The organism is Helicobacter pylori (assembly GCF_016755635.1).
In the GTDB taxonomy this organism is placed as follows: domain Bacteria; phylum Campylobacterota; class Campylobacteria; order Campylobacterales; family Helicobacteraceae; genus Helicobacter; species Helicobacter pylori_CQ.
Genome location: NZ_CP051500.1, coordinates 288,358 through 403,700 on the forward strand (window position 1 = coordinate 288,358; position 115,343 = coordinate 403,700).

General features: G+C 39.4%; 110 protein-coding genes and 2 tRNA genes (2 of these 112 only partly in view). 71 read left to right on the forward strand and 41 right to left on the reverse strand.

The window, feature by feature from the left end; translation table 11 throughout:
* The 6 genes from imaA to HG567_RS01400 form a co-directional block, all read left to right on the forward strand.
* On the forward strand, window positions 1-6,470 hold the 3' portion of the coding sequence (imaA, locus tag HG567_RS01375; RefSeq protein WP_202163871.1) for an immunomodulatory autotransporter protein ImaA. The gene continues 2,239 nt to the left of window position 1, outside the view; 6,470 of the gene's 8,709 nt are visible here — the last part of the coding sequence; its start codon lies off the left edge, out of view; its stop codon occupies window positions 6,468-6,470.
* A gap of 47 nt (window positions 6,471-6,517) precedes the next feature.
* The gene (gene lysA, locus HG567_RS01380; RefSeq protein ID WP_202139907.1) at window positions 6,518-7,735 is read left to right on the forward strand and encodes a diaminopimelate decarboxylase; all 1,218 of its coding nucleotides are present in this window, start codon (window positions 6,518-6,520) and stop codon (window positions 7,733-7,735) included.
* Between the two features lie 4 nt (window positions 7,736-7,739).
* A complete protein-coding gene (locus tag HG567_RS01385; RefSeq protein ID WP_001171433.1) occupies window positions 7,740-8,030 on the forward strand; it encodes a chorismate mutase in 291 nt (96 codons plus the stop codon).
* Between the two features lie 12 nt (window positions 8,031-8,042).
* Window positions 8,043-8,915 (forward strand): DUF2156 domain-containing protein, encoded by an 873-nt coding sequence (locus HG567_RS01390; protein WP_202139908.1) that lies wholly within the window; start codon window positions 8,043-8,045, stop codon window positions 8,913-8,915.
* Window positions 8,916-10,595, forward strand: a complete 1,680-nt coding sequence (locus HG567_RS01395) for a bifunctional chorismate-binding protein/class IV aminotransferase (RefSeq protein WP_202139909.1) — start codon at window positions 8,916-8,918, stop codon at window positions 10,593-10,595.
* A gap of 191 nt (window positions 10,596-10,786) precedes the next feature.
* On the forward strand, window positions 10,787-11,806 hold the full coding sequence (locus HG567_RS01400; RefSeq protein ID WP_001215715.1) for an aliphatic amidase: 1,020 nt from the start codon (window positions 10,787-10,789) through the stop codon (window positions 11,804-11,806).
* An 82-nt stretch (window positions 11,807-11,888) separates the two neighbouring features.
* On the opposite strand, the gene flgL is transcribed toward HG567_RS01400, so the two are convergent.
* On the reverse strand, window positions 11,889-14,375 hold the full coding sequence (flgL, locus tag HG567_RS01405; RefSeq protein WP_202139910.1) for a flagellar hook-associated protein FlgL: 2,487 nt from the start codon (window positions 14,373-14,375) through the stop codon (window positions 11,889-11,891).
* 241 nt (window positions 14,376-14,616) lie between these two features.
* Between flgL and rplU the strand changes: the two genes are divergently transcribed.
* The 17 genes from rplU (at window position 14,617) to HG567_RS01490 (ending at window position 28,675) form a co-directional block, all read left to right on the forward strand.
* Entirely contained in the window at window positions 14,617-14,931 is a 315-nt protein-coding gene (gene rplU, locus HG567_RS01410) for a 50S ribosomal protein L21 (protein ID WP_000119333.1), read from the forward strand.
* A gap of 14 nt (window positions 14,932-14,945) precedes the next feature.
* Window positions 14,946-15,212, forward strand: a complete 267-nt coding sequence (rpmA, locus tag HG567_RS01415) for a 50S ribosomal protein L27 (RefSeq protein ID WP_000940602.1) — start codon at window positions 14,946-14,948, stop codon at window positions 15,210-15,212.
* Between the two features lie 116 nt (window positions 15,213-15,328).
* Window positions 15,329-16,978 carry an ABC transporter substrate-binding protein gene (locus HG567_RS01420; protein ID WP_202139911.1) on the forward strand — a complete coding sequence of 550 codons (1,650 nt, stop codon included), beginning with the start codon at window positions 15,329-15,331 and terminating at the stop codon, window positions 16,976-16,978.
* A 10-nt stretch (window positions 16,979-16,988) separates the two neighbouring features.
* Entirely contained in the window at window positions 16,989-17,993 is a 1,005-nt protein-coding gene (locus HG567_RS01425) for an ABC transporter permease (protein WP_000947996.1), read from the forward strand.
* Window positions 17,993-18,850, forward strand: coding sequence for an ABC transporter permease (locus HG567_RS01430; RefSeq protein ID WP_000443384.1), 858 nt, complete (start codon window positions 17,993-17,995; stop codon window positions 18,848-18,850). The genes HG567_RS01425 and HG567_RS01430 overlap by 1 nt, the downstream gene beginning before the upstream one ends.
* Window positions 18,851-18,861: 11 nt before the next feature.
* Window positions 18,862-19,725 (forward strand): ABC transporter ATP-binding protein, encoded by an 864-nt coding sequence (locus HG567_RS01435; protein ID WP_108296399.1) that lies wholly within the window; start codon window positions 18,862-18,864, stop codon window positions 19,723-19,725.
* Window positions 19,722-20,528, forward strand: a complete 807-nt coding sequence (locus HG567_RS01440; protein ID WP_000770467.1) for an ABC transporter ATP-binding protein — start codon at window positions 19,722-19,724, stop codon at window positions 20,526-20,528. The genes HG567_RS01435 and HG567_RS01440 overlap by 4 nt, the downstream gene beginning before the upstream one ends.
* An 18-nt stretch (window positions 20,529-20,546) precedes the next feature.
* Window positions 20,547-21,629, forward strand: coding sequence for a GTPase ObgE (obgE, locus tag HG567_RS01445; RefSeq protein WP_202139912.1), 1,083 nt, complete (start codon window positions 20,547-20,549; stop codon window positions 21,627-21,629).
* Window positions 21,630-21,670: 41 nt separating this feature from the next.
* The gene (locus tag HG567_RS01450) at window positions 21,671-22,666 is read left to right on the forward strand and encodes an alginate lyase family protein (protein ID WP_202139913.1); all 996 of its coding nucleotides are present in this window, start codon (window positions 21,671-21,673) and stop codon (window positions 22,664-22,666) included.
* Window positions 22,667-22,906: 240 nt separating this feature from the next.
* Window positions 22,907-23,461: a YceI family protein gene (locus tag HG567_RS01455; protein WP_000738967.1), complete on the forward strand. Its 555-nt coding sequence runs from the start codon at window positions 22,907-22,909 to the stop codon at window positions 23,459-23,461.
* Window positions 23,462-23,470: 9 nt separating this feature from the next.
* A complete protein-coding gene (gene hemL / locus HG567_RS01460) occupies window positions 23,471-24,763 on the forward strand; it encodes a glutamate-1-semialdehyde 2,1-aminomutase (protein WP_202139914.1) in 1,293 nt (430 codons plus the stop codon).
* Between the two features lie 4 nt (window positions 24,764-24,767).
* Entirely contained in the window at window positions 24,768-25,031 is a 264-nt protein-coding gene (locus HG567_RS01465) for an AtpZ/AtpI family protein (RefSeq protein ID WP_000743087.1), read from the forward strand.
* Window positions 25,032-25,046: 15 nt separating this feature from the next.
* Window positions 25,047-25,448 (forward strand): hypothetical protein, encoded by a 402-nt coding sequence (locus HG567_RS01470; RefSeq protein WP_033594602.1) that lies wholly within the window; start codon window positions 25,047-25,049, stop codon window positions 25,446-25,448.
* A gap of 83 nt (window positions 25,449-25,531) precedes the next feature.
* Entirely contained in the window at window positions 25,532-26,410 is an 879-nt protein-coding gene (locus tag HG567_RS01475; protein WP_202139915.1) for a carbon-nitrogen hydrolase family protein, read from the forward strand.
* Window positions 26,411-26,422: 12 nt separating this feature from the next.
* Window positions 26,423-27,304: a polysaccharide deacetylase family protein gene (locus HG567_RS01480; protein ID WP_001040399.1), complete on the forward strand. Its 882-nt coding sequence runs from the start codon at window positions 26,423-26,425 to the stop codon at window positions 27,302-27,304.
* A gap of 46 nt (window positions 27,305-27,350) precedes the next feature.
* Window positions 27,351-27,713 carry a hypothetical protein gene (locus tag HG567_RS01485; RefSeq protein WP_202139916.1) on the forward strand — a complete coding sequence of 121 codons (363 nt, stop codon included), beginning with the start codon at window positions 27,351-27,353 and terminating at the stop codon, window positions 27,711-27,713.
* Entirely contained in the window at window positions 27,713-28,675 is a 963-nt protein-coding gene (locus HG567_RS01490) for a CobW family GTP-binding protein (protein ID WP_202139917.1), read from the forward strand. The genes HG567_RS01485 and HG567_RS01490 overlap by 1 nt, the downstream gene beginning before the upstream one ends.
* A 5-nt stretch (window positions 28,676-28,680) precedes the next feature.
* Here HG567_RS01490 and HG567_RS01495 read toward each other — a convergent pair whose 3' ends face one another.
* From HG567_RS01495 to HG567_RS01520, 6 genes are all read right to left on the reverse strand, one after another.
* A complete protein-coding gene (locus HG567_RS01495; RefSeq protein WP_101022292.1) occupies window positions 28,681-29,826 on the reverse strand; it encodes a YbfB/YjiJ family MFS transporter in 1,146 nt (381 codons plus the stop codon).
* Between the two features lie 498 nt (window positions 29,827-30,324).
* A complete protein-coding gene (locus tag HG567_RS01500) occupies window positions 30,325-31,080 on the reverse strand; it encodes a HugZ family heme oxygenase (RefSeq protein ID WP_000934558.1) in 756 nt (251 codons plus the stop codon).
* A gap of 60 nt (window positions 31,081-31,140) precedes the next feature.
* Window positions 31,141-32,766 carry an arginine--tRNA ligase gene (gene argS / locus HG567_RS01505; RefSeq protein WP_202163872.1) on the reverse strand — a complete coding sequence of 542 codons (1,626 nt, stop codon included), beginning with the start codon at window positions 32,764-32,766 and terminating at the stop codon, window positions 31,141-31,143.
* 2 nt (window positions 32,767-32,768) lie between these two features.
* Window positions 32,769-33,008 (reverse strand): twin-arginine translocase TatA/TatE family subunit, encoded by a 240-nt coding sequence (tatA, locus tag HG567_RS01510; RefSeq protein ID WP_000508577.1) that lies wholly within the window; start codon window positions 33,006-33,008, stop codon window positions 32,769-32,771.
* Between the two features lie 70 nt (window positions 33,009-33,078).
* Window positions 33,079-33,699 (reverse strand): guanylate kinase, encoded by a 621-nt coding sequence (gmk, locus tag HG567_RS01515; protein WP_202138213.1) that lies wholly within the window; start codon window positions 33,697-33,699, stop codon window positions 33,079-33,081.
* On the reverse strand, window positions 33,692-35,131 hold the full coding sequence (locus HG567_RS01520; protein WP_202163873.1) for a hypothetical protein: 1,440 nt from the start codon (window positions 35,129-35,131) through the stop codon (window positions 33,692-33,694). The genes gmk and HG567_RS01520 overlap by 8 nt, the downstream gene beginning before the upstream one ends.
* A gap of 142 nt (window positions 35,132-35,273) precedes the next feature.
* Between HG567_RS01520 and HG567_RS01525 the strand changes: the two genes are divergently transcribed.
* Window positions 35,274-35,816 (forward strand): phospholipase D-like domain-containing protein, encoded by a 543-nt coding sequence (locus tag HG567_RS01525; RefSeq protein WP_000932487.1) that lies wholly within the window; start codon window positions 35,274-35,276, stop codon window positions 35,814-35,816.
* A gap of 7 nt (window positions 35,817-35,823) precedes the next feature.
* Here the strand turns inward: HG567_RS01525 and HG567_RS01530 are convergent, their stop codons facing one another.
* The gene (locus HG567_RS01530) at window positions 35,824-36,561 is read right to left on the reverse strand and encodes an outer membrane protein (protein ID WP_202163874.1); all 738 of its coding nucleotides are present in this window, start codon (window positions 36,559-36,561) and stop codon (window positions 35,824-35,826) included.
* 140 nt (window positions 36,562-36,701) lie between these two features.
* On the opposite strand from HG567_RS01530, the gene flgH reads away from it, so the two are divergent.
* From flgH to pseH, 4 genes are read left to right on the forward strand one after another with little or no spacing between them, the layout of a single operon-like run.
* The gene (flgH, locus tag HG567_RS01535) at window positions 36,702-37,415 is read left to right on the forward strand and encodes a flagellar basal body L-ring protein FlgH (RefSeq protein ID WP_000709991.1); all 714 of its coding nucleotides are present in this window, start codon (window positions 36,702-36,704) and stop codon (window positions 37,413-37,415) included.
* 17 nt (window positions 37,416-37,432) lie between these two features.
* Window positions 37,433-38,116, forward strand: a complete 684-nt coding sequence (gene pseF, locus HG567_RS07865; RefSeq protein ID WP_202139921.1) for a pseudaminic acid cytidylyltransferase — start codon at window positions 37,433-37,435, stop codon at window positions 38,114-38,116.
* Window positions 38,107-38,979, forward strand: a complete 873-nt coding sequence (locus HG567_RS07870) for a CMP-N-acetylneuraminic acid synthetase (protein ID WP_272928045.1) — start codon at window positions 38,107-38,109, stop codon at window positions 38,977-38,979. The genes pseF and HG567_RS07870 overlap by 10 nt, the downstream gene beginning before the upstream one ends.
* Complete coding sequence (pseH, locus tag HG567_RS01550; RefSeq protein ID WP_202138217.1) at window positions 38,976-39,518, forward strand: UDP-4-amino-4,6-dideoxy-N-acetyl-beta-L-altrosamine N-acetyltransferase; 543 nt, start codon at window positions 38,976-38,978, stop codon at window positions 39,516-39,518. Before HG567_RS07870 ends, pseH begins: the two co-directional genes overlap by 4 nt.
* On the opposite strand, the gene HG567_RS01555 is transcribed toward pseH, so the two are convergent.
* Both HG567_RS01555 and HG567_RS01560 read right to left on the reverse strand, forming a co-directional pair.
* Window positions 39,451-40,389, reverse strand: a complete 939-nt coding sequence (locus tag HG567_RS01555; RefSeq protein WP_202138218.1) for a tetraacyldisaccharide 4'-kinase — start codon at window positions 40,387-40,389, stop codon at window positions 39,451-39,453. The genes pseH and HG567_RS01555 overlap by 68 nt on opposite strands.
* Window positions 40,376-41,167: an NAD+ synthase gene (locus HG567_RS01560; RefSeq protein WP_202139922.1), complete on the reverse strand. Its 792-nt coding sequence runs from the start codon at window positions 41,165-41,167 to the stop codon at window positions 40,376-40,378. The genes HG567_RS01555 and HG567_RS01560 overlap by 14 nt, the downstream gene beginning before the upstream one ends.
* Before the next feature lie 84 nt (window positions 41,168-41,251).
* Between HG567_RS01560 and HG567_RS01565 the strand changes: the two genes are divergently transcribed.
* The 9 genes from HG567_RS01565 (at window position 41,252) to HG567_RS01605 (ending at window position 46,260) form a co-directional block, all read left to right on the forward strand.
* Window positions 41,252-41,328 (forward strand) — tRNA-Arg (locus tag HG567_RS01565).
* 87 nt (window positions 41,329-41,415) lie between these two features.
* Window positions 41,416-42,408 (forward strand): ketol-acid reductoisomerase, encoded by a 993-nt coding sequence (gene ilvC, locus HG567_RS01570; RefSeq protein WP_202139923.1) that lies wholly within the window; start codon window positions 41,416-41,418, stop codon window positions 42,406-42,408.
* A 23-nt stretch (window positions 42,409-42,431) separates the two neighbouring features.
* Entirely contained in the window at window positions 42,432-43,238 is an 807-nt protein-coding gene (gene minD, locus HG567_RS01575) for a septum site-determining protein MinD (protein ID WP_001019051.1), read from the forward strand.
* On the forward strand, window positions 43,235-43,468 hold the full coding sequence (minE, locus tag HG567_RS01580; RefSeq protein ID WP_000051414.1) for a cell division topological specificity factor MinE: 234 nt from the start codon (window positions 43,235-43,237) through the stop codon (window positions 43,466-43,468). The genes minD and minE overlap by 4 nt, the downstream gene beginning before the upstream one ends.
* A 6-nt stretch (window positions 43,469-43,474) precedes the next feature.
* Window positions 43,475-44,275 carry a DNA-processing protein DprA gene (gene dprA / locus HG567_RS01585; RefSeq protein WP_202163875.1) on the forward strand — a complete coding sequence of 267 codons (801 nt, stop codon included), beginning with the start codon at window positions 43,475-43,477 and terminating at the stop codon, window positions 44,273-44,275.
* Entirely contained in the window at window positions 44,272-44,676 is a 405-nt protein-coding gene (gene ruvX, locus HG567_RS01590) for a Holliday junction resolvase RuvX (protein WP_202139925.1), read from the forward strand. Before dprA ends, ruvX begins: the two co-directional genes overlap by 4 nt.
* 95 nt (window positions 44,677-44,771) lie before the next feature.
* Entirely contained in the window at window positions 44,772-45,149 is a 378-nt protein-coding gene (locus tag HG567_RS01595) for a tetratricopeptide repeat protein (RefSeq protein WP_421813533.1), read from the forward strand.
* A 186-nt stretch (window positions 45,150-45,335) separates the two neighbouring features.
* Window positions 45,336-45,674, forward strand: coding sequence for a hypothetical protein (locus HG567_RS01600; protein ID WP_128004067.1), 339 nt, complete (start codon window positions 45,336-45,338; stop codon window positions 45,672-45,674).
* Entirely contained in the window at window positions 45,658-46,260 is a 603-nt protein-coding gene (locus HG567_RS01605) for a hypothetical protein (protein WP_202139927.1), read from the forward strand. The genes HG567_RS01600 and HG567_RS01605 overlap by 17 nt, the downstream gene beginning before the upstream one ends.
* A gap of 68 nt (window positions 46,261-46,328) precedes the next feature.
* On the opposite strand, the gene HG567_RS01610 is transcribed toward HG567_RS01605, so the two are convergent.
* From HG567_RS01610 to pyrG, 3 genes are read right to left on the reverse strand one after another with little or no spacing between them, the layout of a single operon-like run.
* Window positions 46,329-47,210, reverse strand: a complete 882-nt coding sequence (locus tag HG567_RS01610) for an RluA family pseudouridine synthase (RefSeq protein ID WP_202163876.1) — start codon at window positions 47,208-47,210, stop codon at window positions 46,329-46,331.
* Window positions 47,210-48,760: a single-stranded-DNA-specific exonuclease RecJ gene (gene recJ, locus HG567_RS01615; protein WP_202163877.1), complete on the reverse strand. Its 1,551-nt coding sequence runs from the start codon at window positions 48,758-48,760 to the stop codon at window positions 47,210-47,212. Before recJ ends, HG567_RS01610 begins: the two co-directional genes overlap by 1 nt.
* Window positions 48,761-48,768: 8 nt before the next feature.
* Window positions 48,769-50,385: a glutamine hydrolyzing CTP synthase gene (gene pyrG / locus HG567_RS01620; protein ID WP_000373188.1), complete on the reverse strand. Its 1,617-nt coding sequence runs from the start codon at window positions 50,383-50,385 to the stop codon at window positions 48,769-48,771.
* A gap of 260 nt (window positions 50,386-50,645) precedes the next feature.
* Here pyrG and HG567_RS01625 point away from each other — a divergent pair, with 260 nt between their 5' ends.
* From HG567_RS01625 to HG567_RS01660, 8 genes are read left to right on the forward strand one after another with little or no spacing between them, the layout of a single operon-like run.
* Entirely contained in the window at window positions 50,646-51,308 is a 663-nt protein-coding gene (locus HG567_RS01625; protein ID WP_202163878.1) for a phosphatase PAP2 family protein, read from the forward strand.
* Between the two features lie 43 nt (window positions 51,309-51,351).
* On the forward strand, window positions 51,352-53,055 hold the full coding sequence (gene fliF, locus HG567_RS01630) for a flagellar basal-body MS-ring/collar protein FliF (RefSeq protein ID WP_202163879.1): 1,704 nt from the start codon (window positions 51,352-51,354) through the stop codon (window positions 53,053-53,055).
* Between the two features lie 18 nt (window positions 53,056-53,073).
* Entirely contained in the window at window positions 53,074-54,105 is a 1,032-nt protein-coding gene (gene fliG, locus HG567_RS01635; RefSeq protein WP_000201852.1) for a flagellar motor switch protein FliG, read from the forward strand.
* Complete coding sequence (fliH, locus tag HG567_RS01640) at window positions 54,092-54,868, forward strand: flagellar assembly protein FliH (RefSeq protein ID WP_079352569.1); 777 nt, start codon at window positions 54,092-54,094, stop codon at window positions 54,866-54,868. Before fliG ends, fliH begins: the two co-directional genes overlap by 14 nt.
* A gap of 2 nt (window positions 54,869-54,870) precedes the next feature.
* Window positions 54,871-56,721: a 1-deoxy-D-xylulose-5-phosphate synthase gene (dxs, locus tag HG567_RS01645; RefSeq protein ID WP_202139932.1), complete on the forward strand. Its 1,851-nt coding sequence runs from the start codon at window positions 54,871-54,873 to the stop codon at window positions 56,719-56,721.
* 20 nt (window positions 56,722-56,741) lie between these two features.
* Complete coding sequence (gene lepA, locus HG567_RS01650) at window positions 56,742-58,532, forward strand: translation elongation factor 4 (protein ID WP_202164016.1); 1,791 nt, start codon at window positions 56,742-56,744, stop codon at window positions 58,530-58,532.
* A 14-nt stretch (window positions 58,533-58,546) separates the two neighbouring features.
* Window positions 58,547-59,305, forward strand: a complete 759-nt coding sequence (locus tag HG567_RS01655; protein WP_202139933.1) for a protein NO VEIN domain-containing protein — start codon at window positions 58,547-58,549, stop codon at window positions 59,303-59,305.
* A 2-nt stretch (window positions 59,306-59,307) separates the two neighbouring features.
* The gene (locus tag HG567_RS01660) at window positions 59,308-59,544 is read left to right on the forward strand and encodes a hypothetical protein (RefSeq protein ID WP_001011843.1); all 237 of its coding nucleotides are present in this window, start codon (window positions 59,308-59,310) and stop codon (window positions 59,542-59,544) included.
* A 633-nt stretch (window positions 59,545-60,177) separates the two neighbouring features.
* Here the strand turns inward: HG567_RS01660 and HG567_RS01665 are convergent.
* The 8 genes from HG567_RS01665 to HG567_RS01700 form a co-directional block, all read right to left on the reverse strand.
* Window positions 60,178-60,987, reverse strand: a complete 810-nt coding sequence (locus tag HG567_RS01665) for a flagellar hook-basal body protein (RefSeq protein ID WP_202139934.1) — start codon at window positions 60,985-60,987, stop codon at window positions 60,178-60,180.
* A 53-nt stretch (window positions 60,988-61,040) separates the two neighbouring features.
* Window positions 61,041-62,327 carry an MFS transporter gene (locus HG567_RS01670; protein ID WP_202139935.1) on the reverse strand — a complete coding sequence of 429 codons (1,287 nt, stop codon included), beginning with the start codon at window positions 62,325-62,327 and terminating at the stop codon, window positions 61,041-61,043.
* A 264-nt stretch (window positions 62,328-62,591) separates the two neighbouring features.
* Window positions 62,592-65,165, reverse strand: a complete 2,574-nt coding sequence (locus HG567_RS01675; protein WP_202140219.1) for a DNA translocase FtsK — start codon at window positions 65,163-65,165, stop codon at window positions 62,592-62,594.
* The gene (gene addB / locus HG567_RS01680) at window positions 65,162-67,498 is read right to left on the reverse strand and encodes an ATP-dependent deoxyribonuclease AddB (RefSeq protein ID WP_202163880.1); all 2,337 of its coding nucleotides are present in this window, start codon (window positions 67,496-67,498) and stop codon (window positions 65,162-65,164) included. The genes HG567_RS01675 and addB overlap by 4 nt, the downstream gene beginning before the upstream one ends.
* Window positions 67,495-69,420, reverse strand: coding sequence for a transketolase (gene tkt / locus HG567_RS01685; protein WP_202139937.1), 1,926 nt, complete (start codon window positions 69,418-69,420; stop codon window positions 67,495-67,497). Before tkt ends, addB begins: the two co-directional genes overlap by 4 nt.
* Before the next feature lie 46 nt (window positions 69,421-69,466).
* The gene (locus HG567_RS01690) at window positions 69,467-70,309 is read right to left on the reverse strand and encodes a bifunctional riboflavin kinase/FAD synthetase (protein WP_202139938.1); all 843 of its coding nucleotides are present in this window, start codon (window positions 70,307-70,309) and stop codon (window positions 69,467-69,469) included.
* Entirely contained in the window at window positions 70,275-70,982 is a 708-nt protein-coding gene (gene tlyA, locus HG567_RS01695) for a 23S rRNA (cytidine-2'-O)-methyltransferase TlyA (protein WP_202163881.1), read from the reverse strand. Before tlyA ends, HG567_RS01690 begins: the two co-directional genes overlap by 35 nt.
* Window positions 70,982-71,497, reverse strand: coding sequence for a hypothetical protein (locus HG567_RS01700; RefSeq protein ID WP_202139940.1), 516 nt, complete (start codon window positions 71,495-71,497; stop codon window positions 70,982-70,984). The genes tlyA and HG567_RS01700 overlap by 1 nt, the downstream gene beginning before the upstream one ends.
* A gap of 66 nt (window positions 71,498-71,563) precedes the next feature.
* On the opposite strand from HG567_RS01700, the gene pyrB reads away from it, so the two are divergent.
* From pyrB to HG567_RS01730, 6 genes are all read left to right on the forward strand, one after another.
* A complete protein-coding gene (pyrB, locus tag HG567_RS01705) occupies window positions 71,564-72,487 on the forward strand; it encodes an aspartate carbamoyltransferase (RefSeq protein ID WP_202139941.1) in 924 nt (307 codons plus the stop codon).
* 257 nt (window positions 72,488-72,744) lie between these two features.
* The gene (hofB, locus tag HG567_RS01710; protein WP_202139942.1) at window positions 72,745-74,184 is read left to right on the forward strand and encodes an outer membrane beta-barrel protein HofB; all 1,440 of its coding nucleotides are present in this window, start codon (window positions 72,745-72,747) and stop codon (window positions 74,182-74,184) included.
* Window positions 74,185-74,274: 90 nt separating this feature from the next.
* Complete coding sequence (locus tag HG567_RS01715) at window positions 74,275-75,930, forward strand: ABC transporter ATP-binding protein (protein ID WP_202139943.1); 1,656 nt, start codon at window positions 74,275-74,277, stop codon at window positions 75,928-75,930.
* A complete protein-coding gene (locus HG567_RS01720; protein WP_202139944.1) occupies window positions 75,924-76,547 on the forward strand; it encodes a neuraminyllactose-binding hemagglutinin family protein in 624 nt (207 codons plus the stop codon). The genes HG567_RS01715 and HG567_RS01720 overlap by 7 nt, the downstream gene beginning before the upstream one ends.
* A 3-nt stretch (window positions 76,548-76,550) precedes the next feature.
* Window positions 76,551-77,129, forward strand: coding sequence for a restriction endonuclease (locus HG567_RS01725; RefSeq protein ID WP_202139945.1), 579 nt, complete (start codon window positions 76,551-76,553; stop codon window positions 77,127-77,129).
* Between the two features lie 111 nt (window positions 77,130-77,240).
* A complete protein-coding gene (locus HG567_RS01730; protein ID WP_000780404.1) occupies window positions 77,241-78,236 on the forward strand; it encodes a HoxN/HupN/NixA family nickel/cobalt transporter in 996 nt (331 codons plus the stop codon).
* Between the two features lie 3 nt (window positions 78,237-78,239).
* On the opposite strand, the gene HG567_RS01735 is transcribed toward HG567_RS01730, so the two are convergent.
* Window positions 78,240-78,755 carry a flagellar FLiS export co-chaperone gene (locus HG567_RS01735; RefSeq protein ID WP_202139946.1) on the reverse strand — a complete coding sequence of 172 codons (516 nt, stop codon included), beginning with the start codon at window positions 78,753-78,755 and terminating at the stop codon, window positions 78,240-78,242.
* Window positions 78,756-78,890: 135 nt separating this feature from the next.
* On the opposite strand from HG567_RS01735, the gene csd4 reads away from it, so the two are divergent.
* Together csd4 and HG567_RS07745 are read left to right on the forward strand one after the other, a co-directional pair.
* Window positions 78,891-80,207 carry a DL-carboxypeptidase Csd4 gene (gene csd4 / locus HG567_RS01740; RefSeq protein WP_202163882.1) on the forward strand — a complete coding sequence of 439 codons (1,317 nt, stop codon included), beginning with the start codon at window positions 78,891-78,893 and terminating at the stop codon, window positions 80,205-80,207.
* A gap of 254 nt (window positions 80,208-80,461) precedes the next feature.
* Window positions 80,462-80,719 (forward strand): hypothetical protein, encoded by a 258-nt coding sequence (locus tag HG567_RS07745; protein WP_237393067.1) that lies wholly within the window; start codon window positions 80,462-80,464, stop codon window positions 80,717-80,719.
* Window positions 80,720-80,919: 200 nt separating this feature from the next.
* Here HG567_RS07745 and copP read toward each other — a convergent pair whose 3' ends face one another.
* The 7 genes from copP to HG567_RS01775 are packed head-to-tail and all read right to left on the reverse strand — an operon-like array spanning window position 80,920 to window position 87,586.
* Window positions 80,920-81,120, reverse strand: a complete 201-nt coding sequence (gene copP, locus HG567_RS01745; protein WP_202139948.1) for a copper-binding metallochaperone CopP — start codon at window positions 81,118-81,120, stop codon at window positions 80,920-80,922.
* Complete coding sequence (gene copA / locus HG567_RS01750) at window positions 81,121-83,346, reverse strand: copper-translocating P-type ATPase CopA (protein ID WP_202139949.1); 2,226 nt, start codon at window positions 83,344-83,346, stop codon at window positions 81,121-81,123. It lies immediately after the preceding gene.
* The gene (gene pssA, locus HG567_RS01755; protein WP_202139950.1) at window positions 83,343-84,056 is read right to left on the reverse strand and encodes a CDP-diacylglycerol--serine O-phosphatidyltransferase; all 714 of its coding nucleotides are present in this window, start codon (window positions 84,054-84,056) and stop codon (window positions 83,343-83,345) included. The genes copA and pssA overlap by 4 nt, the downstream gene beginning before the upstream one ends.
* Window positions 84,046-84,300, reverse strand: coding sequence for a hypothetical protein (locus HG567_RS01760; protein WP_108264005.1), 255 nt, complete (start codon window positions 84,298-84,300; stop codon window positions 84,046-84,048). Before HG567_RS01760 ends, pssA begins: the two co-directional genes overlap by 11 nt.
* 2 nt (window positions 84,301-84,302) lie before the next feature.
* On the reverse strand, window positions 84,303-86,201 hold the full coding sequence (gene ftsH / locus HG567_RS01765) for an ATP-dependent zinc metalloprotease FtsH (protein WP_202139951.1): 1,899 nt from the start codon (window positions 86,199-86,201) through the stop codon (window positions 84,303-84,305).
* Between the two features lie 8 nt (window positions 86,202-86,209).
* On the reverse strand, window positions 86,210-87,199 hold the full coding sequence (prmA, locus tag HG567_RS01770; protein ID WP_202140220.1) for a 50S ribosomal protein L11 methyltransferase: 990 nt from the start codon (window positions 87,197-87,199) through the stop codon (window positions 86,210-86,212).
* A 12-nt stretch (window positions 87,200-87,211) separates the two neighbouring features.
* Entirely contained in the window at window positions 87,212-87,586 is a 375-nt protein-coding gene (locus tag HG567_RS01775) for a chemotaxis response regulator CheY (protein ID WP_000772151.1), read from the reverse strand.
* Between the two features lie 254 nt (window positions 87,587-87,840).
* Here HG567_RS01775 and HG567_RS01780 point away from each other — a divergent pair, with 254 nt between their 5' ends.
* The gene (locus HG567_RS01780) at window positions 87,841-88,485 is read left to right on the forward strand and encodes an outer membrane protein (protein ID WP_097687607.1); all 645 of its coding nucleotides are present in this window, start codon (window positions 87,841-87,843) and stop codon (window positions 88,483-88,485) included.
* A 1-nt stretch (window position 88,486) separates the two neighbouring features.
* Here the strand turns inward: HG567_RS01780 and HG567_RS01785 are convergent.
* The 9 genes from HG567_RS01785 to panB all read right to left on the reverse strand — a co-directional run bounded on the left by HG567_RS01785 (window position 88,487) and on the right by panB (window position 94,022).
* A tRNA-Ser gene (locus tag HG567_RS01785) sits at window positions 88,487-88,574 on the reverse strand.
* 42 nt (window positions 88,575-88,616) lie between these two features.
* Complete coding sequence (locus HG567_RS01790) at window positions 88,617-89,024, reverse strand: hypothetical protein (RefSeq protein ID WP_000906066.1); 408 nt, start codon at window positions 89,022-89,024, stop codon at window positions 88,617-88,619.
* 2 nt (window positions 89,025-89,026) lie between these two features.
* Complete coding sequence (locus HG567_RS01795) at window positions 89,027-89,269, reverse strand: PP0621 family protein (RefSeq protein WP_000944405.1); 243 nt, start codon at window positions 89,267-89,269, stop codon at window positions 89,027-89,029.
* Window positions 89,263-89,799, reverse strand: coding sequence for a 16S rRNA (guanine(527)-N(7))-methyltransferase RsmG (gene rsmG / locus HG567_RS01800; RefSeq protein WP_202163883.1), 537 nt, complete (start codon window positions 89,797-89,799; stop codon window positions 89,263-89,265). Before rsmG ends, HG567_RS01795 begins: the two co-directional genes overlap by 7 nt.
* The gene (gene queA, locus HG567_RS01805) at window positions 89,796-90,833 is read right to left on the reverse strand and encodes a tRNA preQ1(34) S-adenosylmethionine ribosyltransferase-isomerase QueA (protein ID WP_202163884.1); all 1,038 of its coding nucleotides are present in this window, start codon (window positions 90,831-90,833) and stop codon (window positions 89,796-89,798) included. Before queA ends, rsmG begins: the two co-directional genes overlap by 4 nt.
* Window positions 90,834-91,595: a twin-arginine translocase subunit TatC gene (gene tatC, locus HG567_RS01810; RefSeq protein WP_202139955.1), complete on the reverse strand. Its 762-nt coding sequence runs from the start codon at window positions 91,593-91,595 to the stop codon at window positions 90,834-90,836.
* The gene (tatB, locus tag HG567_RS01815; RefSeq protein WP_202163885.1) at window positions 91,588-92,070 is read right to left on the reverse strand and encodes a Sec-independent protein translocase protein TatB; all 483 of its coding nucleotides are present in this window, start codon (window positions 92,068-92,070) and stop codon (window positions 91,588-91,590) included. Before tatB ends, tatC begins: the two co-directional genes overlap by 8 nt.
* Window positions 92,071-92,198: 128 nt before the next feature.
* Window positions 92,199-93,209 (reverse strand): Holliday junction branch migration DNA helicase RuvB, encoded by a 1,011-nt coding sequence (gene ruvB / locus HG567_RS01820; protein ID WP_121082384.1) that lies wholly within the window; start codon window positions 93,207-93,209, stop codon window positions 92,199-92,201.
* Window positions 93,210-94,022, reverse strand: coding sequence for a 3-methyl-2-oxobutanoate hydroxymethyltransferase (panB, locus tag HG567_RS01825; protein ID WP_202163886.1), 813 nt, complete (start codon window positions 94,020-94,022; stop codon window positions 93,210-93,212). It lies immediately after the preceding gene.
* Window positions 94,023-94,170: 148 nt separating this feature from the next.
* Between panB and HG567_RS01830 the strand changes: the two genes are divergently transcribed.
* From HG567_RS01830 to HG567_RS01885, 12 genes are read left to right on the forward strand one after another with little or no spacing between them, the layout of a single operon-like run.
* Window positions 94,171-94,893, forward strand: coding sequence for a hypothetical protein (locus HG567_RS01830; RefSeq protein ID WP_140576984.1), 723 nt, complete (start codon window positions 94,171-94,173; stop codon window positions 94,891-94,893).
* Window positions 94,883-95,737 (forward strand): outer membrane beta-barrel protein, encoded by an 855-nt coding sequence (locus HG567_RS01835; RefSeq protein WP_202139958.1) that lies wholly within the window; start codon window positions 94,883-94,885, stop codon window positions 95,735-95,737. The genes HG567_RS01830 and HG567_RS01835 overlap by 11 nt, the downstream gene beginning before the upstream one ends.
* An 8-nt stretch (window positions 95,738-95,745) precedes the next feature.
* Window positions 95,746-96,690, forward strand: coding sequence for an outer membrane beta-barrel protein (locus HG567_RS01840; protein ID WP_202139959.1), 945 nt, complete (start codon window positions 95,746-95,748; stop codon window positions 96,688-96,690).
* A gap of 9 nt (window positions 96,691-96,699) precedes the next feature.
* Window positions 96,700-98,022: a M23 family metallopeptidase gene (locus tag HG567_RS01845; RefSeq protein ID WP_202163887.1), complete on the forward strand. Its 1,323-nt coding sequence runs from the start codon at window positions 96,700-96,702 to the stop codon at window positions 98,020-98,022.
* A gap of 2 nt (window positions 98,023-98,024) precedes the next feature.
* Complete coding sequence (gene minC, locus HG567_RS01850) at window positions 98,025-98,612, forward strand: septum site-determining protein MinC (RefSeq protein WP_202163888.1); 588 nt, start codon at window positions 98,025-98,027, stop codon at window positions 98,610-98,612.
* Window positions 98,609-99,496, forward strand: coding sequence for a UDP-3-O-acyl-N-acetylglucosamine deacetylase (gene lpxC, locus HG567_RS01855; protein WP_125301712.1), 888 nt, complete (start codon window positions 98,609-98,611; stop codon window positions 99,494-99,496). Before minC ends, lpxC begins: the two co-directional genes overlap by 4 nt.
* A 21-nt stretch (window positions 99,497-99,517) precedes the next feature.
* On the forward strand, window positions 99,518-99,991 hold the full coding sequence (locus tag HG567_RS01860) for a tRNA threonylcarbamoyladenosine biosynthesis protein TsaB (RefSeq protein WP_202163889.1): 474 nt from the start codon (window positions 99,518-99,520) through the stop codon (window positions 99,989-99,991).
* A gap of 53 nt (window positions 99,992-100,044) precedes the next feature.
* Entirely contained in the window at window positions 100,045-100,926 is an 882-nt protein-coding gene (thrB, locus tag HG567_RS01865) for a homoserine kinase (protein WP_000261728.1), read from the forward strand.
* Window positions 100,913-101,167, forward strand: coding sequence for a DUF448 domain-containing protein (locus HG567_RS01870; RefSeq protein WP_202163890.1), 255 nt, complete (start codon window positions 100,913-100,915; stop codon window positions 101,165-101,167). Before thrB ends, HG567_RS01870 begins: the two co-directional genes overlap by 14 nt.
* Window positions 101,164-104,007: a translation initiation factor IF-2 gene (gene infB / locus HG567_RS01875; RefSeq protein WP_202163891.1), complete on the forward strand. Its 2,844-nt coding sequence runs from the start codon at window positions 101,164-101,166 to the stop codon at window positions 104,005-104,007. The genes HG567_RS01870 and infB overlap by 4 nt, the downstream gene beginning before the upstream one ends.
* On the forward strand, window positions 104,007-104,342 hold the full coding sequence (gene rbfA / locus HG567_RS01880) for a 30S ribosome-binding factor RbfA (RefSeq protein ID WP_202139966.1): 336 nt from the start codon (window positions 104,007-104,009) through the stop codon (window positions 104,340-104,342). The genes infB and rbfA overlap by 1 nt, the downstream gene beginning before the upstream one ends.
* The gene (locus HG567_RS01885) at window positions 104,335-104,775 is read left to right on the forward strand and encodes a ribosome maturation factor RimP (protein WP_202139967.1); all 441 of its coding nucleotides are present in this window, start codon (window positions 104,335-104,337) and stop codon (window positions 104,773-104,775) included. Before rbfA ends, HG567_RS01885 begins: the two co-directional genes overlap by 8 nt.
* A 107-nt stretch (window positions 104,776-104,882) precedes the next feature.
* Here the strand turns inward: HG567_RS01885 and acs are convergent, their stop codons facing one another.
* Window positions 104,883-106,871, reverse strand: a complete 1,989-nt coding sequence (gene acs / locus HG567_RS01890; protein WP_202163892.1) for an acetate--CoA ligase — start codon at window positions 106,869-106,871, stop codon at window positions 104,883-104,885.
* Window positions 106,872-107,068: 197 nt separating this feature from the next.
* On the opposite strand from acs, the gene HG567_RS01895 reads away from it, so the two are divergent.
* Both HG567_RS01895 and hsrA read left to right on the forward strand, forming a co-directional pair.
* Entirely contained in the window at window positions 107,069-108,181 is a 1,113-nt protein-coding gene (locus HG567_RS01895; RefSeq protein WP_202163893.1) for a metallophosphoesterase, read from the forward strand.
* 339 nt (window positions 108,182-108,520) lie between these two features.
* Window positions 108,521-109,192 (forward strand): response regulator-like transcription factor HsrA, encoded by a 672-nt coding sequence (gene hsrA / locus HG567_RS01900; RefSeq protein ID WP_001264984.1) that lies wholly within the window; start codon window positions 108,521-108,523, stop codon window positions 109,190-109,192.
* A 793-nt stretch (window positions 109,193-109,985) separates the two neighbouring features.
* On the opposite strand, the gene HG567_RS01905 is transcribed toward hsrA, so the two are convergent.
* Both HG567_RS01905 and flhA read right to left on the reverse strand, forming a co-directional pair.
* Entirely contained in the window at window positions 109,986-111,029 is a 1,044-nt protein-coding gene (locus tag HG567_RS01905) for a 3',5'-cyclic-nucleotide phosphodiesterase (protein ID WP_202139970.1), read from the reverse strand.
* Window positions 111,030-111,059: 30 nt separating this feature from the next.
* Window positions 111,060-113,261 (reverse strand): flagellar biosynthesis protein FlhA, encoded by a 2,202-nt coding sequence (flhA, locus tag HG567_RS01910; protein WP_100978066.1) that lies wholly within the window; start codon window positions 113,259-113,261, stop codon window positions 111,060-111,062.
* Between the two features lie 135 nt (window positions 113,262-113,396).
* Between flhA and rpsO the strand changes: the two genes are divergently transcribed.
* The 3 genes from rpsO to aroQ all read left to right on the forward strand — a co-directional run.
* Window positions 113,397-113,669: a 30S ribosomal protein S15 gene (gene rpsO, locus HG567_RS01915; protein ID WP_001207122.1), complete on the forward strand. Its 273-nt coding sequence runs from the start codon at window positions 113,397-113,399 to the stop codon at window positions 113,667-113,669.
* Between the two features lie 30 nt (window positions 113,670-113,699).
* Window positions 113,700-114,989, forward strand: a complete 1,290-nt coding sequence (locus HG567_RS01920; RefSeq protein ID WP_202163894.1) for an O-antigen ligase family protein — start codon at window positions 113,700-113,702, stop codon at window positions 114,987-114,989.
* A 129-nt stretch (window positions 114,990-115,118) separates the two neighbouring features.
* A protein-coding gene (gene aroQ / locus HG567_RS01925; RefSeq protein ID WP_000699284.1) for a type II 3-dehydroquinate dehydratase crosses the window boundary here: on the forward strand, window positions 115,119-115,343 show its start. 279 nt of this gene lie beyond the right edge of the window; only the first 225 of its 504 coding nucleotides appear in the window; the start codon lies at window positions 115,119-115,121; its stop codon lies off the right edge, out of view.

The window sequence follows — 115,343 nt, forward strand, 5'->3', positions numbered from 1 at the left end:
TCGCTAACGCTACCATCACGCAGCATAATGCCGGAATCTATTCAAGCTCTATGACTTTTTCCACGCAAAACATGGACAATTCGCAGAATTTGAATGGTCTAAACGCTAACGGCAAGCTTTCAGTGTATGGCACCACTTTCACTAACCAAGCCAAAGACGGGAAATTCATTTTCAATGCAGGGCAAGCGACTTTTGAAAACACCAACTTTAATGGAGGGAGTTACCAATTCAGCGGTGATAGCTTGAATTTTTCAAATAACAACCAGTTCAATAGCGGTTCGTTTGAGATTAGCGCAAAAAACGCTTCGTTCAATAACGCTAACTTTAACAACAGCGCTTCTTTTAATTTCAATAATTCTAATGCGACCACTTCGTTTGTGGGGGATTTCACTAACGCTCATTCAAATTTGCAAATCGCCGGGAACGCTGTTTTTGGGAACTCTACTAATGGCTCTCAAAATAACGCTAATTTTAACAATACCGGCTCTGTGAATATTTCAGGGAATGCAACCTTTGATAATGTGGTATTTAATGGCCCTACGAACACGAGCGTGAAAGGGCAGGTTACTCTCAATAACATCACTTTAAAAAACTTGAACGCTCCTTTGTCTTTTGGCGATGGGACGATTGTTTTTAGCGCTCATTCGGTGATTAATATTGGTGAAGCTATCACAAATGGCAACCCTATCACCCTTGTAAGCTCTTCTAAAGAAATTGAATACAACAACGCTTTCAGTAAAAATCTATGGCAGCTCATCAACTACCAAGGGCATGGGGCAAGCAGTGAAAAACTCGTCTCTAGCGCGGGTAATGGCGTCTATGATGTGGTGTATTCTTTCAACAACCAAACTTATAATTTCCAAGAGGTTTTTTCACAAAACAGCATTTCTATCCGGCGTTTGGGCGTTAGCATGGTGTTTGATTATATGGATATGGAAAAATCGGATCGTTTGTATTATCAAAACACTCTCGGTTTTATGACCTACATGCCTAATAGCTATAACAATAATTTAGGGAATTCAAACAACACCATTTACTATTACGACAACAGCATTGATTTTTATGCGAGCGGGAAAACTCTATTCACTAAGGCGGAATTTTCTCAAACATTCACCGGGCAAAACAGCACGATCGTTTTTGGGGCTAAAAATATATGGACGAGTGCGAGCGATGCGCCGCAGTCTAATGTGATCATTCGCTTTGGGGACAATAAGGGAGCAGGGAGTAATGATGCGAGCGGGCATTGCTGGAATTTGCAATGCATAGGCTTTATCACAGGGCATTATGAAGCGCAAAAGATTTACATTACCGGCAGCATTGAAAGCGGGAATCGCATTTCTAGCGGTGGGGGTGCAAGTCTTAATTTTAACGGGCTTCAAGGCATTCTTTTAACGAACGCGACTCTGTATAACCGCGCCGCTGGGACGCAAAGCTCGTCTATGAATTTTGTCTCTAACAGCGCGAACATTCAGGCTCAAAACTCCTATTTTATAGACGATACCGCGCAAAATGGCGGCAACCCTAATTTTAGTTTCAACGCTTTGAATCTGGATTTTTCTAACAGCTCTTTTAGGGGCTATGTGGGGAAAACGCAATCTGTTTTTAAATTCAATGCCACTAATGCGATCAGTTTCACCAACAGCACGAATTTAAGCTCTGGTTTGTATCAAATGCAAGCTAAAAGCGTGTTGTTTGATAATTCCAATTTAAGCGTTTCAGTGGGGACAAGCAGTATTAAAGCCAATGCGATCAGTCTTTCTCAAAACGCCTCTATCAATGCGAGTAACCATTCAACCTTAGAACTTCAAGGCGATTTGAATGTGAACGACACCAGCTCGCTCAACCTCAACCAAAGTACCATTAATGTTTCCAATAACGCCACGATCAACGATTATGCGAGCTTGATTGCGAGTAATGGCTCTCACCTTAATTTTAACGGAGCAGCCAATTTCAATTCAGCGAATATTACTACGAGTTTGAATCATTCCTCTATCGTGTTTAAGGGAGCGGTCTCTTTAGGAGGGCAGTTTAATTTAAGCAATAACTCTTCTTTAGATTTTCAAGGCTCTAGTGCTATTGCTTCTAACACGGCGTTTAATTTCTATGATAACGCTTTTTCTCAAAGCCCCATCACTTTCCATCAAGCCCTTGATATTAAAGCGCCCTTGAGTTTGGGAGGCAACCTCTTAAACCCTAACAATAACAGCGTGCTGAATTTGAAAAACAGCCAGCTTGTTTTTGGCGATCAAGGGAGCTTGAATATCGCTAACATTGATTTACTAAGCGATCTAAACGATAATAAAAATCGTGTGTATAACATCATTCAAGCGGACATGAATGATAATTGGTATGAGCGTATCAGCTTCTTTGGCATGCGTATCAGTGATGGGATTTATGATGCTAAAAACCAAACTTATAGTTTCACTAACCCCCTTAATAACGCCCTAAAAATCACCGAGAGCTTTAAAGATAACCAACTGAGCGTTACGCTCTCTCAAATCCCGGGCATTAAAAACACGCTCTATAACATTGGCTCTGAAATTTTTAACTACCAAAAAGTTTATAACAACGCTAATGGTGTGTATTCTTATAGCGATGATGCAGAAGGCGTGTTTTATCTCACGAGCAGCGTGAAAGGCTATTACAACCCCAACCAATCCTATCAAGCCAGCGGCAGTAATAACACCACGAAAAATAACAATCTAACCTCTGAATCTTCTGTCATCTCGCAAACCTATAACGCGCAAGGCAACCCTATTAGTGCGTTACATGTCTATAACAAGGGCTATAATTTCAGTAATATCAAAGCGTTAGGCCAAATGGCGCTCAAACTCTACCCTGAAATCAAAAAGATATTAGGGAATGATTTTTCGCTTTCAAGTTTGAGCGATTTAAAAGGCGATGCGCTAAACCAGCTCACCAAACTCATCACCCCTAACGACTGGAAAAACATTAACGAGTTGATTGATAACGCAAACAATTCGGTCGTGCAAAATTTCAATAACGGCACTTTGATTGTAGGAGCGACTAAAATAGGGCAAACAGACACCAATAGTGCGGTGGTTTTTGGGGGATTAGGCTATCAAAAGCCTTGCGATTACACCGACATTGTGTGCCAAAAATTTAGAGGCACTTATTTAGGGCAGCTTTTGGAGTCCAGCTCGGCTGATTTGGGCTATATTGACACGACTTTTAACGCTAAAGAAATTTATCTTACCGGCACTTTAGGGAGTGGGAACGCATGGGGGACTGGGGGGAGCGCTAGCGTAACTTTTAACAGCCAAACTTCGCTCATTCTCAACCAAGCGAATATCGTAAGCTCGCAAACCGATGGGATTTTTAGCATGCTAGGTCAAGAGGGCATCAATAAGGTTTTCAATCAAGCCGGGCTCGCTAATATTTTGGGCGAAGTGGCGGTGCAATCCATTAATAAAGCCGGGGGATTAGGGAATTTGATAGTAAATACGCTAGGGAGTGGTAGTGTGATTGGGGGGTATTTAACGCCTGAACAAAAAAATCAAACCCTAAGCCAGCTTTTAGGGCAGAATAATTTTGATAACCTCATGAACGATAGCGGTTTGAACACGGCGATTAAGGATTTGATCAGACAAAAATTAGGCTTTTGGACCGGGCTAGTGGGGGGATTAGCCGGACTAGGGGGCATTGATTTGCAAAACCCTGAAAAGCTTATAGGGAGCATGTCCATCAATGATTTATTGAGTAAAAAAGGGTTGTTCAATCAGATCACCGGCTTTATTTCCGCTAACGATATAGGGCAAGTCATAAGCGTGGTGTTGCAAGATATTGTCAAACCGAGCAACGCTTTAAAAAACGATGTAGTGGCTTTAGGCAAACAAATGATTGGCGAATTTTTAGGCCAAGACACGCTCAATTCTTTAGAAAGCTTGCTGCAAAACCAGCAGATTAAAAGCGTTTTAGACAAAGTCCTAGCGGCTAAAGGTTTAGGGCCTATTTATGAACAAGGCTTGGGGGATTTGATGCCTAATCTTGGTAAAAAAGGGCTTTTCGCTCCCTATGGTTTGAGTCAAGTGTGGCAAAAAGGGGATTTTAACTTCAACGCGCAAGGCAATGTTTTTGTGCAAAATTCCACTTTCTCTAACGCCAATGGAGGCGTGCTTAGTTTTAACGCAGGAAATTCGCTCATTTTTGCCGGAAACAATCATATCGCTTTCACTAACCATTTTGGAACGCTCAATTTATTGTCTAATCAAGTTTCTAACATTAATATCACTACGCTTGATGCTAGCAACGGCCTTAAGATTAATGCTGCTAATAACAATGTTTCTGTGTCTCAAGGCAATCTGTTTATCAACGCTAGTTGTGTGAAACAAAGCGATCCAACTGCAGCTAACATTGCAAACCCTTGCACTCTTAGCGCCCAAAGTGCAAATGGCGCTTCTTCTAGTAACGCGTCAAATAACGCGCCAATCGCCTTGAACAATAACGATGAAAGCTTGATGGTTACGGCGAATGATTTCAATTTTTCAGGCAATATTTACGCTAATGGGGTGGTGAATTTTTCAAAGATTAAAGGCTCTGCAAACATTAAAAACCTGTATCTTTACAATAACGCTCAATTCCAAGCTAACAATCTCACTATTTCCAATCAAGCGGTGTTAGAAAAAAACGCCAGCTTTATGGCCAATAATTTAAACATTCAAGGGGCGTTTAACAACAACGCCACGCGCAAAATAGAGGTGCTTCAAAATTTAACGATCGCTTCAAACGCTTCTTTAAGCACTGGGATTTATGGGTTAGAAGTGGGGGGGGCTTTGAATAATTTTGGAGCGATCGATTTTAATTTAGAAAATATTCAAACGCCAACGCCGCTCATTCAAGCAGAAGGGATCATTAATCTCAACACCACCCAAACGCCTTTTATGAATGTCAATAACAGCATGGCGAATAACACGACTTACACTTTATTGAAAAGCAGCCGTTACATTGATTACAATATCAACCCTAACAGCTTGCAATCGTATTTGAATCTCTATACCTTAATCAATATCAACGGGAGTCGCATAGAGGAAAAAAACGGCGTATTGACTTATTTGGGCCAACGGGTTTTGTTGCAAGATAAGGGGTTATTGTTAAGCGTAGCGTTGCCTAGCTCAAACAACGCCCATCAAAACAACATTTTAAGCCTTTCTGTCCTTCATAACCAGATTAAAATGTCTTACGGCGATAAAGTGATGGATTTTACCCCCCCTACTTTACAAGATTACATTGTGGGCATTCAAGGGCAAAGCGCGCTCAATCAAATTGAAGCTGTTGGGGGGAATAACGCTATCAAGTGGCTTTCAACATTGATGATGGAAACTAAAGAAAACCCGCTTTTTGCGCCGATTTATTTAAAAAACCACTCTTTGCATGAAATCTTAGGCGTGGCTAAAGATCTTTTAAACACCGCAAGCTTGATTTCTAACCCTAATGTTAGGAATAACGCTACCAACCTTTTGGAATTGGCGAGTTACACCCAACAAACCAGCCGTTTAACGAAACTCTCTGATTTTAGATCTAGAGAGGGAGAGTCTGATTTTTCTGAACGCTTGTTAGAGCTTAAAAACAAGCGTTTTAGCGATCCTAACCCTGGAGAGGTTTTTGTCAAATACTCACAACCCAACAAACACCCAAATAACCTTTGGGTTCAAGGGATTGGGGGAGCGAGCTTTATTTCTGGGGGCAATGGCACGCTTTATGGCTTGAATGTGGGCTATGATCGGTTGGTTAAAAATGTGATCCTTGGGGGTTATGTGGCTTATGGGTATAGCGGTTTTAATGGGAATATCATGCATTCTTTGGCTAATAATGTGGATGTGGGGATGTATGCGAGGGCTTTTTTAAAAAGAAACGAATTCACTTTGAGCGCGAATGAAACTTATGGGGGCAATGCGAGTAATATCAATTCTTCTAATTCCTTGCTTTCTGTGTTGAACCAGCGCTACAACTACAACACCTGGACAACGAGCGTGAACGGGAATTACGGCTATGATTTCATGTTCAAGCAAAAAAGCGTGGTGTTAAAACCTCAAGTGGGCTTGAGCTATCATTTCATAGGCCTAAGTGGGATGAAAGGCAAAATGAATGATGCCGCTTACAAACAATTTCTCATGCATTCAAACCCCTCTAACGAATCGGTTTTAACGCTTAACATGGGGTTGGAGAGCCGTAAATATTTTGGTAAAAATTCTTATTATTTTGTAACGGCGAGATTGGGTAGGGATCTTTTGATCAAATCTAAAGGCGACAATACGGTGCGTTTTGTGGGTGAAAACACTTTATTGTATCGCAAGGGGGAAGTTTTTAACACTTTTGCGAGCGTGATTACAGGGGGCGAAATGCATTTGTGGCGTTTGGTGTATGTGAATGCGGGGGTGGGGCTTAAGATGGGCTTGCAATACCAAGACATTAATATAACCGGGAATGTGGGCATGCGAGTGGCGTTTTAGCTTTTTTGCTATAATGCTTCGTTCAAATTTTATAGTTAGGTTTTTCTATGTTGAATTATGAAGAGCTGTTTCAAACTCACAAAACCCCTTTTTACCTCTATGATTTTGACAAAATCAAACAGGCTTTTTTGAATTATAAAGAAGCGTTTAAGGGGCGTAAATCTTTGATTTGCTACGCTTTAAAGGCGAATTCCAATTTGAGTATCCTCTCTTTATTGGCGCATTTAGAGAGCGGGGCGGATTGCGTTTCCATAGGTGAGATACATAGGGCTTTAAAAGCCGGGATCAAGCCTTATAGGATCGTGTTTAGCGGGGTGGGTAAGAGCGGATTTGAAATAGAACAAGCCCTAAAACTCAACATTTTATTTTTGAATGTAGAAAGTTTTATGGAATTAACAACGATTGAAACAATCGCTCAATCTTTAGGGATAAAGGCTAGGATTTCCATTCGAATCAACCCTAACATTGACGCTAAAACGCACCCCTATATTTCTACCGGTTTGAAAGAAAACAAGTTTGGCGTGGGAGAAAAAGAAGCTTTAGAAATGTTTCTTTGGGCTAAAAAAAGCGCGTTTTTAGAGCCTGTTAGCGTGCATTTTCATATCGGATCACAGCTATTAGATTTAGAGCCGATTATAGAAGCGAGCCAAAAGGTGGCTAAAATCGCTAAATCTTTGATAGCGCTAGGGATAGATTTGCGTTTTTTTGATGTGGGAGGAGGCATTGGTGTGAGCTATGAAAATGAAGAAACGATTAAGCTTTATGATTACGCGCAAGGGATTTTAAATTCGCTTCAAGGCTTGGATTTGACCATTATTTGTGAGCCGGGCCGATCCATCGTGGCTGAGAGTGGGGAATTGATCACGCAGGTTTTGTATGAAAAAAAGGCTCAAAACAAGCGCTTTGTGGTTGTGGATGCGGGCATGAATGATTTTTTACGCCCGAGTTTGTATCATGCTAAGCATGCCATAAGGGTTATAACGCCCTCTAAGGGGCGTAAGATCTCGCCTTGCGATGTGGTAGGGCCTGTGTGTGAGAGCAGCGACACTTTTTTAAAAGACGCCAATTTGCCAGAATTAGAGCCAGGCGATAAATTAGTCATAGAAAAGGTTGGGGCTTATGGCTCTAGCATGGCCAGTCAATACAATTCGCGCCCCAAACTCTTAGAATTAGCCCTAGAAGATCACAAAATCAGAGTGATAAGAAAAAGAGAGGCTTTAGAAGATTTATGGCGGCTAGAAGAAGAAGGCTTAAAAGGGGTTTGATTAGATGCAAAAGAATTTGGATAGTCTTTTAGAAAATTTAAGGGCTGAAATTGATGTGTTGGATAATGAATTGAGCGATCTTTTAGACAAACGCTTAGAAATCGCTTTAAAAATTGCTCTCATCAAACAAGAAAGCCCCATTTATTGCCCTAAAAGAGAGCGAGAAATTTTAAAACGACTCAGCCAAAGGGATTTCAAGCATTTGAATGAAGAAATTCTTACGGGTTTTTATGCAGAGGTTTTTAAGATTTCTAGAAAATTTCAAGAAAACGCCCTGAAAGAGTTAAAAAAATAAAAGAGAGCTGTTATGTTTGAAAAAATCACCCTAGCGCATAAGGACTTGTTTTCAAGGTTTTTAAGCGCTCAAAAAATCGTTTTATCGGATGTGAGTTTTACCAATTGCTTCTTATGGCAACACGCAAGGCTCATTCAAGTGGCGGTGATTAAGGATTGTTTGGTCATTCAAACCACTTATGAAAATCAAAAACCCTTTTATTTCTACCCTATCGGTAAGAATACGCATGAATGCGTGAAAGAGCTTTTGGAATTAGAAAAAAATTTAAGATTCCACTCCCTGACCTTAGAGCAAAGAGACGATTTAAAAGACAATTTTGTAGGGGTGTTTGATTTCACTTACAACCGAGACAGGAGCGATTATGTTTATTCTATTGAAGAACTAATCGCGCTCAAAGGGAAAAAATACCATAAGAAAAAAAACCACCTAAACCAGTTTTTAACCAACTATGCGAATTTTGTTTATGAAAAAATTTCTCCTCAAAATAAAAAGGAAGTTTTGGAGGTCTTTCAAGCGTGGTTTTTAGAAAGCCAGACAGATGATATAGGGCTAATCAATGAAAATAAGGGCATTCAAAGCGTTTTAGAAAATTATGAAAGCTTGGATGTAAAGGGGGGGCTTATTAGGGTTAATGGGGAAATAGTCTCGTTTAGTTTTGGAGAAGTTTTAAACGAAGAGAGCGCGCTCATTCACATTGAAAAAGCCCGCACAGATATTGCAGGCGCGTATCAGATCATCAACCAACAATTGCTTTTGAATGAATTTAGCCATTTAACTTACGCTAACAGAGAAGAAGATCTGGGATTAGAGGGTTTGAGAAGGTCTAAAATGAGCTATAACCCGGTGTTTTTGATAGACAAATACGAAGCGGTTGCTAGAAATTAAATGATTTTTGGGGATTTTAAATATCAAAAAAGCGTTAAAAAACTCACAGCTACTAATCTTAATGAGCTTAAAAACGCCCTGGATTTCATCTCTCAAAATAGGGGGAAGGGGTATTTTGTAGGGTATCTTTTATACGAAGCGCGTTTAGCGTTTTTAGATGAAACTTTTCAAAGCCAAACCCCTTTTTTGTATTTTGAACAATTTTTAGAAAGAAAAAAATATTCTTTAGAGCCTTTAAAAGAGCATGCGTTTTACCCTAAAATCCACAGCCCTTTAGATCAAAAAACTTATTTCAAGCAGTTTAAAGCCGTTAAAGAGCGTCTTAAAAACGGCGATACCTATCAGGTGAATTTGACAATGGAATTATTGTTAAACACCAAAGCCAAACCAAAGCGCGTTTTTAAGGAAGTGGTACACAACCAAAACACGCCTTTTAAGGCTTTTATAGAAAATGAGTTTGGGAGTGTTTTAAGCTTTTCGCCGGAATTGTTTTTTGAATTAGAGTTTTTGGACACAGCGATTAAGATTATTACAAAACCCATGAAAGGCACGATCGCGCGCTCAAAAAACCCCTTAATAGATGAAAAAAACCGATTGTTTTTGCAAAATGATGACAAAAACAGAAGCGAAAATGTGATGATTGTGGATTTATTGCGTAACGATTTGAGCCGCTTGGCCTTAAAAAATAGCGTGAAAGTCAATCAATTGTTTGAAATCATCAGCTTGCCGAGCGTGTATCAAATGATAAGCGAGATTGAAGCAAAATTGCCCCTAAAAACCAGTTTGTTTGAGATTTTTAAGGCGTTGTTCCCTTGCGGCTCTGTGACCGGATGCCCTAAAATCAAAACCATGCAAATCATTGAAAGTTTAGAAAAACGCCCTAGGGGGGTGTATTGCGGGGCGATAGGCATGGTTGAAGAAAAAAAAGCCCTTTTTAGCGTGCCTATCCGCACTTTAGAAAAAAGAGCGTGCGAAGATTTTTTGCATTTGGGGGTAGGGAGTGGGGTAACTTATCAAAGTAAAGTCTCAAAGGAATATGAAGAGAGCTTTTTAAAATCCTTTTTTGTGATGCCCAAAATAGAATTTGAGATTGTAGAGACGATGAAAATTATCAAAAGGGATCAAAAATTAGAGATTAACAATAAAAACGCCCATAAAGAACGCCTTATTAGTAGCGCCCAATACTTTAACTTTAAATACGATGAAAATTTTTTAGACTTTGAATTAGAAAAAGAAGGGGTTTTAAGGGTTTTGCTCAATAAAAAGGGCAAGCTCATTAAAGAATACAAAGCCTTAGAGCCTTTAAAAAGCCTAGAAATTCGTTTGAGTGAAGCCCCCATTGATAAGTGCAATGATTTTTTATACCATAAGACCACCTATGCCCCTTTTTATCAAAACGCTCGAGCGCTCATTAAAAAAGGCGTTATTTTTGATGAAATCTTTTATAACCAGGATTTGGAACTCACTGAGGGCGCTAGGAGCAATCTCATTTTAGAAATCCATAACAGGCTTTTAACCCCTTATTTTAGTGCGGGCGCGTTAAACGGGACGGGTGTGATGGGATTGTTAAAAAAGGGTCTTGTTGGGCATGCCCCTTTAAAATTGCAAGACTTGCAAAGAGCGGATAAAATCTATTGTATCAATGCACTATATGGATTAGTGGAAGTGAAAATCAAATAACCATAAAATAGAGCGGCTAAAACCTCATTTTTAGAAATGGGTTACTAAATAGAGCAAAAAAGTTAAAACTCGCCCACAATAATCATAATGATTAAAGTTTTTATATTCATTATAGATCTATTTACACAACTATTTTATAAATTCAAATAGAGGGTTTGTAGGAACTCTCATTAAAGAACAAGGAGTATGACATGAGACATGGAGATATTAGTAGCAGCCCAGATACTGTGGGTGTGGCGGTAGTTAATTATAAGATGCCTAGACTCCACACTAAAGAACAAGTGTTGGAAAATTGTCGCAATATCGCTAAGGTGATTGGTGGGGTCAAACAGGGTTTGCCCGGGTTGGATCTGATTATTTTCCCCGAATACAGCACGCATGGGATCATGTATGACAGACAAGAAATGTTTGACACAGCCGCAAGCGTTCCTGGAGAAGAAACTGCGATCCTTGCTGAGGCTTGTAAGAAAAACAAGGTTTGGGGAGTGTTCTCTTTGACTGGGGAAAAACATGAGCAAGCTAAAAAGAATCCCTATAACACTTTGATTCTTGTCAATGATAAGGGTGAGATCGTGCAAAAATACCGCAAAATCTTGCCTTGGTGCCCTATTGAATGCTGGTATCCTGGGGATAAAACTTATGTGGTTGATGGGCCTAAGGGCTTGAAAGTTTCTTTGATCATTTGCGATGATGGGAACTACCCTGAAATTTGGCGCGATTGCGCGATGCGTGGGGCGGAACTCATTGTGCGCTGTCAAGGTTACATGTATCCGGCTAAGGAGCAACAAATTGCGATAGTGAAAGCCATGGCGTGGGCTAATCAATGTTATGTAGCGGTAGCGAATGCGACCGGCTTTGATGGGGTGTATTCCTATTTCGGGCATTCTAGCATTATTGGTTTTGACGGGCATACTTTGGGCGAATGCGGGGAAGAAGAAAATGGTCTTCAATACGCTCAACTTTCCGTGCAACAAATCCGTGATGCGAGGAAATACGACCAAAGCCAAAACCAACTCTTCAAACTCTTACACAGAGGTTATAGTGGGGTTTTTGCTAGTGGCGATGGGGATAAGGGTGTGGCGGAATGCCCTTTTGAGTTCTATAAAACTTGGGTTAATGACCCCAAAAAAGCTCAAGAAAATGTAGAAAAAATCACTCGCCCAAGCGTGGGTGTGGCCGCTTGTCCTGTAGGCGATTTGCCTACGAAATAAAGGGCAAAAGGAGGGGGGATTCATAGAAGCTTAAAAGCCATTTTAATATCTCTTTTAAGAACGCTTAAAAACCATCAAAAGATTACAAGTATTTCGTTAAAGACAAATTATTGATTTTGTTCGTGGAAGCCAAAACAGCGTTATAATTGTTAGTGAGATTGGAAAACTTGTTGTAAGTTTCTGCCATATCCGTGCCGGTCGTTTCCCCACGAATGCTTTGAACTTGCGTTTTTAAAACTTCATTACGCCTGATAATGTTCTCAAACGCCTTACCATGAGCACCGTTTTTAGCGATCATTTTTTCTATGTGATCGCTCAAGTGGTCTATAAGGGTGATGCCGTTTTGAATGCCTAAATTACGCATGTCGCTAGAATAAGTATCCCCTAAAGCGTCTGGGCGATAAATCCCTTTTCTTACAGAAGTGATAATATTTTCTAATTGATCAAAAAAATTCACGCTGGGCTTGTCAATAATGAGAGCGTTATTGGCGTTTAATTTAAGGCTTGGTTTGTCGCTGTGCAAGGCGTTTTGAGAAAAATCATTCGAGTCCTTATCAAAAAGCATGAACTGCATTTTGGTGTTTGAATGCATGTTGTCTTGGATAATGACTTTTCCCTCTTCATTCAAATTAACAGAAAGGTTGTCTTTAGCTTGTTTTAACAATTCAATAAAGCGCTCCTTGCTTTCTTTTGAAGTGGGGTTATCGCTGATTTGTTGGTAGATTGTAGGATCAGTATTGCTGTAATTGAGTGCGATACTCATCGCATCCATAAGTTGCCTGTAAGTTACTTCATTGGGTTTAGACGCTTGAATATCAGCACTTGTGGGGTCATAAAGCGGGATTTTAATGCCATTAGGCAAACTCAAAAAAGCCCCATTAGGATCCAAATTCATTTGCGCTTTTAAAAATAAGCCATTCACATCGTTTAATTTCATGTTAAAAACGCTATTTTCTAAACTCCCCTTAGCGACCTCACTCAGTTTGGTAGAGCCATTAGCCGCGCCATTTTGAGCGGTTTGAGCGACATTGCTTTCTAATTTTGCCCCTTCTTTATTGAAATAGGTTTTTTGGTATTCGCTCGCGTTATTAGTAGGAATGCCGGCTACTTCTAGCCCTTTTTGATCTAGGGTGCTTAAAACAAAAGAAATAGGCGATTCTTTAGAAGAATTATCAATGATTCTCAAACGCCCGTTTGTTGCAATTTCCACATCCACTTCATTATTGAAGCGTTCTTTAATCGCATCTTTCAAATCTTTAATCGTAGAGTTTTTCACGTCTAAAAGAATGGGAATATCCAAATTAATAGGGAGGTTTGGGATTTTAATAGCGCTTGTTTCGTCCAAACGGCTAGCATTGATTTTTAAAGTTTCTACGCTATCGCCAAAAATCTCGCTCAATTTAGTGTTTTTGTTGGCTAAAACATTGTCTTTAGTGATAAACACGCTAGGGATTTCAAGCGTTTTAGGATTATACATGTTAGGTACCGCTTTAACTTGACTCAAACTCCTATCCGTTACAAACGCGCTTTTGACATATTCAGTAACCCTTTTTCCGCTCGAACGCAAAGCGTCTAAATCGTCAAAATCCCCATCGCTAGAAATCAAATGAAAATCCAAATTTTCACTGCCGGGCGTTAGGTTTTTAATCTCAATTTGCCCCCAATTATTCAAACTCACATCCACGACTTTATTTTGCGAAGTGTTCCCGTAAGCATGACCGATTTTATCCAACAAATCGCTCACTTTAGAGGCACTCTCTTTGTTTTGATAGGCTTTAGAGAGCGCGAATTTTTCTTTAAAACTAGAGCCATCAGGCCTAACGCCTTGCAAATAAAAAAACTCTTTAGGGTCATTGGTGGGGTCTTTATCGTTATCGCCGATGAGTTCTCGCAAGGTATCACCGGGTTTGATAAAAACTTCTTCAGGCAATGAAGAATGCTCTAAAGCGTCCATCACATCAGGGTGGAGCTTGTTTTGATTGAATAATTTAATGTTGGTGGTGATGAGCTTGTGTTTGTCTTTATCCGCGCCTAAAAACAAATCTTGCCCGCTGATATTATAAGGCACAAGGTTATCAGAGCTAATAAGCGCGTTTAAATCTTCGCCATTGCCATGGTATTTCCCCTCGCTATCAATAGGGGGTCTATCCACCTTACTGCCCCCAAATAAAAATTCCCCCCCTATGGAGGTGTTAGCAACATTCATCATATGCTCTTTTAAGCGTTCTAAATCGTTAGCGATAGCGGCGCGAGAAGTTTCTGAATGCACATCGTTAGCGGATTGGATGAGTTTGGTTTTAAACGCCTCCATCGTTTTAGAAAATTCTTGCAAGGCTTTGTCGGTATTGAGCGTTGAAGTGTAAGCGTTTTGGGCCACATCAATGCCTTGATCCAAGGTGTTTTCTTCGTATTGGAATTTTAAATTCTGGTTGTTAATGTCGCTGTTTTGATAACCATAACGGATTTTTAGCCCTGAAGCGATCTGCGTGTTAGCGTCGTTGATTTTATTTTGTAAAGCGTTTTGATAATTATTCATTTGGTTGTATTTTGAGCCAAAGGTAACGCGCATGATCAAATCCTTATTGGTTTTTTAACAAACAAGCTAAAAGTATTCCAAAACAAGTTAATAATAATCATGAATGGTTTGAGTGAGGCAATGCGGGGTAATGATGGTGGGTTAAATGGGGTGTTTTTGAGTAAAAAAATTCTTTTAATGTGAATTTAATCTCAATTTAAAGTTAAATTTTAGCAAATACTCACTATAATAAGCGTTTATTTTAAAAAGAGCGTTCAATTTTTAAGGAATAGAAATGTCATACGCAATATTCAAGCATGGCGGTAAGCAATATAAGGTCGTTGAAGGCGATATTGTTTTACTAGATAAAATGAATAAAGAGCCTAAGGCTTTAGTGGAATTAGTGGAAGTGTTAGCCGTATCCAAAGAGGGCAAACTCTCTTTTGGGAAACCCTTTGTGAATGGGGCTAAAATTGAAGCGGAAGTGATCAATGAAGGGCGCGGCAAAAAAGTCATCACTTTCAAAAAACGCCGCCGCAAAGACAGCAAAACCAAGCGTGGTTTTAGAAGAGATTTCACTCGTGTGAGAATCACTAAAATTGTAGCATAAAGGAGTATTAAACAATGGCACACAAGAAAGGTCAAGGGAGCACGCAGAATAACAGAGATTCTGCAGGAAGACGCTTAGGCGTGAAAAAATTTGGCTCAGAGTTTGTGAGAGCAGGGAATATTATCGTGCGCCAAAGAGGCACTAAAATCCACCCCGGTAATAATGTGGGCATGGGGAAAGACCATACCTTATACGCGCTTATAGATGGCGTTGTGAAGTTTGAGCATAAAGACAGAAACCGCAAGAAGGTTTCTGTGGTTAGTCAAAATTTTGGGGAATAGGGTAACCTTTAAAGGTCAATTAAACCTTTAGGTGTTTGTGAAACACCTATAAACGCTATAAAATATTTATAATTTAGATCTCTATCCTTTATAGAATTTGTTGTGGAGATTGGCTTATGAATAATGTTTTTGTTAAGGGTTTGTTTTTTTTTCTTTTATTGTTTGGGTCTTTTTTGAAAGCTTCAGAAAGCTCAAACGCCACTCTTAATCCATCTAAAGAAAATGTTTCTGTTGAAGAGCAAAAGCGTTTTGGAGGCGTTTTAGTTTTTGCTAGAGGCGCTGATGGCTCGAGCATGGATCCGGCCTTAGTGACTGATGGCGAAAGCTATGTGGCAACGGGCAATATTTATGACACGCTCGTGCAATTCAAATACGGCACCACAGAAATTGAACCCGGATTAGCGGAAAGCTGGGAAATATCCCCAGATGGTCTTGTATATACCTTTCATTTACGCAAAGGGGTTTATTTCCACCAGACGAAGTATTGGAATAAAAAAGTAGAGTTTAGCGCTAAAGACGTGCTGTTTTCGTTTGAACGCCAAATGGATAAAGCTAAACGATACTATAGCCCGGGGGCTAAAAGCTATAAGTATTGGGAAGGCATGGGCATGTCTCATATTATTAAGAGCATTGAAGCTTTAGATGATCACACCATTAAATTCACGCTTAATGGGCCAGAAGCCCCGTTTTTAGCGAATTTGGGCATGGACTTTTTGAGCATTTTGAGTAAGGATTACGCTGATTATTTGGCTCAAAATAATAAAAAAGACGAGTTGGCTAAAAAACCTATTGGGACAGGGCCTTTCAAATTCTTTTTGTGGAATAAAGATGAAAAAATCATTCTTTTAAAAAATCAAGATTATTGGGGGCCTAAAGCGTATTTGGATAAGGTGGTGGTGCGCACCATTCCTAACTCTTCCACTCGCGCTTTAGCGTTGCGTACCGGCGAAATCATGCTCATGACCGGGCCTAACCTCAATGAAGTGGAGCAATTAGAAAAAGTCCCTAATATCGTGGTGGACAAAAGCGCTGGGTTGTTGGCGAGTTGGCTTTCGTTGAACACGCAAAAAAAGTATTTTAACAACCCTTTGGTGCGTTTGGCTATCAACCATGCGATCAATGCAGATGATTACATCAAAGTGCTTTATGAAGGCTTTGCTCAAAAAATGGTCAATCCCTTCCCGCCCACCATATGGGGTTATAACTACAACATCAAACCCTACGAATACGATTTGAAAAAGGCTAAGGAGTTGTTGAAACAAGCGGGGTATCCTAACGGCTTTAAAACCACTATTTTTACCACTGCCACTCGTAACCCAAAAGGAGCGGTGTTCATACAAGCGAGCTTGGCTAAAATTGGCATTGATGTGAAAATTGAAGTGTATGAGTGGGGGGCTTATTTGAAAAGAACGGGTCTGGGCGAGCATGAAATGGCGTTTTCAGGCTGGATGGCAGACATTGCGGATCCGGATAATTTCTTATACACCTTATGGAGCGAGCAAGCCGCCTCAGCTATACCCACTCAAAACCATTCCTTTTATAAAAATAAGGAGTTTTCCAATCTGCTCATAAAGGCTAAGCGCGTTTCGGATCAAAAGGAGAGGGAAGCCCTTTATTTAAAGGCTCAAGAAATTATCCATAAAGACGCGCCCTATGTGCCTTTAGCTTATCCTTATTCGGTGGTGCCGCACTTGTCTAAAGTTAAGGGTTATAAGACGACTGGAGTGAATGTGAATCGCTTCTTTAAGGTGTATTTAGAAAAATGAAAGGGGTTGTATGCTGAGTTTTATCATTAAGCGTATTTTATGGGCGATCCCCACGCTGTTTGGAGTGAGCATTATCGTGTTTATGATGGTGCATTTAGTGCCAGGAGATCCGGCGTTAGTGATTTTAGGCGAAAAGGCCAATCAAGCCGCTATTGACGCTTTAAGAGAGCAATTTGGCTTGAATAAGCCCTTGATAGAGCAGTATTTTTTCTTTATCAATAATGTGTTGCATGGCAATTTTGGCACTTCTATCATGACCGGTGAGCCTGTGATGCATGAGTTTTGGCAACGCTTCCCGGCTACGGTGGAATTAGCTTTGATCGCTCTGTTTATGGCTCTTGTTTTGGGTATTAGCGTTGGCGTGTTAGCCGCGATCAAACGCTATAGCGTGTTTGATTATTCTAGCATGACTTTCGCTTTAGCCGGGATTTCTATGCCGGTGTTTTGGCTAGGGCTCATGCTGATTTATATCTTTAGCGTGCAATTGGGGTGGTTGCCTGTTTTTGGGCGTTTGAGCGATGTGTATTATTTAGATGGCCCCACAGGTCTTTATTTGATAGACAGCTTGATCGCAGGAGATTATGGGGCGTTTGTGGATACGATTAAGCACTTGATTTTGCCTAGCATTGTGTTAGCCACGGTTTCTACCGCTGTTATTGCGAGGATGACTCGCGCGAGCATGGCAGAAGTGTCTAAAGAAGATTATGTGCGCACCGCTAAAGCTAAGGGGTGTAGCTCCTTTAGGGTGATTTTTGTGCACACTTTGCGTAACGCTTTAATCCCTGTAACGACTATCGCAGGCTTGATGTTGGCCGGGCTTTTAGGGGGGAGCATGATAACTGAAACGGTTTTCTCATGGCCTGGGATTGGTAAGTGGATCGTCAATGCACTCAACCAGCGCGATTTCCCGATTATCCAGTCCATGTCTTTGATTATTGCCATGATGTATATTGGGGCTAATCTTTTGGTGGATATTTTATACGCTTTTATTGATCCTAGAATAAGGTTGTCATAATGGAGTCTTTTAGAGAGTTTATCCAACAATTCAAAAAAAATAAGGCGGCAGTGGTTGGTGCATGGATTGTGCTTTTGTTGGTGGTTTGCGCTGTTTTTGCACCCCTTTTGGCTCCGCATGATCCTTATGTCCAAAACGCGCAAGATCGTCTTTTAAAGCCTATATGGGAGCATGGGGGGAATGCTAAATACCTTTTAGGCACCGATGATTTGGGGCGCGATATTTTGAGCCGCTTGATCTATGGGGCCAGGATTTCTTTAACCATAGGGATTGTTTCTATGGGGATTGCAGTCTTTTTTGGCACGATATTAGGGCTAATAGCGGGGTATTTTGGAGGGAAAACGGATGCAATTATCATGCGTATCATGGACATCATGTTCGCTTTGCCCTCCATTTTATTGATCGTGATTGTGGTTGCGGTGTTAGGGCCTTCACTCACTAACGCCATGCTCGCTATTGGGTTTGTGGGGATTCCTGGGTTTGCAAGATTGGTGCGCAGTTCCGTGCTAGGCGAAAAAGAAAAAGAATACGTGATCGCTTCTAAAATCAATGGTTCTTCGCATCTTCGTTTGATGTGTAAGGTGATCTTCCCTAATTGCATTATCCCTTTGATCGTGCAAACGACAATGGGTTTTGCTTCCACGGTTTTAGAAGCGGCCGCGCTGAGCTTCTTAGGTCTTGGGGCCCAACCTCCCAAACCCGAATGGGGAGCGATGCTGATGAATTCCATGCAATACATCGCTACCGCTCCTTGGATGCTTGTTTTCCCTGGGGTGATGATTTTTTTAACGGTTATGAGTTTTAATCTGGTAGGAGATGGCATCATGGACGCTTTAGATCCCAAACGCACCTCTTAAAAGGAGCTTGCATGATTTTAGAAGTTAAAGATTTAAAAACTTATTTTTTCACCGATAAGGGCGTGAATAAAGCAGTGGATGGCGTGAGTTTTGGCTTGAAAAAGTCTCAAACACTTTGCATTGTAGGGGAGAGCGGGAGCGGGAAAAGCATCACTTCGCTCTCTATTTTAGGGTTGATTGAAAAACCAGGCAGGATTGTAGGGGGGAGCATTCAATTTTTAGGGCAGGATTTGTTGCAACTCAAAGAAAAGCAGATGCAAAAAGAAATCAGAGGTAAAAAAATTGGCATGATCTTTCAAGAGCCTATGACAAGCCTGAACCCTTCCTACACGGTGGGGTTTCAAATCAATGAAGTGTTGAAAATCCACCACCCTAACCTTAATAAAAAAGAACGCTTAGAAAGGGTGGTCTATGAGTTAGAGCGCGTAGGCATTCCCCATGCAGGGGACAAATACCACGAATACCCTTTCAATCTCAGCGGGGGGCAGCGCCAAAGGGTGATGATCGCTATGGCTATGGTGTGTGAGCCTGAAATCTTGATCGCTGATGAGCCTACGACAGCGTTAGATGTAACCATTCAAGCGCAGATTTTAGAATTGATGAAAGAGTTGCAACAAAAAAAAGGCACTTCTATTTTGTTTATCACCCATGATTTAGGCGTGGTGGCACAAATCGCTGATGAAGTGGTGGTGATGTATAAAGGGCATGTGGTGGAGCAAGCGAGCGCGAAAGAGCTTTTTGCTGATCCAAGACACCCTTATACGAAAGCTCTTTTAAGCGCGATCCCTAAACCGGGCAAAGAATACCGCAAAAAACGCTTAGAAACCGTGGATGAAAATACAGATTATTTGAGTTTTCAAAAGGAGTTGCGATGAAGCTCTTAGAAATTAAAGAATTGAAAAAATCCTATGCGATAGACAGGGGGTTATTCAAGCCTAAAAGAGTGATTCATGCACTCAATGGGATCAGTTTTGAAGTGGAACAAAATGAAGTTTTAAGCATTGTGGGGGAGAGCGGTTGCGGGAAAAGCACGACAGCTAAAATTTTAGCCGGGATTGAAAGGCAAGATAGCGGGGCGATTTATTTCAATGGCAAGCGCCATTTGCATTTTAGCAAACAGGATTGGTTTGATTACCGCAAAAAGGTGCAAATGATTTTTCAAGATCCTTATTCTAGCCTAAACCCTCGCTGGAAAGTGGGCGAGATCATCGCTGAACCCTTGCTGTTAAATTCTCATTTTTCAAAAAAAGAAATCAAAGCAAAAGTGCTAGAGATCATGCAAAAAGTGGGCTTGAAATTAGAATGGATCGATCGTTACCCCCACCAATTTTCAGGCGGTCAAAGGCAACGAATCGGCATTGCTAGGGCGCTCATTTTGCATCCTAGCGTGGTGATTTGCGATGAGCCTGTGTCTGCGCTAGATGTGTCCATTCAAGCGCAAGTGCTGAATTTGCTCTTGGATTTGCAAAAAGAAATGGGGCTGACTTATATTTTTATCAGCCATGATTTAGGGGTGGTGGAGCATATTAGCGATAAAATCATCGTGATGAATCAAGGGCAAATCGTAGAAACGGGGGATGTGGATAGCGTGATAAGCGCTCCAAAGCACCCTTATACGCAGAAATTACTCAATGCGGTGCCGCATTTGGAAAAATCCATGCAAAGATTTGCCAAATAAAAGAAAGGGTATTAAGCTGTGTTTGTAGATAGCGTGGAAATCATCATCGCTTCGGGTAAGGGGGGGCCTGGAATGGTGAGTTTTAGGCGAGAAAAGTTTGTCATCAAAGGAGGCCCTGATGGGGGCGATGGGGGCGATGGGGGCGATGTGTATTTTGAAGTGGATAACAATACCGACACTCTAGCGAATTTTAGAGGCACCAAACACCATAAGGCTAAAAACGGGGCTCCAGGAGGCACACGAAATTGCGCGGGCAAAAAGGGCGAAGACAAAATTATTGTCGTGCCGCCAGGAACGCAAGTTTTTGTAGGTGATACATTATGGCTTGATTTAGTGGAACCTAAAAAAAGGGTGCTAGCCTTAAAAGGAGGCAAGGGGGGGTTAGGGAATGCGCATTTTAAAAGCGCAACTAAACAACAACCCACTTACGCGCAAAAAGGCTTGGAGGGGGTTGAAAAATGCGTGCGTTTGGAATTAAAACTCATCGCTGATATAGGGTTAGTGGGCTTCCCTAATGCGGGTAAATCCACGCTCATTTCCACCATCTCTAACGCTAAACCTAAAATCGCTAACTATGAATTTACGACTTTAGTGCCTAATTTAGGGGTTGTGAGCGTGGATGAAAAAAGCGGATTTCTAATGGCGGATATTCCTGGCATTATTGAAGGGGCTAGCGAGGGAAAAGGCTTAGGGATTAGCTTTTTAAAGCACATTGAACGCACCAAAGTTCTAGCCTTTGTTTTAGACGCTTCTAGGTTAGATTTGGGTATTAAAGAGCAATACCAACGCTTGAGATTGGAGTTGGAAAAATTTTCACCCACTCTGGCCAACAAGCCTTTTGGGGTGTTACTCAATAAATGCGATGTTGTAGAAAACATTGATGAGATGACTAAAGATTTTTGTGCCTTTTTAAATTTGGGAGCACAAAAATTAAATGCGTTTGATTTAGAGCCGTATTTAGGGTTTTTGCACCCCAATTTAACCAGCGATTTTGAAAATAACCCTAATGAACAATCAGCGCTCTTTGTTTTACCCCTTTCAGCGGTTAGCGCTCTTAATACGCATGCGCTTAAATTTGTGTTGTTGGAAGCGTTACCCTAAAACGCTATTTTTAAAATAATCCATTAAAATAAAGGCGAGGAATGAAAAGATTTGTTTTGTTTTTATCGTTCATGTTTGTTTGCGTTTGCGTTCAAGCTTACGCCGAGCAAGATTACTTTTTTAGGGATTTTAAATCTAGAGATTTGCCCCAAAAACTCCATCTTGATAAAAAGCTCTCCCAAACAATACAGCCATGCGCACAACTTAACGCATCAAAACACTACACTTTTACTGGGGTTAGAGAGCCTGATGTCTGCACAAAGAGCTTTAAAAAATCCGCTCTCATGTCTTATGACTTAGCGCTAGGCTATTGGGTGAGCAAAAACAAACCATACGGCTTAAAAGCTATAGAAATTTTAAACGCTTGGGCTAAAGAGCTTCAAAGCGTAGACACTTATCAGAGCGAGGATAATATCAATTTTTACATGCCTTATATGAACATGGCTTATTGGTTTGTCAAAAAGGCGTTTCCTAGCCCAGAATACGAAGATTTCATTAAGCGGATGCGTCAGTATTCTCAATCAGCTCTTAACACTAACCATGGGGCGTGGGGCATTCTTTTTGATGTGAGTTCTGCGCTAGCGCTAGATGATCATGCCCTTTTGCAAAACAGCGCTAATCGGTGGCAGGATTGGATATTTAAAGCCATAGATGAGAATGGGGTTATTGCTAGCGCGATCACTAGGAGCGATACGAGCGATTATCATGGCGGCCCTACAAAGGGCATTAAGGGGATAGCTTATACCAATTTCGCGCTTCTTGCGCTAACCATATCAGGCGAATTGCTTTTTGAGAACGGGTATGATTTGTGGGGTAGTGGAGCCGGAAAAAGGCTCTCTGTAGCGTATAACAAAGCCGCAACATGGATTTTAAACCCTGAAACTTTCCCTTATTTCCAGCCTAACCTTATCGGGGTGCATAACAACGCCTATTTCATTATTTTAGCCAAGCATTATTCTAGCCCTAGTGCAAATGAGCTTTTAAAGCAAGGCGATTTGCATGAAGATGGCTTTAGGCTGAAACTCCGATCGCCATGAATTGTTTTGTATTCAAGATGATAGCGATAGCCATGCACTTTAATCTTTTTTATGAATGATTCAGAAAGTTTGGTTCAGTCAGCATTATTTACAAAAAGAGTTTAAAATAAACGCAATTGTATCTCTTGAGTCGTCTTTAGAGTGCAAATGATTATCAAAATGAATCGTTTTAGTTGTAAGCGTGCTTGTTTACACTAAAATAATAAGCGTTATTGATAAGACCACATTAAAGGATAATGAATGAAAAAAATGGTTTTGGTATCGGTTTTACTAGCAGGGTTTTTGCAAGCGGTGAATTTAGATTTATCTTCGGCTAAGCTAACATGGACAGCCTTTAAAACTAAGGCTAAAACACCAGTAAATGGGAGCTTTGAAAGCATCACCTATAAATTGGGTAAATCTCAAGATAGTTTAAAAACCCTTTTAGAAGGGGCAACTGCGAGCATGGATAGCTTGAAAGTCAATTTAGGCGATGACACTAAAAACAAAAATGTTAAAGAAGCTTTTTTCGCTCTTTTTAAAAACACTAACATCAAAGTAACTTTTAGAAATGTGATAGAAGGCGATCATGCAGGTTCTCTTACGGCTTATGTGAGGATGAATGAAAAGCTGGTGAAAGTGCCTATGCAATACACGATTGCTGAGGATAAGCTCGTGGTTAAAGGGGTTTTGGATTTATTGAATTTTGGCTTGAAAAACGAATTAGCGAGCTTGGCCAAACGATGCGAGAGCTTTCATGAGGGCTTGACTTGGTCACAAGTGGAAATCCAATTTGAAAGCATGATCAAGGGATAATGTAAAATCATGGAGTTGTTGCACAGCATTAATGATTTTAATGAAGCTAAGCAGGTGATCGCTGGGGGGGTCAATTCACCTGTGAGGGCGTTTAAGAGCGTTAAAGGCACTCCCCCCTTTATTTTAAAGGGTAAGGGGGCGTATCTTTATGATGTGGATAACAACCATTATATAGATTTTGTGCAAAGCTGGGGGCCTTTGATTTTTGGGCATGCTGATGAAGAGATTGAAGAAAATATTATTAATGCATTAAAAAAAGGCACTTCTTTTGGCGCTCCCACAGAATTAGAAACCACTTTAGCTAAGGAAATCATTTCTTGTTATGAAGGCTTAGATAAGGTGCGTTTAGTGAATAGCGGCACAGAAGCGACCATGAGTGCGATACGACTCGCTAGAGCTTATAGCCAAAAAGACGATTTGATCAAGTTTGAAGGGTGCTATCATGGGCATAGCGACTCTTTATTAGTGAAAGCGGGTAGCGGGTGCGCAACTTTTGGATCTCCTTCTTCTTTAGGCGTGCCGAACGATTTTAGCAAACACACTCTAGTGGCCCGTTATAACGATTTAAACTCCACAGAAGAATGCTTTAAAAAAGGCAATGTGGGTTGCGTCATCATTGAACCCATTGCCGGGAATATGGGGTTAGTGCCGGCTCAAAAAGAGTTTTTAATAGGGTTAAAGGCTTTGTGTGAAAAATACCAAGCGGTGCTGATTTTAGATGAAGTGATGAGCGGGTTTAGAGCGAGTTTGAGCGGTTCGCAAGAATTTTATGGCGTGGTGCCGGATTTGGTAACCTTTGGTAAGGTGATAGGTGCGGGGCTTCCTTTGGCGTGTTTTGGGGGGCGTGCGGAAATTATGGACTTGCTTTCGCCCATTGGAGGCGTGTATCAAGCAGGCACTTTAAGCGGTAACCCCCTAGCGGTGTGCGCAGGGTTGAGTGCACTTTATAAAATCAAAAGAGACAAAACCCTTTATACCCGCTTGAACGCTTTAGCCGTTCGTTTGACTCAAGGTTTAAAAAAGAGCGCTCAAAGCTATAACATCGCTTTAGAAACGCTCAATAGAGGGAGCATGTTTGGCTTTTTCTTTAACGAAAATGCGGTGCGTAATTTTGATGACGCTTTAAAAAGCGACACGGAGATGTTTGCGAAATTCCACCAAAAAATGCTCTTTAAGGGCGTGTATTTGGCATGTTCAAGCTTTGAAACCGGCTTTATTTGCGAGCCTATGACTGAAGAGATGATTGATTTAGCGATCGCAAAGGCTGATGAAAGTTTTGATGAAATCATAAAAGGTGTGTGAATTTTTGAAAAAGCCAAAGTATTATAAATTCATAGAGGGGGCGAATTATTTGAGCTTGGGGCTTTCTATGGTGGTAGCGATCCTTATGGGCGTGGCTATAGGCTATGGGCTTAAAAAGCTCACTCACATTTCGTGGCTTTTTTGGCTTGGGGTTATTTGGGGCGTGTTAGCGAGCTTTCTTAATGTCTATAAGGCTTATAAAAACATGCAAAAAGACTATGAAGAACTGGCCAAAGACCCCAAATACACACAAAATAAAACAAAATAAATACCATAAAAGCCCATGTGCCAAATCCAATGCTTGCTTATTTTACTTTTTATCAATATAGTTAGCGCGATTATCGTTTATTTTTTCCAAGCATTTCAAGGGGTTTTGAATTTTGAAGGGGGGTTTTTAGGATTTTTTATCGTGGCGTTGTCTTCGTATTACGGCGTTAAAAAGCGTTTGGATTTAAGGAAACAAAATGGAGAAAAAGAAGAAAAGCAAAAATTCCAAAAATTCGCCCTGGGTTTGGAAATGTCTTTCAATGTGTGGCGTTTAGGGGGGTATGGGGTTTTACTAGGCATTTTAGGAGCGCTTTTATTCTTGCATCTTTTTAACGGATTGTCGTTTCTTATCGGTGTGTTTGTGAGCTCGCTTTCTAGCGCGTTATTACGATTCTTAAACAATAATGGTAAGTTTTGACACAAACTCACATGGATTTTAACCCCTTTAATCCTCTTTTAATTTCTAATCCTATACAATAAAAACAAAAATGGGAGTGGATCTTGAAAACAAAAAATCCCGCCAAAAGAATCCTGAAAACCGCCGTGATTCAAATGCAATCTAAACCCTACGCCTTAAATGAAAACTTGCAATTAGCGCTCAATCTGGCCAAAGAAGCCCACGACAAAGGTGCGAATCTCATTGTTTTACCGGAATTGTTTGATAGCGGTTATTGCGTGAATGATAAAGACGCAGAGTTTGGGATAGATTTTAAAGCGATAGAGCATGGAAAGCTAAAAAACGAATCGTTGAGCGCGTTAAGCGATTTTGCAAAATCTAATAAAGTGCATCTAGTGGCATGCAGCATTGAAAAAACCAATCAAAAACTTTACGACAGTGCTTATATCATTCCACCAAAAGGAAAAATCGTTGGAAAACACCGCAAGATTTATTTGTGGGGCGATGAAAAATCACGCTTCAAAAGGGGCAAAAAATACGAGGTTTTTACGCTGGATTTTGGGGATTTTAGCGCGAAAGTGGGTTTGCAAATTTGCTATGAAATCGGCTTTGGCGTGGGTGCGAATCTGTTAGCGTTACAAGGGGCTGAGATTTTAATCTATCCTAGTGCGTTTGGCAAAGCTAGGGCTTATAATTGGGATTTATTGAGCAGGGCTAGAGCGTTAGAAAATAGCTGTTTTGTGTGTGCATGCAATCATAGTGGGGAAGAAACTAACGCTCAATTAAAACAAACGCTAGAGTTTGCCGGCGATTCAAGAATCATCGCGCCCAATGGGAAAATCATCGTGCAAGCCACTAAACTCAATGAGGTCATTATCGCTGAAATGGATTTGAACGAAGTGGCACTGCAACGCCAAAAAATCCCCTATTTACAAGATTTTGACACCAAACTCACCAAAAGGGGGTTTGGAAAACTCACTTAAAAAGGAGCGATTATGGCAAAAGAAATTTTAGTGGCTTATGGTGTGGATATTGATGCGGTGGCTGGTTGGTTAGGGAGCTATGGTGGGGAGGATTCGCCTGATGATATTTCGCGTGGGCTTTTTGCGGGTGAAGTGGGGATCCCACGGCTTTTGAAATTGTTTAAAAAATACCATCTCCCTGCGACTTGGTTTGCGCCGGGGCATTCTATTGAAACTTTTCCAGAGCAAATGAAAATGATCGTGGATGCAGGGCATGAAGTGGGCGCACATGGGTATTCGCATGAAAACCCTATCGCTATGACGGCCAAGCAAGAAGAAGATGTTTTGTTAAAAAGCGTTGAATTGATTAAAGATCTCACCGGCAAAGCCCCCACAGGCTATGTGGCGCCGTGGTGGGAGTTTTCTAATATCACTAATGAATTGCTTTTAAAACACGGCTTCAAATACGACCACTCGCTCATGCATAATGATTTCACGCCCTATTATGTGCGCGTGGGGGATAGTTGGAGCAAGATTGATTATAGTTTGGAAGCCAAGGATTGGATGAAGCCTTTAATCCGTGGGGTGGAAACCGATCTGGTGGAAATCCCTGCGAACTGGTATTTGGACGATTTACCGCCGATGATGTTTATCAAAAAATCCCCCAATAGTTTTGGTTTTGTAAGCCCGCACGATATAGGGCAAATGTGGATCGATCAATTTGATTGGGTTTATCGTGAGATGGATTATGCGGTGTTTAGCATGACAATCCACCCTGATGTGAGCGCCCGTCCGCAAGTGTTGCTCATGCATGAAAAAATCATTGAGCATATCAACAAGCACGAGGGCGTGCGTTGGGTAACATTCAATGAAATCGCTGATGATTTCTTAAAACGAAACCCCAGAAAAAAATAGCTATAACGCCAAAAAGATTTTTGGCGTTTGATTAAAAGGTTGGAAGATGTGCGTTTTATGCGGGGAGCTTATCAGTTCTTTTCACTGGAGCGATGAAAATTATGGGAGCGATGAAAATTTGAAAGAGCCAAATGCACTTATTAGCACAAATGAAAACGCCAGAGAACGCAAAAGAGCACGGCTCAAACGAGTGGGATTGCTCAATCAAATCCTGGCGTTTTATGGGCTAAAAATTAATGATTGGCAAGGCGCGAAATTTGTGCTGTGCGATAAAAAAGGGCAGAGCGTGATCGTGAATGATTTAGGCGATTTGTGGGATAAGGCGCAAAAATTAGCCAAAAAAGAGATGGACGCACTAGATTCTAATTTATTAGCGTTTTTAAACCAACAGACACACGCCACTCACTGATGCCCAAAATCCCTATCACGCTCATCACCGGTTTTTTAGGTAGCGGTAAAACGAGTTTTTTAAGCGAATATTTAAACCAAATAGATCACCAAGGCGTCGCTCTTATCATCAATGAAATCGGTCAAGCCGCTTTGGATCAGCGCATCTTAAGCGTTCAATATTGCGGTGAAAAAATGCTCTATCTTAACGCAGGGTGCGTGTGTTGCAACAAACGCTTAGATTTAGTGGAGTCTCTAAAAACCACGCTCAACAACTATGAATGGCGTGGCGAAATTCTAAGGCGCATCATCATTGAAACCACCGGTTTAGCCAACCCAGCACCGATTTTATGGACGATTTTGAGCGATGTTTTTTTAGGGGTGCATTTTGAAATTCAAAGCGTGGTGGCTTGCGTGGATGTTTTGAACGCTAAAACGCATTTAACAAACAACGAAGCTAAAGAGCAAATTGTTTTTGCTGATAGCGTTTTATTGACCAAAACGGATTTACAAAACGACAGCAGGGCTTTAACAAAACTAAAAGAACGAATACAATTCCTTAACCCTAGTGCGGAAATTTTTGACAAGAGGGCGATAGACTATGAGAGCCTCTTTTCACGCAAAAATAGAGCGCATCGTGTGATTTTGCCAACAAAAGATTCGCACTCGCAAGGTTTTGAAACTTTAAGCATTAATTTTGAAGGGGTGATGGAATGGAGCGCGTTTGGGATTTGGCTGAGTTTGTTATTGCATCAATACGGCACACAGATTTTACGCATCAAGGGGATTATTGACATTGGAAGCAATCTTTTAGTGAGTATTAACGGCGTGATGCATGTCATTTACCCGCCTAAACATATTTTAAAGGATCAAAACGGCTCTAACCTCGTTTTTATCATGCGCCATTTAGAGCGTGAAAAAGTCTTAAATTCCTTAAAGGGTTTTAAGGATTTTCTCGGCATCAAGGGTTTTGAAACCCCATAATTTTTCTATTTATTGGTAGCTGTTTGCATTTTAATGGGGAAAAGAACGATAAAGCTTAAAACCAAACACACCCCACAAATAACAAAAATCAAAACATAGCCCAAATCCCCTAAAAAGATCGTAAAAAGATACGAAAAAAGTGCTTGGAAAATGCCAAAAGAAAACACCACCCACGAAGACGCTTGAGCGAAATGCTTCGCGCCTGCAATTTTTAAAGCCATCATGCTGAATAAATTGATATTGGCGGTTGTGGCCGCTCCCATTATAAAGATGCTTAAATTGAGTAAAGAGATGTGGTGGAAAAAAATGGGTAAAAAGCATGCGATAGATTTTAAAATGAGGATAAAGATATTGGCATTTTTAGCCCCTAGTTTTTGAGCCATGGGACCACTGATTAAAGAGCCAAGCGTGGCTCCAAAGCCAAAAAACGCCCATGAAGTTCCAGCGATAGTGGGGGAGATATTTAAATGACGGATCAAATAATCCACCCAAAAAAGCGTGTGCGGTAAAAAACCAATCGCATTGAGCGCGCAAGAAACCAATAATAACCACAAATGAAAGGGGATTTTAAACGCGCTTTCTTCTTTTTTAACGGATTTTTTCCTTAAAGAGCGGGTTTTTAACCCCACTAAGGAAAGGATAAAGGCTATCAAACAACTACCCCCTAAAAAAATCCATGCCCATTTGATGTTATAAGAGCTAATCCAAGGCAGAACGAACCCGCTAAAAACAGATCCAATGCCTACGGCGCTAAAAATAAGCCCTCCCACTAAGGCTTTTTTATGTTCTTTGACATAGGGCAAAGAGAGAGGAGCGACTAAAATCATTAACGCGCTGCTAGCCACACCAGCGATAAAACGCCAGATCCAAAGCCAAAAGAAAGGGATACTATCAAAATAACAGACTAAAAAACTCAAAGCGATCAAGCCAAAACTGATTTTAGCGATGCTTTCTAATGACATCAACGGGCTTAAAAATTGGATTAAAAAACTCCCAAAAACATAACCCATTAACACCGCAATACCCAGTTGGAAGCTTTGGTGTGGGGTTAAACTCCCTGATAAAATGAGTAGGGGGATTAAAACCACATAGCCAAAACGAGCCAAGCCGTTAGACACAAAAACCCCTAAAAAGCAAACAAATACGCGCATTTTAATCCTTAACAAAGTTATAAAAAAACAAGATCTTATATTATATTGAAACTTGTTAATTGATAGTGCATAATGGGAGCGAGATGAGAATAAATTTAAGGATTATCCTTTATCAATACCCGTATTATTAAAGAGACCCCACGATTGAATGAAAAAGAGTTGGTTATTAGCGTTATAGAGCTTGTTTCAAAAGCGCTTCATAAAAACAAAGGCTTCTACTAGAATAAGGCTTTTTTGCGGTGGTGATCAATTGCTGAAACAGAGATTAATAACTATGGGCTAGGCTTAAAAAGAGCATTACTGAATAGCATAAAAGCGTTTTTTTTGTCATTTTGAGAAAATTTTGTGATTTTTTTACTTTTTGGTGCTTTTTGTGTGGTGTTAGCCCATAAAAAGGCTTTTAGCTTTTTTAAGATTAAATAGTAAAGAGCTTGATTTTGCCGTAACCTCTTTAAAAAGCACTCTTTTGGGGCGTTTGCCCCTTATGAGTGAGAAAGTTTATTTCTTGTGAGCGAAATTGTGTGGGTTGCCTTTATCCCCAACATAAGCGATTTTGTCGCCTAAAATGTCATAAGCTTGACCAAAGCCTTTCACAAAACGCCCTTCTTTGAAATCCAATGCGATCAAATGGAAATCTTGCATGGCGCGAATGGTTTTAATGCCCCCAGCACCACCGGTTTTTTCAATGAAAGAATCAAACGCTTTGTCAAACTCCGCCCCTCTTTCAATAAAACGAGCGTTGGTTTTATAACGCAAGCGTTTTCTCAAAATAGCTGATTTAGCCTTGCTCTCGTCTTCTAAAAACATCACTTCCACATTGTGGGGGTTGTTTTTAAGGCCCGCAAAATGCTCAGCCACTTCGCTCACATAAATGTAGTATTGTTTGCCATCTGTCATTAAAGGCGCATAAGAGCATACCACATGCCCATTAGGGTGTAAGGTCGCTAAACAAACAGAATCAAAGTCTTTTCTAAAGGCTTTAACTTCTTCTTCCACGCCTTTTAAATCATGGGTTTTTTCCACGCTTTGGCACAATTCAATGATAGCGTTTTTGTAGTCTTTGGGGTCTTTAACTTCGTGGTTAAATTCAATCCTTAAGGTTTGATTGTTATTGTAACCAATCACAATGCCTTGAGGATCCACGCTTTTAAAGGCGACATTTTCAGCGTGATGGACTTGTCCGAATTTTTTCAATAAACCTTTCATGTCTTCAACATGGTGAGCGTTCATGTGTTCTATAATACGATTAAGCAAAATATTCTCCTTAGTTTCAAAAAATAAGGGGAATGTTATAACAAAAAATTAAATATTAGCTTAATCCTTAGCGGAAATTTTGGTTTTGATTTCTATGCCTAAAAGTTTGAAAGCGTTGCTTAAGCTCAAGCTCACCATTAAACAAATTTTTAAAAGCTCTTTAGCTTTATGGGTGTCTAAGATTTTGCCAGCGTTATAGAAGCGGTGGAATTCTGAGGCGAGGGTTTTTGCGTATTCGCACATTTTTTGCAAGCCGTATTCTTCAAAAGAAGATTCAATTGCTTTAGGCAAGCTTAAAGCGCTAAAAAGCAAGTATTTTTCTTCAGCGTTTAAATTGGTTAAAGGGGTTTGCAAAACCTCTTCTTTAGAGAAAGGCGATTTTTCTAGCATGGTGTGGATGCGCGAATTAGCGTAATGGATATAGTAAATGGGGTTTGAGCTGTCTTGCTTTTTTAAAGTATTGACATCAAATTCTAAATGAGTGTCAAGCCGTTTGCTCAAAAAAATAAACCTTAAAGCGTCTCTACCCACATCATCAATCACATCTTTAATCAAAATGAAATTACCCGCTCTTTTACTCATCTTGTAAGGCTCGTTATCTTTGAGCAAGCGCACCATTTGAGCGAGTAAGACTTCAAGTTTGTTGGAATCATAGCCCAAAAACTCAAGGCTGGCTTTCACTCTAGCGATATAGCCGTGGTGGTCTGCCCCCCAAATGTTGATATATTTGGTGTAATTTTGCTTGAATTTTTCATCATGATAGACAATATCGCCGGCTAAATAAGTGCAACTTTTATCTTCTTTAATGAGCACCCGATCGCTTTCATCTTGGTATAGGGAGGATTTGAGCCAGATTTTAGAATCCTTTTCATAAAGGGCGTTCGCTTTTTCTAATCGTTCAAACACCGCATCTTTATGTTTAAAAATTTCTTTTTCGCTCGCATAAGAATCAAAATGAATGCCTAAAGCGTCTAAATTATCTTTAATTTCTAAAAGCATTAAATCCTTAGCATAGCCGCTTAAAACTTCAATGATAGTCTCTTCGTTTTCTTTAAAAAGGCCTGGCTCTAAATCGTTACTCGCCTTTTTGGCGATTTCAATGATGTATTCGCCCTTGTAAAAAACTTCCGGATAAGTTACGCTTTCTTTTAAAACATGCTCTCTGTAAGCGAGCCATACCGAAAGCCCTAACAAGCGGATTTGAGAACCCATGTCATTGACATAATATTCGCACAAAACTTCATGCCCTAAAAAGCGAGCGATTTTAGCCAAACTATCGCCAAACACCGCACCCCTAGCATGCCCTATGTGTAAAGGCCCTGTGGGGTTAGCGCTCACAAATTCTAAAAAGATTTTTTGAGAATGTTCGTTTTTAACTTGAGAGCCAAATTGTTCTTTTAATTCTAAAGCTTTTTGGGTGAAACACTCCAAAAAATTTAAAGAAAGCGTGAAATTGATATAGCCCTTACAAGCCACTACGCTGTCAAAAAACCCTTGAGTTTTTTTGTGCGTGCTGATTTTAAGGGCTAACTCTTCAGCGATAACTAAGGGCGATTTTTTAAAAACTTTGGCGAGATTGAAAGCAATGGGCGTAGCGTAATGCCCATGCTCTCTGTCTTTAGGGTATTCAATAATGACTTCTTCTTCTAAAATCTCTTCTAAAACGCCCTTAATGAGAGTGTGCATGCTTAACTTTCTTGTTTGCTTTTAATCTCGCTAGTTTCATGCACTTTGGTTTGTGCTGCTTGAGCGTCTAGGGTTTTTGGCTCGTTTTTAGCCTCTTCTTCATCGTCTTTCACGGCCTTTTTGAAATTCTTAATCCCACTGCCTAAACCCTTAGCCAACTCTGGGATCTTTTTAGCCCCAAACAACAACACAATCACTAATAAAACGATGACCCAATGCCATATGCTTGTGAATCCGCCCATTTTTTACTCCTTAATCTATTGGTTGGTTTTTATTTGAATTATAGCTTTTTTAAAAAATAATTGATAGGTTTTATAGGGTTTCGTTTTTCCAAGCCTTACAGATTTTTTCAAAATTAAACGCTTTTAAGCGATGGACTAAAGTTTTTGCGATGCTTAAGATGATTTCTTTGGATTTTTCTAAATCTTCATTGATGATGAGGTAATCAAAGCTCTCCAAGCACTGCATTTCTTTATAAGCGTTGATCAAGCGTTTTTCTATCGTCTCTTTAGAATCCGTCCCCCTTAAAAGCAAGCGCTCTTTTAAAATCTCTTGGTTTTTGGTGCTAATGAACACTGAGCATGCGTTGGGGTAATGCTTTTTAAGGATCTCATGCCCTTGCACGTCAATGTCAAAAATCACGATTTTGCCTTCTTTTAAGGCCTTTTCTACAAGGGCTTTAGAAGTGCCATAGTAGTGGTTATGCACGATCGCCCATTCTAAAAACTGCCCTTTTTCTATGCCTTGCTTGAATTCTTCTTCGCTGACAAAATTATAATGCAAGCCATCAACTTCGCCCTCTCTGGGTTTCCTCGTGGTGGTGGAAAGGGAAAAATGGGTTTTTGGGATTTTTTCTTGCAAATACTTTGTAAGGGTGCTTTTACCCGCTCCGCTAGGGCCTGAAAGGATGAGTAAATTAAAATCGTTATTCATTAGGTTTTTTATCCTCTAAAGTGATTTTAATGTTTAAGGTTTTGTTTTCTAAAAGGCTTTTTAAGGACTCTTGATTCAGGCTTTTTAATAAATCCTGTAAGTTTAAGCGCAATTCTAGGGGGCTGGAAGTTTTATCGCTTTTTGGGGTTTTTGCGCTTTCTTCTTTTTCTTGCGGGGTTTTTATAACGCTCTCTTTAGGGGTTTCTGTGTCGTTCTCATTATTAGGAATTTTTGCAACGGCTTCATTCAAAAAGGGCAATTCTTCCCCCATCGCTTTAGCCATCACCGGCTCAGGAATGTCTTCAATACTTTCGTAATGGTCTTCTTGGGGTTTTTCATCTTGGGTTTGTGGCGTTTCTTTTTCTTGGGTTTCTTCTTGCGGGGTCTCTGTGCTTTCTTGGGTTTCTTGGGTTTCTTGGGTTTCTTGGGTTTCTTGGGTTTCTTGGGTTTCTTCTTGCGGGGTTTCTTTTTCTTGCGCTTGGGGGATTTCTAATTCTTGCGGTGTTTCTGCGATTTCTTGTTTTTCTTTTTCTTGCGGTGTTTCTGCGTTTTCTTGTTTTTCTAACTCGTGCGCTTGGGTTTCTTGGAGAGCTTCTGCACTTTCTTGCGTTTTTTCTTTATTCTCTTGGCCGTTAGAGTTTTCTTGGATTTCTTTGACTAATTCTTGCATGGCCTCTAATTCTTGCGTGCTTGGGGAATCTTGTGTTTCTTCTTGTTTTTCCTCTTTAATTTCTTGTGTTTCTTCTTTGATTGGCTCTTGTTCTTTGACTTGCTCTTCTTGCGTTTCTTCTTTAGGGATTTCTAATTTTTCTTGCGTTTCCAACTCTTTAGAAACTTCTTCATCTTTAGGGGTTTCACTCTCTTGTGTTTCATCATCTTTAGGCTTTTCTTCTTTTTGGGGCGTTTCTTTAATCTCTTCTTTTTCTTCTTGCACATCTAAAGTGGGGAGTAGTTGCTCTTCATTGTTAGGCTCTTCTTTGGCGAGAGCTTCTAAATCGCCTAAATTTTCTAGTTCATCCCAATTGGTTTCTAAAACTTCTTGAGTTGGGTCTAAATTCTGGCTAGGCTCTAGCTCGCTTGCGTTAGAACCAAGCTTTTTTTGAAGGATTTTTAAAACTTCAGTGGGTAAAAAGGGTTTTTTCATTTTCATCTCAAAGCCCTCTAAGAAGGGTTGCGCTTCATTGCCCTTTTTATACATGCACACGCTGTTTTTATTTTGAGAGATGATTTCTTTTAATTCTAGCCAATCTATTTGGTCTAGTTTTTCCAAACATTCATCATCGGCTATCAAAAGCCATTCTGGATCTTTTTTAAGGCGTGCGGATAGCTCTTGATAGTGGTTAAAATTTTCTATAGATAATTCTAATTTCTTAGAAACACTCTCAAGCAGTTTTGCGATCATGGGGTTTTGGTTGAATAGAATCATTTTCATTTTAGGGACTCCTTATTTGATAAGAAACGCTTCTTTAAGCCTATCAATTTTTATCGCTTTTTTTAAATCTTTTATTATAATCAAAAATCCACTTGGTTGGTTGTTTTTATCATAGAGTGTAATTTAAAATAAGGATCATTTGATGTTAAACAAGTTTAAAAAAATCGTTGGCGTGGGTGTGTTAGTGGGCTGTTTAGGGGTTTTGCAAGCTAAAAATAGTCTCTTTGTCTTGCCTTATGAGCAAAGAGACGCTTTGAATGCTTTAGTTTCTGGCATTAGTAACGCTAGAGAGAGCGTGAAAATCGCTATCTATAGTTTCACGCACAGAGATATTGCAAGAGCGATTAAAAGCGTAGCGAGTAGGGGGATTAAGGTGCAAATCATTTATGATTATGAAAGCAATCATAATAACAAGCAATCCACTATTGGCTATTTAGACAAATACCCTAACACGAAAGTGTGCTTATTAAAAGGGCTTAAGGCTAAAAACGGGAATTATTACGGCATCATGCACCAAAAAGTGGCGATCATTGATGATAAGATCGTGTTTTTAGGCTCAGCGAATTGGAGCAAAAACGCTTTTGAAAACAATTACGAAGTGCTTTTAAAAACCGATGACACAGAGACAATCCTCAAAGCCAAGAGTTATTACCAAAAGATGTTAGGGAGTTGCGTTGGGTTTTAAAAGCCCTTTAGAAGTGGTAATTATACCCCACATAAAAGGCAAAGACCCTACGCATTTGAACCTTGAGCGCGTCAGTGGTGTAGTATTTGTTGTTAATGGTGGGGAATTTAAAGCCGATTTCAAATTCATGCTCATCTACAAATAAAGCCTTGAGACCAAAGTTAAAGAGGAATTGAAAAGAGGTGTTATCAACCGTGCTGCTGTTAGTGATGCCTAACAATTCCTGCCCTTTACTGCCAATATACCAGCTATTCCCCGCAATCGCAATCCCCCCAAAAACGCCAATATCCACGCTAATATCATCTTGATAGAAACTCCCTTGGAAGAAATTCCACACCGCATCCACGCCCACGCCATAAGTGATCATGTTATTGCCGCCATAATAGCCTTTAGGGTATCTCATGCCATAGCCTTGCCAATCTAAAAAAGCAAAATAGCGCAAGCCCAAGATTTTATCCGGATGGAAAAAGTGGTTATAGCCCATGACTAAGCCAATCCCATTAGATCCCATGTTGGTGAGCTTTTTAACGCTATTAACGCTGGTTATGATATTGGTGTAACCGGTTTGATAGTTAGTCACTTCTCTAACTTCATGGATATTAGTCATTAAATTGATAGAACCTGTTTGGTAATTGAATCCCATATACAAATTTTTTGTCCAAGAAGGCACTGCACTTTCTTCTTTAGCTACTAAGGCGTGTGTCAGCAAGCTTGTGCCAACTAACATTTTTAACAAGGTTCTCAATTTTATCTCCTGCATAGTAAGTTTCATTATAAAGATCTTAAAGATCTAAATTTTACAACAACTTGCTCAAAATTAAGCATTTATTCTTTATAAGAGAGTATAATTTAGGGCTTAAGATAACTCAAAAGTAAGGCTAGTGGATGAAAAAAGCGCTTTATTTAGGGGCTGTTGCGTTTAGCGTTGCATTCAGCATGGCATCAGCCAATGAGCCAAAAATTGATTTTAACCCTCCTAATTATGTAGAAGAAACCCCCTCTAAAGAATTTATCCCTGAATTGAACAAGTTAGGGAGTTTGTTTGGGCAGGGTGAGCGCCCTTTATTTGCGGACAGGAGGGCGATGAAGCCTAACGATTTAATCACAATCATTGTCTCTGAAAAAGCGAGCGCGAATTATTCTAGCTCTAAAGATTATAAAAGCGCTTCAGGGGGTAATTCCACGCCACCAAGACTCACTTATAATGGGTTAGATGAAAGAAAGAAACAAGAAGCACAGTATTTAGACGATAAGAATAATTACAATTTCACTAAATCCAGCAATAACACGAATTTTAAAGGCGGTGGCTCGCAAAAAAAGAGCGAAGATTTAGAAATCGTGTTGAGCGCTCGCATCATTAAAGTGCTAGAAAATGGGAATTATTTCATCTATGGGAATAAGGAGGTGCTAGTGGATGGGGAAAAGCAAATCCTTAAGGTGAGTGGGGTGATCCGCCCTTATGATATTGAAAGGAACAACACCATCCAATCCAAGTTTTTGGCCGACGCTAAGATTGAATACACGAATTTAGGGCATTTGAGCGATTCCAATAAAAAGAAATTCGCTGCTGATGCGATGGAAACCCAAATGCCTTATTAAAAAGAGCAAAGCCTAGCATGAGAGCGATCGCTATTGTTTTAGCCAGAAGTTCCAGTAAAAGGATCAAAAATAAAAATATTATTGATTTTTTCAATAAACCCATGCTCGCTTACCCTATTGAAGTGGCGCTAAATTCCAAGCTCTTTGAAAAGGTGTTTATCTCTAGCGATAGCATGGAGTATGTTCATTTAGCTAAAAATTATGGGGCGAGTTTTTTGAATTTGCGCCCTAAAGTTTTAGCGGACGACAGAGCCACGACTTTAGAGGTGATGGCCTATCACATGAAAGAATTAGAGTTAAAAGATGAAGATATTGCGTGTTGTTTGTATGGCACTTCAGCGCTTTTACAAGAAAAGCATTTAAAAAACGCTTTTGAGATTTTAAAAGGAAATACGGATTATGTTTTCACATGCTCTCCATTCAGCGCTTCGCCCTATCGTTCTTTTAGCCTTGAAAACGGCGTTCAAATGGCTTTTGAAGAGCATTTAAACACGCGCACGCAAGATTTAAAAACGCTCTATCATGACGCAGGATTGCTTTATATGGGGAAGGCTCAAGCCTTTAAAGAAATGCGGCCTATTTTTAGCCCAAATTCTATCGCTTTAGAATTATCGCCCTTAGAAGTCCAAGATATTGACACTTTAGAAGATTTAGAATTAGCCAAGCTCAAATACAGCCGTTTGAAAAACGCATGCCAGTAAAAATTTTGTGCGATTGTTTTTTAACAAGCGGTTTAGGGCATGTGAGGCGTTGTGAAAAAATCCTTTCTTTTATAGAAAAATTAGGGGTTGAAGCAAGCCTTTATTTATATAAGCAAAACGATATAAGCGCTTTTTTAGAGGGCGTTGGCAATGATGATTTTTTGATTATGGATAGCTATTGTTTAAATTCAAAGGATTTTTACCTTTTAAAAGAAAAAGCCAAAAGCCTTATGGTGATAGAAGATGAAGAGCATGCTAAGGGGTTTTACCCTAAAAACACTAAGATCATGAATTTCACGCTGAACGCCTTAAAGCATTACCATCATTTATCAAAAGATTATCAGTATTATTTGGGGGTGGGGTTTTACCCTGTTGATGCTCGTTTTATTTATGAGCGCCCTATCAATACAGAAAATAAAGAAGTGCTAATCACTCTAGGGGGGAGCGAGCAAAAAACGCTCAAAGAGATAGTCAAAATTTTAGAAAATAAGAATGTGAATTTGCATATCATTTCACCTTATACGCCTAAAAATCCTCCAAAAAACACGCATTATTACAGCCCTTTAAACCCTTTAGAGTTCAGTTCTTTGATGAAATTTTGCGCTTGCGCCATTAGCGCTTCGGGTCAAACCCTCTATGAATTAGCCCTTTCTCAAACGCCCTCTCTTATCCTTCCCATCGCTTCTAATCAAATCCTTCAAAGCAAGGAATTTGAAAATTCAGGCATCTTCAAACAAACGAGTTTAAAAACTTTAGCTAAAGATTTTGAAAATTTACAAATTCAAAAAAATCAAGCCTGGGCAAAAAACCTGGCCTTTGGGAGTGAACTAGAGGGTGCATTAAGGGAGTTTTTAGAAATTTGAAGAAAAATTATTCTTATGGAAATACCCAAGCGATTGATTTTACCCATTTAAACGATGAAGAAAAGCTGTTGGTTTTAGAGTTTCGCAACCACCCAAACACTGCTTTATGGATGTATAGCGCTAATATTTCTTTAAAAACGCATTTGCAATTCATAGAAGATTTAAAAAATTCGCCTAGCCACCGCTATTTTTTGTTTAAAGAAGAGGGCGTTTATTTAGGGGTTGGCTCTATCACTAAAATCAATTTTTTTCATAAGCATGGGTATTTGGGGATTTATAAAAACCCTTTTTTGAAAAATGGGGGAGAAACGATTTTAAAAGCTTTAGAATGCATCGCTTTTGAAGAGTTCCAGTTACATTCTTTACACTTAGAAGTGATGGAAAACAATTTCAAAGCGATCGCTTTTTATGAAAAAAACCATTATGAGTTAGAGGGGCGTTTGAAAGGCTTTATCTCTAAAGATAAGGAATTTATAGACGTTCTTTTGTATTACAAGGATAAGAAAAAATATAACGATCAATCTCTTCTAAAACTTTAGGGCAAATTTCTAGTTTTAAATCCAACACGCTTAAAGGCAATTTGCAATCTTGTAATTTGACGAGATCTTTTGAAGTGACCAATAAGGAAGTGGCGTTACTTTGATAAAATTCTTTTTCTAAAAGCTTCAAATCAAAAGGGGCATGGTCTCTAAAATACAATTTTTTAACCACTTCTTTGGGTAAAAACGCATCAAGCCTGCTGGGATTAGCGATAGCCGTTACTAAAAGCATGCGTTTGGTGGGGTTAGTGATAGAGGTGATTCTTTTATAATCCTTATCTTCGGTAACGACTAAATGGGCTTCTTTATAGCTTTTGATGCTTTCTCTATATAATCCGCTAGGCAAACAAAAAGGGTAGTAGGGGGGGATTTTAGGCTTTAAAAGCACATTGAATTGGTTGAAATTAAACCTAAAGCCATCGTCTAAAAACACGATTTTTGCCCCTAATTCAAGGGCTTTTAAAACGCCTAGCTCTCTTTTTTCGCTCACAATCACGCTCGCTTGTTTTAAATTTAAGGCTAAAAGATAGGCTTCATCGCCCGCCGTTTTTTGAGGAACTAAAATGTTTCCTTTAACGCTCACCACCACTAAGCCTTTAGAATCCCGTTGATACCCCCTAGAGACAACCGCCACTTCTTGGTATCTTGGAGCGATCTCTAAAATAAAGGGCGTTTTACCGCTTCCCCCAGCGATTAAGTTGCCTATGCTGATAAGGGGGATTTTAAAATCACGCTTTTTAGCGGTTTTTCGTTTAAGGGTGGCGATGCCTTGATAGATTAAAGAAAAAGGATAGAGCGCGAAAATCAACCCCTTTTGCAAAAGAGTGGGATCATAAAAATAGCGTTCTAAAAAGGGTTTATCGCTTTTCATTAGGGTTAAATCGTTTGGCGATAGTGGGTAATTCTAATTTAAAAGCGTTTTTTTGGATACGGTTTATGATGTTTTTTACTAAAATTTCATCATAGCCTAATTGAGTGAGCGCTTCTGCATCAATGGGCTTGTTTTTGAACAACGCTTCAATATCCTTCAATAAAGGGTCAATCACGCTATAAGGATAGCCCAAATCTTTTTCATCGCTTTGCCCCACAAATAAATCCGCGCTAGGGGGCTTGTTTAAAATCTTTTTAGGGATATTTAAACGGCGAGCGAGTTCATAAACTTCGGTTTTAAATAATTCCCCAATCGGGTTAATCGCGCACGCCAAATCCCCAAATAAAGTGCCATAGCCTAACATTCTTTCGCTTTTATTGCTCGTGCCAATGACTAAAGAATCGCTTTTTAAAGAATAATCGTATAAAAAAGCCATGCGTAATCTTGCGCAAAAATTCCCCTTTCTAGTAAGGCTTGCATCTTTAAAATGAGAGCCAAAAATTTTATCATAGGGAGCGATAGAATATTCTGTATAAGGGATAGAAAATTTTTCGCACAAATTCAGGGCGTCTGTTTTACTCTCTGGCATAGAAACCAAAGAGGGCATTAAAAGGGCATGAGCGTTTTTTTTAAAAACTTTTTGACACAGCACCCCAACGACCGCGCTATCCAGCCCCCCGCTCAGCCCGTAAACGACTTTTTTAAAGCCTCGTTTTTGCACTTCTTTTTCTAAAAAATCGCATAAATAAGCGATGAGTTTTTGGTAATCTTTTTGCATGCCTTAAATTATAATAGAAAAAACGCATCGTTTAAGTGAAAAATTAGCTTTTCTTGCTATAATCATCGTTTCACTTCTTTAAAGGTGCTCGTAGCTCAGCTGAATAGAGCAACAGGTTGCGGTCCTGTAGGTCGGGGGTTTGAATCCCTCCGAGCACACCATTTCTTAATATTCTGCATGTTTTTAAACATTATCGCTCCCATTATGGTAAAATAAATACTTGCTTAAACACGCTAGGAGATTTGATTTTGGCATTACCCGTTTATTATGATAAAGACATTGATTTAGGCGTTATCCAATCCTTACAAGTGGGCATTATCGGCTATGGCGCGCAAGGAGAAGCCCAAGCGCTCAATTTGAGAGACTCTAAAGTAAAAGTGCGTATTGGCTTGTATCAAGGGAGTTTGAGCGTTCCAAAAGCAAAAGCAGAGGGCTTTGAGGTGCTAGAAGTCAAGGAATTAGTCCAACAATCTGATCTGATTATGGCGCTTCTTCCGGACGAATTGCATAAGGAAGTGTTAGAAAAAGAAGTGATCCCTTTTTTAAAAGAGGGGCAAATTGTGGGCTTTGCCCATGGTTTTAGCGTGCATTTCAATCAGGTTGTTCTTCCAAAAGGCGTGGGCGCGATTTTAGTCGCGCCAAAAGGGCCCGGGAGCGCTTTAAGAGAAGAATACCTTAAAAATAAGGGCTTATACCATCTAATCGCCATAGAGCAAGAAAGCTCAAAATACAACGCTAAAGCGGTGGCTTTAAGCTATGCTAAAGCGATGGGCGGAGGGAGAATGGGGGTTTTAGAAACGAGCTTTAAAGAAGAATGCGAGAGCGATTTATTCGGCGAGCAAGCGGTTTTGTGCGGAGGGTTAGAAGCGATTGTAAGAATGGGGTTTGAAACTTTACTCAAAGCAGGATACCCTGAAGAATTAGCCTATTTTGAATGCGTGCATGAAGTGAAATTGGTGGCGGATTTATTGCATTATAAGGGGGTAGAGGGCTTAAGGAAACACATTTCTAACACCGCTGAATTTGGGGCGATTAAAGCTAGAGAGCCTATGGCAAATCTGTTAGAAAAACGCATGCAAAAAATCTTAAAAAAGATTCAAAACGGCTCATTCGCTAAGGATTTTTTACTGGAAAAGAGCTTGAATTACCCCAGGTTAAACACAGAGAGGAAAGCCCTTAAAGAGACTAAAATAGAACAAATTGGGGAAATTTTACGCGCCCCATTCAATCATAAAAAATAAATCATTAAATTAAAAGGAATCATATGGCAATAGTAGTTACTATCACTTCAGGCAAGGGGGGCGTGGGTAAAAGCACCACCACGGCTAATTTAGCGATCGGCTTGGCTGAGAGCGGTAAAAAAGTCGTAGCGGTTGATTTTGACATAGGCCTTAGGAACTTGGATATGATTTTAGGCTTAGAAAATCGCATTGTTTATGATGTGGTGGATGTGATGGAAAAAAATTGCAACCTTTCGCAGGCTTTAATCACGGATAAAAAGACTAAAAACCTTTCTTTTTTAGCGGCTTCACAAAGCAAGGATAAAAATATTTTAGATAAGGAAAAAGTAGCGATTTTAATCAACGCTTTAAGGGCGGATTTTGACTATATTTTGATTGATTCACCGGCTGGGATTGAAAGCGGTTTTGAGCATGCGATTTTGCATGCGGACATGGCGTTAGTGGTGGTAACGCCGGAGGTAAGCTCTTTAAGGGATAGCGACAGAGTGATTGGCATTATTGACGCAAAGTCTAATCGGGCCAAAAGGGGCGAAGAAGTGCATAAGCATTTGATAATCAATCGCTTAAAACCTGAGTTAGTGGCAAATGGCGAGATGATTTCTATAGAAGAAGTGCTTAAGATTTTGTGCTTGCCTTTAATTGGGATCATTCCAGAAGATCACCATATTATTTCAGCGACCAATAAGGGCGAGCCGGTGATTCGCACGGACTGCGAGAGCGCGAAGGCTTACCAACGCATCACCAGACGGATTTTAGGCGAAGAAGTGGAATATGTGGAATTTAAGGCTAAAAGAGGCTTTTTTAGCGCGTTAAAAGGGATATTTTCATGAGTTTGTTTGATTTTTTTAAAAACAAAGGGAGCGCGGCTACTGCAACAGATAGATTGAAATTGATTTTAGCCAAAGAGCGCACTTTAAATTTACCCTACATGGAAGAGATGCGTAAAGAAATCATTGCCGTTATCCAAAAATACACTAAATCTTCAGACATCCATTTCAAAACCCTTGACAGCAACCAGAGCGTGGAAACGATTGAAGTAGAGATTATATTGCCTAAATAGTTTAAAATGAAAAGCCATTTCCAATACAGCGCGCTAGAAAATATCCCTAAAGCCTTTGACATTCTCAAAGACCCCCCTAAAAAACTCTATTGTGTGGGCGATACCAAGCTTTTAGAAGCGCCTTTAAAAGTGGCTATCATAGGCACAAGAAGACCCACCCCTTACAGCAAGCAACACACGATCACTCTAGCCAGAGAGCTTGCTAAAAATGGCGCGGTTATTGTGAGCGGGGGAGCGTTAGGCGTGGATATTATCGCTCAAGAAAACGCCTTACCAAAAACCATCATGCTTTCGCCTTGCAGTTTGGATTTGATCTATCCTACGAACAACCATAAAGTGATCCAAGAAATCGTGCAAAACGGCTTGATTTTAAGCGAATACGAAAAGGATTTCATGCCCATTAAAGGCTCTTTTTTAGCCAGAAACCGCCTGGTGATCGCTTTAAGCGATGCGGTCATTATCCCCCAAGCGGATTTAAAAAGCGGCTCTATGAGCAGCGCGAGATTAGCCCAAAAATACCAAAAACCCTTATTTGTTTTACCCCAACGCCTGAATGAAAGCGATGGCACTAATGAACTTTTAGAAAAAGGGCAGGCTCAAGGGATATTTAATATTCAAAATTTTATAAATACCCTTTTAAAAGACTACCATTTAAAAGAAATGCCTGAAATGGAAGATGAATTTTTAGAATATTTTGCGAAAAACCCCAGCTATGAAGAAGCGTATCTCAAATTTGGGGATAAGCTTTTAGAATACGAGCTGTTGGGTAAGATCAAGCGCATCAATCATCTCGTGGTGTTAGCATGATTTTAGCATGCGATGTGGGGTTAAAACGCATTGGCATCGCTGCACTTTTAAACGGCGTTGTCTTGCCTTTAGAAGCGATTTTACGCCACAACAAAAATCAGGCCTCTAGGGATTTGAGCGATTTATTGAGAGAAAAAAATATTCAGGTGCTAGTGGTGGGCAAGCCCAATGAAAGCTATGCGGATACGAACGCACGCATTGAGCATTTTATCAAGCTTGTAGATTTTAAGGGCGAAATCGTTTTTATTAATGAAGATAATTCTAGCATAGAAGCTTATGACAATTTGGAGCATTTGGGTAGGAAAAATAAGCGGCTCGCTACCAAAGACGGCCGGCTAGACTCTTTGAGCGCTTGCAGGATTTTAGAGCGCTATTGCCAGCAGGTTTTAAAAAATCATTAGATCTGATTGCAATTTGATTATAATAAAGTCTAAATTTTTTAATAAGGGAGAAGCGTCATGTTAGGGAATTTCAAAAAAGCTATTTTTAGGGTTTTATGCTTGTGTTTATTGGGGGGGGGTTAATGGCCAAGCCAAACCCTGAAGAGCTTTTTGATTTGGGCGTAAAGAGTATTGAAGCGAAAGATTACATTCAAGCTAAAAAATATTTTGAAAAAGCATGCGATTTGAAAGAGGGTAGGGGGTGTGGTGCTTTAGGGGATCTGTATGATGATGTAGAAAAAAACTTAATAAAAGCCGCTCAACTTTACACTAAAGCGTGTGAGTTAAAAGAAGGTGTGGGGTGTGGTAATTTGGGGGTGTTATATTATAATGGGGATGGGGTGAAACGGGACTCAAAAAAAGCCGCTCAATATGTCTCTAAAGCCTGCAAATTAGGAGATCAAGAAGCATGCAAGGCGCTCAAAGAAAAATAAGGGACAAAAAGCATGCGATAGCCTCACCTAGAAACTATCCCGCAAAAGCCCTATTTTAGGGGGATAAGGGTATCGCCAAAATGCCCCCTATTCTTTTAAGAAAATATTTTACTAGAGAGTTTTAATCTTTTTTTGGTATTCTTTTAGGGATCATTAGTTTTAAAAACTCTTTAAAAACGGATAATAATGAAAATCATGCATCAAGTCAAGGATTTTTTAGATTTTTGCAAACAAACGATCCACAAAAATTCTAGTGAAGCGTTTCAAAAAACCAAACGAGCGCTTTTTAAAGAAAAATCTCAAAAAATCAGGGAGCAAGCGGTTAAAATCGTGGAAAAACGCTTGATAAAAGAGAACATGCAACTGAGCGATTTTAATGAAGAAGAATTGAAAATCATGTTTGAAGCGGAAGAAAAAAGGTTGTTAGAGCAAATCCACGCTAAAGAATTGAAAGAAAAACAAGAAAAAACCACCAAGCATTTTAAAGAAGTTTGGGAAAAGGGCGAAAATGAGCAAGAAAAATAGCGTGATTTCTGGTTTAATGAATTTTTTTAGCGAAAAGAATGAACGCTGGCTGTTAGCCCACAGGCACACGAGAGGGTTTGTGATAGTGGCGTGGCTTTTTAGGTTTAAAAGCATTGCGTTTTCTATTTTCATCACTCTATTGGTTATTTTAGTGGATATTTGGGTTTATAGCGATGTGCGCCAGTTTTTATTGGACACTTCTAGCTCTTTTATTTGGCTTTTGATCGCTTTACTGATCAAGTGGGGCGTGATTGTCATAAGCGCGCGCAAATGCTACCAATTCAGCCAAAAAATGTTTGCGCTCATTCAAAGAAAAAGGCGGATTAGGGAGAATTTGAAAAACCGCCCCACTCGCAAAGACACCAAAAATGCGGGAAAACTCTCTAGCATCGCTGAAGAAATCATTTCAAAAAAACAAGAAGAGTCCCGCCACAAAGAAGATTCTAACAATGAAAACCATAAAGACAAGCTTTCTAACATTACCGAAGAAATGATTCTCAAAAAACAAGAGGAATTGAAAACTAGAAAGGATAAGGGGGATTTAAAAAAGCATACAGAAAATCTTAATCAAAAAACCCCCCAATAAAAATAATCAAAAAATAATCAAAAAATAATCAATAAAAGCAATCAGGGGATAATCAATAAAAAAGGGGGTTAATCTTTTAAAAAAGGCATGAAGCGTTCGGGCATTGGGGAAGCGATTTTGTAGATCGCCCCTTTAAATTCAAACTCTAAACTAGAGGCATGGAGCATGAGTAATGGGGCGTTGTTTTCACGCTTCAATTGAAGGTATTCTCTAGCGTTTTCATCTGCCACCCCATAAAGCCCCTCGCCCACGATCTTGTGATTTATACTGCTTAAATGCAAGCGGATCTGGTGTGTGTGCCCGGTGAGCGGGGTTATTTTAAGCAAGCTTATATCCAAAAAAGGGTTATAGCTTAAAGGCTCAACAAGGGTAATTGAAGGCTTGCCTAAAGGAGAAATTTGAGATCGAATGCGCAAGTCTTTCTGAATGTTTTGTGGCGTTAGAATGGGCTTATCTATTATGATACTTTTATCCACCAACCCATGCGTTAGCGCCAAATAAGTTTTTTCCACTTTTTTTTGCATGAAAAGCACTTTTAAATCCTTAGCGCTCTGTAAGGTTTTGCCCGCTAACACTAACCCGCTCGTTTCATAGTCCAGTCTGTGGGCTGGGTGGGCGTTTTTACCCAAATGCGATTGGATACAATCTAATAAGCTTTCATGGTAAAAATAGCCTTTAGGGTGGGTATAGACTTGAGCGGGTTTGTCAAACACGCCAAAATCCTTAGTCTCAAAAACAAGCGTTTGAGTTTTTTCATTGGGCTTGAAATGAATCAAGCGAACGACCCCTTGAATCATTTGAGATTTACGCACGGCTTGTTGGTTTTGTTTTAAGCGTTGCTTGTCAAGGTGCCGTTGGGCTTCTTTTAAAGAGCATTTTAAAACATCGCGCACCAAAAACAAGGCTTTGGTGGGTTTTAAAATTTCAAATTCTTCTTCAACAAAAGGCACTACAACAAACTTTTAACAAACATTTTAGGCTCATTAGAACACTCATCTAATTCCACGCTAAAAAGCACGCTCACCTTTTCGCCCGCTTTCAAAAACCGCTCAGCGCTAAAATAAATAGCCTCTTTGACGCATTCTTTATCCTTAAAACGCAGAATTTGGTGGCTTTCTTTAATGATTTTTTCTTCTATGACTTCTAAATTTTGCGCCTGGAATAAAGGCTCAGGGTTTTCTTGCCCATAAGGTTCGCCCATCTCTATAATCTCTAAAAGCTCTCTGTCAATGTCTTTCAATTTGAGCGTTAAAGGGGGTTCTGTTTCATAAAAAGGTAAAACTTTAAAATCAAAATTTTCTAAAGTTTCAAAGAGCGAGACGATATTGTTTTTTCCAACGCTCAACCCGCACGCTTGCCTATGCCCTCCATAGCCGAGCAATAAAGAAGAAACCCCATTCAAAGCGTCAATGAGATCAATGTTTGGAGAGCTACGCCCACTCCCCTTATACACCCCTTCTTTAAAGGTAAAAACCAGGCTTGGCTTTTGAGTGGCTTCCACTAATTTTGAAGCCACGATCCCAAGCACGCCCTCATGCCAATTATCCTTAAAAGCGACGATGATTTTTTCTCCAACCATCGCATGCTTAAAGGCTTCTTCAAAAACCTGCTGTTGGATCATTTTACGCTTCATATTGCATGCTTTCAAGCGTTCATACAAAGAATAGCCATCTTGAAAATTATTCGCGCTTAAAAAATCTAAAGCCATTTTCGCATCTTGCATGCGCCCTGCGGAATTGATTAAAGGGGCGATATTAAAAGAAATATCGCTCGCTTTTAAAGAGCGTTTTCTAAAAACTTCTCTTTGGCGTAAAAACCCCATCGCCCCTAAGGATTCTTTTTGCAAAAAATACAAGGCTTTAGAAACTAAAAAGCGGTTAAAAAAAGTCAAAGGCATCATATCAGCAATAGTCGCCACGCCCGCTAAGCATAACAACTCACTAGAACGGCTTTTTTCTTTGCCCAAAAGCTTGTGGATACCATAGCACAAATAAAACGCCACCAACGCCCCGCACACTTCCTTTTGGATAAAATCACAATCCGATTGCTTGGGGTTGATCACCGCATAAGCGTCTGGGACTTCTTCATGGTGTAAGCAATGGTGATCTGTGATGATAAGGGTGTAATTTTTTTCTTTGCAAAATCGCGCGGCTTCAAAGGCGCTAATCCCGTTATCCACCGTGATGATTAAAGGGGCGTGGTGTTTTTCTAAAAATTTTTTAGAAATCCCATAGCCATCCATGAAGCGATTAGGGATTGCAATGCGGACATGCTTATAGTTCAGGCTTTCAAAAAATTTTGCCATGATAGTAGAGCTAATCACGCCGTCAGCGTCATAATCGCCCACCACTAAAATTTCTGTGTTTGCACGCATGGCTTCTATGATTTTGAGCGCGGCTTTTTTCAAGTCTTTAAATAAAAAGGGGCTAGGAAACCCTTTTTCATTATAAGCGATAGAAGCCATGCGCTCTTTGATTTGAGCTTTAAGCTTTTGTTTCATTTGTTAGGTTAGGATTTATGAAGAGCGCTCTTAATGAAATCCAAAATAATAGGGTTAGGGCTTTGCAACCTGGAGGTGAATTCCGGGTGGAATTGCACCCCCACAAAGAAAGGGTGATCTTCTAGTTCAATCGCTTCAATCAAATGATTCGCCCCAAAGCCCACCACTTTCAAGCCCTTATTTTCCCACTCTTGGCGGTATTTGGGGTTGATTTCATAACGATGGCGGTGTCTTTCTTTAATGCTAGGCTTTTTATAAGCTTTTTCTAACAAGCTGTTTGGCATAATTTCGCATTCGTATTCCCCTAATCGCATGGTGCCACCCAATGGCGAATTATAGGTGCGCACCTGTTTTTGGTGGTTTTGATCCATAAAATCTTCAATCAAATACACCACAGGGTATTCGCAGCGTTGGTTAAACTCCGTAGAGTTAGCCCCTTTTAAACCCAAAACATTGCGGCAAAACTCCACGATCGCTAATTGCATGCCCAAACAAATCCCTAAAAAGGGGAGTTTTTCTAGCCTAGCCCTTTGAATGGCGCAAATTTTGCCCTCAATCCCCCTTTCTCCAAAGCCCCCAGGCACTAAAATCGCATCAACGCCCTCTAAATCCGTCTTTTCGTTAAAATTCTCGCTATCCAGCCATTCAATATTGACTTGCGTATCCAAATGCGCGCCCGCATGGATTAAGGCTTCAATCAAGGATTTATAAGATTCTTTTAAGCTTAAATACTTGCCCACAAAACCAATTTTGACCTTGTGTTTAGGAGCGATAATCTTTTCTACTAAAGTGTTCCAAGCCGCCATTTTGGGGTGTAGTTTATTCAAGTTAAAGCGTCTGGCAATGGGGGTCAAAATGCCTTCTTGCAAGAAAAGAATGGGGCATGCGTAAATGCTTTTAGTGTCTGTGGCCACAATCACGCTGTCTTGCTCCACATCGCAACTCAAAGCGATTTTCTTTTTCAATTCTTTATCCAAAGGCTTAGGCGATCGCGCCAAAATGATTTGAGGGGTTACGCCAAGACGCCGTAATTCTTGGACGGAATGCTGCGTGGGTTTGGTTTTTAGTTCGTTAGTGGTTTGGATATAAGGGATCAAGGTTACATGCACATTAATGACTTTTTCATTCCCTAATTCCAATTTAAGCTGGCGGATCGCTTCCAAATAAAACATGCCCTCCATATCGCCCACGGTTCCGCCCACTTCCACGATTAAAAAATCCAACCCCTTAGCCGCGCTTTTAATGCGCCTTTTGATCTCATCGGTTACATGGGGGACGATTTGAATGGTTTTGCCTAAATATTCCCCTTTCCTTTCGTTTTCTATCACGCTTGAAAAAATCTGCCCGGTAGTGAAATTATTCAACCTGGTTAAATTCCTGTTCAAAAAGCGTTCATAATGCCCGATGTCTAAATCCGTTTCAGCGCCATCGCTAGTTACAAACACTTCCCCATGCTCTAAAGGGCTCATGGTGCCTGGATCAATATTAATATAAGGGTCAATCTTCAAAATAGAAACCTGGTAATTGCAATGTTGTAAAAGCGTAGCGATTGAAGAAGATGAAATCCCTTTCCCTAGAGAGCTTAACACGCCCCCTGTAACGAATATAAATTTGGCTCTATCCATAAGTTATTGCGTTCCTTTGATTTTTACTTCTTAAAATTGTAGTCTAAAAAGGGTTAAAAAGCTTTAAAAGAGGGCAAAAATTAAAGCGATTTCAAAAAAAAAAAAAAACAATTTCAGTTTCTTATTAGCTAGGTTTGATTAAAATAAAAAGCTTTTATGCGTTTAAACTTCATTGTCTTAAATTTTTTTAAGAGCGATTTTAAAGTTCGTTGGCGTATTAATATCCAGTTTGAATGAACTGACTAAAAGGGTTTTAAATAATGGCTGAAAATTCTTTCAAAAATGTTTCCACACAACCCAAACCATTTTTTTTATTACCAGTGAAAACCCTGTTTCTTTTAGGAGGCGTTTTTAGCGCATTTTTTATCCTTATTGTTGGCTTGGTTTTTTTTGATTACGCTAATTCAATGGATAACGCCATTTTTAGCTTGATGCGTTCAAATTCTTCTAGCCCTATTTTAGATCAAACGCTCCGACGCGTTGTTTTTTTAGGTTCTTCTCAATTCGTGTTGCCTTTGAGCTTGTTAGTGGGGGTGTTTTTAAGCCTTTATCGCAGAAATTTAGCGCTTGGGGTGTGGTTTGTGCTAAGCGTGATCTTATTTGAAGCCCTTTTAGAATCTTTAAAATACCTTTTTACACACTCCATTCAATGGCTTTCGCACAGCGCTAATTTCCCTAGCGCTATTGCGCTTTCTTTGACGCTATTTTATGGGTTGCTTGTTTTATTGATACCTCATTTGATCACGCATCAAATATTTCAAAACATTCTTTCTTATAGTTTATTTGGTTTGATTCTTTTGATAGGCTTAGCGCTGATTGTTTTAGGGGTGTCTTTTAGCAGTGTTTTAGGAGGGCTTTGTTTAGGGGCGTTAGGGGCTTGTTTTTCCATAGGGATTTATTTGAGCGTGTTCCAAAAGATCTAAGCGAACGGCTTAAAAGAATGAAAATTTTATCAAGGTTTTAATATTGGATTTAAAGATATTATTGCAACGGATTGTTGATTTTTTCATCAAGCTCAATAAAAAGCAAAAAATCGCCCTGATTGCAGCCGGGGTTTTGATCACCGCCTTGCTTGTGTTTTTATTGCTCTATCCCTTTAAAGAAAAAGACTACGCGCAAGGGGGTTATGGGGTTTTATTTGAAGGCTTAGACTCTAGCGATAACGCTTTAATCTTACAGCATCTCCAGCAAAACCAAATCCCTTATAAAGTCTCCAAAGATGACATCATTCTTATCCCTAAAGATAAAGTGTATGAAGAAAGGATCACTTTGGCTTCTCAAGGGATCCCTAAAACGAGTAAAGTGGGCTTTGAAATCTTTGACACTAAAGACTTTGGGGCGACTGATTTTGATCAGAACATCAAACTCATTCGCGCCATTGAGGGGGAATTGTCGCGCACGATTGAAAGTTTAAACCCCATTCTTAAAGCCAATGTGCATATTGCAATCCCTAAAGACAGCGTGTTTGTGGCTAAAGAAGTGCCTCCTAGCGCTTCAGTGATGCTCAAACTCAAGCCTGACATGAAGCTTTCACCCACTCAAATTTTAGGGATTAAAAATTTAATCGCTGCAGCTGTGCCTAAACTCACGATAGAAAACGTGAAAATCGTGAATGAAAACGGCGAATCAATAGGCGAGGGCGATATATTAGAAAACTCCAAAGAATTAGCCCTAGAACAATTGCATTACAAACAAAATTTTGAAAACATTTTAGAAAATAAGATTGTCAATATCTTAGCCCCTATTGTGGGGGGTAAAAACAAGGTGGTCGCAAGGGTCAATGCGGAGTTTGATTTCAGCCAAAAGAAAAGCACTAAAGAGACTTTTGATCCCAATAATGTTGTAAGGAGCGAGCAAAATTTAGAAGAAAAAAAAGAAGGCGCTTCTAAAAAACAAGTCGGCGGTGTGCCGGGGGTTGTGAGCAATATCGGGCCTGTGCAAGGATTGAAAGACAATAAAGAGCCAGAAAAATACGAAAAGTCTCAAAACACGACCAATTATGAAGTGGGTAAAACCATTAGCGAGATTAAGGGCGAGTTTGGCACTTTAGTGCGTTTGAATGCGGCGGTTGTGGTGGATGGCAGGTATAAAATCGCGCTTAAAGATGGGGCAAACGCTTTAGAATACGAGCCTTTGAGCGATGAATCGCTTAAAAAAATCAACGCTCTAGTGAAACAAGCCATTGGCTATAACCAAAATAGAGGCGATGATGTGGCGGTGAGCAATTTTGAGTTTAACCCTATGGCACCCATGATTGATAACGCTACTTTGAGCGAAAAAATCATGCACAAAACTCAAAAAATCTTAGGTTCATTCACGCCTTTAATCAAGTATGTTTTGGTGTTTATAGTGCTATTTATTTTCTATAAAAAAGTGATTGTGCCTTTCAGCGAACGCATGCTGGAAGTGGTGCCTGATGAAGATAAGGAAGTGAAATCCATGTTTGAAGAAATGGATGAAGAAGAAGATGAATTGAACAAATTGGGCGATTTGAGAAAAAAAGTAGAAGATCAATTAGGGCTTAATGCAACCTTTAGCGAAGAAGAAGTAAGATACGAAATTGTCTTAGAAAAGATTAGAGGGACCCTTAAAGAGCGCCCTGATGAAATCGCAATGCTCTTTAAACTCCTAATCAAAGATGAAATCTCTTCAGACAGCGCGAAAGGCTAAAAAGATAAAAGGTTAAAAATGGCAACCAAGCTTACCCCCAAACAAAAGGCTCAATTAGACGAACTTTCCATGAGTGAAAAAATCGCTATTTTACTCATTCAAGTGGGCGAAGACACCACAGGCGAGATTTTAAGGCATTTAGACATTGACTCTATTACAGAGATTTCTAAGCAAATCGTGCAATTAAACGGCACAGACAAGCAAATCGGCGCGGCGGTTTTAGAGGAATTTTTTGCGATTTTTCAGTCTAACCAATACATCAATACCGGCGGTTTAGAATACGCTAGAGAGCTTTTAACCAGGACTTTAGGGAGCGAAGAAGCTAAAAAAGTGATGGATAAACTCACTAAAAGCTTGCAAACGCAAAAAAACTTCGCTTATTTAGGCAAAATCAAACCCCAACAACTCGCTGATTTCATCATTAACGAACACCCTCAAACCATTGCCTTGATTTTAGCCCACATGGAAGCCCCTAATGCGGCTGAGACTTTGAGCTATTTTCCTGATGAAATGAAGGCTGAGATTTCTATTAGAATGGCGAATTTAGGCGAAATATCGCCCCAAGTGGTTAAAAGGGTTTCCACGGTGTTAGAAAACAAACTAGAATCGCTCACTAGCTATAAAATTGAAGTGGGTGGCTTAAGAGCGGTGGCTGAAATCTTTAACCGCTTAGGCCAAAAGAGCGCTAAAACCACGCTCGCTCGCATTGAAAGCGTGGATAACAAGCTCGCCGGCGCGATTAAAGAGATGATGTTCACTTTTGAAGACATATCCAAACTAGACAATTTCGCTATCAGAGAGATTTTGAAAGTAGCGGATAAAAAAGACTTGTCTTTGGCGCTAAAAACTTCTACCCAAGATTTAACCGATAAATTCTTAAACAACATGAGCAGCAGGGCTGCAGAGCAGTTTGTAGAAGAGATGCAGTATCTTGGCGCGGTCAAAATCAAAGATGTGGATGTGGCTCAAAGGAAAATCATTGAAATCGTGCAGAGCTTGCAAGAAAAAGGCGTGATCCAAACCGGCGAAGAGGAAGATGTCATTGAATAGCCGTAAAAACTTGATCCAAAAAGACCATTTGAATAAGCATGACATTCAAAAATACGAATTTAAGAGCATGGCAAACTTACCCCCTAAAACTAATCCTAATGGCGCGTCTTTAGAAACGCCTAACCCAGAAGAGCCTTTGGAAAAAAAAGCGATAGAAAACGATTTGATTGATTGCTTATTGAAAAAAACCGATGAGCTTTCAAGTCATTTAGTGAAATTGCAAATGCAATTTGAAAAAGCCCAAGAAGAGAGCAAAGTTTTGATTGAAAACGCTAAAAACGACGGCTATAAAATCGGCTTTAAAGAGGGCGAAGAAAAAATGCGTAACGAACTCACTCATAGCGTGAATGAAGAAAAAAACCAGCTTTTGCATGCGATCACGGCTTTAGATGAAAAAATGAAAAAATCAGAAGATCATTTAATGGCTTTAGAAAAGGAACTGAGCGCGATTGCGATAGATATAGCTAAAGAAGTGATCCTTAAAGAAGTGGAAGACAACAGCCAAAAAGTGGCCTTAGCTTTGGCTGAAGAGCTTTTAAAAAATGTTTTAGACGCAACGGATATTCATTTAAAAGTCAATCCCTTGGATTACCCTTATTTAAACGAGCGTTTGCAAAACGCTTCCAAAATCAAATTAGAGAGCAATGAGGCTATTTCTAAAGGAGGCGTTATGATCACTAGCTCTAACGGGAGCCTTGATGGGAATTTAATGGAGCGCTTTAAAACGCTCAAAGAAAGCGTGTTGGAAAATTTTAAGGTGTGATTTTGCAAAATAAAACTTTTGATTTAAACCCTAATGATATTGCAGGCTTGGAGTTGGTGTGTCAAACGCTGCGGAATCGTATTTTAGAAGTGGTGAGCGCTAATGGGGGGCATTTAAGCTCTTCTTTAGGGGCTGTGGAGCTGATTGTAAGCATGCATGCCTTATTTGATTGCCAAAAAAACCCTTTCATCTTTGACACTTCGCACCAGGCTTACGCTCACAAGCTCTTAACCGGGCGCTTTGAAAGCTTTAGCACTCTAAGGCAATTTAAAGGCTTGAGCGGCTTTACTAAACCCAGCGAGAGCGCATACGATTATTTCATTGCCGGGCATAGCTCCACTTCGGTGTCTATAGGCGTGGGGGTGGCTAAAGCTTTTTGTTTGAAACAAGCGCTAGGCATGCCTATAGCTTTATTGGGCGATGGGAGCATTAGCGCAGGGATTTTTTATGAAGCCTTAAACGAACTGGGCGATAGGAAATACCCCATGATCATGATTTTGAACGATAATGAAATGAGTATCAGCACGCCTATTGGAGCCTTATCCAAAGCCCTTAGCCAGCTGATGAAAGGCCCGTTTTACCAGTCTTTGCGCTCTAAAGTTAAAAAAATCTTAAGCACCTTACCTGAAAGCGTGAATTACTTAGCGAGCCGTTTTGAAGAATCTTTTAAACTCATCACCCCAGGCGTGTTTTTTGAAGAATTGGGCATTAACTATATAGGGCCTATTAATGGGCATGATTTGAGCGCGATTATTGAAACCTTGAAATTAGCCAAAGAGCTTAAAGAGCCGGTGCTAATCCATGCGCAAACCTTAAAGGGCAAAGGCTATAAAATCGCTGAAGGGCGCTATGAAAAATGGCATGGGGTGGGGCCTTTTGATTTGGATACCGGCTTGTCTAAAAAATCCAAAAGCGCGATTTTATCGCCCACTGAAGCGTATTCTAACACCCTTTTAGAATTAGCCAAAAAAGATGAAAAAATCGTAGGCGTAACCGCTGCGATGCCTAGCGGCACAGGATTAGACAAGCTCATTGACGCTTACCCTTTGCGCTTTTTTGATGTCGCTATCGCTGAACAACACGCCCTGACTTCTAGTAGCGCTATGGCTAAAGAGGGGTTTAAACCTTTTGTGAGCATCTATTCTACTTTTTTGCAGAGGGCTTATGATTCCATCGTGCATGACGCTTGCATTTCTAGCTTGCCGATTAAATTAGCCATTGACAGGGCTGGGATCGTAGGCGAAGATGGCGAGACGCACCAAGGGCTTTTAGACGTGTCGTATTTGCGCTCTATCCCTAACATGGTCATTTTTGCCCCACGAGACAATGAAACTTTAAAAAACGCCGTGTATTTTGCTAATGAGCATGATTCAAGCCCTTGCGCGTTCCGCTACCCTAGGGGATCGTTTGCACTAAAAGAGGGGGTTTTTGAGCCTAGCGGTTTTGTTTTAGGCCAAAGCGAATTGTTGAAAAAAGAAGGCGAAATTTTACTCATAGGCTATGGTAATGGCGTGGGGAGGGCGCATTTAGTCCAACTGGCTTTAAAGGAAAAAAACATAGAATGCGCTCTTTTGGATCTCAGGTTTTTAAAGCCCTTAGATCAAAATTTAAGCGCGATCGTTGCCCCTTATCAAAAGCTCTATGTTTTTAGCGATAATTACAAGCTTGGGGGGGTGGCTAGCGCGATTTTAGAGTTTTTGAGCGAACAAAATATTTTAAAGCCTGTTAAAAGCTTTGAAATCATGGATGAATTTATCATGCATGGGAACACCGCTTTAGTGGAAAAATCCTTAGGCTTAGACACAGAGAGTTTGACTGACGCTATTTTAAAAGATTTAGGACAAGAGAGATGAAAGAAAAGACGCCTACGCCAATGAAAAATATCCGCAATTTTTCCATTATCGCTCACATTGACCATGGTAAAAGCACTTTAGCGGATTGCTTGATTTTTGAATGCAACGCTATCAGTAACAGAGAAATGACGAGCCAAGTGATGGACACTATGGACATTGAAAAAGAAAGGGGCATTACGATTAAGGCTCAAAGCGTGCGCTTGAATTACACTTTTAAGGGGGAGAATTATGTTTTAAACCTCATTGACACCCCAGGGCATGTGGATTTTAGCTATGAAGTGTCTCGCTCTTTGTGTTCATGCGAAGGGGCGTTATTAGTGGTAGATGCCACTCAAGGCGTGGAAGCGCAAACCATTGCAAACACTTATATCGCTTTAGATAACAATTTAGAAATTTTACCGGTGATCAATAAAATTGATTTGCCGAATGCGAATGTTTTAGAGGTCAAACAGGATATAGAAGACACGATAGGGATTGATTGCTCTGGCGCTAATGAAGTGAGCGCTAAAGCTAAGCTAGGCATTAAAGATTTGTTAGAAAAAATCATTACGACCATTCCTGCCCCTAGCGGTGATTTTAACGCTCCCTTAAAAGCGCTCATTTATGATTCATGGTTTGACAATTATTTAGGGGCGCTAGCGTTAGTGCGTATCATGGATGGGAGCATCAACACCGAGCAAGAAATTTTGGTGATGGGAACGGGTAAAAAACATGGCGTTTTAGGGCTATACTACCCCAACCCTTTGAAAAAAATCCCCACCAAAAGTTTAGAATGCGGTGAGATTGGCATTGTGAGTTTAGGGCTAAAGAGCGTTACGGATATTGCGGTGGGCGACACGCTCACAGACGCTAAAAACCCTACCTCTAAGCCCATTGAGGGCTTTATGCCGGCCAAACCCTTTGTTTTTGCGGGGCTTTACCCTATAGAAACGGACAGGTTTGAAGATTTAAGAGAAGCGTTATTGAAACTCCAGCTTAACGATTGCGCTTTAAATTTTGAGCCTGAAAGCTCTGTGGCGCTTGGCTTTGGCTTTAGGGTGGGCTTTTTAGGGCTATTGCACATGGAAGTGATTAAAGAAAGGCTGGAGAGGGAATTTGGCCTTAATCTCATCGCTACCGCTCCCACGGTGGTGTATGAAGTGCATTTGACGGATAATAGCATCAAATATGTCCAAAACCCTAGCGAACTGCCCCCTGAAAACCATATCGCTTGCATCAAAGAGCCTTTTGTGAGGGCGACGATCATCACGCCGAGTGAATTTTTGGGTAATTTAATGCAGTTATTGAACAATAAAAGAGGCATTCAAGAAAAAATGGAATATTTGAACCAATCTCGTGTCATGCTCACTTATTCCTTGCCAAGCAACGAAATTGTGATGGATTTTTACGACAAGCTCAAATCTTGCACTAAAGGGTATGCGAGCTTTGATTATGAGCCGATAGAAAACAGAGAGGCCCATTTAGTGAAGTTGGATGTGAGGGTGGCAGGCGATGTGGTGGATGCGCTTTCTATCATTATAGATAAAAACAAGGCGTATGAAAAGGGGCGAGCATTAGTGGAAACGATGAAAGAGCTTATTCCAAGACAGCTTTTTGAAGTCGCTATCCAAGCGAGCGTGGGGAATAAAATCATCGCCAGAGAGACGATTAAATCTGTCGGTAAGAATGTAACGGCTAAGTGCTATGGGGGCGATATTACACGAAAAAGAAAACTCTTAGAAAAGCAAAAAGAGGGTAAGAAACGCATGAAAGCTATCGGTAAGGTGGAGCTTCCCCAAGAAGCGTTTCTAGCGATATTAAAGATTGATTAGGGCGTTTAGCTTCTATGGCAAAACATAAGAACTATGAAATTTTAAATCTCATAGGCTATGCTTTGGCGAAATTTGATAATGACTTTATTAAAGAATTTGGTTTTTCTACTAAAAACGCCTTTTTTGAATATTGCGTTCAAATCGGCTTAGCTAACACGACTGGCGTTATCAAAAATCGCATGGATTTATTTGATTATTTTTTTCCTAACAAACGTAAAGGTTGGTGGCAAAAAGGCGATGCCTATATCCATAGAAAATTATGGATTGATAGTTTGTTTAAAGATGAAGACGCTAAAGGTTTTAGCCATATTGTGAAATGGTTTTTACAAGAACAATACGGAATCAAAGATTTAGGCATTACCCCTAACGCTTACCTCAAAACCCGCTATAAAAGCATGCAAGAAACGGGTTTAGAAGCCGAATTGTATTTTTTAAACCACTATAAAAACATCAAAATATTCTCTTGTGGGCATTTAAAAGACATGCGTCTTTTTGGCGATGGGTATGATTTCTATATTCAAACCAACAAGCAGGCGTTTTTAGTGGAAGTTAAGGGGATTAGAGAAAAGCAAGGGGCATTGAGATTGACCCAAAAAGAATACGAACAAGTGCAAGCGTATAACCATGATTATGTGCTTGTGGTGGTATTGAATTTGAGTGAAAAACCCCATCTTTTATCCATTGCTAACCCCTTAAAGCATTTAGAATTTAAGGCATGCGAGAGGAAGCAAAAAAGCATTTTAGAATACCACTTAATAGGGCAAATAAAATAACTTTGAATTTTACAGGGGGCTATAGGAGTGGGGTTCAAATTGATAGGAATGCCCCCAAACGCATTTACAAATACACCAAAAAAGATTGCGATTTGATTTTAGGGATAGACACTCGCACGAGCGAATGCTATATTATCCCTATTGAAGACACACAAGAATGGGGCAACACAAAGAGTTTGTCGCAACTCCAACACTATAAAGAGAATTGGCAAATTTTGATTGACTTGGCGTTGGAGTAAGAATATAAAACTACATTCACAAACAAGAAAAAAGATTTCTTTAGATATAGTGTTGGTTATGCCAAAAAGGCACAATCAAATTAGAAAAGAATGACTTGCTCTTAAACCCTAATTTAGTGGAAGCAGAAAGAAAATTTTTACAAGCTTTTAAAATGGTTCTATCTTAAAATGAACGCTGATAATCAAGTGGGTAATCAAAAAGCTTGATTGGGGCGATAAAAACATTAAGGGAATTAGAAACCAAGCCGACACTCTCTAACCATTACAGAGACGGCATCAACTATAGCGTCTCAAACCTTAATGGGATTAGATCTTATCACAAACGAGCTTAAAACACAAGAGCCATAACAAGAAAAATGGGGGCGTTTGCTTACAGAATACCACAAAAAAGAGCGTTTTAAACAACAAACGAAATAATTAAAATTGAATTATTGTTGAGTAGTTAGTGGCTATAAAGAGAAGCTTGCGATTGTTTCGACTTTGCAAGCGATTACAAAAGAAAAGACATTTAATTCTTTAAACTCTTTTAAAACTAATGCTATACAAAAAAGATTAACAAGGCTTTTAAAAAGCATCATTAGGGAGTTAGGGTATCGTAAAAACCCTCCTATGAATTTTAAAATCGCCAAAAGTCTAAGCTTTTGCGGCGAGTTTGTTGATCGCTTCAGCGTTCATGTCGTCTTGGTGGGTTTTTAGTACTTTAGAATACATGTCCAAAAAGCGGTTGATTCCAATCAAAGCGCTCATCTCACGCACCGCATTGACATTGCTTTTTTCTAGCATGTATTGTTTTAACGCACCAGAGTCAGAGACTTGATGAACGCCTTCGCCCTGATAAGTATAAAGGTTTTGCCCTATTTTTTTAAGGTTTTTAGGTTCGCTAAAACTCACTAAAGCTAACGCGCCCGCTTGAATTTGGGCTTCATTATCCCTAAAAGTGATTCCGCCATTTTGATCCACTTCAATTTCAGCGTCAGGCATGAGCATGATCCCTCCTTTTTCGTTCAAGCCCGAACGAGAAAGCACCCTAAAGCCATTAAGAGTAACTAAAAAGCCGTCTTTATCCACGCTAAAATGCCCATCTCTGGTATAAGCGACGCCCTCATTAGTTTGTATCGCAAAATAGAGGTTAGGGCTTGTTAGGGCAAAATCTAGGGGGTTATGCGTTTTTTCAAACGCGCCAAGACTCCTATCGGTATAGATTTCTGATAAAATAGGCACACGATTGAGGTTGCGGTTTAAATACTTCGCACTCGCTTTGGTTTGATCTTCTAAGGGCAGTTGCTCTCGGTATTGTTGGTAAAGCCTTAAAAAATCGCCTATAATCGCATCGTCTCTTTTAAAGCCATTGGTGTTTAAATTAGCTAAATTATTAGAGGTTAAATCCAAGCGGTTAAATTGTGTCGCCATAGCCCCTGTGGCTGCATAATACCCATTTTGCATGCAAGAATCCTTTTAAAAGGAAAAATTATAGCAAAAATTAAATAAAAACAGATTCATTCCAAATAGGTTTTTTTAGGGAATATGATAACCATAACCATAAAGATAACAATACTCAACATGACATAGCCCACAAACCCCCATTCAAAACCATGTTGTTTGAACTCTAACGCTACATAGCTTGCGCTCCCTCCAAAAAGCGCATTAGCGATCGCATAGGCCAAACCCACGCCAAGCGCTCGCACATGTTCAGGGAATAATTCCGCTTTAATGACCCCAGCAATGCAAGTGTAAAAACTCATGCTGCTTAATGCGAGTATTTCATAAAATAGGGCTTCATACACGCTAGTGGCATGCTTGATGCCATAAAAGACAATGGGCGTTACAATAAGCCCTGTGATCGCAAAAACCATCAGCATTTGGGTGCGTTTGATTTTATCTGCAAGCATCCCGCATAAGGGTTGAAAGAAGATGAAATAAGAGAGCGCTAAAAGCATGATGAAACTGCTTTCTTTAGGGCTGAATGATGAGCTGTTGGTTAAAAAGATTTTTAAATACACCGTAAAAGTATAAAAACACAAACTCCCTCCCATAGTGAGTCCAAAAACTATCATTAAGGCTTTTTTATGGTGGAGCAATTCCTTCAAACTGCCTCTTTGGGTTTCTTCTTTAATAGTGGTTTTGGGAGTTGTTTTGCTATCCATGGTTTCTTCCATGATATTTCTTAAAAAGAGCGAGAGTAGGGCTAATATACCCCCTAAAGCGAATAAATAACGCCAAGCAAACGCGCTGATTTGCTCATGCGTGTAAATATTTTCAACGATAAAGAGTGAAAAAATAGCTAAGAGTTGCCCTCCAACTAAAGTTACATATTGAAAAGAGCCATAAAAACCTTTTTTACCATTCTTGCCTAATTCAGAGAGATAAGTAGCGACCACGCCATATTCTCCTCCCACGCTAAAGCCCTGTAAAAGCCTGGCTAATAATAAAAACAAGAACGCCCATTCCCCTACGATTTCTTTAGTGGGGAGCAATGCGAGCAAAAAAGAGCCTAGCGCCATAAGGATAATGGAATACACCATAGAAGTTTTACGCCCCTTTTTATCCCCCAATTTACCAAAAAACAAACTCCCCAAAGGGCGCATGAAAAACCCTAGCATAAAAACCAAAAAAGCTGAGATGAGCGCTAAAGTGGGGTCATTGGTGTGGGTAAATTCCTTAGCGAAATAAGGCGCTAAGAACGCATAAGCGTAAAAGTCATACCATTCCACTAAATTACCTGAACTAGCGGCTAAAAGGGATTTTAAGGGTTTTTTGGTGGCGGGTTGAATCTGGGGGTTCATGGCTATCCTTGAACATGAAATTTTTAGGTAATTTTACTAGGAGTTAGGGAAACCACAGATAATATTTGATTAATAGATGAAAGGTTGGTATCGTTTGTATCATTGAGAAAAGTTTTTGTTTTTAATGAAGGATTGGTGATAAAGTCTAAAAAATGTGCAAAGGCATTTTTAAAATCAATAATAAAGGGCTTGCAAAAAGCGGGCGGTAACTTTTTAAAAATTAAAAATAATGTTTCTATTGCCAATATCCAATGAAAACAAAGCCTAAAAGTTTTGCAAAATCTCTCTGTTGCCTTTGGCGTTTCTTGGGGATAAAAAGCCTTGAGCTTCTAATTCGTCAGTAATGGTGGCGGCTTGGTTGTAGCCGATTTTTAATTGGCGTTGTAAAAAACTCGTAGAAGTGATCTTTTTTTCTAAAATCACCGCTTTAGCCCTTTCTAAAATGTCATCGCCTTGATAGTTAGGGGTGTCTAAAGGCATGCGCGATTCTTCTAGCAAGAAATCTTTATCATATTCCACCTCTTTTTGGGCTTTAATAAAATCCACGATTTTTTTGATTTCATCTTCAGTAGCAAAGGGGGCATGCAAGCGCACTAACCCGTTTGTTCCTGGGGGGGTAAAGAGCATATCGCCCCTTCCTAGCAAGCTTTGCGCCCCATCGGTGTCTAAAATCACTTTAGAATCAATCTTAGTGCCTACCCTAAAACTCACCCTTGAAGGCAAATTGGTTTTAATCAAGCCGGTTACGACATCCACGCTTGGGCGTTGGGTCGCTACAATGAGGTGCAAACCGCTCGCGCGCCCCATTTGAGCGATTCTAGCGATAGGAAACTCCGCTTCTTTGCCCCCTGTCATCATCAAATCCGCTAATTCATCAATCACCACAATCAAATAGGGGAACGCTTCAACGCCGTTATTTGGGGCTTGCTCGTTATAAGAATCAATGGTTTTAACCTTGTATTCGCTCATTAAAGAATATCGGCGTTCCATTTCTTTAGCCACGCTTTGTAAAGCCCCAATAGCTTTTTTAGGGTCGGTGATAATGGGCGTGAGCAAATGAGGGATGTCCGCATAAATGCTAAATTCTACCATTTTGGGATCGATCATCACTAATTTGAGTTGATCGGGGGGGTTTTTATAAAGTAAGGATAAAATCATCGCATTCACGCCCACGCTCTTACCGCTTCCTGTTGTGCCGGCGATGAGCAAGTGAGGGAGCTTTTTTAAATCCGTGATGAAAGGGTTACCCACAATGTCTTTGCCTAAAGCTAGAGTTAGGGGCGAGCTGGATTTTTGAAACAATTCGCTCTCTAGAATTTCTCTTAAATAAATGATCTGGCTTTGGCTGTTAGGGATTTCAATGCCAACGACATCTTTACCTTTAATGGGGGCTTGAATGCGGATGGATTCAGCGCATAAAGTCATCGCTAAATCATCGCTCAAGCCTAAAATGCGGCTCACCTTAACGCTAGGGGCTGGGCGGAATTCAAAAGTGGTTACAATAGGGCCTGAATAAGTGCGGATAATATCGCCATCAATTTTAAAGGTGCGTAGCTTGCTCAATAAATCCTGGATTTTTTGATCAATCTCGTTTTCGTCTAAAGAAGTGTCTTTCAAACAAACCGCATTCAATAATTGCGTTGTGGGAAGCTCATAATCTTTGGGTTTTTGCACTTCGCCATAATCCAATCCGTCTAATATCTCTTTATTTTCGCTCAATTCTTTAACCATAACGGGTTTTTTAGCGCTGGTGGGGGTTAGTGGGCTAAAGTTTGGAGCGTTTTGTATTTCTTTTTCTTCTTTGAGATTTTCTTGTATCGTTTCTTCTATCATTTCTTCTTGCGCGTTTTCTTGTGGGCTTTCTTCTTTTTTTGGGTGGTTTGGGGCTTTGTGGTTTTGTGTTTTGTTGTCATTTTCTGTGTTGGGTGCAGATGCGGGCATGACGGGTGCTGACATGATAGGTTTGAGTGTGGTGGGTTTGGGCGTGGTGGGCGTAAGAGTTTCTTTTGTAGGCGTGGGTTCTCTTTCTTTAGTTTCTTGTTGGGTTTTTTTTAAAGTGGGGTTAGACAAATCATCAAATCGGTTTCTTTTAGGGTAAATGGTGTAATGGGTAGGGGGGTGAGGGGAAATTTGGACTAAGCCTTCTTGCGGTTCTGAATCATTTAAAGTCGTGTTATAGGGGGTAGGGATCGCTAAAAACGATTCTTCGTTAGGGGTTTTGTGGTTTTCATCAATGGGGTTTTCTTTGAGATTTTCTTTTTCTTTGTCGTTGTTGGTTTCTTTTTTTTGAGAATCTGATGGGGTGTTTTCAAAACCCTCTTTTTTCAGGCTAAAATTAGGGCTAAAAGCCTGTAAGCATTGTTGATAAATCTCTTTTAAAAGGCTTTGTGTTTTGTTCATATAAGGATAAAAAACGCTTTTAGGGGGCAGTTTGAATAAAATCAAATAAGAAATAACTACCATAAGCATTATCAGCGCATAAAGCCCAAAGTCCCCTATAAAAGGGCGTAAAAACAAACGCGTGCTGTTGCCGATTTCCCCTTGATCCAACAGGCTAGATTGCAAAAAGAGCAAAGATAAAATGCCTAATAGATGCCCTAAAGTTTTTTCTAAAACGATTTCTGTAAAAGGGTTTTTAGTCTTGTATAAAAGGAATAAAACCCACGCTAAATAGGGTAAATTAATGAATGAAAGATACCCAAAATATTTTTTATTGATTGCGGCAAACCACACCCCAAAACGCCCCACTAAACCGCTATTACCTAGCCATGAAGATAGGGTTAAAAACGCTAATAAAACCCCTATGATTAAAGCTAAATAAAGTTTTTTAGATTTCATCGGTTGCACATGTCTTTAAAAGAGCAATACTCACAATCTTTAACCTCTAAAGTTTTTTCAAAATCAATTTCTTGCTTGAGTTTGGGGATAAGAGAAAATTCCAAATGATCCATTTTAGCCTGTAAAACAAGCTCGTCTTCTTCTACTAGTTCGCCCTTTCTCAAATCATAAAAAAAGGCTTTTATAGGATCTTTGTAGCCCAGATTTTTAAGGGCAAACGCATAGATGGCCATTTGATAATCGGTGCTGATTTGAGCGATTTCTATGGGACTTAAGCCTCCTCTTTGTGTTTTACTCATGTTGTCTAATTTCAAATCGTTTTTGAATTTGTAATCCAATAAAATAATCTCATTGTCAGCGGTTTTGTCAATCCTGTCTATACGCCCCTTAAAAACAACGCCTTGAATAATCGTTTCAAAGCTTTTTTCAAGATCAAGGATTTTGATTTTTGTATTAAAGCGTTCTTTTTCTTTAAGATAAAAAGCCTGGATTTTTTTGAGCGCTACAAGAGTGTCTAAACGCTCTTTAGGGGTAATGTTTTCTCTTGTTTCTAAGAGCCAAATGAGCCTCTCTTCTAATACATAAGGGTTTTTGTCTTTTTCATAAGCTTCTTTTAAAAGTTCATGGAGCAAACTGCCCACAGCACTATTATTTTCGTCTTTAGGGCTTTCTTTGAATCGCTTAATGTAATGGTAGTAAAAACGGCGCTTGCAAGTTAAAAAAGCGTTCAATGAGCTAGCGCTAAAGCTAAAATCTTTAGGGATAGTGGCTTTGATTTCTTCTTCTTGGTAGTCTTTTAAGGGGCTTGTTTCAAAAAGCGTGTAAGCGTCTTTGATAGGCTCTATATGCAAATTTAATTCTAAAAGCATGTTAGAGACTTTTGAAGTTTCGCTCTCTACATAAGAAAGTGTTATTTCTTTAGAGTTTTTAAAGAGTTGGTAGTAATAGTGTTTTTGCAAATTTTTCTTATCTAATAAAGTGGGGAGGTTGAGCGATTTTCTTAAAGCAGAATTTAAAAACAAATCGCAATCTTTAAGGCTTGGCACACAAGTTTCATTGAAATCTACAATAACGATTTTATCAAATTGCATGCCCCTTGTCTCTAAAGTGTCCATGACTCGTATTTTGCCCCCACTAGAATCGTCTAAGCGGAAGTTGGCTTCAAATTCTTGCAAATACAAATGCAATAAATCTTTAAGGCTGTAGTTTTTAAGCATGTCTTTTAGAAGATGATACTGGTGCATGATTTGAGAATGCGCTTCTTTTAAGGGCACTTTTTCTTTAGAGCTTTGTTGTTCTAAAAGCGGGAGCGTAATATTTTCTAAATCCAATAACGCAGATCCGCTTAAATTAAGATCGCTTGTTTGTAAATCTTCTAAGATTTTGACAAGCTCTGTATAATAAGGGCTGTTTTTAGTCCCTAAACCCATCGCAAAATTCAAATTGTTGTTTCTGTCTAAGAGTTTTAAAAAAGGCAAAAAATCCGCATTAGGCGTGATGATCGCCATTTTATTAGGGTCGTTATTTTCTTGCAAATATTCTTCTGTGGTTTGTAAAACTAAAGCGCCTTGTTTTAAATAACTAGAGTTGGCATAGAGCTTTGGCTCTATTTTTTGATCATTAAAAGTTTGAGAAAGGATCTTTTGGGTTTTAAAATCAATGGAATAATCGCAATCCGTCTCCAACTTGAGATTTAAAAATTCCAAGAATTTTTGGTTGTATTTATCGCAAGATAAGTGTAAAGTGATAGGCACTAACTCAGCCACTTCTAATAAGCATTGCCTTTCAAAAACGCTCATAAAGCCGTCTAAATGCCATTCAATGGAGGAAAAATGCTCAAAAAATTCTTTTAAAATGGTGGGCTTTTTTTGCATGATTTTGTCGTAAAAGCCTAATTCTTCTAGCTTTTTAACATAGCGATCATAAATCATTTCTAAGACTTCTAAATGCTTTTCATAATCCAAGTAAATGTCTTTAAAAGAAAGTTCATTGAGTTTGATGCAAGCAGAACTTAACTCATCAAACAAATCAAACAAAAAAGAAGTGCTTTCCAAATACCCTAAAAAGCTGTTTTCAAAAAGCAAAAGCCCTTCAAGCACGGATTTTTTTTCTTTAGCGATAGCCTTAATGGTGTCTATCATTAAAATTTGGCGCGCGCTTTTAGGGATTTTCTTTTGATTAGGGATGTAAAAAGCCTGTTCAAAAAAATTCCCCATGCTCATTGCGCTAGGCAAAAACCCTTCGCCTTGCTCTAAATAGAAATGCTTTAAACGCCTGGTAGAGCTAAAAACAAATAGGGGGGTTTTTTCTAAAAAAAGTTTTTCTAAGTTCATGCGTTGAGTAACCTTTTGGCTTGAATGGTGATGTTTTCAACGCTGAAGCCGAATTTTTCAAAGAGTTTATCGCCCTTTGCTGAACTCCCAAAAGAATCCATGCCAATGATTTTATCCGCAAAACGATACCACTCTATCGCACGGCTCGCTTCAATCGCTAAAACTTTACCTTTAAAAAGTTCTTTAAGATAGCTTTCATCTTGCTCTATCAACAAATCAAAGCAAGGCACGCTCACCACTTGAGTGGGGATATTTTCTCGCTCTAAAATTTGAGCGCTCTCTAAAGCTAAAGAAGCTTCGCTCCCGCTCGCAACGAGCGTGATAATGGGATCTTTAGAGTGGTGTTTAATGTACGCCCCTTTTAAAACCTGCTCTTTAGAAACCTCATCAAGCACGGGCAAATTCTGGCGCGATAAAATAAGAGCGCTAGGAGCGTTCAAACTTAACGCTACTTGCATGCAAGCCGTATTTTCAAAAGCATCGCTGGGTCTGAAAGCATAGAAATTGGGCAAAGCGCGTAAATGGCTCAATTGCTCTATGGGCTGGTGCGTCGCCCCGTCTTCGCCCACGCCAATGCTGTCATGCGTGAAGATAAAAAGGGCTTTTAGTTTCATTAAAGCGCTCAAACGCATGCTGGGCATTAAATAATCGCTAAACACAAAAAAGGTCGCACAAAAAGGCACAAACAAGCCATACGCCGCTAAAGCGTTAGTGATAGCCCCCATGGCATGCTCTCTGATCCCAAAATGCAAGTTTTGCCCTAAAGGGAAATCGCCAGAGTGTTTTAAATGCGTGTTATTGGATGGGGCTAAATCCGCGCTCCCCCCTAAAAATCCCTCGCATTCTTTAGCGATAGCGTTTAAAATCATGCCGTTACTCACTCTCGTGGCTAGAGATTCGCCTTTTTTAAAGGTGGGGTAATGGATGGCGCTAAAATCAAAATCCTTTAACGCATGGATCTTTTCTTTTGTTTTAGGGCTTAAGGATTTTTCCCATAAGGCTTCTAAGCTAACGCCCCTAACTTTCACTTCTTCAAAATGCATTTTGTTTTTTGGGCTAATGATAAAGCTTTCATCAGGGTTGATTTGAGCGTTTTCTTTGGATTGTTTTAACACTTCTTTATTTAAAGGCGAGCCATGCGTTTTTTCGCTTCCCTCTAAGCCAATAGCCCCCTTACCAATGATCGTATGAGCGATTAAAAGCGTGGGTTTATGGGATTTTTTGGCCTCTTCTAAAGCATCATTAATCGCTTGATAGTCATGCCCATCGCATTCTAGCACTTCCCAATTTTGTGCTAAAAAACGCGTTTTAACCTGTTCGCTAAAACTAATATTAATAGCGCCTTCAATGCTTATCTGATTGCTGTCATAAATCACAATGAGATTATCAAGGCGAAGGTGTCCGGCTAAAGAAGCGCTCTCATAGCTAATGCCTTCTTGCAAATCCCCATCCCCACACAAGCAATAGACTTTATGAGAAATGGCTTCTTTATCCAAAAGGTTTTGAGCGTATTGGCTCGCCATGCTAAAGCCCACAGCGTTAGCAAAACCTTGCCCCAAAGGGCCTGTGGTGATTTCAATGCCTTCAGTGTGGTGCAATTCAGGGTGTCCTGGGGTTTTAGAGTGTAATTGCCTGAAACGCTTTAAATCGTCTAAACTCAAATCAAAGCCCCACAAATGCAACAAACTATACGCTAACGCACTCGCATGCCCTCCGCTAAAAACCAATCTGTCCCTATTGAGCCATTTAGGGTTAGTGGGGTTTAGGTTTAGGTGCAAGCTTAAAACCACCATCACATCAGCTAACCCCAAGCACACGCCCGGATGCCCACTATTAGCCTTATCTATCATGTCCGCGCACAAAAAGCGAAGCGTGCTCGCCATGCTTTTTAATCGTTCTAAGTCAGCGTTACTCAATCGCATCAAATTTTTCCATTTTTAAGGTTTTTGAGAGTCATTTTAACACAAATTATCTCAAAATCTCTTTGGCCATTAAGATGTCTTGTTGGATCTGATTTTTAAGCTCTTTTAACGAAGAAAAACGCATGTTGTCTCGTATTTTTTGAACCCAACGCAAAGCGATTTCTTGGGGCGGGTTTTCTATAATAGTATCAAGGACATGGCATTCTATGGCGAAATGTTGATCGGTGCTTAAGCGATTGCCTATAAAACTCACGCTTTTTTGATAAATTGGATCTTTTATTCTCACTAAACTCGCATACACCCCAAAACTAGGGAGGATAAAATCTTTAGTTTTAATATTTAAAGTAGGCGCTAATTCTTTATGCCCTAAGCCTTGATCGCTAATGACTTCCCCGCACACTTCATAAGGCCTGCCTAAGAGTTTGTTAGCCAAAGATAAGTCGCCATGACTCAGGGCTAGTTTGATCATCTTAGAATGCACGCTAATGTTTTGGACTTTCACTTCAGGCACAATAATGGTTTTTTCAAAACGCTCTTTTAAAAACAAAGCGTCATTTTGCCTCCCATGCCCAAACCTGAAATCATAGCCCACCACTAGGTGTTCTAAATTGGGGAATTTCTTTTTTAAAAGCTCTAAAAATTCTAGGGCGTTTAATTGCGAAATCTCTTCTAAATACACAAAAAATAAAGGCATGCCCACGAGTTTGGCGCGGTATTTTAGGGGGGTTAAATAGCCTTTAGTGTAATGTTTTTTTTCTATGATTAAAAGGGCTTTGGGATCTTTTAATTCTTTAAAAAGGGCTTGATGCCCTAGATGCAAGCCATCAAATTTACCGATAGCTAAGCTTTTAACCTCAGGCTCGCTTGAAATGGATAAAAAATTCAACATTCCCGTTTTTCCCTTTCACTAAGCTTTCTTGGATCTTTAAGATTTGAAAATTCTTTGTTTTTAAATGGTTTTTAAAGTTTTCTAAAGCGTTTAAAATGGCTTCTTTATCCATTACCACCCCCTTTTTATTACGTTTTATTTTTCTGCCCACTTCAAATTGCGGTTTGAAAAGCACCAAAAATTCACCGCTTAAAGGCACAATCGCTTCTAAAATACAATATAAAGAAATAAAACTCACATCACAAAGCACTAAATCAATTGTTTCTGGCGTTTTAAACCCTCTAATATCGCATTCTTCATAACATTCTATGCGCTTGTCTTGTTTCAAACTTTCATCTAATTGCATTTTCCCCACATCCACGCAAAACACCTTTTTAGCCCCTTTTAAAAGAGCCACTTGACTAAAGCCCCCCTTGCTCGCTCCCACATCTAAAACCACCTTTTCTTTAAAATCTATAAAGTGATTTTCTAAAAAAGCCCCTAATTTTTCCCCAGCCCTACTAACGAAAAGTTTTTCAGCGATGAGTTCAATCTTATCACCCTCTTTAACGATAAAAGAGGGTTTAGAAACCACTATTTTATTGACTAAAACCTGTTTTTTTAAAACCAACGCCTTAGCTTTTTCTCTGCTACCCACTAAATGCTGACTGAATAAAGCGTAATCTAAGCGCATTAAAATTGAGGTAAGGGGACTTGATAAGCGAAATTAAAAACAATTTTGCCTAAATTATAGGCATCAAGCTCTAGTTTGGCTTCTTGCACCGCTAAATAATCCAATTTATTAAAAGCGAGTAAAAAAGCTCTGCTCCACCGGTTCGTGGTTTCTAAAATGCCATCAAATTCATCTTTTGTGATTTCTCGCACCCATAAAGGCTCTGAGCCTGTAGGTTTTGTGCCAAAAAGTTCATAAGAAATATAGCCATCATCTATCCAATCGTTATTTTGCGTGAAAATCTCCACTAAAAAATACTCATGATCATAGTAAGTGCCGCTATCCACATCGTTTAAATGCGTAGCGATAGCCGTGATGATAGGCACATTATCTTGGGTGATTTCGCCTTTCCTGCTGGCTTGGATCTTTTTTTCTAAAACTAAGTCTAGCGTGTAAGTGTCTTCATTGAAATTGCTCACACACCCCAAACAAAAGAATAAAAACACCAGAAGTGTTGAGAGATTTTTCAAGCCCATTCCTTGCTAAAACCCATGCCATTTTTAGCTAAAATAAAACCTATATTATAACTAAAAGGGGGTTTTATGCCAAAAAAATGCCGACACTTGCTCCAAACCAGTGATTTAAGCCTAGATGAAATCAAGCTTTTATTGAACAAAGCGAGCGTTTATGCGAACGATTTTAACGCCGTATCTTTAGAAACAAAAGAAAAAATGTATAATAAAATCATCGTGGCGTTATTTTTTGAAAATTCCACCAGAACGGTGTCTAGTTTTGAAATCGCAAGCCTAAGGTTAGGGGCAAAAATAGTGAAATTAAACATGCAAACAAGCTCCACTTCAAAGGGTGAAACCCTGATAGACACTTTTAAAAATATCCATGCCATGCAGCCTGACGCTATCATCACACGGCATGCTTTTTCAAGCGCGCCTTTTAAATTAGCTGAATTTTCACAATGCCCCTTGATTAACGCAGGAAGCGGCACAAGCGCTCACCCTACCCAAGCGTTATTAGATTTGCTCACCCTTTATCGGCATTTTGGCGGTTTAGAAAATCTAAAAGGGAAGAAAATCGCTTTTATAGGCGATGTGAAAAATTCCAGAGTGGCTAATAGTAACATTAAATTGCTCCAACGGCTAGGGCTTGAGATCATGCTGTGCGCTCCAAGCTCCATGCTCCCTATCACTTCTTTAAAAACGACGCACAACGTTGAAGAAGCGATAGCATTTGCTGACATCTTAATGAGTTTGAGGACCCAAACCGAACGCCACAACGCGCCCATTTTTGCGAGCTTGAAAGATTACGGCAACGCTTATTGCATCACTCAAAAACGCCTAGAGGCTCACGCTAAAAATAAAGAGATCATTATTTTGCACCCAGGCCCGGTGCATAGGGACATTGATATAGAAAGCGCGGTGTTAGAAGACAAGCGATCTAAAGTTTTAGAGCAAGTCAAAAATGGCGTGGCAATGCGCATGGCGGTGTTGGAATTTTTGCTATTAGATTGATTATCAAACTTAAAAAATGCTTTTTAGCATTTTTTTAAAAAAATGGGTTTGGTTGTAAAACGGCACAAAAACCCCAATTTGATTAAATTTTGATTTACTTTATCTCATTTTATGATGAAATTAAAAAAATTTCGTTATAATCTAAAATAGTTGAGTTAATTAAAAGTAAATAAATAGATTGATTATGCTTCTTTGTTTTTTAGATCAGTTAAGAATTGTATAGTCTTTAAGATGTATTGGCTATTAAAAGGGAAAAAATGAAAAATAGCGCGCCTTTAAAGAATCAAGTTTTTTGTGGGTTATACGTTTTAAGTTTGAGCGCTTCTTTGCAAGCGTTTGATTATAAAATTGAAGTTTTAGCGGAGTCCTTTTCTAAAGTTGGTTTTAATAAAAAAAAGATTGATATTTCTAGGGGGATTTATCCTACAGAGACTTTTGTAACCGCTGTAGGGCAGGGCAATATTTATGCGGATTTTTTATCCAAAGGCCTTAAAGATCAAGGGCATGTTTTAGAGGGAAAAGTCGGTGGCACGCTAGGAGGGGTCGCTTATGATAGCACAAAATTTAATCAAGGTGGATCGGTTATTTATAACTACATCGGTTATTGGGATGGCTATTTAGGGGGTAAAAGGGCCTTGCTTGATGGCACGAGTATCCATGAGTGCGCGCTTGGATCTGATGGCAAGGTGATTGATTCTATAGCATGCGGGAACGCTAGGGCTAATAAAATCCGCCGTAATTATTTGATGAATAACGCTTTTTTAGAATACCGCTATAAGGATACATTTGCGGCTAAAGGGGGGCGTTATCAATCTAATGCTCCTTACATGAGCGGTTACACGCAAGGCTTTGAAATCAGCGCTAAAGTTAAGGATAAAAATGAAGGAAGCCATAAATTATGGTGGTTTAGCTCATGGGGTAGGGCGTTCGCTTATGGGGAGTGGATTTATGATTTTTACTCTCCAAGAACCGTGGTTAAAAACGGGCGCACTTTGAATTATGGTATCCATTTAGTGGATTACACTTATGAAAGGAAAGGGGTTAGCGTTAGCCCTTTTTTCCAATTTTCGCCCGGGACTTATTACAGCCCTGGAGTGGTTGTAGGCTATGATAGTAACCCTAATTTTGATGGCGTGGGCTTTAGATCCGAAACAAAAGCTTATATTTTGCTCCCTGTCCATGCCCCCTTAAGAAGAGATACTTATCGTTACGCTGTGAAAGCTGGCACTGCCGGGCAAAGCTTGCTTATTAGGCAACGATTTGATTACAATGAATTTAATTTTGGAGGAGCGTTTTATAAAGTATGGAAAAACGCAAACGCTTACATAGGCACGACAGGAAACCCTTTAGGCATTGATTTTTGGACCAATAGCGTTTATGATATAGGGCAAGCCTTAAGCCATGTGGTAACCGCTGATGCCGTCTCTGGTTGGGTTTTTGGTGGGGGCGTGCATAAAAAGTGGCTGTGGGGGACTTTATGGCGTTGGACTAGCGGCACTTTAGCCAATGAAGCGAGCGCGGCTGTTAATGTGGGCTATAAGATCAGTAAGAGTTTGACAGCGAGCGTGAAATTAGAATATTTGGGCGTGATGACGCATTCAGGCTTTACGGTAGGGAGTTACAGGCCCACGCCCGGCTCTAAAGCGCTTTATTCAGACAGGAGCCATTTGATGACAACTCTTAGCGCCAAATTCTAACCAATCGCTTTAAGCTGTTTATTAAAGCGTTAAAAATCCCTTAATAAAAACACTATAATACAAGTTTAATCAAATCCAAAGGTTAAGCATTTGAAACTCTTTTTCAGGCGTTATTCTAAATACCTTAAAGAGCATTATAAAAGTTTTATAGTGGTTTTGTTTTCTTCTTTAGTGGTGGCTTTAAGCACGGCTTGGGGGACTTATTTAGTCAAGCCCACTTTAGATGAAATTTTTATCAATAAAGACACTCACATGCTCAAAATCCTGCCTTTTTTAGTGATTTTGGCGTATTTGGGCAAGAGTGGGGGCATGTATTTAGGCACTTATTTCACTAACTTTATTGGGCTTGATATTGTCAAAAAAATACGCAACACTATGCTAGAAAGCCTTCTCAAAATGGAAATGGATTTTTTTAACAGGACGAAAAAGGGCGAATTGATCGCAAGAATCACCAATGATATAGGATTGATTAGAGCGAGTTTGTCCAATTACCTTTCAGAGAGCCTAAGAGAGGGGCTAACGATTGTCGGGTTAGTGGGGGTGGTGATCTATCAAAGCCCTAAATTAGCGTTAGTGGGGCTAGTCATCATGCCGCTAGCTGCTATTCCTATCAGTAAAATCATTCGTAAGGTTAAAAAACTCGCTAAATCCCATCAAGAGAGTAATGCCAAAATCACCGCTCGTTTGAGTGAAGTCTTTAACAATGTGGAAGCGATTAAAATCTCTAATGGCGAAAAGTTAGAGCATAAGGCTTTTGTGAAAGAAAATGAAGCGTTTTTTAAAATCGGTATCAAAAACATCGCCGTGGCTGAAATTTCTTCGCCTTTAATGGAGTTTTTAGGCTCAATCGCTATAGCGTTAGTGATCTATTTAGGGGGGAATGAAGTGATTAGGGGCCATATTAGCGTGGGGGCGTTTTTTTCTTTCATCACGGCCCTTTTTATGCTCTATACGCCGATTAAACGCTTAACTAGGATTGTTTCTAATTTTCAAGAAGCCTTAGTCGCTAGCGACAGGATCCATGAGATTTTAGAAAGAGAGCCGGCTATTGTTGATGGGGAATTGACGCTAAATAACGCCATACACACCATTGAATTTAAAAAGGTATGGCTGGCTTATGCGCTAGACAATCAAGAGCGTTATGTTTTAAGCGATATTAGTTTGAAATTCCAACAAAATGAAATCATCGCCCTAAAAGGCGAAAGCGGGAGCGGTAAAAGCTCATTAGTGAATCTGATCTTACGCCTTTATGAGCCAAGCCAGGGCGAAATTTTCATCAATGATCAAAAAATAGAGAGCATCACTCAAAAATCCTTAAGAGAAAAGATTAGCGTTGTCACTCAAAGGGTGTTTATTTTTAACGGGAGCGTGGCTGAAAATGTGGCGTATGGTTTAGAAATTGATGAGGTGAAAATCAAAGAATGCCTAAAAAAAGCTCAAGCCTTAGATTTTGTGGAAAAAATGCCTCATGGGATAGAGAGCGTTTTAGATGAATTTGGCGCTAATCTTAGCGGCGGTCAACGCCAAAGAATCGCCATTGCAAGAGCTTTGTATAAAGACGCTCAAGTTTTAATCTTTGATGAAGCCACTTCCGCTTTGGATAATCACACAGAAGAGAGCATCAAACAAAGCATTTTAGAATTGAAACAAAACCGCTTGATCATTCTTATTTCGCACAACCCAAGCACGCTAAAATTAGCCACTAAGCATGTGAAATTAGAGCATGGGCGTTTGACAGAATGCTAAGGGTTTTAAGCGTTGGTGTTGCTTTTATTTTACTAGGGTGTCAGTTTTTCAACAAAACCACACTCCATTTAAAATACAAAGATTACCCCAAAAATAGCGCTTTAAAAACCGCTTTCACTTTAACCCCCCCTAAAATCTTTTTTAACGCCCGTTTTGTGCCGCCCTTTTACCAAAAAGAATTTAAAAAAGCAATCGCCCAACAAATCGCTTATTTTTTAAAAGATAAAAGCACTTTTACCCTCAATGTTTCAGGCAATGTTTTTTTTTCTTTTGAAGAGAGTCCTAAAGATTTAAAAGCCATTAAAGAAAGGCTTAAAAAGACGATTGAGCCTAACGCTGACCCAAAATCCGTCATGCGTTTTTTAAACCTTCAAGCGAGCTTGATTTTAGAATGCACCCCGCAAACAACTTGCCCGTTTGACACCCTTTTAATCCCTACCGCTTTCAGCGTGCCTGTTTATTACGCTAATCGTTTGGGCGACAACCCCTCTCTTTTTTCCCAAGAAGATAAAACCTATCATAACGCTTTAATCAAAGCCCTTAATAAGGCTTACTATTCTCTTATGGAGGGTTTAGAAAAGCGTTTGAACGCTATAGAAAATGCAGAGTGGCTTTAAGGCATGAAAAAGATTGTATTTTTTATTTTTGTCATTTTGTTTTCGGTAGGGATTTATTTAATTTGGCATGTTTTATTGGAAAAAGCCTTAGAATTGAAATTAGCTACTTCAGCTAATGACTTGCTTTTAAAATTGTTGTCAATTCTTGGCGTTTTTTCAATATTAGTGTTATTTCAAGGCGTTATTTCTTCGTATAAGAAGCGCCAACTCAAACGCATTTTGCAAAAAATAGACGCCATGAACGGCTTTGAATTTGAAGAATATTCCAAAATCTTTTTCACTTCAAAGGGTTTTGAAGTTACAATCACTCAAAAAAGCGGCGATTATGGAGCGGATTTGATCATAGAAAAAGACGGCATCAAATGGGCGGTTCAAGCTAAACGCTACTCGCATAAAGTTTCGCCCAAAGCCATTCAAGAGGTGGTCTCTTCTAAAGCTTACTACGCTTGCGAAAAAGCTTGCGTGATCACCAACAGCTACTTCACGCAGGCCGCTCAAAAACTGGCTCAAGCTAACGGAGTGCTTTTGATTGATAGAGACGAATGGATCAAATTTTTGGGTGGGAAAAACGAATCTAGTTAAAAATTTTTTAGGGCAATTCGCAAAATAATCAAAAAACAAAACTTAAGATTTTCTAATTTAACAAAATATATTACAATTATCCAAAAAATATTATTTTATAAAAGGCGTGCTGTGAAATTGTGGTTTCCTTATTTTTTAGCGATTGTGTTCTTGCATGCGTTAGGTTTGGCGTTGCTCTTTATGGCTAATAACGCTTCGTTTTATGCGGCGGCTTCTATGGCCTACATGCTAGGGGCAAAGCATGCGTTTGATGCGGATCACATCGCTTGCATAGACAACACCATTAGAAAGCTCACCCAACAAGGCAAAAACGCCTATGGTGTGGGGTTTTACTTTTCTATGGGTCATTCAAGCGTGGTGATTTTAATGACCATCATCAGCGCGTTTGCGATCGCTTGGGCCAAAGAGCATACGCCGATGCTAGAAGAAATAGGGGGGGTAGTGGGGACTTTAGTTTCTGGGCTTTTCTTGCTCATTATAGGGCTATTGAATGCGATTATTTTAATAGATCTATTAAAAATATTCAAAAAATCGCACTCTAATGAAAGCTTGAGCCAGCAACAAAATGAAGAGATTGAACGGCTTTTAACGAGTAGGGGCTTACTCAACCGCTTTTTTAAGCCTTTGTTTAATTTCGTCTCCAAGTCGTGGCACATTTATCCTGTGGGTTTTCTTTTTGGGCTAGGCTTTGATACCGCTAGTGAAATCGCGCTTTTGGCCCTCTCTAGTAGCGCGATTAAAGTGAGTGTGGTGGGCATGCTCTCTTTACCCATTCTTTTTGCCGCTGGCATGAGTTTGTTTGACACATTAGATGGGGCGTTCATGCTCAAGGCGTATGATTGGGCGTTCAAAACCCCTTTAAGGAAAATCTACTACAACATCTCCATCACCGCTTTAAGCGTGTTTATCGCGCTCTTTATCGGGTTGATTGAGCTTTTTCAAGTCGTTAGCGAGAAACTCCATTTAAAATTTGAAAACCGCCTTTTAAGTACTCTACAAAGCCTAGAATTTACAGACTTGGGCTATTACTTGGTGGGCTTATTTGTAATAGCGTTTTTAGGCTCATTCTTTTTATGGAAAATCAAGTTTTCTAAATTAGAGAGCTAGATTTTAAGCCATCAAGTTATCGCTCAACAAATCTTTAAGGTTTTGATTTGAAAAACTTGACATAAAAGCTTTAGGGTTTGAAAGGCTTTCGCTCAAATAACTTAATAATTCTTTAATTTCGTTTAATTTTTCTTCCAAATAAGCTTGAAACCCGCCAACATTTTCCAATAAATTCAAAGGATTAGCCGCAATCATGGAAAAAACTTCATCGTTAATGGCAATGTTGAGCTGAGCGTCAAACAAAGGGGAGGCTAAAAACTGGCAATTTTCTACAATTTCTCGCAATTCCTGTTTGATGATAGAAGCTTGCAAAGCGTCTTTATCTTCTAAACCCATGCTCTTATTCAGGAGTTTTTTGCAAGCGATTTGCAAGACTTGCAACGCCCCAACGCTCTCGTTTATATTTTTCATGTCCCTACTGAATTTAGCGATTTGTTGGGATTTTTCTATCGCATTGGTTGTAAAATCGCTTGTTTCAACACCGCCCAAATGCTTTTGAAGAGTTTTTAAAATATCCATAAAAAACCTTTTAAATAGAATTGATCATTCACAAGCATTTTTCGTTCCTTTTTCATGGAAATTTTAAAAAACACCCTTAAAAAGGTTTTTAGGTATAATTAGCGATCTTTTAGTTTCAAATAGTAGAGAGATGGGATGAAAAAAATATGGCTTTTAGTGTGGGGTTTGTGTTCTTGGGTGTTTTTGCATGCGATAGAGATGATAGAAAAAGCCCCTACAAATGTAGAGGATAGAGACAAAGCCCCACATTTGTTGCTTTTAGCGGGGATTCAAGGCGATGAGCCTGGGGGGTTTAATGCGGCTAATTTATTTTTAATGCACTATAGCGTTTTAAAAGGCTTGGTGGAAGTGGTTCCCGTATTGAATAAGCCTTCCATGTTAAGAAATCATAGGGGCTTGTATGGGGATATGAACCGCAAATTTGCCACTTTAGACAAGAATGACCCTGAATACCCCACTATCCAAGAAATCAAATCCTTGATTGCAAAACCCAATATAGACGCTGTCTTGCACTTGCATGATGGTGGTGGGTATTATCGCCCTGTTTATGTTGATGCGATGCTCAATCCCAAGCGTTGGGGGAATTGCTTTATCATTGATCAAGATGAAGTTAAAGGGGCGAAATTCCCTAATTTGCTTGCTTTTGCCAACAATACGATTGAGAGCATCAACGCCCATTTATTGCACCCCATTGAAAAATACCATTTAAAAAACACGCGCACCGCTCAAGGCGATACAGAAATGCAAAAAGCCCTAACTTTTTATGCGATCAACCAAAAAAAGAGCGCTTTTGCCAATGAAGCCAGCAAAGAACTCCCTTTAGCATCAAGAGTGTTTTACCACTTGCAAGCCATTGAGGGCTTACTCAATCAGCTCAATATCCCTTTTAAGCGCGATTTTGAGCTTAACCCTAACAGCGTGCATGCCCTAATCAATGATAAAAGCTTGTGGGCAAAAATCAGCTCTCTGCCTAAAATGCCCCTTTTTAATTTACGCCCTAAACTCAACCATTTCCCTTTACCTAGCAACACTAAAATCCCACAAATCCCCGTAGAGAGCAACGCTTACATTGTAGGGCTAGTCAAAAACAAGCAAGAAGTGTTTTTAAAATACGGCAACAAGCTCATGACACGATTATCGCCCTTTTATATAGAGTTTGATCATTCTTTAGAAGAAGTGAAAATGCAAATTGACAATAAGGATCAAATGGTTAAGATAGGGAGCGTGGTTGAAGTGAAAGAGAGTTTTTATATCCATGGCATGGATAATATCCGCGCGAATGTGATTGGCTTTAGCGTTTCTAATGAGAGTAAGCCTAATGAAGCGGGTTATACGATTAGATTTAAAGATTTTCAAAAACGCTTTTCATTGGACAAGCAAGAAAGGATCTATCGCATAGAATTTTATAAAAACAACGCGTTTAGCGGGATGATCTTAGTGAAATTTGTGTGAATATAGATAAACCTTGCCAAAAGATCTAATAGTGTTTTTTAAGGCAACGCATGACATAACATGACAACCGCCAATAAAGGATAGTCATGCCAGACATTAGAAATCTTTACTTATCATTACTTGACTTAACAAAGAGGCTATGCAAAATAAGCAATAGACTTCGCATCATGCATTCATCTTGTTCTTTTTTTTAGCAAGGGAATATCGTGTTTTAGAAATAATGCATGAGATAATCCAAAAGGGTCCAAAAGGGTATGGATGGCTTAATACAGCGACTAGACAATGACTTAAAGGATGATTGCTCTTGCGTTCTTGTCCCTATTAAATATATACAGGGCTTATGCCTTGTTGGCAACATGAAACCTGACGAGTTATGCATATTGTTTATTAAAATCTGTGAACTGATTCGTTCGCAATGCAGAAGCAATCTGTCTCGTAGCTCCCTTTCTTTTATTGGTGGTGTAATTAGCGGCTTGAACAAGCAGATTCGTTTGTATCAAAAATGGAAATGAGAAAAGGAAAATGCGATAATTTCTTTCCCTTATTGTTATGATAAATCACCATTGAAGGGCGTAAAAACACCCAAACAAAGCATTAAAAGACACAATAACCCTTTTGAATGTTGCGGTATTTGGCTTATTTTTATACTAAACCACTTTCAACATTAATCCGCTACTTCTTACCACACCACTTCTATATCACACTACCTTTATTATATTACTTCTTGCCCCGCATCTAATAAAGCTTCCTTGATCAAATCCTGTGTCGCTGGAGCGTCAAATTCTACAACCACGCTCTTTTTTTCCACGCTCGCTTCAATAAAGCTCACGCCTTCAATTTCGCCCACAAATTTTTCAATTTTATCCACGCAATGGTCGCAAGTAATGCTTGGCACTTGAAAAGTTGCTTTCATTCAATGATCCTTAATTTTAAAATTCCTTAGCCTTTGGGAGTTTAAAACCACACTCACAGAGCTTAAGCTCATCGCTAAACCCGCAATCGCCGGGCTTAACATGATATTAGCCTTATAAAGAACCCCACAAGCTAAAGGGATAAACACGCTATTATAACAAAAAGCCCAAAACAAATTTTCTTTGATATTTTTAATGGTCGCTTGACTTAATTTAATCGCGCTATAAACCGATTTAATATCGTTGTTAAAACTCACAATGTCCGCTGCTTGCACGCTCACATCGCTCCCTTTAGCCATCACCACTGCCACATCGCTCATAGCAAGGCTAGGAGCGTCATTCAAGCCATCGCCTACCATCATCACAATCTGCCCTTTTTCCTTAAGCTCTTTAATCTTGTTGAGCTTGTCTTGTGGTTTAGCGTTACTGATATAGCCATCAATCCCTAATTCAAGCGCGCATTTTTTGACATTCTCTCTATTGTCCCCGCTTAAAAGAAAGGTGTTAATGCCTAATTTTTTGATTTGAGCGATATGCTCTTTCACGCCTTTTTTGGGCAAATCTTCTAAAACAAACACCCCTAAAAGCTCGTCTTCTTTTTCACTGATCACTCTACCCACAAACACTAAAATCCCGTTTTCTTTAATTTCTAGCGTGTTAATAGGGTTAAAAAACTCGCTATTGCCTACTTTAATGATCTCTTTAGCGCCTTGATAATCTGTTTTAGCGCTGATGCCAAAACCCGTTTTCACCTTAACTCCGCTAATGTCTTTTAAGGGGGCGTTACGCTCTTTAGCGTATTCTACAATCCCTTTAGCGATGACATGCTCGCTGCTCTTTTCAATACTGCCCGCTAAACTCAATAACTCTAATAATTCTATGTTAGAATGGACGCCTTTAACGATAGGTTTGCCGTTAGTGAGCGTGCCGGTTTTATCAAAAACGATCGTATTGACTAGCCTTGCTTTTTCCAAACTTTTAGCGTCTTTAAAAAATAAGCCTAAAGAACTCGCTTTTTGGTTCGCTACTAAAATACTCATAGGCGTAGCCAATCCTAAAGCGCAAGGGCAAGAAATCACTAAAACCGATACAAACACTTCTAAAGCGATTCCAAAATTCCACCAAAAATCGGGTTTAGGCGCGATGATGAGCCACACCACAAACGCTAAAATAGAAATAGCGATCACGCTTGGCACAAACACGCTTGAAACCTTATCCGCTAAGCGAGAAATCTCTGCCTTTGAGCTTTGAGCGTTATGGATCATTTCTATAATTTGAGACAAGGTGCTGTTTTTGTTATTTTGCGTGGCTTTCATTAAAAAACTCGTGTGGCTATTGAATGTCCCTGAAAAGACTTTATCGCCGACTTTTTTATAAACCGGCAACGCTTCGCCGCTTAACATGCTCTCATCTAATTCCCCTTCTCCCTCTATGATTTCACCATCTACTGCAATCGCGCTTCCAGGGAGGACTTTCAAAATATCCCCCACCACAATGCTATCCACTAAAACTTCAATCTGTTGGTTATTTTGCATTTTAAGGGCGGTTTTTGGGGCGTTTTTCATCAAGGCTTGCATAGCGTCTAAAGCTTTGTCTTTAGAAACATTTTCAATGCGTTTGCCCACCATCACAAATGTTAAAATCACGCACACGCTTTCAAAATAATAATGCCCATAAGACCACTGGCTTGTATAAACGAAATACAATTGCCACAAGCTTGAAATTAAGGCAGCGCTTGTGCCTATGGCGATAAGGCTGCTCATGTTGGGCTGTCTGTGCCATAAGGCTTTAAACCCTTGAATGTAAAAATCCCTCCCCAAATGCATGACAATGAGCGCGCCTATAAGCTGTAAGCAAGCGTTTAAAAAATTACTATGGTTGTTAATCGTAAGCAAGCTTTCAGGTAAAAGGCTAGGACTAAGCATCGCCCCCATAGAAAGATACACCACAAAAAGCGTGAAAATAACCGCCAACACTAATTTAACATTAGGGCTAAAAAATTCTTTTTTTTCTTTAGTGAGGGTTTTTTTAGGGCTATAGCCTAGCTTTTCAATGAGTTTAAAAATCTCGTCTAAATTGGTTTCGTTTTCGTTAAATTCAATGTTAGCGCTCTTGTTTAAAAGGCTCACTTCTATTTTTTTCACAAAACTTTTACGCCCTAACGAGCGTTCAATCCCGCTAGAACACGCCGTGCAAGTCATTCCCTCTATGTAAAAAGATTCTTTCATGCGTTCTTATTTTTATTAAAAATAATTTTTACCATTAAAAAGAGCCACCGAATGATGCCATAAATCAAATATAACCCCATAAACACGCTTAAAGCCTCTAAAGGGCGCACAAACACTAACGATAAAAAAATCAACACTAAGATGAAAAGCTTGAGATTCCATTTGACTTTTTTAAAATTAGGGTAGCGGATATTGCTCACCATAAGCACCCCCAACAAGACAATAAAGCTTAAAAATAACTTTTCTGTATTTCCTTTTAAAAAATGGTATTTGTTATCCAATAACACACAAAGCACCACCAATACCGCCGCAGCAGGAATAGGGATACCGATGAAAGAATAGGGGTCGCTTGTGTTGGTGCTGATATTGAATCGCGCTAATCGTATCGCTCCAAAAATCACAAACAACGCGCTCACCGCCATGCCTATGCGCCCAAAGTTATACCCCACATAAAAGTAAGCGATTAAGCTCGGAGCCACTCCAAAAGCGATTACATCAGCTAAGGAGTCAAATTCTATACCAAATTTGCTAGTGGTGTTGGTAAGCCTTGCGACACGCCCATCAAGCCCGTCTAAAATAAGGCTCGCTACCACTAACCAACACGCCATGGCAAATTGGTAACTGGAAGCGTAAAAAATACTCATCATGCCTAAAAAAATACTGCTAGCGGTAAAAAGATTAGGGAAAAGATAGAGAGGGTTAATAGGCATTAGAGATTCTTTGTAACTTGGCTTTTAGAATAGGAATAAAAACGATTTTAAAATCAATTATGGGAATAAAAATCTTACAAGCGCTAAAAAACTCACAAAAAAAGAGCGTTAGAGCAAACGCTTTATAACGCTGTTGATAAGTGCGGGTTTTTAGAAAACAGAATTTAAAAAAAAGCTTTAAACAAACAGAGTGTTTATCATAAGGCTTTAAACCCTTATCAAAAATCTGTTTGTAAGCTCGCACTTTTAACTCGCTTGCTCTTCTAAAGGGATCAAACGGCTTTCTAAATTGTTGGTGGTCTCGTATTCGCTGATGATTTCACGCACCCTCTCGCCTGTAATGACTTCTTTGTCAAACAATTCTTTGACCATGATTTCAATCGCTTCTCTGTAGTCGCTCAAGGTTTGTTTGACATGCTCATAGCGTTCTTCTAGCAAGTTTTTAATGAAAAGATCCATTTCTTCTGCGGTCTTTTCGCTAAATTCCCTACTGCTCCCATAACCACCTCCCAAAAAGGCGTTCCGCTGTTTTTCTAACACCATAAGCCCACTGACACTACTCATGCCGTAGTAACTCACCATGCCTTTAATAATATCAGTCGCCCTTTCTAAATCGTTGCTCGCACCGGTAGAAATTTCTTCCAAAAAGACATCTTCAGCCGCTCTCCCGCCTAAAAGCACATCAATTTCAGCGATGAGTTCGTGTTTTTGCATCAAGTATTTGTTTTCTTCGGGCGTGTTAAGGGTGTAGCCTAAAGCCGCCATGCCCCTTGGAATGATAGAGACTTTATTCACCCTAGCGCTCCCTTTAGTCATTTCAGAAATCACGGCATGCCCGCTTTCATGGTAGGCGACGATTTTCTTTTCCTTAGGACTGATGCGCCTACTTTTCTTTTCTAGCCCAGCAATCCCTCTTTCAACCGCTTCTTTTAAATGCTGTTGTTTGACTTCTTTTTGGTTGTTTCGTCCCGCTAAAAGCGCGGCTTCATTGATGATATTCGCTAAATCCGCTCCCGCAAGCCCTGCGGTGAGTTTGGCGACTTCTTGCAAATTCACATCATTAGCGAGTTTCACGCCTTTAATATGCACTTTTAAGATTTCTACCCTGCCATTAAAATCAGGCTTATCCACTAAAACCTGCCTGTCAAAGCGCCCTGGACGCATTAAGGCCGGATCTAAGATTTCAGGGCGGTTCGTTGCGGCTAAGACAATCACAGGCGCGTTTTCGCTCCCAAAGCCATCCATTTCGGCTAAGAGCTGGTTTAAGGTTTGCTCTCTTTCATCGTTCCCGCTCACCACGCCTCCAGCCGCTCGGCTTTTACCTATGGCATCAATTTCATCAATAAAAATAATGCTAGGGGCTTGTTTTTTAGCGGTTTCAAACAAATCCCTAACTCTGCTTGCCCCTAATCCCACAAACATTTCAATGAAACTGCTCCCTCCCATAGAGAAAAACGGCACATGCGCTTCGCCGGCCACCGCTTTGGCTAAAAGGGTTTTACCGGTTCCTGGAGGCCCTACTAATAACACGCCTTTAGGGATTTTAGCCCCTAAATTGGCGTATCGTTCAGGGTATTTTAAGAAATCTACGATTTCTACCACCTCTTCTTTGGCTTCTTCATTGCCCGCCATGTCATTAAAACGCACATTGGGTTTTTCAGCGTTAATGAGTTTTTTCGCGCTCCCCATGCCAAAAATACCCCCACCCATATTTTTTTGCATGCGGTTTGCCATAAACATCCATAGCCCTAAAATCACTAAAATAGGCATGAGCCACCCTAACATGTCCGTAAAAAAGTTAGACTCGCTAAAACCAGAATAATTGATTTTTTTCTCGTCTAACAAAGGCACTAAGGTCAAATCAGGCACTCGTTTAGCGATATAAATCACACGATTGTTGCCCTCTTTATGGCTGGCTTTGATCAAAGTTTGACCGATACTCACATTTTCCACTTCATTATTGCTGATGAGCTGTTTGATTTCATGGTAGCTCACATTTTTAGTGCTAGAAGCTAAGAAATTGTCCGAAAAACTGCCATCAGAATTGAAAGAGCGTAGAAAAAAAATGAGCAAAATCCCTCCAAGAACCGCAAGGATAATGGGACTTTGAAAAAAAGGTTTTTTAGGTTCGTTCGTTGGTTTCATTATAATCCTTAATTTATTGATTGTTTTCTAAGCAATTTTAGAGCGACCCATTCGTTACGCTGTCGCTGTTCTAAAACCTCAAATCCATTATAATAGATCTGTAAAACAGAGTTTAAATGGGTTTCTAAAATCCCTGATAAAATAAGAGTGTGGTTACAAAGCCGCACAAATTCACTATACAAACTCTTAATTACATCAGCGACAAGGTTCGCCACAATGATATCAAAACGCCCTTCAATTTTTTGCGTAGAGCCATAAATGACCTTATCTTGCGCTAATAGGGGTATTTGATTCAAGCTAAAATTTTTTAGGGTTTCTTCAACAGCTAAACTATCCGTATCGCAAGCTACTAAAGCGCTAACGCCTTGTTTTTTTAAGGCGATGCTCAAAATCCCGCTCCCACAACCCACATCTAAGGCGTTTTTGCGTTTTAAATCAAGGTTAGAGAGCAGTTCCAAACACATGGAAGTGCTTTCATGATGGCCTGATCCAAAGGCCAAAGCCGGATCGATCATTATACTATCATCTGTAGCGATATGGCTTGGTTTTTGATGCCAGCTAGGGTGTATGTAAAATTTGGCGCATTGCACCGGTAAAACAGCTTGTTTGTAGGCTTCTAGCCAGTCTTTTGAAGCCAGATTGCGTGAAAGGTAGAAAAAATCAAACTCGCTTTGCAAACTTTGCTTTAAGTTCAAACAAAACGCTTCTAACGCCGGAAAAAGCGAATCGCTCAAATTTTTTTCAGAGCGTAAAATAACGAAATTTTTGAGATGTGGGGGTTTTTCTTTTAAATTTTCTTTTAAATTTTCCTTTAGGGGGTCATGAGTGGCGAAATAACGCCAACTGGATTGGCTTACAAATTCAATGGTTTCTTCATCGTCAAACGCTTTTAAATTTTCTAAGCTTGATTCTTCTAAGGCTAGGTGTGTGGTGTCTAAAAGAAAGCTCTCAAAAAGCTCTCGCTCCTTAGGGAAGATAAAGAAAAACTCATAATACATTGGCTTTAACACTCAATCGTTTGTCCCTAAAACAACCTCTAATTTTTCTTTCAAAACTTGGGGGGTAAAAGGTTTCACAATGTAGTTGTTCACGCCCGCTTTCAAAGCCGTAATGACTTCGGCCTTACCGCCCTCTGTGGTGATCATAATAATAGGGATTTCTTTAAAACGGCTATCAGAGCGTACCTTTTTAACGAGATCCAAGCCGTTCATTTCAGGCATGTTCCAATCTGTAATAAGCACCTTAGTGTCCGCATTAGCGTCTAGTTTCTCCCAAGCTTCCACCCCATGCTCAGCTTCTAAAACATCTTCATAGCCTAAGCGTGAAAGTGTATTTTTAATAATTCTTCTCATAGTTGAGCTATCATCTACTACCAGTAGTTTCAAAGCACTTCTCCTTTTAAGATTGCATTTAAATTAGGCTCTTTTTAAACAGCCAAAGCGTCTCTAACGCCTTATAATAATAAATCATTCCAAATAATAGCATGTTTTGATTAAAATTACCTTGACTAACATTAATCATTGGCTGAGATAGAGCGTTCAATGAGCGTCCTTATTTGTAAAAAAATTCAGTTTGTTTGCTATGATAATAGTTCAAAAATAATAAGACACCCCTAACTTTTGAGCGTGATAAAGGGTCATTGGATGGTTTGAAAAAAGAAAGACAAGGATTTTACAAGCAAGTGCATTATTTAAGAATTTTAATACTGAGTATAAGTTTTTTAAATATTTTAAATGCTGAAAATTTGAGTTACATGTCTTCTTCTTATCAAATAGGCACGGTGTTTATGCGCCCTTTAAACACTAACAAGCTTTTACAAGGGGCTTCAATCCTTCAAGGCTATGAAGTGAATCCTAAAAACGATTGGGCTTATTCTAGGTATTATTTCTTTATAGATTATGGTAACGTGCTTTTCAATAACGATTCCACTTTGCAAGCGAACATGTTCACTTATGGGGTGGGAGGGGATTTTATGGTCGCCTACGCTAAAAACCCTATCAACCGCTGGGCTTTTTTCTTTGGCTTGCAACTGGCCGCTAACACATGGATACTCAACAATAAAGTCAAAGATTTGGTGGTGAATACTTGGGATTCATTAAAAGATTTCAATTTTCATAACACTTATTTCAGGGCTATCGGGAAATTTGGGGTGCAGTTTCGCACGATCGTTTTGTATCATAAGGTGGATGTAGAAATTGGCATGAAAATCTTTCTAACCCCTGAAAGGCGTAGCTTGTTTGAAAGGAGCTTTTTGTTTTTTGTTTCGCATTCGTGGCATTTTTAAATGGCGGAGAGAGAGGGATTCGAACCCTCGAAGGCTTGCACCTTACACGCGTTCCAGGCGTGCTCCTTCAACCACTCGGACATCTCCCCTTAAAAAGGAACTATTATAACTAAGATTTGTTTAAAAAGGGCTTATTTTAAAAGGAGTGAATCCTTAGAAATCACGCCATCTATTTGATTTTTAGCGCAAATTTCCCACGACTCTGTATCGTTTAAATCCATAGAAAACAAGATTTTGCTATCTAATAAGTAATTAGTGGCGTGTTGTTGGGCGAGTATGGCTTGCTTAATATCCTTAAAAATACAATAGAGCGGTTTGAAAGCGTTGAATAAAAAAAAGGCGTCCGTTTCTATCTTGTGCGATAAAAAGATCACGCTAAAATTGACGCTATTTTCACAGCAATACTTAGCTAATTCCAAATTTTTTGGGTGCGCTTCAAAACACACTATATCGTTATTGGTGCTAGAATGAATAGCATCGGTGTTTTTAATGAAAATAAAACGATCACTAGGGATTAAAGGGTGTCCTAAAATAAGCATATTTATCTCTTATCCTTCAAACAGGTTTCACTGCAATAGGCTACCGCCCCGCTGTAAATAGCGTCTTTGCTAGAGACATAGGTTTGGCATTTAGAGCATACAATCATGTGATCTTCTAATTCTTTGGGGGTTTGTTGCGCATAAGAGTGGTTGTCTTTGGGGTCGTCTTTGTGGGGTTTTTGCCTCAAAAACAAACGCCATAAAACCCACACAATAATGAGTAAGGGGATTAAAATTCTTAACATAAACTTTCCTTTGATTTGTAAAAATAAACTCGTTTTTGATGCATAAAGCATTCAGTGTCTTTACAAGCGATTTCATTCTTTAATTGCTCGCCTTTATAGAATAAAAAATACCCCCTATCTTTTAGGAAACATCGGCTTTTTTCCATCAAAAAAGAAGAGCTAGCGACCGCTCTAGAAGTGATTAAATCCACTTGTAAAAGATTTTGATAATCTTCTAAACGCTTTTTAACAATTTCAATATTGTTTAAAGGCAAAACGCTTTTAAGGTAGTTTAAAAAAGCCGCTCTTTTTATCCTTGGCTCTAAAAGAATGAACTTTACTTCAGGTTTTTCAAGGGCTAAAGGGATAGCAGGAAGTCCCGCCCCGCTCCCAATATCCAAGCAGCTTTTAAAATCTTTGACAAATTCTAAGGGTTTTAAAGCGTCTGTGATCTGGGGTTCTAACTCGCTTAAACATTTCGCACCGCTCAAGTTGTGCGTTTGATTCCATTCTAAAAGGATGCGCGCATAATCTTGCAATAAGGGGTTCATAAAATCAGCATCCCATCGCCATAAGAATAAAAACGATACTTCTTTTCTATGGCTATTTTGTAGATTTCTTTGGTTTTTTCTAAGCCTATCATCGCGCTCACAAGCATTAAAAGGCTAGATTTGGGCAAATGGAAATTAGTGAGCAAATAATTAACATGCTGGATAGGGTTAGCAAGATGCAAGAAAATATCGCATTCAAACGATTCTTGATTAGGGTTTTCTAAACGCTTGAAATATTCCACGCTCCTTAAAGCGGTCGTGCCGATGCATAAAATCTCTTGGGATTCTTGCAAAATTTCTTGGCTCTTTTTAGGAATATGCAAAACTTCTGTATGGATTTGATGCTCTCTAATATCTTTAGTTTCTACGCCAAGAAAAGTCCCAGCCCCCACATGCAAGGTCAAAAAAGCGTGCTTGAAGTCTTTCAATAATTTTTCTAAGGTATTTTGAGAAAAATGCAATGACGCCGTAGGGGCAGCCACCGCACCGATGTGTTTAGCGAACACGCTCTGGTATTCATGCGCATCCAAACTCTCATCCGCTCTTTTAATATAAGGGGGTAAGGGCATATGCCCGTATTGCTCTAAAAGCTTTAAGATATTTTCTTGATTTAAGGGGGTTTGATTGTCATAAAAAGCGATCAAGCGTTGGCCGTTATGGAGTAATTCTAAAACTTCAGCGTAATAATTTGCATCAAAAAAGATTTTGTCTCCCGCTTTGATCTTGCCCTTAATTTGAGTTAAAGCGGTATTGTCTTTAAAAAAGCGGTGGAAAAACACTTCGGTCGTTTTTGATGGCAAAAAGGCATGCTTAGATCCAAAAAGCCTGGCCTTCATCACTTTAGTGTCGTTCAACACCACAAGGGCGTTTTTAGGGAAAAAATCTAAAACATGCTCAAAAGTGGTGTGCGTGATTTTTTGCGAATGCCTTTCATATACGAGTAATTTAGCCTTTTCTTTGGGCAAAATGGGGTAGTTTGCGATCAATTCTTTAGGCAAATCATAATCATAGCTTTCTAAATCAAATTCTTTCAACTACGACTCGCTTTTTTCATTTTCTTTGGCGTTATTTTCGCTATCTTTTGCGTTGTCATTTTCGTTGTCTTTGGGAGCCGGATTGATTATTTTGGCGATCAAAATAGAAAGCCCATAAAGCCCCACTAAGGGCAACGCCATAAAGATTTGACTCACCACATCAGGGGGAGTGATAATGGCTGCTACAATAAAAATCACTACAATAGCGTATTTAAAATACGCTTTCAAGCTCGCATCGGTAATCAAGCCCACTTTAGCCAAAAAATACGCCAAAACAGGCAATTCAAACGCCACGCCAAAGCCTAAAATCAAGCGCGTGAAAAAGCTCACATAACTGGATGCAGAAATATTAGCCGCAAACACATCGCTCCCAAAAGTGGCTAAGTATTCAATGATGAAAGGGAACACCACATAATAAGAAAACGCCGCCCCAATTAAAAACATGCCGCTCCCAAAAAACACAAAAGGCAAAATCACTTTTTTTTCATTCTTGTAAAGCCCTGGAGCGATAAAGAGCCATAATTGCCAAAAAATAATGGGCATGGAAATGACAATAGCGGCTGAAAAACTGATTTTAACCGCTACCATGACCCCTTCAATAGGGGAGAGCTGAATGAGCGTGCCTTTATAAGAATTTTTAACGAATTCAAAAATACTTTTCCAAAAATGAAAGCACCCCAAAAACGCCACTAAAATCGTTCCCACAGAAACCATCAAACGCTTTCTTAGTTCCTGTAAATGCGGTTTTAAATCTTCAAACATGCTCTTTTTCTTTGTCGTGTTCTTTGGCGTTGTTATCGGTTGTTAATTGGACTTCTTTAGGAGATTCATCGCTTGAAACTTCTTTATTTAGGGCTTCTTCATTGGAAACTTCTTCGTTTAAATGGTTAGGGAGCGTGTTGGTTTCTAAACTGCGTTGATAATCTTGCATCAAATCCTGAATGCTTTTAATCTCATTTTCTGCAGTTATTTTAGCGTCTTCTAATTCTTCAATCTTAACGCCCTTAAGACTCTCCACTTTGTTTTCAAAGAGCTTTTGATACTCTAGGGTTTCTTTTTTGATTTCTTCAATATTGATTTCTTTATCCAAAGTGTCCTTAGCGTCATTGAGCGTTTTTTTAACCGCGCGGAAAAACTTCACCATATCCACGACAGCCTGGGGGAATTTTTCTGGCCCTAAAAAAATAATCGCTACAACCAACACCACAAGGATTTCAAAAAAGCCCATGCCAAACATAATAATTTATTTTTACACCCTTTAAAATTTTATCGTTATTGTAGTGTAATTTTCTTTCTAAACAAGATTAAAAAGTAAAAGTTTGAAATGAAAAGGGTTTAGGGAGAATATTCTCAAAAGATAAATCCTTAAAACAAACTTTGAGATCTTAAAGTGGGGATTTTTAAAAGCGCATGGGTTTTAGGCGTGGCGATTCTGCCTTTAGCGGTGCGCTCTAAATACCCATTAGCGAGTAAAAAAGGCTCAATCACATCTTCAATCGTGCCTTCATCTTCTCTCATAGACGCTGCAATCGTGTTTAAACCCACCGGTCGTCCTTGAGCGTTAGCCAATAAAGATAAATACGCCAAATCCGCTTCATCAAAGCCCAATTCATTCACGCCTAATTCATTCAAAGCATGCAAAGTGATGTTTAAATCCATTAAGCTTGAATTTTTGACTAGTGCAAAATCGCGCACCCTTTTTAAAAGCCTTAAAGCGATCCTTGGCGTGCCTCTACTCCTTTTAGCGATTTCATCAGCGCTTTCTTCTTTGATGTCTTGGTTGAGTTTGGCGGCGGCTTTTTTGATAATAAGGGCCAGTTCGCTAGGGCTATAAAATTGCATTCTAAAGCTCATGCCAAATCTGTCTCTTAAGGGGTTAGAGAGCATTCCAGCTCTGGTGGTAGCGCCGATGAGGGTGAAAGGGGGTAAATCAATTTTAATGGTTTGAGCCGCTGGGCCTGAGCCTATGATAATATCTAGCCTGAAATCTTCCATAGCCGGGTATAAAACCTCTTCAATCGCTGGGCTAAGCCGGTGGATTTCATCAATAAAAAGAATGTCTTTAGCTTGCAAATTCGTCAAAATGGCGGCCAAATCACCGCTTTTTTCTATCATGGGAGCGGCGGTGATTTTGATATTGGTTTCCATTTCTTTAGCGATGATATGGCTGATTGAAGTTTTACCCAAACCGGGCGGGCCAAAAAAGAGCATGTGATCCAAACTTTCTTGGCGTTTTTTAGCCGCACAAATAGAAATTTGCAAGTTGCTTTTAATCTTTTCTTGACCGATAAAATCTTCCCAAAGATTAGGGCGCAAACTCACTTCTTGAGAAGTTTCAAAATCCAAAGTTTCTAAATTGACTATCCGTTCTTTCATTTAATGGTAACTTTCTAATTCGTTAGGGAAGTTTCCCTTTTTCACATCATCAGCGTATTGCTTGATAGCGTTTTGAATCAATTCTTTCCCTTTGAGGTATTCTCGCACGAATTTAGGCTTAAAGCTATCAAAAAAGCCTAACATATCGCTCCACACTAAAATCTGCCCATCGCAATCCTTGCCGCTCCCTATGCCGATCGTGGGGATTTTGATTTTTTGCGTGATTTTTTGAGCGATAGGGGTGGTTATACCCTCTAAAACCAACAAACCCACCCCGGCTTCTTCCAAACTCAAGGCGTCTTCTAAAAGCTTTTTTTGTTGCTCTTCATTTTTGCCCTTAATCTTATAACCTCCATCAAGACGCACGAATTGGGGCATTAAGCCAATATGCCCTACCACGATAACGCCCTCATCAGTGAGCGTTTTAACCAGTTTCGCTTTTTCTTTCCCCCCCTCTAGTTTGATCGCACTCGCTTGGGTTTCTTTATAAACTCTAATGGCGTTTTTTAGGGCTGTTTTTTCATTTTTATAGCTTCCAAAGGGCATGTCTGTGATGATAAAAGGAGTCTTAGCGCCCGCGCACACGGCTTTGGTGTGATAGAGCATCATTCCCACACTCGCGCTTAAAGTGTCGTTTTGGTTGAAAAAACTCATATTCAAACTATCGCCCACTAAAATCACATCCACTAGCGGATCAAATATTTGAGCGAATAGTGCATCATAAGCGGTAATAGCGATGATTTTTTCGTGATTTTTTTTAGCTTGGAGGTGGTTGAGAGTGATTTTTTTAATTGGGGCGGTTTGCATGCTCATTAAAAATCCTAAGTGTTAAATATAGTGGCATTGTAGCATGACTTTATTGGGGAGGGTAAAAATTTTACTCTATTTTAACCGGTCATTTTAATTATTTTAGTATAATTGAAAGAAACTTTTAACAAACAATTCAAGGGATTTAGCGATTTTGGGTCTTAAAAAACATGTTATTTTATGGTCTTTAATGGGGTTTTATACGGGATTGAGTGCACTTGATTATGACACCCTAGACCCAAAATATTACAAGTATATCAAGTATTATAAAGCCTATGAAGATAAAGAAGTTGAGGAATTGATCAGAGACTTAAAAAGGGCGAACGCTAAAAGCGGGCTTATTTTAGGGATCAATACCGGGTTTTTTTACAACCATGAAATCATGGTCAAAACCAATAGCTCTAGCATCACCGGGAATATTTTAAATTATTTGTTTGCCTATGGCTTGCGTTTTGGCTATCAAACTTTCAGGCCGTCGTTTTTTGCGCACTTGGTCAAGCCCAATATCATTGGCAGGCGCATCTATATCCAATATTATGGAGGAGCTCCTAAAAAAGCGGGCTTTGGGAGCGTGGGATTTCAATCGGTCATGCTGAATGGGGATTTTTTATTGGATTTTCCTTTGCCTTTTGTGGGGAAATACCTTTATATGGGGGGGTATATGGGTTTAGGCTTGGGGGTTGTAGCGCATGGGGTGAATTATACGGCGGAATGGGGGATGTCTTTTAACGCAGGATTGGCTCTAACGGTATTAGAAAAAAACCGCATTGAATTTGAATTTAAAATTTTGAATAATTTCCCTTTTTTACAATCTAATTCTTCAAAAGAGACTTGGTGGGGAGCTATAGCAAGCATTGGGTATCAATATGTGTTCTAAAAAAATAAGAAATCTCATTTTATGCTTTGGTTTTATGTTGGGCTTGCACGCTGAAGAAAATACGGCTCAAGAGAGTATGACTGAAGAAAATACCCCTAAAGACGCTCCCATTCTTTTGGAAGAAAAACGCGCCCAAACGCTAGAGTTTGAAGAGAACAAGGAAGTTAAAAAGAATATTGATGAAAAAAGCCTGCTTGAAGAAATCCATAAGAAAAAACGCCAGCTTTACATGCTTAAAGGGGAATTGCATGAAAAGAATGAATCTCTCTTATTCCAGCAAATGGCTAAAAGTAAGAGCGGTTTTTTTATAGGCGTAATCCTTGGCGATATAGGGATTAACGCTCATCCTAACGCCCGATCTTATGAGAGCTTTGAACCTTTAAACAATATTCAAGCTTCTCCTTTGTTGTATGGCTTAAGGAGCGGGTATCAAAAGTATTTTGCTAACGGGATTAGCGCCTTACGCTTTTATGGGGAATATTTAGGGGGGGCGATGAAAGGGTTTAAAAGCGATTCTTTAGCCTCTTATCAAACCGCAAGCTTGAATATTGATCTGTTGATGGATAAGCCTATTGACAAAGAAAAAAGGTTTGCGTTAGGGATATTTGGAGGCGTTGGAGTGGGGTGGAATGGGATGTATCAAAATTTAAAAGAGATTAAAGGGTATTCACAGCCTAACGCTTTTGGATTAGTGCTAAATTTAGGGGTGAGCATGACGCTTAATCTCAAACACCGCTTTGAATTAGCCTTAAAAATGCCTCCCTTAAAAGAAACTTCGCAAACCTTTTTATATTATTTTAAAAGCACTAATATTTATTATATTAGTTACAACTATTTATTGTAAAGGCTAAAATGTTGAAATTTAAATATGGTTTGATTTATATCGCGCTCATCATAGGACTTCAAGCGACAGATTATGACAATTTAGAAGAAGAAAACCAACAATTAGATGAAAAAATAAACCATTTAAAGCAACAGCTCACCGAAAAAGGGGTTTCGCCCAAAGAGATGGATAAGGATAAGTTTGAAGAAGAATATTTAGAGCGAACTTACCCAAAGATTTCTTCAAAGAAAAGAAAAAAATTGCTCAAATCTTTTTCCATAGCCGATGATAAGAGTGGGGTTTTTTTAGGGGGCGGGTATGCTTATGGGGAACTTAACTTGTCTTATCAAGGGGAGATGAACGATAAATACGGCGTGAATGCCTCTAGCGCGTTTAAAAACAATATCAATATTAACGCTCCTGTTTCTATGATTAGTGCTAAATTCGGGTATCAAAAATACTTCGTGCCTTATTTTGGGACACGATTTTATGGGGATTTGTTGCTTGGGGGAGGGGCGTTAAAAGAGAACGCACTCAAGCAGCCTGTAGGCTCGTTTTTTTATGTTTTAGGGGCTGTCAATACCGATTTGTTGTTTGACATGCCTTTAGATTTTAAGACTAAAAAGCATTTTTTAGGCGTTTATGCGGGTTTTGGGATAGGGCTTATGCTCTATCAAGACAGGCCTAATCAAAACGGGAGGAATTTGGTGGTGGGGGGCTATTCAAGCCCTAATTTTTTGTGGAAGTCTTTGATTGAAGTGGATTACACTTTTAATGTGGGCGTGAGTTTAACGCTTTATAGGAAACACCGCTTAGAGATTGGCACCAAATTACCGATTAGCTATTTGAGAATGGGAGTGGAAGAGGGAGCGCTCTATCAAAATAAAGAAGATGATGAACGATTGTTGATTTCAGCTAACAACCAGTTCAAGCGATCCAGTTTTTTATTAGTGAATTATGCGTTCATTTTTTAAGGCTTGATTTTGGAGTTGAGGTTTAAAATTTTAGCGTTAGTCGTTTTAATTTTAGGGGGTTATTTGATTTTTAACGCTTTAATCACAAAAACCAAAGCTTTAAGTTTTAGTTTGAATAGCAAAGAGGATGTGCTTAATGACAATAATGAAGCGCTTTTTTGGGATTTAAAAAAACCCATTAAGATTAAAATAGCAGCCCCAAAGGGCATCAAACGCTATGATTTAAAAGTAACCACGCAAGATAATTTGATTCTTTATGAAAAAGAAAATCTGGTATTGGATAAACCCAAGTCTTTAGAAGTGCCTTTAATTAGGCCTGAAATCATGGGGTTAGAAGACAAGTGCCTTTTGTATGAAATTCAAGCTAATGATTGGAGCTATGCTAATTTTTTCAATGGCAATAAGGCGTCTTTCAAACAAGAAGTGTGTATTGATACGATAAAACCCTTAATCACGATTTTATCTCGTTCCCCAAGCATCGCTTATGGGGGGAGCGCGGTAGTTGTCTTTGAAGCTTTGGATAAGAATTTGTCTCAAGCGTTTGTGCGCGTCAAAAAAAAGGATTTTAAAGCTTTCAGGCTTGTAGAATTCAAACAGCGTAATGTCTTTATCGCTCTAGTGCCTTGGTCTTATAAAAATAAGGATTTTAAGGCGTTCATTGTCGCTAAAGATAAGGCTTATAACTCTAATACCACCCCTTTATTACTCAAACGAAAAACCCATCATGTGAGAGAAAAAGAGATAGATTTAAGTGCCTTAAAAGACAAGATTGCAAAGCAAGAAAAATTTCAAAATCACACTGAACAAACTTTATTAGAAATGTTTTCCAACGCGCGCTTAAAAGATTTAGAAAAAATCCAAAAGATCGCTTTAGAGCAAGGGGATTTTTATAAGGATTTTTCCCATTTTCAAACGCTAAAACCCTTGAATGGGCCTTTTAAAATGACAAGCAATTTTTTAGAAAATCGTCGGTTTTTAAAGGACAATCAGGTGTTGTTTAAATTCTTGCATTTAGGGGTGGATTTGATACCCAGTAAGGATTTATCTTTAGCGTTTGATCCATCGGTAAAGAGGGTTTTTAAGGGGGAGTTGGATTTTTATGGTAATAGTTTAATCAATTGCTATGGGTTAGGTTTGTGCGTTTTTTTAGCGCATTTAAAAGATGATAAAAGCGTGGGGAGTAGTGGTTTGAAATTAGGGAGCGGGTTGCATTTAGGGATGCTTTTGCAAGGGGTTTTTGTCCGACCCAATGAATGGCTTAATGAGCAATGGATAAAAACCAATATCATCACCCCCATAGAGCAAGCCAAACAGCTTTTAATGAAAGGATAGTCATGTTAAAAACGAATCAAAAAAATGTGCATGCGTTTGAAATTGAAAAGCAAGAGCCTGAAGCGGTCATGGAATTTTTAGAAAAAAACCACGCCCTTTTGCAGTATTTTCTTATTATTTTTAAATATGATATTGAACCAGAAGTCAAAGCCATTTTGCACAAACACCAGCTTTTGTTTTTAGAAACGAATCGCGCTTTAAACGGACGCCATATCAAAACCATGCCTTTAAAAGAAGAAACCAATCATTCAAAACCCAATCATTCTAAAACAGAGCCTAAAACAACGATTTATGAGCGCCATATCAGGAGTGGTGAAGAGATTTATAGCGCTAATCATCTTATTTTTTTGGGTAATATCCACAATGGAGCGAAGATTATTTCAGAGGGCTGTGTGTCGGTTTATGGGGTTTGCGAAGGGGCGATTGTGTGCTTTGGAGAGTGCTTGATTTTAAAAGAAGTCAAGAGCGCTCAAATCGTTTTTCAAAATAAAATTTTCTCTTTAAAAGAGATTGAACGGCTTTTGGTAAATAAAAATATTAAAATAATCACTAAAAATGACGATATACTAGACATAAAGGAAGTATTATGAAACAAACAACCATTAACCACTCTGTGGAATTAGTAGGGATAGGCTTACACAAGGGCGTTCCTGTGAAGCTTGTTTTAGAGCCTTTAGGAGAAAATCAAGGCATTGTTTTTTACCGCTCTGATTTGGGCGTGAAGCTCCCCTTAAAACCTGAAAACATCGTGGATACCAAAATGGCAACCGTGTTGGGTAAGGATAACGCTAGAATTTCTACGATTGAGCATTTGCTTTCAGCTATCCATGCGTATGGCATTGATAATCTTAAAATCTCTGTGGATAACGAAGAGATCCCTATCATGGATGGGAGTGCTTTGACTTATTGCATGCTTTTAGATGAAGCAGGGATTAAAGAATTAGACGCTCCTAAAAAAGTGATGGAAATCAAGCAAGCCGTTGAGGTTAGAGAAGGCGATAAATTCGTTAAAATTGAGCCAGACAGCCAACTTTCTTTGAATTTCACGATTGATTTTAACCATCCGGTTATCGCTAAGCAAGCCCATCATTTCGTCTTTAGTAAAACCGCTTACAAAGAGCAAGTCGCTAAAGCCCGCACCTTTGGGTTTTTGCAAGAAGTGAATTACTTGCGATCCATTGGTTTGGCTAAAGGGGGGAGCTTGAATAATTGTATCGTGCTGGACGAAAACAGCATTTTGAATAAAGAGGGTTTGAGGTGTGAAAAGGAGTTTGTGTGCCACAAGATTTTAGACGCTATGGGGGATCTGATGGTCTTAGGCATGCCTGTGATGGGCAAATACACTTCTTTTTCAGGGAGTCATAAGCTCAATTCCATGTTGGTTAAAGCCATTTTAGCGGACGCTAAGAATTACGAAGTTTTGATCGCTACGGATCCGGTCAAAGAATTTGCGTTGCAAAAGGCTTTCGCTTAATCCTGAATTAGGGCTTATTTTTTGGAATTAGATTTAGCACTTATCTCTTTAGGCGAGGGGGTTTTGCTTGGGGTATATCAAAACAATTTTTTATGCGCTTCTTACACTTCCAAATCAAAAACAAGCGAAGCTTTAGTGGAAGTTTTTTCGCAATTATTCAAAGATTTTAAAAACCCTACTTTACCGGCGATTAAGGGGGTTTATTACGCTAAAGGGCCAGGGAGTTTCACTAGCCTAAAGCTCACGCATGTTTTCTTACACACTTTGGCTTTAATTTATGACTTTGAACTCTATTCCACCACAGGCTTTGATTTTAACGACAACACGCCCATTCTAGCATATGCCAATAAATACTTTGTTTCAAAAGAAATGGAAAGCTTGAGCGATTTTAAAGATTTGAAAATTGCGCCAAAAGATTTCATGCTGCCCTCTTTTTTAGAGAAAGACAAATTCACCCAATTGAACACGCCGTTTTACATTTTGCCTCCTATTTAGTGTATAATGCTAGTTTTAAAAATGAAAGGGTATCAAAAATAGGGGTTTAAAATTTGGTAGTGAGTGTTCCTGCAACAAGTGCGAATTTAGGTCCCGGTTTTGATTGCTTGGGTTTGAGCTTGAATTTACGCAATCGTTTTTTTATTGAGCCTAGCAGTTTCCATGCGGTGAAATTGGTTGGGGAGGGTGAAGGGATCCCTAAGTTTTTAACCAACAATATTTTCACTAAAGTGTTTTATGAGATTTTAAAAAAGCATGGGAATGACGGATCGTTTAAATTTTTATTGCATAATAAAGTCCCTATTACAAGGGGCATGGGGTCTAGCTCGGCGATGATTGTGGGGGCGGTCGCTTCAGCGTTTGCGTTTTTAGGGTTTGATTTTGATAGAGAAAACATTGTCAATACCGCTTTAATTTATGAAAACCACCCGGATAATATCACCCCGGCGGTGTTTGGGGGGTATAATGCAGCGTTTGTGGAAAAAAAGAAAGTGATAAGTTTAAAAACCAAAATCCCCTCTTTTTTAAAAGCGGTGATGGTGATCCCTAATAGGGCCATTTCTACCAAGCAATCGCGCCACCTCTTGCCCAAGCGTTACAGCGTGCAAGAAAGCGTGTTTAACCTTTCGCATGCGAGTTTGATGACGATGGCGATTGTGCAGGGGAAGTGGGATTTATTGCGTTGTTGTTCTAAAGACAGGATGCATCAATATAAGCGCATGCAAACTTATCCCGTGTTGTTTGCGATCCAAAAGCTCGCTTTAGAAAATAACGCCTTAATGAGCACGCTTTCAGGGAGCGGTTCGTCGTTTTTTAACATGTGTTATGAAGAAGACGCCCCTAAATTAAAGCAGGTTTTGAGCAAGAAATTCCCTAAATTTAGGGTAGCAGTTTTAGATTTTGACAATGATGGAGTCCTTATTGAGAAAGACTGAAATTAAAATCCGCATGTGTGTGGCGTGCAGAATGCGCCAACCTCAAAAGGATTTGTTGCGCTTGAAAAGTTTTGACAATCAAATTGTGGAGTTTGATGGCACAGGCCGTAGTTTTTATGTGTGTGGAAATTGTTTGAAAAATGGAGAAAAAAAGTTGTTGAAAGCGGTTTCAAAAATAAAGAACGCCCCAAAAGATACCAAAAATATCATTACTTGGATTAAGGAGAGAAGCATAGCATGAGTGGTATGGTTGATTTAAAAGAATTTTTAGCCGAGCTTGGTAAGACCCAAAAAGAGCTTAAAAATGTGATCGAGCAAGCCAAAGATATTGGTTTAGAGCTTAAGACAAATTCTAAAATGACCCCAGAGCAAGCCGGCAAGCTATACAAATACATTGTGGATGGCATTAAAGAACAAATACAAGCCAATCAACCCACTAAAAATCCTGAACAAGACAATAAAGACGATTTGAATACAGCCGTAGCGTCTAAACCTCTTAACAAAAAGGTTTCCAAAACGCCTAAAAAAGAAGAAACAAAAAGCCAGCCAAAGCCCAAAAAAACTAAAGAAAAGAAAAAAGAAGCTCCTACACCCATTGCCAAAAAAAAAGGAGGAATAGAGATTGTCAACACTTTTGAAAACCAAACGCCCCATGTAGAAAACACCCCTAAAGCGGTTAGCCACTCTCAAATAGAAAAAGCCAAGCAAAAACTCCAAGAAATCCAAAAAAGCCGAGAAGCCCTAAACAAGCTCACCCAAAGCAACGCTAACAACGCTAACAGCACCAATAACGCTAATAACGCTAAAAAAGAAATCAGCGAAGTTAAAAAGCAAGAGCAAGAGATCAAACGCCATGAAAACATTAAAAGACGCACCGGTTTTAGGGTGATTAAACGCAACGATGAAACAGAAAATGAAATTGAAAACAGCGTAACAGAAAGCAAAAAACCCACTCAAAGCGCGGCGGCTATTTTTGAAGACATTAAAAAAGAATGGCAAGAAAAAGACAAGCAAGAGGCTAAAAAAGCCAAAAAACCCAGTAAGCCCAAAGCCACCCCCACAGCCAAAAACAACAAATCCCATAAAATTGATTTTAGCGATGCGAGGGATTTTAAGGGCAATGATATTTATGATGATGAAACCGATGAAATCTTATTGTTTGATTTGCATGAACAAGATAATCTCAATAAGGAAGAAGAAGAAAAAGAAATCCGCCAAAATATCAACGACAGGGTGCGCGTCCAAAGAAAAAACCCTTGGATGAATGAAAGCGGGATCAAACGACAATCCAAGAAAAAACGCGCATTCCGTAACGATAGCAGCCAAAAAGTGATCCAAAGTGCGATTTCAATCCCTGAAGAAGTGCGCGTCTATGAATTCGCGCAAAAAGCGAATTTGAATCTGGCTGATGTGATTAAAACCCTCTTTAATTTAGGGCTTATGGTAACTAAAAACGACTTTTTGGATAAGGATAGCATAGAGATTTTAGCCGAAGAGTTCCATTTAGAAATTTCTGTTCAAAACACCTTAGAGAAATTTGAAGTAGAAGAAGTGCTAGAGGGGGTGAAAAAAGAGCGCCCGCCTGTGGTTACTATCATGGGGCATGTTGATCATGGCAAAACTTCGCTATTGGATAAAATCCGTGATAAAAGAGTCGCTCACACGGAAGCTGGGGGGATCACTCAGCACATTGGCGCTTACATGGTAGAAAAAAATAACAAATGGGTGTCTTTCATTGACACCCCAGGGCATGAAGCCTTCAGCCAGATGCGTAATCGTGGGGCTCAAGTTACAGATATTGCAGTGATTGTGATAGCGGCTGATGATGGCGTGAAGCAACAGACTATTGAAGCTTTAGAGCATGCAAAGGCCGCTAATGTGCCTGTGATTTTTGCAATGAATAAAATGGATAAGCCTAATGTGAATCCGGACAAACTCAAAGCTGAATGCGCTGAGCTTGGTTATAACCCTGTGGATTGGGGCGGAGAGCATGAGTTTATCCCTGTTTCGGCTAAAACGGGCGATGGCATTGATAATTTGTTAGAAACCATTCTCATTCAAGCGGATATTATGGAATTAAAAGCCATAGAAGAGGGCAGCGCTAGAGCGGTTGTTTTAGAAGGGAGCGTGGAAAAAGGGCGTGGGGCAGTAGCCACGGTGATTGTCCAAAGCGGGACTTTAAGCGTGGGGGATAGTTTTTTTGCCGAAACGGCGTTTGGTAAAATAAGAACGATGACTGACGATCAAGGCAAGAGCATTCAAAATTTAAAACCCTCTATGGTGGCTCTCATCACAGGCTTAAGCGAAGTGCCTCCTGCAGGATCTGTTTTAATAGGGGTAGAAAACGATTCTATCGCGCGCTTGCAAGCTCAAAAGAGGGCGACTTATTTACGCCAAAAAGCCTTGAGTAAAAGCACTAAAGTGTCTTTTGATGAGCTTTCAGAAATGGTCGCTAATAAGGAATTAAAAAATATTCCTGTAGTCATTAAAGCGGATACGCAAGGAAGCTTAGAAGCCATTAAAAACAGCTTGTTAGAGCTTAATAACGAAGAAGTGGCGATTCAAGTGATCCATTCAGGGGTGGGGGGCATTACTGAGAATGATTTGAGCCTAGTTTCTAGCAGTGAGCATGCGGTGATTTTAGGCTTTAACATCCGCCCTACCGGTAATGTGAAAAATAAGGCTAAAGAATACAATGTGAGCATTAAAACTTACACGGTGATTTATGCCTTGATTGAAGAAATGCGATCGCTGTTATTAGGCTTGATGAGTCCTATTATTGAAGAAGAGCATACCGGGCAAGCGGAAGTGAGAGAAACCTTTAATATCCCTAAAGTAGGCACGATAGCCGGGTGTGTGGTGAGCGATGGGGTGATCGCTCGTGGCATTAAGGCGCGTTTGATTAGGGATGGCGTGGTGATTCACACCGGCGAAATCCTTTCTTTGAAACGCTTTAAAGACGATGTGAAAGAAGTTTCTAAGGGCTATGAGTGCGGGATCATGCTAGAAAATTATAATGAGATTAAAGTGGGCGATGTGTTTGAAACCTACAAAGAAATCCATAAAAAAAGAACCCTCTAATGAACGCTCATAAAGAACGCTTAGAATCCAATCTTTTAGAATTACTGCAAGAGGCTTTAGCGGGCTTGAACGACAGCGAATTGAATTCTTTAAGCGTTACTAAGGTGGAATGCTCTAAAGGGAAGCACCACGCTTTGGTGTTTGTGCTTTCATCAGATCATAAAATCCTTTCTAAATTAAAAAAAGCTGAGGGTTTGATCAGGCAGTTTGTTTTGCAGGCGAGCGGATGGTTTAAATGCCCAAAGCTCAGTTTTGTTTTAGATGATAGTTTAGAAAAGCAGCTCCGCCTAGACGCCTTATTTAATGAAATCGCTAAAGGGAAAGATAATGACTAAAAAAATAGAAGAGAAAATAGAGGGCGTGATTGAAAGCTTGGGTTATTTGCTTTATGATGTGAGTTTGGTTAAAGAAAACGAGCAGCATGTTTTAAGGGTGAGCCTTAAAAACCCTAATGGGGCGGTTAGTTTGGACATTTGCCAACAAGTGAGCGAGGTGATTTCGCCCTTATTAGATGTGTGCGATTTTATTCAAGACGCTTATATTTTAGAAGTGAGCTCTATGGGGTTAGAAAGAACGCTTAAAACCCCCAAACACTTCAAGCTTTCTTTAGGCGAAAAAGTGGGAGTCAAACTCACAAATAAAGAAAGCTTTCAAGCTGTCCTTAAAGACGCTAACGATTGGAGCGCGGATTTTGAATTAGAGGATCACGCTATCAAAAGCGTGGAGTATAAAGATTTAAAGAAAGTTAAAACGCTTTTTGAGTGGTGAAATAATGCGAAGCGGTAGCGTTTCCTACACTTTATGAGAAATTACCGCTTGATTGAAATTGGCTCTTGTTATTTGGCTAAAAAACGCCAAAAAGCATTTTTGAGATTTCACTCTTCCATTTGAACGATACTCATTATTTCTTTAACCACATTCACATCTTCTAGCGTGCTTAAATCTTGAGTGATAGGCTCTTTTTTGGCGATGGATTTCAAAAGCCTTCTCATGATTTTCCCGCTCCTGGTTTTAGGCAAACCTGGCACATACATGACATTGTCTAATTTCGCGATCTTTCCAATTTCAACGGATAAGATATGGTTCATTTCTTTTAACAATTCTAAACTCTCGCCAAGATTGCATTTAGCCCCATCGCACAGCACCACAAACGCAAACAAGCCCTCTCCTTTAATCGTATCAGGGATACCCACTACCGCGCATTCAACCACCATTTCATGTTTAGAAATAGCGCTCTCCACTTCAGCCGTGCCAATCCTATGCCCACTCACATTCACAATATCATCTGTGCGCCCAATAATAGTGATGTATCCGTTTTCATCCACGATAGCGCCATCTCCAGAGAGGTAGACATATTCCCCATTCAACTTGATCTGAGAAAAATAGCTATCAATGTATCGTTTCTCATCGCCCCAAATGTTTCTTATCATAGAAGGCCATGGCTTAGTGATGCATAAAAACCCTTGCTCTCCGGGCTTTGTTTGGGTGCCGTCTTCGTTTAAAACTTCTGCATGGATTCCAGGCAAAGGTAAAGTCGCACAACTGGCCCTTATAGGCGTAGCTCCCGGTAAAGGGCTGATGATATGCCCGCCTGTTTCTGTTTGCCACCAAGTATCCACGATACTGCATTTTGAATTGCCGATTTTTTCATAAAACCATTTCCATGCCGTAGGGTTAATGGGCTCTCCCACCGTTCCTAAAACTTTGAGCGATTCTAAATTATACTTTAAGGGTTCGTTTTCGCCTTTAGCATGCAGCATTCTTATAGCGGTGGGAGAAGTGTAGAATTTATCCACGCGGTATTCTTCTATCATCCTCCACCATCTCCCATAATCCGGATAAGACATCGTGCCTTCTAGTATCAAAGTCGTTGCCCCGCAAGCTAAAGGTCCATAAACCACATAAGTGTGCCCTGTGATCCAACCAATATCAGCGGTGCACCAAAAATTATCGTTATCTCTAATATCAAAAACCCACTCCATCGTCATTTGTGCCCACAGCAAATACCCCGCACTGCTGTGTTGAACGCCTTTAGGTTTCCCGGTTGATCCGCTTGTATAGAGCAAGAATAAAGGATCTTCAGAGTCCATCATTTCAGGTTCGCATTTATCGGATTGGTAATTGACCATTTCATTATAGACAAAATCGCGCCCTCTCACATAGTCAATCTCTTTGGCGTTTCGTATCACAATGAGCGCTTTTTCCACACTAGGGCAGGCATTATTTTCTAGAGCCTTGTCAAGGGCTGGCTTGAGCATATAGGGTTTGCCTTTTCTAAAAGTCCCATCCGCTGTGATAACTAATTTGGCTTGAGCGTCGTTGATCCTATCCCTCAAGGCTTCAGGGCTAAACCCAGCAAAAACGATGCTATGGATCGCTCCAATCCTAGCGCATGCGAGCATCATATAAACGCTTTCTACAATCATAGGCATATAGATAATGACTCTATCGCCTTTTTTGACATTGAATTCGTTTTTTAAAAGGTTGGCTGTTTTATTGACTTCAGAGTGGAGTTTTCTGTAGGTGATGACATTATAATCCCCCATTTCCCCTTCAAAAATGATCGCTACTTTATTTTTTTTGTCTTTTAAATGCCTGTCTATGCAATTGTAAGAAACATTGATTTTGCCGTTTTCAAACCATTTGAAAAAAGGGGCGTTATCGCTGTTTAAAACCTTATCAAAAGGTTTAAACCATGTGAGTTTTTGCTTGGCTAACTCGCCCCAAAAATGTTCATAATCTTCATTGGCTTCATGCACTAAATCTTTATATTCGCACATGTTTTTAATCCTGGCTTGCTTGGCAAACGCTCTGTTAGGGTTAAAGATTTTTTTAGCGAATTCTGAATCATTGTCTAATTGCATCGCATCTCCTTTCTCATGGCTTTAAGCACATTTTTTATTATTATATCCAAACTCACACTCTTTTAAAGGGAGGGATACTTTTCTCTTTCTGTGTGGATTGAGACTGATAAAAAAGGAAATAGCACGATGAAACCTAAAGGGGGTATTAGCGTTAATATGCTAATATAGCTAAAACATTACGACTATAAAAGGGTGATATGCTGATCTCCATAGCGTTTTTATTGGTTTTATGTCTTTTGAATTATAGTTCTTTTAGGATGTTAAAATCGTTTTTAACCTTAAAGAAAATCTCTCGATACGCTTATTTGGGTTTTTTCATCCTTTTGAGCGCGGGCGAGGCGGCTTTTGTTTTTTATAGGAATGTCATGCCTAGCCATTTGTTTGTTTTGACTTCGGCGTGTTCGTTTGTGTCCTTTATTGTGTTTGTTTTTTCTTTGAGTTTTTACGGGTTTTCTTACTCTGTAGAAAAAATAGATTTCTTACCTTCAAGGCGTAAAGGTTTAAAAAACTTTTTAAAATTAGGGTTTTATCTGGCGTTATTAGGGTATTTTTGGCGCGGGTTTTATGAAGGGTTGGCCCGCCCTAAAATCAAAGAAACCCCTATTTATTTAGACAAGCTGGATAAAGAATTAAAGATTATTTTACTCACAGACATGCATGTGGGGAGTTTGTTGCAAAAAGATTTTGTTGATTATATTGTAGAAGAAGTCAATCAACAAAAAGTGGATATGGTGCTGATTGGGGGGGATTTAGTGGATGAAAACATTGAAAAAGTCAAATCCTTTTTACTGCCTTTAAACAACCTTAAAAGCGTGCATGGCACTTTTTATGTGCCAGGAAACCATGAGTATTACCATGGCATAGAGCCGATTTTATCGTTTCTTGACACGCTTAATTTGACGATTTTAGGGAATGAGTGCGTGCATTTAGGGGGGATCAATTTGTGCGGCGTGTATGATTATTTCGCAAGGAAGCGTCAAAATTTTGCCCCTGATATTGACAAAGCTTTAAAAAAGCGTGATAGTAGTAAGCCCACGATCCTTTTAGCCCACCAACCTAAGCAAATTAGAAGCCTCAAAGAAAGCCACTCTGTGGATTTAGTGCTTTCAGGGCATACCCATGCAGGGCAAATCTTTCCCTTTAGCCTTTTAGTCAAGTTGGCGCAAACCTATTTACATGGTTTATACAAGCACAGCCCCACCACTCAAATCTATGTGAGCAGTGGGGCAGGGTATTGGGGGATTCCTTTAAGGTTTTTAGCCCCTAGCGAGATCGCATACCTTAGGCTCTTACCTAAAAATCAAGCTTAGTTAAACAAAGCTTTAAAATCTTAATCAAGCGGTTAAAAACAAGGAGTTAAAAAACAACCGCCAAGACAAAGGGAAAGGAGGGGGAGGTGACCCTTCAATCTTAGCGGTGCCAACCAAACCATAAGGAATGGTTGGATTTGCAATTATACAATAAAATGGTGATTTTTAGCAAATGATTTTAAAAATTATCCATAAAAACGCTCAAAGGTATTTTTACAACCAATAACCAAGGGCTTGATTTTAATCAAGCGATAACTTTTATTAATATTTTCTTAAACTAATTTAAAATTATGATATAATCAGTGCTTGAATTACTCTTAAATGCAGGAGTCATACACCATGCGCGTTCTACTGATTGAAAAAAATTCTGTTTTGGGTGGAGAAATTGAAAAAGGCTTAAATGTTAAAGGCTTTATGGCTGATGTAACAGAGAGTTTAGAGGATGGGGAATATCTTATGGATATTAGGAACTATGACTTAGTTATGGTTAGCGATAAAAACGCTTTAAGTTTTGTTTCTAGAATCAAGGAGAAACATTCTTCTATTGTTGTTTTAGTTTCTTCTGATAACCCTACAAGCGAAGAAGAAGTCCATGCGTTTGAGCAGGGCGCGGACGATTATATCGCTAAACCTTACCGCAGCATTAAGGCTTTAGTCGCAAGGATTGAGGCTCGTTTGAGGTTTTGGGGTTCTAATGTGATTGAAATTGGGGATTTGACCATTAGCCCTGATGAAGAAAAGATTATTTACAAGGGGCGTGAAGTTGAAGTGAAAGGAAAGCCTTTTGAAGTGCTGACCCATCTTGCTAGACATAGGGATCAAATCGTCTCCAAAGAACAGCTTTTAGACGCTATTTGGGAAGAGCCTGAAATGGTTACCCCTAATGTCATTGAAGTGGCTATCAATCAAATCCGCCAAAAAATGGATAAACCCTTGGGGATTTCCACGGTTGAAACCGTAAGACGCAGAGGCTATCGTTTTTGCTACCCCAAACCGGCGTGTGAAGAGTAAATTCCGTGGTTTGCTAAAAAAAAATAGATTAGAATGAGAGTGTGGAGTGGGTAAAATCAAATATTTGAATAGCGATAATAGAGACACTCATATCGTGTTGGTGTTTAGCTAGGAGCATGATCATTTTATCTGCGATTAGTAGGGTGTTTTGGTTAAAAAAACACTCAAATAAATTCGTATCAATTCATGGATTTAAATATTTATCAAAATACAAATTTTGGCTCCGTTTTCATTGGATATTGAAAAAGTCTTATTTTTGTGGGATTTTTATGGGATACAAGAAAAATACACAAAGAAAACGCTAGCTAAACCCTAGCTTGCACTAAAATTTTAGTGTAGTGGCGTTGTGAGAACCATTAAAACTATGATTGCTAATAGTAGTTTCATAGTTGGTCATCTCCTTTTTAAGATAGCCGCTCACTATTACCCAAACTCTAACATGCTCCAAATACCCGCAACAAAAAACAATAAAATAGAGAGATAACTTAAAATGATTATTTGCGTTGGCGTGATGATAATTTAAAAAACCTAAAAATACTAAAAAAGTATTTTTTACAACCAAATTATTAAGAGAGCTTGATTTTAAGCAAGCGATAGTTTTTTAAAAAAGCGGTTTTTTGGGGTTAGGGGGATTTAGTTGGAGGTTTATAGGGGGAGAATTATTTTAAAATATCTTCTATCCTTAAAAAATGAGTTTTTGCTATAAAACGATGGAATGAAAATTTTTAAACCTTTCAAAAAGAGTTTTTAAACTCTTTTTAGTTTTTGTTGGCTTTTTCTAAACAGCTTAGTTTTAAGCGTTATTGAAGATTTCTTCAATTTGTTCTTTAATATCCCTATAATTGAAACTCTCTCTAAAGCCATCAATCTTGCCTCCGCTCGCATTCCTATGCCCGCCTCCATTAAAACACATTTGACTGAGTTCGCACACATCGCAATTCCCATTCGCCCTTAAGCTCACATTCCCTTTAGAATTCACATCTATATAAAAATCAAAATCCGGATTTTGCGTTAAAAAAAGGTTAGCCAACACGCTAATACCCCCCATAGAATAACTTAAAAACCCTTTTTTATCCTGGTAATAAACGCTGCAATCATGCTTTTTTAAAGAGAGCAAATGCGTTTGCGCGTTTGAAGAGATATTGTCCATCGTTTCTGCATCAGGGTCGCCCCCTAAAGCGATTTTTTTAAGCTTGAACAAATCGTTATCATAGGCTACAGGGGCATTTTCTAAAAACAAATAGTTTTTAACTTCTTCTAAAAGCTTTAATTTATAATCGCGGTTTTCATCATCAAACATGAAACGATTCAATTCAGAGCTTTGGTTAATCATGCGCATACACACCTTGCCTAATTCAAAGCCATAACCTTGCGTGTCCCAAATATCCACAGAATTGACCATTTCCACCAAAGGCTCTAGCCATGTTGTGTTTTTTGGCTCTAAAATAGCGTAATGCTTTTTCAAAAATTCATACACGATTTTAGTCGCGCAACGGTTCGTGTCTAAAAAATACCAATGGAAACTCTCAGCCACTTCCTTACCGCTGATATGGTGATCTAAAAGCTGGATTTGAATGTTTTTATTTTGCAAGCGGTGTTCTTGGATCTTATCCTGTAAATACTCTGCTTCGTTCAAATTCAAATTCAAATCGCTAATCAAAATAAGGAATTCACTCTCTTTAGATTGAGCGATCGCATTTAGAATTTCATAAATTCTCGCTGAGACTTCACGCCCGTAATTAGCGTTATAGCATTGGGTATTTTTAAAAAATTGTTTTGAAACAAGCTGGCATGCATAGCCGTCTAAATCAATGTGTGAAAGGTGGTAAACTTGCATCATTCTCCTTTTTTATTAATTATTTATCCATTAAAAGTTAATGTGGATCGTGCCTAAGGCTTCAAAATTAGAGTTAGGATCTAATTCCGCATGGCTTAGCACGACCACATCAATCCTGGCCTGCTCCATTTGATTAGAAAGGGCTTTTCTTAAATTAGGCTCTACAATCAAAATCACCGGAGCGATCCCTTTTTGCAAGACTTTCATAGCCTCTTCAGAGACCCCTTCAATGAGTTTTTGCAATTCGCTCACATTGAGTAGCAAGCTCTTAGAGGTGCCATTTTCTCGCAATTTATTAAGCAAAAATTGTTCGCTATCGGTAGAAAAGGTTAAAAATTTCAAACGACCGTCTTCAGATTTAAAAGCGTTAGTGATCACCCTAGAAAGCCTCGCCCTCACTTGTTCGGTTAAGATATTCACATCATTTTGAACCAATGGGGCAATATCGGTAATCGTTTCCAAAATAGTGAGCATATCTTTAATGGGGATTTTTTCATGCAACAAGGCTTGCAAGACTGATCGGATCGCACCGGTGGGGATTTTTTTACTCTCTTCTACAATCGTAGGATAGTCTTTAGCCAAGCGTTCTAAAAGGGATTTCACTTCATCTTTAGTGATAAAATCTTCAGCGTATTTTTTCACTAATTCGCTGGTGTGTGTCGCAATAACGGTGCTTGGATCAATAATAGTATAGCCTTGAATAATGGCCTCTTCTTTATTTTTAGTTTCAATCCATAAAGCGTCCATCCCAAAAGCCGGCTCTTTAGTGGGAATGCCCTCAATTTCTTTATTCACAAAGCCGGTATTCATGGCTAAAAACTTATCTGGCATCACCATGCCCTCACCAATCACAATGCCCTTAAGCTTGATTTCATAATGCGTTGGGGGGAGTTGCAAATTATCCCTGATCCTAATTTGTGGCATCAAAAAACCATAATCGCTCGCTATCTTTTTTCTAATACCCCTAATCCTTTCTAACAAATCGCCCCCTTGTTTCATGTCCGCTAAGCTAATGAGCTGATAGCCTAAAGCCAATTCTAAAAATTCAATTTTTAACACTTCATCAATGGCTTGCTCTTCTTCTCTTTTGAGCTCTTCTTGGGTTTTAGTCCTTGTGGTTGGGGTGTGGGGTTTGATTTTGGAGCTGTGGGGTTTTTCGCTCAAATCCAAGCCGAATTTTTGACTCAAATAATTTTCTAATTTGGTGAGCAACCCGTCCTTTCCCTCCCTGCTAATCAGCCATGCGATGAATAAAAAGAGTGTCCCTACAAACGCTAAAGAAAAGGTAGGGAGTCCAGGAATGGTTGCAAAAAGCAATAGAATCGCTCCCACAATCACTAAAGTTTTGCTTTTATTGGTGAGCTGTGTGATGAGTTTGGAAGCGAAGTCCTCTTCTTCATTTTGCGTGGTGCGAGTGGCGACAATACCGGTCGCTGTTGCAATGATTAAGGCAGGGATTTGCCCTACAAGCCCATCGCCAATGGTTAAGATAGTGAAAGTGCTAGCGCTAAAGCTCAAGCTCATATCCCTTTGAAACACGCCCACTAAAAACCCTCCAATGATATTAATAAGCGTGATAATGATAGAAGCAATCGCATCGCCTTTGACAAATTTAGACGCGCCATCCATCGCGCCATAAAAATCCGCTTCTTGGCTTAGAGCGGCGCGCCGTTTTTTGGCTTCCTTATCATCAATAAGCCCTGAGTTTAAATCCGCATCAATCGCCATTTGCTTTCCTGGCATAGCGTCTAGAGCGAATCGCGCTCTCACTTCAGTAACCCTAGTAGAGCCATTAGTAACCACTAATAAATTCACTAACACTAAAATACTAAAGATAATAGCCCCAATCACATAATTCCCGCTCACGCTAAATTCCCCAAACGCCGTGATAATATCGCTCACCGCGCTAGGCCCTTTATAGCCTTGGGTTAAAATCATTCTAGTGGTGGCGACATTTAAAGCCAAGCGGTATAAGGTTACAATGAGTAATAGAGTGGGGAAAGCACTAAAATCAGTCGGCTTGTCAATATAAAGCCCGATTAAAATAATCAACACCGATAGCGCGATAGAAATCGTGAGTAAAAAATCCAACACAAAAGGCGGTAACGGCACGATAATGATCGCTAAAATAGCTATCACAAAGACCACAAGGGCTAAGTCTTTGGATTGCAAAAAGCGTTTAAAGACAGGGAAAGTCTTTTTAAAAGCTAATTTGGAGCGTTCGTTTGCCATAATCTAAAATCAATGCCTTAATTTTGGTAGGTGTGTTTGTTTCTTATTATAATATAAAGTTTAAAAGTATGACACAAAAAAGCTTATTTTACGCTATAATGCGATCTTTATTAAATTACCAATTAGGAGGTCGTTATGGCTTTGAATCTGGAGAAAAAACAAGAAATCATTAAGGCGTTTGCCACTAAGGAAAACGATACGGGTTCTTGTGAGGTGCAAGTGGCGTTATTGAATGAAAGGATCAAGCTTTTAACCGAGCATTTAAAGGCTAACCCCAAAGATCATTCCAGTCGTTTAGGGCTTTTAAAATTAGTCGCTCAAAGACGCAACTTGTTGAAATACATCAAACGCACTAATCATGCGCGTTATGTGGTTTTGATTGAAAAGTTAGGCATTAAAGACAGATAATTTTTATCGGTTTTAGGGTGTGGCGAGTTTGTGTTGAAAGAGCGTTTGAAAGCCTTTTTTAGTGCGGACTCTGTTTTCACTTTAATTTTTGCCCTTTTCTTTCTCACTTCGTTTAAAAAGCCTTTAACTCAAGTCTTATTGATTGTTTTAATGGTTTTTTTGTTTCTTAGGTGTTATTTCCAAGCGTTTTTGAAAGAAACTTTCGCAATTAATCATTTAAAAACCATGTCTTTTAAATGGCTCACTCTGGCTTTTTTGGGCGTGTTTTTAAGCATCTTCCCTAACATGTTTAACATGTATGATAGCCAAACTTTCCGCTATAATTTATTCGCTCTAAACATGTCCTTAACTTACGCTTGCGGGGCGTTATGCTTGCTTTTTGCCAGTTGTTTAAGAATTAAATTGAATCAAAAAATCCTTTTTTATAGCATGGCTGTTGCAAATTTCATCAACGGCTTGCTTTCATTGGTGCAAAAAATTTATTTTAACATGCCCAGAGCGCAAGGGTTTAGCACGGTTAAGGAGTATGTGGTTTTAGTGAGCGTTTCCATTTTAGGCTGTTATATTTATGCGCTTTATTCGCAAAATCAAAAAGAAAAACTTTTTTTCACCCTTTCTGTTTTTGTGGGGTTTTTAGTCGTTATTTTAAGCGCCACAAGGAGCGCGACAATCGCTTTTGTGGCTACTTTTTTAATCCTTTCTTGCTTTATTTTATACGCCAAAAAATCGCTCAAACCATTGGGTTATATGGTGGTTGTGAGTCTTATTTTGAGCGCTTTGTATGTGGGGAGTAACGCTTTAGAAAAAAAGGGGGCAATAGAGCAATCTAGGGTTCAAAACCAAAGCTTTGAAGAAGATTTGAAACGCTACGCTAAAAAGGACGCTGATAGCAGTATCGGGTGGCGTTTGGAGCGCTGGAAAGAAGCCCTAACGGTTTTGCGTTTAAGGCCCTTTTTTGGTATGGCCGCTAGCGAGAAATGCCAGAGGTTAGAAGAGATTTTATCCTTATCAAAGTCTTATAGAGCCAAAGATTTGATACTTTGTTATGAAAGGTATGACAATCAAATCATTCATATTCTAGCCACTAGGGGGATCATAGGCTTTTTAATCTGGCTCTTTTTTTTACTAGCGGTTGTAAAGATTTTTTGGAGCGGGATCAAGCAAAATTCTTTAATATCATTCTTTATATTAACGACACTCGCTTTTTACCTCATTTTTGGCATCGGGTTTGACCCCTTTGATTTCTTCATTACGGGAAGTTTTTTTGTAGGAATGGCCATGATGGCTGTTTTTTTAAAAAAGGATAAAAGCGCTTTTTAGCATCAAAAAATTTAACGCTAGTCAAGCGGTAGTTTCTTGACAATGCGTTCTTAGGGGATTTAAGGGGTAAGATAAAAACTTATGCTATAATGCGGTTTCATTCCATATTCAACAAGGAGAAATAAATTAATGAAAATTTTAGTGATTCAAGGGCCTAATTTAAACATGTTAGGACACAGAGACCCAAGACTTTATGGCATGGTAACCTTAGACCAAATCCATGAAATCATGCAAACTTTCGTGAAACAAGGCAATTTAGATGTGGAATTAGAGTTTTTTCAAACCAATTTTGAGGGCGAAATCATTGATAAAATCCAAGAGAGCGTGGGCAGCGATTATGAAGGGATTATCATT

What these genes read in the sequence shown, in the direction of transcription:
- lysA (WP_202139907.1), top strand. Translation starts at nt 6,518, where the DNA reads ATGTTGAATTATGAAGAGCTGTTTCAAACTCACAAAACCCCTTTTTAC.
- HG567_RS01385 (WP_001171433.1), top strand. Translation starts at nt 7,740, where the DNA reads ATGCAAAAGAATTTGGATAGTCTTTTAGAAAATTTAAGGGCTGAAATT.
- HG567_RS01390 (WP_202139908.1), top strand. Translation starts at nt 8,043, where the DNA reads ATGTTTGAAAAAATCACCCTAGCGCATAAGGACTTGTTTTCAAGGTTT.
- HG567_RS01395 (WP_202139909.1), top strand. Translation starts at nt 8,916, where the DNA reads ATGATTTTTGGGGATTTTAAATATCAAAAAAGCGTTAAAAAACTCACA.
- HG567_RS01400 (WP_001215715.1), top strand. Translation starts at nt 10,787, where the DNA reads ATGAGACATGGAGATATTAGTAGCAGCCCAGATACTGTGGGTGTGGCG.
- flgL (WP_202139910.1), bottom strand. Translation starts at nt 14,375, where the DNA reads ATGCGCGTTACCTTTGGCTCAAAATACAACCAAATGAATAATTATCAA.
- rplU (WP_000119333.1), top strand. Translation starts at nt 14,617, where the DNA reads ATGTCATACGCAATATTCAAGCATGGCGGTAAGCAATATAAGGTCGTT.
- rpmA (WP_000940602.1), top strand. Translation starts at nt 14,946, where the DNA reads ATGGCACACAAGAAAGGTCAAGGGAGCACGCAGAATAACAGAGATTCT.
- HG567_RS01420 (WP_202139911.1), top strand. Translation starts at nt 15,329, where the DNA reads ATGAATAATGTTTTTGTTAAGGGTTTGTTTTTTTTTCTTTTATTGTTT.
- HG567_RS01425 (WP_000947996.1), top strand. Translation starts at nt 16,989, where the DNA reads ATGCTGAGTTTTATCATTAAGCGTATTTTATGGGCGATCCCCACGCTG.
- HG567_RS01430 (WP_000443384.1), top strand. Translation starts at nt 17,993, where the DNA reads ATGGAGTCTTTTAGAGAGTTTATCCAACAATTCAAAAAAAATAAGGCG.
- HG567_RS01435 (WP_108296399.1), top strand. Translation starts at nt 18,862, where the DNA reads ATGATTTTAGAAGTTAAAGATTTAAAAACTTATTTTTTCACCGATAAG.
- HG567_RS01440 (WP_000770467.1), top strand. Translation starts at nt 19,722, where the DNA reads ATGAAGCTCTTAGAAATTAAAGAATTGAAAAAATCCTATGCGATAGAC.
- HG567_RS01450 (WP_202139913.1), top strand. Translation starts at nt 21,671, where the DNA reads ATGAAAAGATTTGTTTTGTTTTTATCGTTCATGTTTGTTTGCGTTTGC.
- HG567_RS01455 (WP_000738967.1), top strand. Translation starts at nt 22,907, where the DNA reads ATGAAAAAAATGGTTTTGGTATCGGTTTTACTAGCAGGGTTTTTGCAA.
- hemL (WP_202139914.1), top strand. Translation starts at nt 23,471, where the DNA reads ATGGAGTTGTTGCACAGCATTAATGATTTTAATGAAGCTAAGCAGGTG.
- HG567_RS01470 (WP_033594602.1), top strand. Translation starts at nt 25,047, where the DNA reads ATGTGCCAAATCCAATGCTTGCTTATTTTACTTTTTATCAATATAGTT.
- HG567_RS01480 (WP_001040399.1), top strand. Translation starts at nt 26,423, where the DNA reads ATGGCAAAAGAAATTTTAGTGGCTTATGGTGTGGATATTGATGCGGTG.
- HG567_RS01485 (WP_202139916.1), top strand. Translation starts at nt 27,351, where the DNA reads ATGTGCGTTTTATGCGGGGAGCTTATCAGTTCTTTTCACTGGAGCGAT.
- HG567_RS01490 (WP_202139917.1), top strand. Translation starts at nt 27,713, where the DNA reads ATGCCCAAAATCCCTATCACGCTCATCACCGGTTTTTTAGGTAGCGGT.
- HG567_RS01495 (WP_101022292.1), bottom strand. Translation starts at nt 29,826, where the DNA reads ATGCGCGTATTTGTTTGCTTTTTAGGGGTTTTTGTGTCTAACGGCTTG.
- argS (WP_202163872.1), bottom strand. Translation starts at nt 32,766, where the DNA reads ATGCACACTCTCATTAAGGGCGTTTTAGAAGAGATTTTAGAAGAAGAA.
- tatA (WP_000508577.1), bottom strand. Translation starts at nt 33,008, where the DNA reads ATGGGCGGATTCACAAGCATATGGCATTGGGTCATCGTTTTATTAGTG.
- gmk (WP_202138213.1), bottom strand. Translation starts at nt 33,699, where the DNA reads ATGAATAACGATTTTAATTTACTCATCCTTTCAGGCCCTAGCGGAGCG.
- HG567_RS01520 (WP_202163873.1), bottom strand. Translation starts at nt 35,131, where the DNA reads ATGAAAATGATTCTATTCAACCAAAACCCCATGATCGCAAAACTGCTT.
- HG567_RS01525 (WP_000932487.1), top strand. Translation starts at nt 35,274, where the DNA reads ATGTTAAACAAGTTTAAAAAAATCGTTGGCGTGGGTGTGTTAGTGGGC.
- flgH (WP_000709991.1), top strand. Translation starts at nt 36,702, where the DNA reads ATGAAAAAAGCGCTTTATTTAGGGGCTGTTGCGTTTAGCGTTGCATTC.
- pseF (WP_202139921.1), top strand. Translation starts at nt 37,433, where the DNA reads ATGAGAGCGATCGCTATTGTTTTAGCCAGAAGTTCCAGTAAAAGGATC.
- HG567_RS07870 (WP_272928045.1), top strand. Translation starts at nt 38,107, where the DNA reads ATGCCAGTAAAAATTTTGTGCGATTGTTTTTTAACAAGCGGTTTAGGG.
- HG567_RS01555 (WP_202138218.1), bottom strand. Translation starts at nt 40,389, where the DNA reads ATGAAAAGCGATAAACCCTTTTTAGAACGCTATTTTTATGATCCCACT.
- HG567_RS01560 (WP_202139922.1), bottom strand. Translation starts at nt 41,167, where the DNA reads ATGCAAAAAGATTACCAAAAACTCATCGCTTATTTATGCGATTTTTTA.
- minD (WP_001019051.1), top strand. Translation starts at nt 42,432, where the DNA reads ATGGCAATAGTAGTTACTATCACTTCAGGCAAGGGGGGCGTGGGTAAA.
- minE (WP_000051414.1), top strand. Translation starts at nt 43,235, where the DNA reads ATGAGTTTGTTTGATTTTTTTAAAAACAAAGGGAGCGCGGCTACTGCA.
- dprA (WP_202163875.1), top strand. Translation starts at nt 43,475, where the DNA reads ATGAAAAGCCATTTCCAATACAGCGCGCTAGAAAATATCCCTAAAGCC.
- ruvX (WP_202139925.1), top strand. Translation starts at nt 44,272, where the DNA reads ATGATTTTAGCATGCGATGTGGGGTTAAAACGCATTGGCATCGCTGCA.
- HG567_RS01595 (WP_421813533.1), top strand. Translation starts at nt 44,772, where the DNA reads ATGCTTGTGTTTATTGGGGGGGGGTTAATGGCCAAGCCAAACCCTGAA.
- HG567_RS01600 (WP_128004067.1), top strand. Translation starts at nt 45,336, where the DNA reads ATGAAAATCATGCATCAAGTCAAGGATTTTTTAGATTTTTGCAAACAA.
- HG567_RS01605 (WP_202139927.1), top strand. Translation starts at nt 45,658, where the DNA reads ATGAGCAAGAAAAATAGCGTGATTTCTGGTTTAATGAATTTTTTTAGC.
- recJ (WP_202163877.1), bottom strand. Translation starts at nt 48,760, where the DNA reads ATGAAACAAAAGCTTAAAGCTCAAATCAAAGAGCGCATGGCTTCTATC.
- pyrG (WP_000373188.1), bottom strand. Translation starts at nt 50,385, where the DNA reads ATGGATAGAGCCAAATTTATATTCGTTACAGGGGGCGTGTTAAGCTCT.
- HG567_RS01625 (WP_202163878.1), top strand. Translation starts at nt 50,646, where the DNA reads ATGGCTGAAAATTCTTTCAAAAATGTTTCCACACAACCCAAACCATTT.
- fliG (WP_000201852.1), top strand. Translation starts at nt 53,074, where the DNA reads ATGGCAACCAAGCTTACCCCCAAACAAAAGGCTCAATTAGACGAACTT.
- fliH (WP_079352569.1), top strand. Translation starts at nt 54,092, where the DNA reads ATGTCATTGAATAGCCGTAAAAACTTGATCCAAAAAGACCATTTGAAT.
- lepA (WP_202164016.1), top strand. Translation starts at nt 56,742, where the DNA reads ATGAAAAATATCCGCAATTTTTCCATTATCGCTCACATTGACCATGGT.
- HG567_RS01655 (WP_202139933.1), top strand. Translation starts at nt 58,547, where the DNA reads ATGGCAAAACATAAGAACTATGAAATTTTAAATCTCATAGGCTATGCT.
- HG567_RS01665 (WP_202139934.1), bottom strand. Translation starts at nt 60,987, where the DNA reads ATGCAAAATGGGTATTATGCAGCCACAGGGGCTATGGCGACACAATTT.
- HG567_RS01670 (WP_202139935.1), bottom strand. Translation starts at nt 62,327, where the DNA reads ATGAACCCCCAGATTCAACCCGCCACCAAAAAACCCTTAAAATCCCTT.
- HG567_RS01675 (WP_202140219.1), bottom strand. Translation starts at nt 65,165, where the DNA reads ATGAAATCTAAAAAACTTTATTTAGCTTTAATCATAGGGGTTTTATTA.
- addB (WP_202163880.1), bottom strand. Translation starts at nt 67,498, where the DNA reads ATGAACTTAGAAAAACTTTTTTTAGAAAAAACCCCCCTATTTGTTTTT.
- tkt (WP_202139937.1), bottom strand. Translation starts at nt 69,420, where the DNA reads ATGCGATTGAGTAACGCTGACTTAGAACGATTAAAAAGCATGGCGAGC.
- HG567_RS01690 (WP_202139938.1), bottom strand. Translation starts at nt 70,309, where the DNA reads ATGTTGAATTTTTTATCCATTTCAAGCGAGCCTGAGGTTAAAAGCTTA.
- tlyA (WP_202163881.1), bottom strand. Translation starts at nt 70,982, where the DNA reads ATGCGCTTAGATTACGCTTTATTCAGTCAGCATTTAGTGGGTAGCAGA.
- HG567_RS01700 (WP_202139940.1), bottom strand. Translation starts at nt 71,497, where the DNA reads ATGGGCTTGAAAAATCTCTCAACACTTCTGGTGTTTTTATTCTTTTGT.
- pyrB (WP_202139941.1), top strand. Translation starts at nt 71,564, where the DNA reads ATGCCAAAAAAATGCCGACACTTGCTCCAAACCAGTGATTTAAGCCTA.
- hofB (WP_202139942.1), top strand. Translation starts at nt 72,745, where the DNA reads ATGAAAAATAGCGCGCCTTTAAAGAATCAAGTTTTTTGTGGGTTATAC.
- HG567_RS01720 (WP_202139944.1), top strand. Translation starts at nt 75,924, where the DNA reads ATGCTAAGGGTTTTAAGCGTTGGTGTTGCTTTTATTTTACTAGGGTGT.
- HG567_RS01725 (WP_202139945.1), top strand. Translation starts at nt 76,551, where the DNA reads ATGAAAAAGATTGTATTTTTTATTTTTGTCATTTTGTTTTCGGTAGGG.
- HG567_RS01735 (WP_202139946.1), bottom strand. Translation starts at nt 78,755, where the DNA reads ATGGATATTTTAAAAACTCTTCAAAAGCATTTGGGCGGTGTTGAAACA.
- csd4 (WP_202163882.1), top strand. Translation starts at nt 78,891, where the DNA reads ATGAAAAAAATATGGCTTTTAGTGTGGGGTTTGTGTTCTTGGGTGTTT.
- HG567_RS07745 (WP_237393067.1), top strand. Translation starts at nt 80,462, where the DNA reads ATGGATGGCTTAATACAGCGACTAGACAATGACTTAAAGGATGATTGC.
- copP (WP_202139948.1), bottom strand. Translation starts at nt 81,120, where the DNA reads ATGAAAGCAACTTTTCAAGTGCCAAGCATTACTTGCGACCATTGCGTG.
- copA (WP_202139949.1), bottom strand. Translation starts at nt 83,346, where the DNA reads ATGAAAGAATCTTTTTACATAGAGGGAATGACTTGCACGGCGTGTTCT.
- pssA (WP_202139950.1), bottom strand. Translation starts at nt 84,056, where the DNA reads ATGCCTATTAACCCTCTCTATCTTTTCCCTAATCTTTTTACCGCTAGC.
- ftsH (WP_202139951.1), bottom strand. Translation starts at nt 86,201, where the DNA reads ATGAAACCAACGAACGAACCTAAAAAACCTTTTTTTCAAAGTCCCATT.
- prmA (WP_202140220.1), bottom strand. Translation starts at nt 87,199, where the DNA reads ATGTATTATGAGTTTTTCTTTATCTTCCCTAAGGAGCGAGAGCTTTTT.
- HG567_RS01790 (WP_000906066.1), bottom strand. Translation starts at nt 89,024, where the DNA reads ATGCTTATTTTAGGACACCCTTTAATCCCTAGTGATCGTTTTATTTTC.
- HG567_RS01795 (WP_000944405.1), bottom strand. Translation starts at nt 89,269, where the DNA reads ATGTTAAGAATTTTAATCCCCTTACTCATTATTGTGTGGGTTTTATGG.
- rsmG (WP_202163883.1), bottom strand. Translation starts at nt 89,799, where the DNA reads ATGAACCCCTTATTGCAAGATTATGCGCGCATCCTTTTAGAATGGAAT.
- tatC (WP_202139955.1), bottom strand. Translation starts at nt 91,595, where the DNA reads ATGTTTGAAGATTTAAAACCGCATTTACAGGAACTAAGAAAGCGTTTG.
- tatB (WP_202163885.1), bottom strand. Translation starts at nt 92,070, where the DNA reads ATGTTTGGCATGGGCTTTTTTGAAATCCTTGTGGTGTTGGTTGTAGCG.
- ruvB (WP_121082384.1), bottom strand. Translation starts at nt 93,209, where the DNA reads ATGAAAGAACGGATAGTCAATTTAGAAACTTTGGATTTTGAAACTTCT.
- panB (WP_202163886.1), bottom strand. Translation starts at nt 94,022, where the DNA reads ATGAGCATGCAAACCGCCCCAATTAAAAAAATCACTCTCAACCACCTC.
- HG567_RS01835 (WP_202139958.1), top strand. Translation starts at nt 94,883, where the DNA reads ATGTGTTCTAAAAAAATAAGAAATCTCATTTTATGCTTTGGTTTTATG.
- HG567_RS01840 (WP_202139959.1), top strand. Translation starts at nt 95,746, where the DNA reads ATGTTGAAATTTAAATATGGTTTGATTTATATCGCGCTCATCATAGGA.
- minC (WP_202163888.1), top strand. Translation starts at nt 98,025, where the DNA reads ATGTTAAAAACGAATCAAAAAAATGTGCATGCGTTTGAAATTGAAAAG.
- lpxC (WP_125301712.1), top strand. Translation starts at nt 98,609, where the DNA reads ATGAAACAAACAACCATTAACCACTCTGTGGAATTAGTAGGGATAGGC.
- infB (WP_202163891.1), top strand. Translation starts at nt 101,164, where the DNA reads ATGAGTGGTATGGTTGATTTAAAAGAATTTTTAGCCGAGCTTGGTAAG.
- rbfA (WP_202139966.1), top strand. Translation starts at nt 104,007, where the DNA reads ATGAACGCTCATAAAGAACGCTTAGAATCCAATCTTTTAGAATTACTG.
- HG567_RS01885 (WP_202139967.1), top strand. Translation starts at nt 104,335, where the DNA reads ATGACTAAAAAAATAGAAGAGAAAATAGAGGGCGTGATTGAAAGCTTG.
- acs (WP_202163892.1), bottom strand. Translation starts at nt 106,871, where the DNA reads ATGCAATTAGACAATGATTCAGAATTCGCTAAAAAAATCTTTAACCCT.
- HG567_RS01895 (WP_202163893.1), top strand. Translation starts at nt 107,069, where the DNA reads ATGCTGATCTCCATAGCGTTTTTATTGGTTTTATGTCTTTTGAATTAT.
- hsrA (WP_001264984.1), top strand. Translation starts at nt 108,521, where the DNA reads ATGCGCGTTCTACTGATTGAAAAAAATTCTGTTTTGGGTGGAGAAATT.
- HG567_RS01905 (WP_202139970.1), bottom strand. Translation starts at nt 111,029, where the DNA reads ATGCAAGTTTACCACCTTTCACACATTGATTTAGACGGCTATGCATGC.
- flhA (WP_100978066.1), bottom strand. Translation starts at nt 113,261, where the DNA reads ATGGCAAACGAACGCTCCAAATTAGCTTTTAAAAAGACTTTCCCTGTC.
- rpsO (WP_001207122.1), top strand. Translation starts at nt 113,397, where the DNA reads ATGGCTTTGAATCTGGAGAAAAAACAAGAAATCATTAAGGCGTTTGCC.